At 59.2% G+C, this 111,802-nt stretch carries 109 protein-coding genes and 8 tRNA genes; 63 read left to right on the plus strand and 54 right to left on the minus strand.

All coding sequences use genetic code 11. The features are described from left to right. Both HWX34_RS21040 and HWX34_RS03140 read left to right on the plus strand, forming a co-directional pair. Positions 1 to 186: hypothetical protein (locus tag HWX34_RS21040; RefSeq protein WP_218645040.1), on the plus strand; the 186-nt coding region annotated here is incomplete at its 5' end. Between the two features lie 298 nt (positions 187 to 484). Further along, positions 485 to 1,180, plus strand: coding sequence for a hypothetical protein (locus HWX34_RS03140; RefSeq protein WP_178970954.1), 696 nt, complete (start codon positions 485 to 487; stop codon positions 1,178 to 1,180). A 64-nt stretch (positions 1,181 to 1,244) separates the two neighbouring features. Here the strand turns inward: HWX34_RS03140 and HWX34_RS03145 are convergent, their stop codons facing one another. Then, positions 1,245 to 3,971, minus strand: coding sequence for a bifunctional diguanylate cyclase/phosphodiesterase (locus HWX34_RS03145; protein ID WP_255496556.1), 2,727 nt, complete (start codon positions 3,969 to 3,971; stop codon positions 1,245 to 1,247). Here HWX34_RS03145 and HWX34_RS03150 point away from each other — a divergent pair. The 4 genes from HWX34_RS03150 to HWX34_RS03165 all read left to right on the plus strand — a co-directional run bounded on the left by HWX34_RS03150 (position 3,949) and on the right by HWX34_RS03165 (position 7,455). Next, the gene (locus HWX34_RS03150; protein ID WP_178970952.1) at positions 3,949 to 4,320 is read left to right on the plus strand and encodes a hypothetical protein; all 372 of its coding nucleotides are present in this window, start codon (positions 3,949 to 3,951) and stop codon (positions 4,318 to 4,320) included. The two genes, HWX34_RS03145 and HWX34_RS03150, sit on opposite strands and share 23 nt — an antisense overlap. Then, positions 4,310 to 5,620 carry a TRZ/ATZ family hydrolase gene (locus HWX34_RS03155; RefSeq protein WP_370459667.1) on the plus strand — a complete coding sequence of 437 codons (1,311 nt, stop codon included), beginning with the start codon at positions 4,310 to 4,312 and terminating at the stop codon, positions 5,618 to 5,620. Before HWX34_RS03150 ends, HWX34_RS03155 begins: the two co-directional genes overlap by 11 nt. 3 nt (positions 5,621 to 5,623) lie before the next feature. Then, positions 5,624 to 6,325: a bifunctional 2-polyprenyl-6-hydroxyphenol methylase/3-demethylubiquinol 3-O-methyltransferase UbiG gene (gene ubiG / locus HWX34_RS03160; protein ID WP_178970957.1), complete on the plus strand. Its 702-nt coding sequence runs from the start codon at positions 5,624 to 5,626 to the stop codon at positions 6,323 to 6,325. Positions 6,326 to 6,783: 458 nt separating this feature from the next. Next, positions 6,784 to 7,455, plus strand: coding sequence for a GntR family transcriptional regulator (locus HWX34_RS03165; protein WP_178970958.1), 672 nt, complete (start codon positions 6,784 to 6,786; stop codon positions 7,453 to 7,455). Positions 7,456 to 7,519: 64 nt separating this feature from the next. On the opposite strand, the gene HWX34_RS03170 is transcribed toward HWX34_RS03165, so the two are convergent. Further along, positions 7,520 to 8,014, minus strand: a complete 495-nt coding sequence (locus HWX34_RS03170; RefSeq protein ID WP_178970959.1) for a dihydrofolate reductase — start codon at positions 8,012 to 8,014, stop codon at positions 7,520 to 7,522. Next, entirely contained in the window at positions 8,011 to 8,805 is a 795-nt protein-coding gene (locus HWX34_RS03175; RefSeq protein ID WP_178970960.1) for a thymidylate synthase, read from the minus strand. The genes HWX34_RS03170 and HWX34_RS03175 overlap by 4 nt, the downstream gene beginning before the upstream one ends. A 168-nt stretch (positions 8,806 to 8,973) precedes the next feature. On the opposite strand from HWX34_RS03175, the gene flhB reads away from it, so the two are divergent. From flhB to HWX34_RS03205, 6 genes are all read left to right on the plus strand, one after another. Further along, a complete protein-coding gene (gene flhB, locus HWX34_RS03180) occupies positions 8,974 to 10,140 on the plus strand; it encodes a flagellar biosynthesis protein FlhB (RefSeq protein ID WP_178970961.1) in 1,167 nt (388 codons plus the stop codon). A gap of 6 nt (positions 10,141 to 10,146) precedes the next feature. Next, positions 10,147 to 12,231: a flagellar biosynthesis protein FlhA gene (gene flhA, locus HWX34_RS03185; protein WP_178970962.1), complete on the plus strand. Its 2,085-nt coding sequence runs from the start codon at positions 10,147 to 10,149 to the stop codon at positions 12,229 to 12,231. A gap of 6 nt (positions 12,232 to 12,237) precedes the next feature. Beyond that, positions 12,238 to 13,740: a flagellar biosynthesis protein FlhF gene (flhF, locus tag HWX34_RS03190; RefSeq protein WP_178970963.1), complete on the plus strand. Its 1,503-nt coding sequence runs from the start codon at positions 12,238 to 12,240 to the stop codon at positions 13,738 to 13,740. Between the two features lie 8 nt (positions 13,741 to 13,748). After that, positions 13,749 to 14,618 carry a flagellar synthesis regulator FleN gene (locus HWX34_RS03195; RefSeq protein WP_178970964.1) on the plus strand — a complete coding sequence of 290 codons (870 nt, stop codon included), beginning with the start codon at positions 13,749 to 13,751 and terminating at the stop codon, positions 14,616 to 14,618. After that, entirely contained in the window at positions 14,615 to 15,361 is a 747-nt protein-coding gene (locus HWX34_RS03200; protein WP_178970965.1) for an RNA polymerase sigma factor FliA, read from the plus strand. The genes HWX34_RS03195 and HWX34_RS03200 overlap by 4 nt, the downstream gene beginning before the upstream one ends. Positions 15,362 to 15,567: 206 nt before the next feature. Beyond that, on the plus strand, positions 15,568 to 16,317 hold the full coding sequence (locus HWX34_RS03205) for a flagellar motor protein (protein ID WP_045845595.1): 750 nt from the start codon (positions 15,568 to 15,570) through the stop codon (positions 16,315 to 16,317). Between the two features lie 12 nt (positions 16,318 to 16,329). Here the strand turns inward: HWX34_RS03205 and HWX34_RS03210 are convergent, their stop codons facing one another. After that, complete coding sequence (locus HWX34_RS03210) at positions 16,330 to 17,727, minus strand: exonuclease domain-containing protein (protein WP_178970966.1); 1,398 nt, start codon at positions 17,725 to 17,727, stop codon at positions 16,330 to 16,332. A gap of 256 nt (positions 17,728 to 17,983) precedes the next feature. On the opposite strand from HWX34_RS03210, the gene HWX34_RS03215 reads away from it, so the two are divergent. The 4 genes from HWX34_RS03215 to HWX34_RS03230 all read left to right on the plus strand — a co-directional run bounded on the left by HWX34_RS03215 (position 17,984) and on the right by HWX34_RS03230 (position 18,300). Beyond that, positions 17,984 to 18,060 (plus strand) — tRNA-Arg (locus tag HWX34_RS03215). Positions 18,061 to 18,067: 7 nt separating this feature from the next. Then, positions 18,068 to 18,142 (plus strand) — tRNA-Glu (locus HWX34_RS03220). A gap of 4 nt (positions 18,143 to 18,146) precedes the next feature. Further along, positions 18,147 to 18,223, plus strand: a tRNA-Arg gene (locus HWX34_RS03225). A gap of 2 nt (positions 18,224 to 18,225) precedes the next feature. Further along, positions 18,226 to 18,300, plus strand: a tRNA-Glu gene (locus tag HWX34_RS03230). 134 nt (positions 18,301 to 18,434) lie between these two features. Here HWX34_RS03230 and coq7 read toward each other — a convergent pair. Continuing rightward, on the minus strand, positions 18,435 to 19,055 hold the full coding sequence (coq7, locus tag HWX34_RS03235; protein WP_178970967.1) for a 2-polyprenyl-3-methyl-6-methoxy-1,4-benzoquinone monooxygenase: 621 nt from the start codon (positions 19,053 to 19,055) through the stop codon (positions 18,435 to 18,437). Positions 19,056 to 19,182: 127 nt separating this feature from the next. Here coq7 and ppa point away from each other — a divergent pair, with 127 nt between their 5' ends. After that, on the plus strand, positions 19,183 to 19,710 hold the full coding sequence (ppa, locus tag HWX34_RS03240) for an inorganic diphosphatase (RefSeq protein WP_045845592.1): 528 nt from the start codon (positions 19,183 to 19,185) through the stop codon (positions 19,708 to 19,710). Between the two features lie 91 nt (positions 19,711 to 19,801). Here ppa and HWX34_RS03245 read toward each other — a convergent pair whose 3' ends face one another. Further along, positions 19,802 to 20,011 carry a hypothetical protein gene (locus tag HWX34_RS03245; RefSeq protein WP_178970968.1) on the minus strand — a complete coding sequence of 70 codons (210 nt, stop codon included), beginning with the start codon at positions 20,009 to 20,011 and terminating at the stop codon, positions 19,802 to 19,804. Positions 20,012 to 20,227: 216 nt separating this feature from the next. Between HWX34_RS03245 and HWX34_RS03250 the strand changes: the two genes are divergently transcribed. Together HWX34_RS03250 and HWX34_RS03255 are read left to right on the plus strand one after the other, a co-directional pair. Further along, on the plus strand, positions 20,228 to 21,127 hold the full coding sequence (locus HWX34_RS03250; protein WP_178970969.1) for a LysR substrate-binding domain-containing protein: 900 nt from the start codon (positions 20,228 to 20,230) through the stop codon (positions 21,125 to 21,127). Between the two features lie 9 nt (positions 21,128 to 21,136). Beyond that, a complete protein-coding gene (locus tag HWX34_RS03255) occupies positions 21,137 to 21,880 on the plus strand; it encodes a hypothetical protein (RefSeq protein ID WP_178970970.1) in 744 nt (247 codons plus the stop codon). Between the two features lie 50 nt (positions 21,881 to 21,930). Here the strand turns inward: HWX34_RS03255 and HWX34_RS03260 are convergent, their stop codons facing one another. Then, on the minus strand, positions 21,931 to 22,512 hold the full coding sequence (locus HWX34_RS03260; RefSeq protein WP_178970971.1) for a phasin family protein: 582 nt from the start codon (positions 22,510 to 22,512) through the stop codon (positions 21,931 to 21,933). A gap of 352 nt (positions 22,513 to 22,864) precedes the next feature. On the opposite strand from HWX34_RS03260, the gene minC reads away from it, so the two are divergent. Genes minC through HWX34_RS03280 form a run of 4 tightly spaced genes read left to right on the plus strand, consistent with a single transcriptional unit; the run spans position 22,865 to position 25,627 of the window. Continuing rightward, the gene (minC, locus tag HWX34_RS03265) at positions 22,865 to 23,587 is read left to right on the plus strand and encodes a septum site-determining protein MinC (protein ID WP_178970972.1); all 723 of its coding nucleotides are present in this window, start codon (positions 22,865 to 22,867) and stop codon (positions 23,585 to 23,587) included. 21 nt (positions 23,588 to 23,608) lie between these two features. Further along, positions 23,609 to 24,421, plus strand: coding sequence for a septum site-determining protein MinD (gene minD, locus HWX34_RS03270; RefSeq protein ID WP_045845586.1), 813 nt, complete (start codon positions 23,609 to 23,611; stop codon positions 24,419 to 24,421). A 3-nt stretch (positions 24,422 to 24,424) separates the two neighbouring features. After that, positions 24,425 to 24,682 carry a cell division topological specificity factor MinE gene (minE, locus tag HWX34_RS03275; RefSeq protein WP_045845585.1) on the plus strand — a complete coding sequence of 86 codons (258 nt, stop codon included), beginning with the start codon at positions 24,425 to 24,427 and terminating at the stop codon, positions 24,680 to 24,682. Positions 24,683 to 24,685: 3 nt separating this feature from the next. Next, entirely contained in the window at positions 24,686 to 25,627 is a 942-nt protein-coding gene (locus HWX34_RS03280; RefSeq protein WP_178970973.1) for a LysR substrate-binding domain-containing protein, read from the plus strand. 72 nt (positions 25,628 to 25,699) lie between these two features. Here HWX34_RS03280 and HWX34_RS03285 read toward each other — a convergent pair whose 3' ends face one another. Then, positions 25,700 to 26,854, minus strand: a complete 1,155-nt coding sequence (locus HWX34_RS03285) for a PLP-dependent aminotransferase family protein (RefSeq protein WP_178970974.1) — start codon at positions 26,852 to 26,854, stop codon at positions 25,700 to 25,702. A gap of 199 nt (positions 26,855 to 27,053) precedes the next feature. Here HWX34_RS03285 and HWX34_RS03290 point away from each other — a divergent pair, with 199 nt between their 5' ends. After that, the gene (locus HWX34_RS03290) at positions 27,054 to 27,509 is read left to right on the plus strand and encodes a MarR family winged helix-turn-helix transcriptional regulator (RefSeq protein ID WP_178970975.1); all 456 of its coding nucleotides are present in this window, start codon (positions 27,054 to 27,056) and stop codon (positions 27,507 to 27,509) included. A gap of 78 nt (positions 27,510 to 27,587) precedes the next feature. Here HWX34_RS03290 and greB read toward each other — a convergent pair whose 3' ends face one another. From greB to HWX34_RS03320, 6 genes are all read right to left on the minus strand, one after another. Beyond that, positions 27,588 to 28,142: a transcription elongation factor GreB gene (greB, locus tag HWX34_RS03295; RefSeq protein ID WP_178970976.1), complete on the minus strand. Its 555-nt coding sequence runs from the start codon at positions 28,140 to 28,142 to the stop codon at positions 27,588 to 27,590. Positions 28,143 to 28,208: 66 nt separating this feature from the next. Next, entirely contained in the window at positions 28,209 to 28,775 is a 567-nt protein-coding gene (locus HWX34_RS03300; protein WP_178970977.1) for an NUDIX domain-containing protein, read from the minus strand. Beyond that, positions 28,772 to 29,737 carry a 23S rRNA pseudouridine(2605) synthase RluB gene (rluB, locus tag HWX34_RS21210; protein WP_178971118.1) on the minus strand — a complete coding sequence of 322 codons (966 nt, stop codon included), beginning with the start codon at positions 29,735 to 29,737 and terminating at the stop codon, positions 28,772 to 28,774. Before rluB ends, HWX34_RS03300 begins: the two co-directional genes overlap by 4 nt. 610 nt (positions 29,738 to 30,347) lie before the next feature. Then, a complete protein-coding gene (scpB, locus tag HWX34_RS03310; protein WP_178970978.1) occupies positions 30,348 to 30,980 on the minus strand; it encodes an SMC-Scp complex subunit ScpB in 633 nt (210 codons plus the stop codon). Between the two features lie 143 nt (positions 30,981 to 31,123). Beyond that, a complete protein-coding gene (locus tag HWX34_RS03315) occupies positions 31,124 to 31,954 on the minus strand; it encodes a ScpA family protein (protein WP_178970979.1) in 831 nt (276 codons plus the stop codon). After that, positions 31,951 to 32,847 (minus strand): LysR family transcriptional regulator, encoded by an 897-nt coding sequence (locus HWX34_RS03320; protein WP_178970980.1) that lies wholly within the window; start codon positions 32,845 to 32,847, stop codon positions 31,951 to 31,953. Before HWX34_RS03320 ends, HWX34_RS03315 begins: the two co-directional genes overlap by 4 nt. A gap of 100 nt (positions 32,848 to 32,947) precedes the next feature. Between HWX34_RS03320 and HWX34_RS03325 the strand changes: the two genes are divergently transcribed. Further along, entirely contained in the window at positions 32,948 to 33,940 is a 993-nt protein-coding gene (locus tag HWX34_RS03325; protein WP_178970981.1) for an arginine deiminase-related protein, read from the plus strand. Between the two features lie 129 nt (positions 33,941 to 34,069). Here the strand turns inward: HWX34_RS03325 and HWX34_RS03330 are convergent, their stop codons facing one another. From HWX34_RS03330 to HWX34_RS03380, 11 genes are all read right to left on the minus strand, one after another. Continuing rightward, entirely contained in the window at positions 34,070 to 35,266 is a 1,197-nt protein-coding gene (locus HWX34_RS03330) for a tryptophan--tRNA ligase (RefSeq protein ID WP_178970982.1), read from the minus strand. Between the two features lie 111 nt (positions 35,267 to 35,377). After that, positions 35,378 to 36,019 (minus strand): site-2 protease family protein, encoded by a 642-nt coding sequence (locus HWX34_RS03335; RefSeq protein ID WP_178970983.1) that lies wholly within the window; start codon positions 36,017 to 36,019, stop codon positions 35,378 to 35,380. Between the two features lie 71 nt (positions 36,020 to 36,090). Continuing rightward, positions 36,091 to 36,711, minus strand: a complete 621-nt coding sequence (locus HWX34_RS03340) for an L-threonylcarbamoyladenylate synthase (protein ID WP_178970984.1) — start codon at positions 36,709 to 36,711, stop codon at positions 36,091 to 36,093. Between the two features lie 20 nt (positions 36,712 to 36,731). Next, positions 36,732 to 37,598, minus strand: a complete 867-nt coding sequence (locus HWX34_RS03345) for a 3',5'-nucleoside bisphosphate phosphatase (protein ID WP_178970985.1) — start codon at positions 37,596 to 37,598, stop codon at positions 36,732 to 36,734. 3 nt (positions 37,599 to 37,601) lie between these two features. After that, the gene (locus HWX34_RS03350; RefSeq protein WP_178970986.1) at positions 37,602 to 37,787 is read right to left on the minus strand and encodes an oxidoreductase-like domain-containing protein; all 186 of its coding nucleotides are present in this window, start codon (positions 37,785 to 37,787) and stop codon (positions 37,602 to 37,604) included. Further along, positions 37,787 to 38,002 (minus strand): RNA-binding S4 domain-containing protein, encoded by a 216-nt coding sequence (locus tag HWX34_RS03355; RefSeq protein WP_045845571.1) that lies wholly within the window; start codon positions 38,000 to 38,002, stop codon positions 37,787 to 37,789. The genes HWX34_RS03350 and HWX34_RS03355 overlap by 1 nt, the downstream gene beginning before the upstream one ends. Positions 38,003 to 38,202: 200 nt before the next feature. Then, on the minus strand, positions 38,203 to 38,760 hold the full coding sequence (locus HWX34_RS03360) for an ATP-binding protein (protein ID WP_178970987.1): 558 nt from the start codon (positions 38,758 to 38,760) through the stop codon (positions 38,203 to 38,205). A 900-nt stretch (positions 38,761 to 39,660) separates the two neighbouring features. After that, entirely contained in the window at positions 39,661 to 40,653 is a 993-nt protein-coding gene (locus HWX34_RS03365) for an asparaginase (protein ID WP_178970988.1), read from the minus strand. A gap of 243 nt (positions 40,654 to 40,896) precedes the next feature. Beyond that, entirely contained in the window at positions 40,897 to 41,439 is a 543-nt protein-coding gene (locus HWX34_RS03370; protein WP_178970953.1) for a hypothetical protein, read from the minus strand. Positions 41,440 to 41,503: 64 nt separating this feature from the next. Beyond that, positions 41,504 to 42,031, minus strand: coding sequence for a hypothetical protein (locus HWX34_RS03375; RefSeq protein WP_178970989.1), 528 nt, complete (start codon positions 42,029 to 42,031; stop codon positions 41,504 to 41,506). Positions 42,032 to 42,210: 179 nt separating this feature from the next. Beyond that, the gene (locus HWX34_RS03380; RefSeq protein ID WP_178970990.1) at positions 42,211 to 42,936 is read right to left on the minus strand and encodes a UTRA domain-containing protein; all 726 of its coding nucleotides are present in this window, start codon (positions 42,934 to 42,936) and stop codon (positions 42,211 to 42,213) included. 213 nt (positions 42,937 to 43,149) lie between these two features. Between HWX34_RS03380 and HWX34_RS03385 the strand changes: the two genes are divergently transcribed. The 5 genes from HWX34_RS03385 to HWX34_RS03405 all read left to right on the plus strand — a co-directional run bounded on the left by HWX34_RS03385 (position 43,150) and on the right by HWX34_RS03405 (position 47,810). Then, entirely contained in the window at positions 43,150 to 44,247 is a 1,098-nt protein-coding gene (locus HWX34_RS03385) for an ABC transporter substrate-binding protein (RefSeq protein ID WP_178970991.1), read from the plus strand. Between the two features lie 164 nt (positions 44,248 to 44,411). Continuing rightward, positions 44,412 to 45,323, plus strand: a complete 912-nt coding sequence (locus HWX34_RS03390; protein ID WP_178970992.1) for an ABC transporter permease subunit — start codon at positions 44,412 to 44,414, stop codon at positions 45,321 to 45,323. Beyond that, entirely contained in the window at positions 45,320 to 46,111 is a 792-nt protein-coding gene (locus HWX34_RS03395; RefSeq protein WP_045845566.1) for an ABC transporter permease, read from the plus strand. Before HWX34_RS03390 ends, HWX34_RS03395 begins: the two co-directional genes overlap by 4 nt. Before the next feature lie 26 nt (positions 46,112 to 46,137). Next, a complete protein-coding gene (locus HWX34_RS03400; protein ID WP_178970993.1) occupies positions 46,138 to 47,142 on the plus strand; it encodes an ABC transporter ATP-binding protein in 1,005 nt (334 codons plus the stop codon). Further along, entirely contained in the window at positions 47,142 to 47,810 is a 669-nt protein-coding gene (locus tag HWX34_RS03405) for an HAD family phosphatase (protein WP_255496558.1), read from the plus strand. Before HWX34_RS03400 ends, HWX34_RS03405 begins: the two co-directional genes overlap by 1 nt. Positions 47,811 to 47,855: 45 nt before the next feature. On the opposite strand, the gene HWX34_RS03410 is transcribed toward HWX34_RS03405, so the two are convergent. The 6 genes from HWX34_RS03410 to HWX34_RS03435 all read right to left on the minus strand — a co-directional run bounded on the left by HWX34_RS03410 (position 47,856) and on the right by HWX34_RS03435 (position 54,257). Continuing rightward, a complete protein-coding gene (locus tag HWX34_RS03410) occupies positions 47,856 to 49,115 on the minus strand; it encodes a DUF1615 domain-containing protein (RefSeq protein ID WP_178970995.1) in 1,260 nt (419 codons plus the stop codon). Positions 49,116 to 49,197: 82 nt separating this feature from the next. Then, a complete protein-coding gene (locus HWX34_RS03415; RefSeq protein ID WP_255496570.1) occupies positions 49,198 to 50,349 on the minus strand; it encodes a YjbE family putative metal transport protein in 1,152 nt (383 codons plus the stop codon). 33 nt (positions 50,350 to 50,382) lie between these two features. Further along, entirely contained in the window at positions 50,383 to 51,645 is a 1,263-nt protein-coding gene (locus HWX34_RS03420; RefSeq protein ID WP_218645042.1) for an NRAMP family divalent metal transporter, read from the minus strand. Then, the gene (gene hflC, locus HWX34_RS03425) at positions 51,642 to 52,520 is read right to left on the minus strand and encodes a protease modulator HflC (protein WP_178970997.1); all 879 of its coding nucleotides are present in this window, start codon (positions 52,518 to 52,520) and stop codon (positions 51,642 to 51,644) included. Before hflC ends, HWX34_RS03420 begins: the two co-directional genes overlap by 4 nt. After that, positions 52,520 to 53,563: an FtsH protease activity modulator HflK gene (hflK, locus tag HWX34_RS03430; protein WP_370459663.1), complete on the minus strand. Its 1,044-nt coding sequence runs from the start codon at positions 53,561 to 53,563 to the stop codon at positions 52,520 to 52,522. The genes hflC and hflK overlap by 1 nt, the downstream gene beginning before the upstream one ends. A gap of 127 nt (positions 53,564 to 53,690) precedes the next feature. Further along, positions 53,691 to 54,257 (minus strand): DUF4337 domain-containing protein, encoded by a 567-nt coding sequence (locus tag HWX34_RS03435; protein ID WP_178970999.1) that lies wholly within the window; start codon positions 54,255 to 54,257, stop codon positions 53,691 to 53,693. Positions 54,258 to 54,476: 219 nt separating this feature from the next. On the opposite strand from HWX34_RS03435, the gene HWX34_RS03440 reads away from it, so the two are divergent. Then, positions 54,477 to 54,550 (plus strand) — tRNA-Gly (locus tag HWX34_RS03440). Between the two features lie 198 nt (positions 54,551 to 54,748). Here HWX34_RS03440 and HWX34_RS03445 read toward each other — a convergent pair. Together HWX34_RS03445 and HWX34_RS03450 are read right to left on the minus strand one after the other, a co-directional pair. Beyond that, positions 54,749 to 55,126 (minus strand): hypothetical protein, encoded by a 378-nt coding sequence (locus HWX34_RS03445; protein ID WP_178971000.1) that lies wholly within the window; start codon positions 55,124 to 55,126, stop codon positions 54,749 to 54,751. 153 nt (positions 55,127 to 55,279) lie between these two features. Next, the gene (locus tag HWX34_RS03450) at positions 55,280 to 56,254 is read right to left on the minus strand and encodes a LysR family transcriptional regulator (RefSeq protein WP_178971001.1); all 975 of its coding nucleotides are present in this window, start codon (positions 56,252 to 56,254) and stop codon (positions 55,280 to 55,282) included. Positions 56,255 to 56,372: 118 nt separating this feature from the next. On the opposite strand from HWX34_RS03450, the gene HWX34_RS03455 reads away from it, so the two are divergent. Beyond that, the gene (locus HWX34_RS03455) at positions 56,373 to 57,593 is read left to right on the plus strand and encodes an MFS transporter (protein WP_178971002.1); all 1,221 of its coding nucleotides are present in this window, start codon (positions 56,373 to 56,375) and stop codon (positions 57,591 to 57,593) included. 103 nt (positions 57,594 to 57,696) lie between these two features. Then, on the plus strand, positions 57,697 to 58,176 hold the full coding sequence (locus HWX34_RS03460; RefSeq protein WP_178971003.1) for a DUF3237 domain-containing protein: 480 nt from the start codon (positions 57,697 to 57,699) through the stop codon (positions 58,174 to 58,176). A 43-nt stretch (positions 58,177 to 58,219) separates the two neighbouring features. Here HWX34_RS03460 and HWX34_RS03465 read toward each other — a convergent pair whose 3' ends face one another. The 6 genes from HWX34_RS03465 to HWX34_RS03490 form a co-directional block, all read right to left on the minus strand. Further along, on the minus strand, positions 58,220 to 59,743 hold the full coding sequence (locus HWX34_RS03465; RefSeq protein ID WP_178971004.1) for a DUF3138 family protein: 1,524 nt from the start codon (positions 59,741 to 59,743) through the stop codon (positions 58,220 to 58,222). Positions 59,744 to 59,775: 32 nt separating this feature from the next. Further along, entirely contained in the window at positions 59,776 to 60,870 is a 1,095-nt protein-coding gene (locus HWX34_RS03470; RefSeq protein WP_178971005.1) for an extracellular solute-binding protein, read from the minus strand. 76 nt (positions 60,871 to 60,946) lie between these two features. Beyond that, entirely contained in the window at positions 60,947 to 62,566 is a 1,620-nt protein-coding gene (locus tag HWX34_RS03475) for an amidohydrolase (protein ID WP_178971006.1), read from the minus strand. A 125-nt stretch (positions 62,567 to 62,691) separates the two neighbouring features. Beyond that, positions 62,692 to 63,516 (minus strand): LuxR C-terminal-related transcriptional regulator, encoded by an 825-nt coding sequence (locus tag HWX34_RS03480; protein ID WP_178971007.1) that lies wholly within the window; start codon positions 63,514 to 63,516, stop codon positions 62,692 to 62,694. A gap of 201 nt (positions 63,517 to 63,717) precedes the next feature. Beyond that, complete coding sequence (locus HWX34_RS03485) at positions 63,718 to 65,424, minus strand: amidase (protein ID WP_178971008.1); 1,707 nt, start codon at positions 65,422 to 65,424, stop codon at positions 63,718 to 63,720. Positions 65,425 to 65,608: 184 nt separating this feature from the next. Next, positions 65,609 to 66,523, minus strand: a complete 915-nt coding sequence (locus HWX34_RS03490) for a LysR family transcriptional regulator (protein WP_178971009.1) — start codon at positions 66,521 to 66,523, stop codon at positions 65,609 to 65,611. 195 nt (positions 66,524 to 66,718) lie between these two features. Between HWX34_RS03490 and aguA the strand changes: the two genes are divergently transcribed. The 3 genes from aguA to HWX34_RS03505 all read left to right on the plus strand — a co-directional run bounded on the left by aguA (position 66,719) and on the right by HWX34_RS03505 (position 72,245). Further along, a complete protein-coding gene (gene aguA / locus HWX34_RS03495) occupies positions 66,719 to 67,825 on the plus strand; it encodes an agmatine deiminase (RefSeq protein ID WP_178971010.1) in 1,107 nt (368 codons plus the stop codon). A gap of 292 nt (positions 67,826 to 68,117) precedes the next feature. Beyond that, positions 68,118 to 69,785, plus strand: coding sequence for a SulP family inorganic anion transporter (locus HWX34_RS03500; RefSeq protein WP_178971011.1), 1,668 nt, complete (start codon positions 68,118 to 68,120; stop codon positions 69,783 to 69,785). Positions 69,786 to 70,094: 309 nt separating this feature from the next. Next, complete coding sequence (locus tag HWX34_RS03505; RefSeq protein WP_178971012.1) at positions 70,095 to 72,245, plus strand: AsmA family protein; 2,151 nt, start codon at positions 70,095 to 70,097, stop codon at positions 72,243 to 72,245. A gap of 87 nt (positions 72,246 to 72,332) precedes the next feature. On the opposite strand, the gene HWX34_RS03510 is transcribed toward HWX34_RS03505, so the two are convergent. After that, on the minus strand, positions 72,333 to 74,300 hold the full coding sequence (locus HWX34_RS03510) for a cation:proton antiporter (protein WP_178971013.1): 1,968 nt from the start codon (positions 74,298 to 74,300) through the stop codon (positions 72,333 to 72,335). Positions 74,301 to 74,517: 217 nt separating this feature from the next. Between HWX34_RS03510 and HWX34_RS03515 the strand changes: the two genes are divergently transcribed. The 15 genes from HWX34_RS03515 to HWX34_RS03585 all read left to right on the plus strand — a co-directional run bounded on the left by HWX34_RS03515 (position 74,518) and on the right by HWX34_RS03585 (position 88,594). Beyond that, positions 74,518 to 75,498: a KpsF/GutQ family sugar-phosphate isomerase gene (locus tag HWX34_RS03515; protein WP_178971014.1), complete on the plus strand. Its 981-nt coding sequence runs from the start codon at positions 74,518 to 74,520 to the stop codon at positions 75,496 to 75,498. Between the two features lie 18 nt (positions 75,499 to 75,516). After that, positions 75,517 to 76,041: an HAD family hydrolase gene (locus tag HWX34_RS03520; protein ID WP_178971015.1), complete on the plus strand. Its 525-nt coding sequence runs from the start codon at positions 75,517 to 75,519 to the stop codon at positions 76,039 to 76,041. After that, positions 76,038 to 76,598, plus strand: a complete 561-nt coding sequence (gene lptC, locus HWX34_RS03525) for an LPS export ABC transporter periplasmic protein LptC (protein ID WP_178971016.1) — start codon at positions 76,038 to 76,040, stop codon at positions 76,596 to 76,598. The genes HWX34_RS03520 and lptC overlap by 4 nt, the downstream gene beginning before the upstream one ends. Continuing rightward, entirely contained in the window at positions 76,588 to 77,142 is a 555-nt protein-coding gene (gene lptA, locus HWX34_RS03530) for a lipopolysaccharide transport periplasmic protein LptA (RefSeq protein ID WP_178971017.1), read from the plus strand. Before lptC ends, lptA begins: the two co-directional genes overlap by 11 nt. Further along, positions 77,139 to 77,870, plus strand: coding sequence for an LPS export ABC transporter ATP-binding protein (lptB, locus tag HWX34_RS03535; RefSeq protein ID WP_178971018.1), 732 nt, complete (start codon positions 77,139 to 77,141; stop codon positions 77,868 to 77,870). Before lptA ends, lptB begins: the two co-directional genes overlap by 4 nt. A 3-nt stretch (positions 77,871 to 77,873) precedes the next feature. Beyond that, complete coding sequence (locus HWX34_RS03540; protein WP_178971019.1) at positions 77,874 to 79,298, plus strand: RNA polymerase factor sigma-54; 1,425 nt, start codon at positions 77,874 to 77,876, stop codon at positions 79,296 to 79,298. 71 nt (positions 79,299 to 79,369) lie between these two features. Then, positions 79,370 to 79,696, plus strand: a complete 327-nt coding sequence (gene hpf, locus HWX34_RS03545) for a ribosome hibernation-promoting factor, HPF/YfiA family (RefSeq protein WP_045845546.1) — start codon at positions 79,370 to 79,372, stop codon at positions 79,694 to 79,696. A 121-nt stretch (positions 79,697 to 79,817) separates the two neighbouring features. Next, a complete protein-coding gene (ptsN, locus tag HWX34_RS03550) occupies positions 79,818 to 80,282 on the plus strand; it encodes a PTS IIA-like nitrogen regulatory protein PtsN (RefSeq protein ID WP_178971020.1) in 465 nt (154 codons plus the stop codon). Next, complete coding sequence (gene hprK / locus HWX34_RS03555; protein ID WP_178971021.1) at positions 80,275 to 81,231, plus strand: HPr(Ser) kinase/phosphatase; 957 nt, start codon at positions 80,275 to 80,277, stop codon at positions 81,229 to 81,231. Before ptsN ends, hprK begins: the two co-directional genes overlap by 8 nt. Next, the gene (gene rapZ / locus HWX34_RS03560; RefSeq protein WP_178971022.1) at positions 81,212 to 82,054 is read left to right on the plus strand and encodes an RNase adapter RapZ; all 843 of its coding nucleotides are present in this window, start codon (positions 81,212 to 81,214) and stop codon (positions 82,052 to 82,054) included. Before hprK ends, rapZ begins: the two co-directional genes overlap by 20 nt. Positions 82,055 to 82,119: 65 nt before the next feature. Continuing rightward, a complete protein-coding gene (locus tag HWX34_RS03565; protein ID WP_178971023.1) occupies positions 82,120 to 82,740 on the plus strand; it encodes a flavin prenyltransferase UbiX in 621 nt (206 codons plus the stop codon). A 2-nt stretch (positions 82,741 to 82,742) separates the two neighbouring features. Continuing rightward, the gene (locus HWX34_RS03570; RefSeq protein WP_178971024.1) at positions 82,743 to 84,203 is read left to right on the plus strand and encodes an NAD(P)H-hydrate dehydratase; all 1,461 of its coding nucleotides are present in this window, start codon (positions 82,743 to 82,745) and stop codon (positions 84,201 to 84,203) included. A 102-nt stretch (positions 84,204 to 84,305) separates the two neighbouring features. Continuing rightward, the gene (locus tag HWX34_RS03575) at positions 84,306 to 85,241 is read left to right on the plus strand and encodes a DMT family transporter (RefSeq protein WP_255496559.1); all 936 of its coding nucleotides are present in this window, start codon (positions 84,306 to 84,308) and stop codon (positions 85,239 to 85,241) included. A 225-nt stretch (positions 85,242 to 85,466) separates the two neighbouring features. Continuing rightward, positions 85,467 to 87,014 carry a HAMP domain-containing sensor histidine kinase gene (locus tag HWX34_RS03580; RefSeq protein ID WP_178971026.1) on the plus strand — a complete coding sequence of 516 codons (1,548 nt, stop codon included), beginning with the start codon at positions 85,467 to 85,469 and terminating at the stop codon, positions 87,012 to 87,014. Then, positions 87,011 to 88,594 carry a DUF3369 domain-containing protein gene (locus HWX34_RS03585; RefSeq protein ID WP_178971027.1) on the plus strand — a complete coding sequence of 528 codons (1,584 nt, stop codon included), beginning with the start codon at positions 87,011 to 87,013 and terminating at the stop codon, positions 88,592 to 88,594. Before HWX34_RS03580 ends, HWX34_RS03585 begins: the two co-directional genes overlap by 4 nt. 68 nt (positions 88,595 to 88,662) lie before the next feature. Here the strand turns inward: HWX34_RS03585 and HWX34_RS03590 are convergent, their stop codons facing one another. The 7 genes from HWX34_RS03590 to HWX34_RS03620 all read right to left on the minus strand — a co-directional run bounded on the left by HWX34_RS03590 (position 88,663) and on the right by HWX34_RS03620 (position 93,243). Continuing rightward, complete coding sequence (locus HWX34_RS03590; protein WP_178971028.1) at positions 88,663 to 89,280, minus strand: hemolysin III family protein; 618 nt, start codon at positions 89,278 to 89,280, stop codon at positions 88,663 to 88,665. A 229-nt stretch (positions 89,281 to 89,509) separates the two neighbouring features. Continuing rightward, positions 89,510 to 90,166 carry an adenylate kinase gene (gene adk / locus HWX34_RS03595; protein ID WP_178971029.1) on the minus strand — a complete coding sequence of 219 codons (657 nt, stop codon included), beginning with the start codon at positions 90,164 to 90,166 and terminating at the stop codon, positions 89,510 to 89,512. 79 nt (positions 90,167 to 90,245) lie between these two features. Beyond that, on the minus strand, positions 90,246 to 91,007 hold the full coding sequence (gene kdsB, locus HWX34_RS03600) for a 3-deoxy-manno-octulosonate cytidylyltransferase (protein ID WP_178971030.1): 762 nt from the start codon (positions 91,005 to 91,007) through the stop codon (positions 90,246 to 90,248). Further along, a complete protein-coding gene (locus tag HWX34_RS03605) occupies positions 91,004 to 91,186 on the minus strand; it encodes a Trm112 family protein (protein WP_045845534.1) in 183 nt (60 codons plus the stop codon). The genes kdsB and HWX34_RS03605 overlap by 4 nt, the downstream gene beginning before the upstream one ends. Beyond that, on the minus strand, positions 91,176 to 92,207 hold the full coding sequence (gene lpxK, locus HWX34_RS03610) for a tetraacyldisaccharide 4'-kinase (RefSeq protein WP_178971031.1): 1,032 nt from the start codon (positions 92,205 to 92,207) through the stop codon (positions 91,176 to 91,178). Before lpxK ends, HWX34_RS03605 begins: the two co-directional genes overlap by 11 nt. After that, positions 92,204 to 92,623, minus strand: a complete 420-nt coding sequence (locus tag HWX34_RS03615; RefSeq protein WP_178971032.1) for a biopolymer transporter ExbD — start codon at positions 92,621 to 92,623, stop codon at positions 92,204 to 92,206. The genes lpxK and HWX34_RS03615 overlap by 4 nt, the downstream gene beginning before the upstream one ends. Then, positions 92,620 to 93,243: a MotA/TolQ/ExbB proton channel family protein gene (locus HWX34_RS03620; RefSeq protein WP_178971033.1), complete on the minus strand. Its 624-nt coding sequence runs from the start codon at positions 93,241 to 93,243 to the stop codon at positions 92,620 to 92,622. The genes HWX34_RS03615 and HWX34_RS03620 overlap by 4 nt, the downstream gene beginning before the upstream one ends. Before the next feature lie 380 nt (positions 93,244 to 93,623). On the opposite strand from HWX34_RS03620, the gene xseA reads away from it, so the two are divergent. Together xseA and HWX34_RS03630 are read left to right on the plus strand one after the other, a co-directional pair. Beyond that, complete coding sequence (gene xseA, locus HWX34_RS03625) at positions 93,624 to 94,979, plus strand: exodeoxyribonuclease VII large subunit (RefSeq protein WP_178971034.1); 1,356 nt, start codon at positions 93,624 to 93,626, stop codon at positions 94,977 to 94,979. A gap of 72 nt (positions 94,980 to 95,051) precedes the next feature. After that, a complete protein-coding gene (locus HWX34_RS03630; protein ID WP_178971035.1) occupies positions 95,052 to 95,507 on the plus strand; it encodes a DUF4442 domain-containing protein in 456 nt (151 codons plus the stop codon). A 36-nt stretch (positions 95,508 to 95,543) separates the two neighbouring features. Here HWX34_RS03630 and HWX34_RS03635 read toward each other — a convergent pair whose 3' ends face one another. Then, positions 95,544 to 95,840, minus strand: a complete 297-nt coding sequence (locus HWX34_RS03635; RefSeq protein ID WP_045845528.1) for a helix-turn-helix transcriptional regulator — start codon at positions 95,838 to 95,840, stop codon at positions 95,544 to 95,546. A 113-nt stretch (positions 95,841 to 95,953) separates the two neighbouring features. Here HWX34_RS03635 and gpmI point away from each other — a divergent pair, with 113 nt between their 5' ends. The 8 genes from gpmI to ettA all read left to right on the plus strand — a co-directional run bounded on the left by gpmI (position 95,954) and on the right by ettA (position 106,641). Then, positions 95,954 to 97,474, plus strand: coding sequence for a 2,3-bisphosphoglycerate-independent phosphoglycerate mutase (gene gpmI, locus HWX34_RS03640; protein WP_178971036.1), 1,521 nt, complete (start codon positions 95,954 to 95,956; stop codon positions 97,472 to 97,474). A 101-nt stretch (positions 97,475 to 97,575) separates the two neighbouring features. After that, entirely contained in the window at positions 97,576 to 98,904 is a 1,329-nt protein-coding gene (locus HWX34_RS03645) for a murein hydrolase activator EnvC (protein ID WP_178971037.1), read from the plus strand. Between the two features lie 45 nt (positions 98,905 to 98,949). After that, positions 98,950 to 100,362 (plus strand): S41 family peptidase, encoded by a 1,413-nt coding sequence (locus HWX34_RS03650; protein ID WP_178971038.1) that lies wholly within the window; start codon positions 98,950 to 98,952, stop codon positions 100,360 to 100,362. 153 nt (positions 100,363 to 100,515) lie between these two features. After that, the gene (argA, locus tag HWX34_RS03655; protein WP_178971039.1) at positions 100,516 to 101,823 is read left to right on the plus strand and encodes an amino-acid N-acetyltransferase; all 1,308 of its coding nucleotides are present in this window, start codon (positions 100,516 to 100,518) and stop codon (positions 101,821 to 101,823) included. A gap of 96 nt (positions 101,824 to 101,919) precedes the next feature. Beyond that, positions 101,920 to 102,192, plus strand: a complete 273-nt coding sequence (locus tag HWX34_RS03660; protein WP_045845523.1) for an oxidative damage protection protein — start codon at positions 101,920 to 101,922, stop codon at positions 102,190 to 102,192. Positions 102,193 to 102,260: 68 nt separating this feature from the next. Further along, positions 102,261 to 104,318 (plus strand): polyphosphate kinase 1, encoded by a 2,058-nt coding sequence (gene ppk1 / locus HWX34_RS03665; RefSeq protein WP_178971040.1) that lies wholly within the window; start codon positions 102,261 to 102,263, stop codon positions 104,316 to 104,318. An 87-nt stretch (positions 104,319 to 104,405) separates the two neighbouring features. Next, entirely contained in the window at positions 104,406 to 104,891 is a 486-nt protein-coding gene (locus HWX34_RS03670; protein ID WP_218645043.1) for a DUF456 domain-containing protein, read from the plus strand. Between the two features lie 82 nt (positions 104,892 to 104,973). Beyond that, a complete protein-coding gene (gene ettA, locus HWX34_RS03675) occupies positions 104,974 to 106,641 on the plus strand; it encodes an energy-dependent translational throttle protein EttA (protein ID WP_062788067.1) in 1,668 nt (555 codons plus the stop codon). A 63-nt stretch (positions 106,642 to 106,704) separates the two neighbouring features. Here ettA and HWX34_RS03680 read toward each other — a convergent pair whose 3' ends face one another. Next, positions 106,705 to 106,950: a CDGSH iron-sulfur domain-containing protein gene (locus HWX34_RS03680; RefSeq protein ID WP_045845519.1), complete on the minus strand. Its 246-nt coding sequence runs from the start codon at positions 106,948 to 106,950 to the stop codon at positions 106,705 to 106,707. A gap of 107 nt (positions 106,951 to 107,057) precedes the next feature. Here HWX34_RS03680 and HWX34_RS03685 point away from each other — a divergent pair, with 107 nt between their 5' ends. Next, positions 107,058 to 107,726 carry a peptidoglycan DD-metalloendopeptidase family protein gene (locus HWX34_RS03685; protein ID WP_178971042.1) on the plus strand — a complete coding sequence of 223 codons (669 nt, stop codon included), beginning with the start codon at positions 107,058 to 107,060 and terminating at the stop codon, positions 107,724 to 107,726. Here HWX34_RS03685 and HWX34_RS03690 read toward each other — a convergent pair. Beyond that, positions 107,720 to 108,643, minus strand: a complete 924-nt coding sequence (locus tag HWX34_RS03690; protein ID WP_178971043.1) for a glyoxylate/hydroxypyruvate reductase A — start codon at positions 108,641 to 108,643, stop codon at positions 107,720 to 107,722. The genes HWX34_RS03685 and HWX34_RS03690 overlap by 7 nt on opposite strands. Before the next feature lie 154 nt (positions 108,644 to 108,797). Here HWX34_RS03690 and HWX34_RS03695 point away from each other — a divergent pair, with 154 nt between their 5' ends. Then, positions 108,798 to 110,012: a DUF1615 domain-containing protein gene (locus HWX34_RS03695; RefSeq protein ID WP_178971044.1), complete on the plus strand. Its 1,215-nt coding sequence runs from the start codon at positions 108,798 to 108,800 to the stop codon at positions 110,010 to 110,012. Between the two features lie 140 nt (positions 110,013 to 110,152). On the opposite strand, the gene HWX34_RS03700 is transcribed toward HWX34_RS03695, so the two are convergent. The 4 genes from HWX34_RS03700 to HWX34_RS03715 all read right to left on the minus strand — a co-directional run bounded on the left by HWX34_RS03700 (position 110,153) and on the right by HWX34_RS03715 (position 111,692). Further along, positions 110,153 to 110,227 (minus strand) — tRNA-Glu (locus tag HWX34_RS03700). 2 nt (positions 110,228 to 110,229) lie between these two features. Then, positions 110,230 to 110,306, minus strand: a tRNA-Arg gene (locus HWX34_RS03705). A 6-nt stretch (positions 110,307 to 110,312) separates the two neighbouring features. After that, positions 110,313 to 110,406: transfer RNA gene (locus HWX34_RS03710), tRNA-Ser, on the minus strand. Between the two features lie 59 nt (positions 110,407 to 110,465). Then, a complete protein-coding gene (locus tag HWX34_RS03715; protein WP_178971045.1) occupies positions 110,466 to 111,692 on the minus strand; it encodes an aspartate kinase in 1,227 nt (408 codons plus the stop codon). Positions 111,693 to 111,802: the final 110 nt, after the last annotated feature.

The raw sequence follows: 111,802 nt of genomic DNA on the forward strand, positions 1-111,802 counted from the left end.
GTTTTTTTCGCGAAATCTGCACCTTACACCCTCAGCGGCATGTGCACGACGATGAAAAAACGCTTTGAAATCAAGGGCCACGTTTTTCACGAACTCTGCAAACCTACAACAGAAAACGCAAATGGCCTTGTTATCCGACAAGGCCATTTTTTTATTTGTGCAGATTTGATCGTAACAATTGAATAGATCATGGCAATCAACATAAAATGCCATTGGTTTAAAAACCAATGCTATGCATGTCAATCCACAACAAAGCCTATTCAGGCTCTGCTTTCTTGTGCATGCCATTGGTTTTTACAATGCCGATTCAGAAACAAGCCAACTCCGAAAGTGAATCATCCGTATGCGCCTTCTGCACACTACCCTTGCTGTTTGTTCTGCTGCCTGCCTCATCACCCCAGCATTTGCTGCTAAAAGTTCAACTGGCAATGCCGACATTCTCGCTGCCAATAATCAGTACAGCCTCTACCTGCAAAATACCAAAATGGACTATGCGGAAACCGGTGGCAGCCATGGCTCTGCTCCGGGATTGCTGGATACGGAAAACGGCAATATCCCCGGTTTTGGCCTGAGCGCCACATCCATGTCCGACTGGGCGCTGGGTAACGACTACCTGCAGTTCGACTTCAATTACAGCAACGGCAACATTGATTACGTGGGTTCGTACATCAACAGCAATGCCGGTTATGGTTCGGTCAAATCAAGCAGCACGGCTCACATCTACAACTACAGTGCCCGCTACGGCAAGGGCTTCAGTCTGTCCAAGCAAACCATGCTGACCCCCTATGTCGAACTGGGTCACCACCGCTGGGAACGCGGCCTGTCTGCCACCCAGGATGAAACCTACAGCCATAACTACGGCGGCCTGGGGTTGTTGTTGCAAGCAGCACCGGTCAACAAACTGGTCCTGAATGCGGATCTGTTTTATGGCCGCACCTTCCAGTCGAAAATCAGCACCAATAGCTACACGCTGCCAGAAGCCACGCTGGGCAACTCCTCTTTCAAGCGCTACGGTGTAGGGGCTGATTATGCGTTCAGCCAGCGCTTCCATGGCAAGATCAGCTACAGCCACGAAAGCTACTCGTATGGCATCAGCGATCTGAGCAGCTATGGCTATTACGAGCCCAACAGCACGACCAAGAACGACATCTTCCGCGTGGGCATCGGTTACGCCTTCTGACAGGCAATGAAAAAACCGCAAGGGGCAGCCCTTGCGGTTTCTTTATATCCCTCTGCAGGCAGGCTCACTCACCCGGCAGCAGCGTTCCCTTGGCCAGCAAACCAGCAAACTCCTCCGGCGGCATCGGTTTGGCCAGCAGATAACCCTGAATGAGGTCACACCCTTCCTGTTTCAGGAAGTGCCACTGGTCTATGGTTTCCACCCCTTCAGCTACCACCTGCATGTTGAGGTTTTTCGCCATATTGATGATGGCCCGGGCAATGGCCGAGTCGTCCAGATCATTCGGGATGTCACGCACGAAAGAGCGGTCAATCTTCAGCTTGTCGGCCTTGAAGCGCTTGAGGTAGGACAGGCTGGAATAACCGGTACCAAAGTCATCAATCGACAGCTGCAAACCCATGCCCTTGATGCTATCGATGGCCTGCAAGGTACTGGTGACATCTTCCATGATTACACTTTCGGTCACTTCCACATCCAGCATGTCGGCAGACAGACCATGGCTGCTGAGCGCCTTTTCCAGCACCTCGGCCAGATCTTGCTGACGGAACTGCAAGGCGGACAGATTGATGGCCAGCGACATCTTGGGCAGCCCCTGGTCATGCCACAAGGCCAGCTGACGGCAGGCTTCACGAATCACCCAGTTACCGATCTGCACGATGAAGCCGCGCTCCTCGGCCACTTCAATGAAGCGTGCCGGGCCCAGAATGCCCAGTGAGGGGTGATTCCAGCGGATCAGCGCTTCGGCACCGGTAATACGGCCATCGGCCATGGCGACCTGTGGCTGGTAATGCAGGATAAACTCGTTGCGTTCCAGCGCAAAGCGCAGCTGGCTTTCAATGGCCAGAATCTCGCGCGCGCGGGCATTGAGGTCGGCAGTGTAGAACTTGTAGCTGTTGCGACCGGACGACTTGGCGTGATACATGGCCGCATCGGCATTGCGCACCAGGGTTTCAAAGTCTCGACCATCATCCGGGTACACGCTGATGCCAATGGACGGCGTGATGGTGATGGTGTGGTTGTGCAGTTCGATAGAAGCACCAAACGATTCACGAATACGCTCGGCGGCCAGCGCAGCCTCGCTGGGGTCGGAAATGGCAGGCAGCAGAATGATGAATTCGTCCCCGCCTTGACGCGCCACCGTCTCGCCCGCCGCCAGCGAAGACTTGATGCGGTCAGCCGCTACCTGCAACAGGATGTCCCCGGCCGAATGCCCAAGTGACTCGTTGACAGTCTTGAAGCGGTCCAGGTCCAGCAGCAGCAAGGCCATCTGCTCGTTGTCACGGCAGGCATTATGAATGGCCAGTTCCACCCTGTCGTGCATGTGTGCACGGTTGGGCAGGCTGGTGAGCACGTCAAAGTGCGCCAAGAACTGGATGCGCTCGTCTGCCGCCTTGCGTTCGGTCAGGTCACTGAAAATGGCCACATAGTGGGTGATTTCCGACAAGGGGTTACGCACGGCATTGATGGCCAGCCATTCCGGATAGATTTCACCGTTCTTGCGGCGATTCCAGATTTCCCCCTGCCACGAACCCTGATTATCAATGGCCTGCCACATGGTGCTGTAGAAGGCTTCATCATGGCGGCCAGAAGACAGGATGCTGGTTTTCTGACCCAGCACTTCCTGCTGCGAATAACCGGTGATCTCGGTAAAGGCCTTGTTGACGCTGCGAATGCGTTTTTCGCTGTCGGTAATCATGATGCCTTCCACGGTGTTTTCGAACACCTTGGCCGCCAGCTGCACCCGTTCTTCTGCTGCGCGCTTTTCCGAAATGTCACGCACCATGCGCCACACCGCATTAATGCGGCCAAAAGCGTCACGCATGGCAACGGTTTTCACACTGACCGGCACATGATTGCCAAAGCGGTTCATGTACACCGCTTCGAATTCGTCGCAATAACCGAAACGCAATACCTTGTTGTCCAGGTTGAAGCGCTCCAGCGCTTCGCTCTCCTGCCCCACCAGCGACCAGAAATTCTGCTGCTTGAGCTGGTCCAGGTTGTAGCACATCAGATTGAGAAAGGCCGGGTTGGCATCCATTACCTGACCATCCAGCGAACTAATGACAATACCGTCCAGATTGGACCAGAACAGTTCACGGTATTTGTTTTCGGAGCGGCGCAGCGCATCTTCCACTTCGCGGCGGCGCGAAATGTCTGCCTCCAGTGCCAGTGTCTTGGCGCGCAGCTCGTCAATCAGGCGCTTCAGTTCGGAGCGGGTCCATTCAAGATGCTTGCCCAGCTTGCCGATTTCATCTCGCCTTGCCCAGTAGAATGGCGATTCCAGCTTGAGCTCAGCCAGCTGGGTAGCCTGCTCGGTCAGGCTGTGCATCGGCCGCAGGAAGCGGGAATGCAAAATGCTCATGATCAGCAAGATGGACAGCACCAGCTGTGCCACCAGAATCAGCAGGATGTTCTTGACCTGATTGTGCAGGGCATTGGCCAGATGTTCGGTATCGAATTCCAGCGTTACCTGGCCGATCTCCTCGCCACGGTAAATCACCGGCTTCTGCACGAAAGACACGCCACCCACACGGCGCTCACTACGCAAGGCAGACAGGAATACCTGATTGGACTGGGTATCGGTCACACGAATGGATACCACCCGCGCGTCTTCCATCACCGAGGAAATCAACGGGCTGCCAGCCTGGCGGCTCAGGTTCCATAACGGCTCCTGCATGCCCAGGGCAACAATGTCCAGCAAGCGTTTTTCGTCGGTTTCCAGTTGTGCCGTCAGGTTATCCCGCTGAATGTTGATACTCAGATAACTGATGATCGATGCAGGAATAAGCAAGCCGAGTACCACGGCGATCAAAAAGACCGCGCGCAGTGACAAACTGGAAGTGACTGGGTTTTTATCTTCTTGGGATGCCATTGGTCTTGATAATCAAAAAGCGTTAATGGCGCGAAACATCCGCCGGCAATATTCAATGATGCAAAAACTGATGCTGCCAAAGCATGCGGGGAATGCACGCATGATAAGTCAGACCTTATTCCGTTATAAGCGATTTTTACTGCGTGACGACAGTTTCTGCAACGCAGCGGACAGCCCATGGTCAATTTGCCATGCCCATGGCAGCAGCCTACAATCCTCTCCATTCCGAATTCCCCAGGATTGGCCTGATGTCACACATGCACTATGACACTATTATTTCAGCACGCTGGATCATTACCGTGGAAAACGATGGTGAGGTTCTGGAAAACCATGCCATTGCCATCAAAGACGGCAGAATAGCCCAGATCTTGCCGATCGCACAGTGCGGCAACCTGCAAGCGGATGAAACCATCACGCTGGACAACCATGTGCTGATGCCCGGCCTGATCAACCTGCACGGCCACTCCGCCATGACGCTGTTGCGCGGCATGGCCGACGACAAGGCACTGATGGACTGGCTGAACAACCACATCTGGCCGGCAGAAGGCAAACATGTACGTGATGACTTCGTGTTTGATGGTGCCAGCCTGGCCATGGCGGAGATGATTCGCGGTGGCACCACCACCATCAACGACATGTACTTCTTCCATGACGCCATGGCCCGCGCCGGGCTGGCTTCCGGCATGCGTACCTTTGTCGGCTGCTCCATCCTGGAGTTCCCCACCAATTACGGCAGCAACGCCGGCGAATACATCAGCAAGGGCATGGAAGAGCGCAAGGCCTTCCTGGGCGAAGAACTGATTACCTTCACCCTGGCCCCGCACGCACCGTATACCGTGTCCGACACCACCTTCCGCCAGGTGGTGGAGCTGGCCGAACGCGAAAACATGCTGATTCACTGCCACATCCACGAAACCGCAGATGAAGTAGCCGGTAGCGTGACCGAACACCAGCAACGTCCGCTGGCCCGCCTGGCCAAACTGGGCTTGCTCACCCCGCGTTTGATTGCCGCGCACATGGTGCATCTGGACAGCGCAGAAATAGAAGCTGCCGCCCAGCATGGCATTTCCATTGCCCACAACCCGGCGTCCAACATGAAGCTGGCTTCCGGCATCGCCCCGGTACCGGCTTTGCTGGCAGCTGGCGTCAATGTGGGTATCGGCACCGATGGTGCGGCCTCCAACAACAAGCTGGACATGCTGTCCGAAACCCGTCTGGCCGCCCTGCTGGCCAAAGTAGGCACACTGGACCCGACCGCCGTACCGGCGGCCACCGCCATCCGCATGGCCACGCTCAATGGTGCCAAGGCACTGGGCATTGCCGACAAGGTGGGTTCGGTCAAACAGGGCAAACAGGCCGACCTGATTGCCATCGACCTTTCAGCGCTGGAAACCGCGCCGGCTTTCGACCCGGTATCGCATGTGGTCTATGCCGCCGGACGCGAGCAGGTCAGTCATGTCTGGGTCAAGGGCCGCGCCCTGCTCACCCAGCGTCAGCTGACCACCCTGGACGAAGCAGATCTCAAGGCGCGTGGTGAAGACTGGCGCAAACGTATTCTGGCGAGGTAAGCAATGAGCAATGTAGACGATCTGGAAATCGACAAATTCAGTCAGCTGGCCCACAAATGGTGGGACAAGGACAGCGAATTCAAGCCGCTGCATGAAATCAATCCGCTGCGTCTGGACTATATCGATGACTTTGCCGGTATCAAGGATCTCAAAGTCCTGGACGTAGGCTGTGGCGGCGGCATTCTGGCCGAGAGCATGGCACAGCGCGGTGCGCAGGTAACCGGAATCGACCTGGCCAAGAAGTCGCTGAAAGTGGCCCAGCTGCACAGCCTGGAGTCGGGCGTTGCCGTGGAATACCGCTGTGTTGCGGTGGAGGACCTGGCCGACGAAGCAGCAGGCAGTTTTGATGTGGTGACCTGCATGGAAATGCTGGAACACGTGCCGGACCCGGAAAGCGTGGTGCGCAGCTGTGCCCGCCTGGTGAAACCGGGTGGCTGGGTGTTCTTTTCCACCCTGAACCGCAATGCCAAGGCTTACCTGCTGGCAGTGGTAGGCGCGGAATACGTGCTCAACATGCTGCCGCGTGGCACCCATGAATATGCGCGCTTTCTCAAGCCTTCCGAGCTGTCGCGCATGGCGCGCAATGCCGGGCTGGAAATCTGCAACGTCAGCGGCATGAGCTACAACCCGCTCACCCGCATCTATGCACTGGGGGACGATACCCAGGTGAACTACCTGATGGCAACTCGCCGCGCCATCGCGTAATCCCCGCTGTTACAGTAGATGATCACACCCCTGCCCGGTTTCTTGCAGGCAGGGGTTTTCTTTTGCCTGCCGCACAGCACCGGGAAGCAGACCATAAAAAAAGGCCTTCGCCGCAGCGAAGGCCCCAATCATCCCCCGGTCCAGGACCGGTAAACAACCCGCTAGATTACGAGAACACACATTGCCGCACACACGTGGCACTGCCTGCCCAAGTACGCGTTTGAAAGCCCCATTCCTCGTGTCAGCGATTTTCAAACAAGCGTTCGAATAATAAAACCAAAACAGAAAACTGTACAAGGGATTTCCCTGATACCGGACTGGATGCGCGACAAAATGCAACAGTCGGCATGGCACACTCATCGGCAGGGCAACAGACCGACTGCCCGACAATTCCACATTCCAATTGCCGAATCAGCCAATATATATGAAAATAATAATATTCGATAATGGAGACACTGATGACGTTCAAGGCCAACGATTCGCTCACCGAGCAAATCGCCCAATACCTCGGTAAAAAAATCATCCAGGGTGAAATGGCACCGGGAGAACGGATTCAGGAATTGCGGATAGCCGCCGAGCTGGAAGTCAGCCGCGGCTCGGTGCGTGAGGCGCTGCTGATCCTGCAACGCCGTCACCTGGTGGAAATCTACCCGCGGCGCGGTGCCATGGTGTCCAGCATTTCCAGCACCGACGTGCGAGACTTTTTTGAACTGTGGTTCATGCTGCTGGACCGGGTAGTGACCAATCTGGCCAGCAACTGGAAAAACGACGACCTGGCCCGTTTTTTCGAGCTGATGTCCACGCTGGACGAATGTCATCGCAAGGATGACATGCCAGCCTACTTCGACTGCGGCGTGGAATTCTTGCGCGCGCTGTACGACTTCTCCAGTAACCGTTACATGAGCGCCACCTTGCAGGATCTGCTGCCGCTCACCCAGCGCTGCCTGTATGCCATCCTGCGCGCCGGTCGTTCGCAGATGGATCGCACCCAGCAGTTCCTGGATGACCTGCTCAAGACCATCATTGCCCGCGACACCACCCGCCTGCGCATCATGGTCGCGGAATTCGGCCAGGACTACAGCAAGCTGGCCCAGCAATCTGCCGAGGCGCTGGCCGGAAGCACGGGCTGAACACAGCTCACCTTAATGACAAAGGCCGCTCATCGAGCGGCCTTTTGCTTGGAATGGCTATTGTTCAGCCCGGCTTGCGCTGATAGTCGACAAAGGCATACACCAGCCCCTTGTCGCTGGTGAAACTGCTGCGCGCCACTTCCTGCCATGCAGCCGCACTCACCTCAGGGAAATAAGCGTCGCCGTCAAACGCAGCATCAATCTCGGTCAGCCGCAGAGCATCTGCCAATGCCATCGCCTGACGGTACAAATCGGCACCGCCAATCAGGCAGACTTCAGGCACCCCATCGGCCATGAGCAGCGCCTGTTCCAGCGAATGCGCCACATCAACACCAGCTGCCTGCCAGTCTGACTGGCGGGTGATGACGATATTGCGCCTTCCCGGCAAGGGGCGGCCGATGGAATCGTAGGTTTTGCGGCCCATCAGCACCGGCTTGCCCAGTGTTACCGCCTTGAAGTGCTTGAGGTCTTCCGGCAAATGCCAGGGCAAGGTGTTGTTGATGCCGATCACGCCATTGCGGGCCTTGGCCGCCACCAGCGTCAGTACAGGCTTGCTCATACGGCTACCGCTCCCTTGATGTGCGGATGCGGGTCGTACCCTTCCAGCGTGAAGTCATCGAAGGTGAAGGCAAACAGGTCGGTCACAGCCGGGTTGATCTTCATCTGCGGCAGCGGGCGCGGCTCGCGGCTCAGTTGCAGACGGGTCTGCTCTAGGTGGTTGCTATACAGGTGGGCATCACCCAGCGTATGCACGAAATCACCGGGCTTGAGGCCGCACACCTGCGCCACCATCATGGTGAGCAAGGCATAGGAGGCAATATTGAAGGGCACGCCCAGGAAAATATCGGCCGAACGCTGATACAGCTGGCAGGACAGCTTGCCGTCCGCCACATAAAACTGGAACAGGCTGTGGCAAGGCGGCAAGGCCATTTCATCCACCAGCGCCGGGTTCCAGGCCGACACAATCAAACGGCGCGAATCGGGATTGCGCTTGATCATCTCCACCACATTGCTGATCTGGTCGATATGGCGGCCATCGGGAGCCGGCCAGCTGCGCCATTGATAACCGTATACCGGGCCCAGGTCGCCGTTTTCATCGGCCCATTCATCCCAGATGGAAACGCCGTTTTCTTTCAAATAACGGATATTGGTATCGCCGGACAAAAACCACAGCAATTCGTGAATGATGGAGCGCAGATGACACTTCTTGGTGGTGATCAGCGGAAAACCCTGTTGCAGGTCGAAGCGCATCTGGTAGCCAAACACCGAGCGGGTGCCGGTGCCGGTGCGGTCGGACTTGTCATGGCCATGTTCCAGCACATGGCGCATCAGGTCGAGGTACTGTTTCATGCTGCCATCCATCAAGTTCAATCTATGGATTGTACCTGAGCCAGGGCTGCACAGCACAGTCCCTCCCGCTGGCAAACCCAATAACCACAAGCCAAAAGGGGCTGGCCTGCTGCCCCCGGCATACGCTACCATCCGCTTTAAAATACAACGTCAGAAAACAGGGGCTAAATGGCAGAAGATTCCGATCTCGAACGGACCGAACCCGCGTCAGCCAAACGGCTGCAAACCGCGCGGGATGATGGCAATGTTCCCCGCTCGCGGGAATTGTCCACCTTCGCCGTCACCATGACCGGAGTCGCCTTGCTGATGACGCTGGGAGGCAAGCTGGGCACGGCCATCATGGTCATGATGAAGCAGTTGCTGATTTTCGATCAGCATACGGTGGCGCAGGCCGAACCGGCCATCATCCGCTTCAAGGAAGCCATGTTCGGCATGCTGTGGCAATTGATGCCGATATTTGGCGGCCTGGCCATCGTGGCCGTCGCCACACCCATCCTGATTGGCGGCTGGAACTTCACCCTGGCCCCGCTGGAACCCAAGCTGACCAAGCTGAACCCGGCCAGCGGCATCAAGCGCATTTTCTCGCTCAATTCCGCCACTGAAGGCCTGAAGGCCATTCTCAAGAGCATGCTGATCGGCGGGGTGGCGGTATGGATCATCTGGCGCGAGCGCACCGACATCCTGGGCTTGCTGTCCATGCCACTGGAAGCGGGCATCCTCAAGATGACCGACATGCTGATCACCACCTTTTTCATCGTCACCGCCGCCATGCTGATGCTGGTGGTGATCGACGTGCCCTTCCAGCTGTGGAACTACCACAAGCAGTTGCGCATGACCAAGGAAGAGATCAAGCAGGAATACAAGGAAATGGAAGGCTCGCCCGAGGTCAAGGGCCGCATTCGCCAGTTGCAGCGCGAAGCGGCCCGCAAGCGCATGATGCAGGAAATCCCCAAGGCCAACGTGATTGTGACCAACCCGACCCACTACGCAGTGGCGCTGAAATACGAAGAAGGCATGCAGGCACCGGAAATCGTGGCCATGGGCACCCTGAAGCTGGCAGAAAAGATCATCGCTACCGGCAAAGAGCACAAAGTCACGGTGATGCGCTCGCCCAGCTTTGCCCGGGCACTTTATTTCCATGGCGAATTGGGACGGGAAATCCCCGCCAGGCTGTATACTGCGGCAGCGCAGATCCTGGCCTATGTCTACCAGTTGAAAGCCTACGAGTACAATGGCGGGCTGGCACCGGTTTTCCCGGACCAGCTGGATGTCCCGGCTGACCTTGACCCGGAAAGCAAACGCCAGCAAGATGCGGCCCCGAAAGCGAGACCATAATTACGGATGGATAATTTCCTCACCCAGTTGAAGCAGTTCAACGTCACCAAGCTGGCCGGCCCTATTCTCATCATCCTCATTTTGTCGATGATGGTATTGCCGTTGCCGCCGGTGCTGCTGGACATGTTCTTTACCTTCAACATTGCGGTGTCGGTGATCGTGCTGCTGGTGGGCATCAATGTCCGCAAGCCGCTGGACTTTTCCTCCTTTCCGTCCGTGCTGCTGGTCACCACCCTGCTGCGCCTGTCGCTGAACGTGGCGTCCAGCCGGGTGATCTTGCTGGAAGGCCATAGCGGCCCGGATGCCGCCGGCAAGGTGATTGAATCCTTTGCCCACTTCCTGATCGGCGACAACGTTGCCATCGGTATCGTCGTCTTCGTCATCATCACCATCATCAACTTCGTGGTAATCACCAAGGGTGCCGGGCGGATTGCCGAAGTATCAGCCCGCTTCACCCTGGATGCCATGCCCGGCAAGCAGATGGCGATTGATGCTGACCTGAACGCCGGCCTGATCGGCGAGGATGAAGCCCGCAAGCGCCGTTCCACCATTGCCGAGGAAGCCAACTTTTTCGGCTCCATGGACGGTGCCTCCAAATTCGTGCGTGGCGATGCCATGGCTGGCATCATGATCATCATCATCAATATTGTCGGCGGTCTGATCGTCGGCGTGGTGCAGCATGATCTGGACGCCGGCACCGCCGCCAAGACCTACACCCTGCTCACCATCGGTGACGGTCTGGTGGCGCAGATTCCGGCGCTGATCATCTCCACCGCCGCCGGTATCGTGGTGTCGCGCGTAGGCACCGACAAGGACATGTCGGAGCAGTTCTTCGGCCAGCTGTTTGCCAAACCGCAAGTCCTGTACATCACCGCGGCGGTCATCGGCATGATCGGTCTGATTCCCAACATGCCGCATTTTTCCTTCCTGCTGATTGCCAGCCTGCTGGGCTTTCTGGGCTGGACCATGGACAAGAAGGAAAAAGCAGCTGCCGTACAAGCCAGCCAGCAGCAGGCGCAGGCCGCCGCTCCGCCCGACCAGCCCATGGCCGAAGTCAGCTGGAACGACGTACAGCATGTCGATGCACTGGGACTGGAAGTGGGTTATCGCCTGATTCCACTGGTAGACCGCACCCAAGATGGCGAATTGCTGCGCCGTATTCGCGGTATCCGCAAGAAAATCGCCCAGGAGCTGGGCTTTCTGGTGCCCGCGGTACACATTCGCGACAATCTGGAAATCAAGCCCAATGCCTACCGCATTCTGCTCAAGGGCGTGGAAATCGGCGAGGGCGAGGCCTATATCGGCCAATACCTGGCCATCAACCCGGGCCGGGTGAATGGCAACATGCCAGGCACGCCCACCACCGACCCGGCCTTCGGCCTGCCGGCGGTATGGATAGATGCCGCCCGGCGCGAAGAAGCCCAACAACTGGGTTATACCGTAGTGGACTCCAGCACCGTGGTGGCCACCCATATTTCCAACCTGCTGCAAACCCATGCGGCAGAACTGCTGGGCCGCGAGGAAGTCCAGGCCCTGATCGACCATCAGGCCAAGGAATCGCCCAAGCTGGTGGAAGACCTGGTGCCCAAGATTGTTCCCATCGGCATTTTGCAGAAGGTATTGCAGCAATTGCTGACCGACGGCATTCATATCCGCGACTTCCGCACCATTCTGGAAACCCTGGCCGACCATATCGGCAGCACCCAGGATGTGGACGACCTGACCTCGGCGGTGCGCACTGCACTGGCGCGGGTGATCGTGCAGCAATTGTTCCCCGGCGAAACCGAACTGCCGCTGATGACGCTGGACCCTGCGCTGGAAAATGTACTGTCGCAGGCTGTCAATTCCAAAACCGGCGGCGGGCTGGAACCCGGATTAGCAGAAAACCTGCTCTCCAGTGCAGCACAACAGGCCGAGCAGGTGGAAATTCAAGGTTACAATCCGGTATTGCTCACGCCACCGGGTTTACGTCCCTTGTTGGCACGATTCTTGAGAAGAGCACTCCCACAACTGCGTGTGATCTCGCATAATGAAGTACCTGACAATAAATCCATTCGTATAATTGCGGTAATTGGGGGAAGCAAGGGCTGATAAACAATGGTGGTAAAAAAATTCTTCGGAAAAACCACACGTGATGCACTCAGACAGGTCCGCGAGGAACTGGGTGCCGACGCCCTCATCTTGTCCAATCGCCCGACAATGGGGGGCGGCGTAGAGATCATGGCCGTGGCGGATGCAGACGTCGCCAACCTGGCCACCAATCTGTCCACACCCGGCAGCAAGCACCCGGCCCGCAATGCGCCAGCGGTGAGCCGTCCGGTTGCGCCGCCCACGCCGGCGACCGGTGCCACCAACCGCGCCATTGCCCGCACCTATGCCATGCCGGTGGAGCCGCTGGAAAGCCCTGCCCCGCCACGTATCGACAGCCCACCGCCGCGTCCGCAACAGCGTATCGAACCGTCGCTGGCAGACAGCGCCGCGGTCAATTTCAACGTCAGCCCGCAAACTCCGCCGCCCCGCCCCACGCCGGCCAGCATCGTGCCCGAATCACTGGTGAAGATGCAGACCGTGGCCGCAGGCCCGGCTAGCAATGGCAGCACCGTACCGCCACGCAGCAAACCTGCCCCGGCACCGGCCGAAGAAGAGCCGGAAATGATGGCGCAGGAACTCAAGCAGATCGGCGACGAAATCAAGCTGCTGCGCAGCCTGTTGCAAAGCCAGCTGGCCAGCTTTGCCTGGTCGGACATGGAAGGCAAGACCCCCAACCGCATCGAGCTGTTCAAGCATCTGCTGGCCATGGGTTTTTCTGCCAACCTCATCCGCCAGCTGATTGAGAAAATGCCCGCCCAGTATGAAGGCGACATTGCCATCAAATGGGCACGCTCGGCGCTGATGCATAACCTCAAGTGCGCCGATGCCAATCACGACATCATGGACAAGGGCGGTGTGTATGCGCTGGTAGGCCCCACCGGTGTGGGAAAGACCACCACGGTGGCCAAGCTGGCCGCGCACGCCACCATGCGTTTTGGTGCACAGCATGTGGCGCTGATCACCACTGATAGCTACCGGATTGGCGCGCAGGACCAATTGCGCATTTACGGCAAGATTCTCGGCATACCGGTGTTTTCCATCCAGAATGAAGGCGACCTGCAGCTGACCCTGGCCGATCTGTCCAATCGCCACCTGGTATTCATTGACACCGTGGGCATGAGCCAGCGTGATGCACGCGTTACCGGCCAGATTGAAATGTTCCGCGGTGCCGGTCGTCAGGTGGAACGCCTGCTGCTGCTGGCCGCCAATGCCGACGGCCACACGCTGGAAGACGTGGTGCGCCACTACCGTGGCAACGGCCTGGCGGGCTGCGTGCTGTCCAAGATCGACGAGGCGGTCAGCATGGGGCCCAGCATGGATGTCATCATCCGCAACCGTCTCAAGCTGTTTTACATCACCAATGGCCAGCGCGTGCCGGAAGACCTGCACTCGGCCAACGCCGCCTTTTTGGTGGACCGGGCCTTGCGCTCGCCGCAGCCCGGTTCGCCGTTCAGCCTGCAGGGTGATGAACTGCCCATCATGAACTCCGCACAGGCCAGCTGGTTATGAATGGTGCCATGCACGACCAGGCCGCCAGCCTGCGCCGTCTGACCGCCCAGTCCGGCCGCGCCCCCAGCTATGCTTTTATCGGTTCGGACAAGGCGGGTGCCAGCACGCTGGTCACCGAATTGTCACTGGGGCTGGTTTATGCCGGCCATCGCCCGCTGGTGGTGGACTGTAGCCTGGGCCAGGTACAGGCCAGACGTCTGGGCACGCCCACCACCGCTACGCTGGAAAGCCAGATGGTGAGCGTGGGCGGACTGGATGAAATGATGACGACCTCGCGTCAGGGCATTCAGCTGATCAATCTGTATGCCCGACCGGAAGAACGTGCGCTGTTTTCCGCCCAGCTCTGGTTACGCCTGGGCAGCGAGTTTGCCGCCTTGGAGCGCGACAGCAGCGTGCTGATGATAGACGTGCCGGTGACCGCCACCGACCCGGTCCCGGCCAGCGTGGCAGACAATCTGGTGCTGGTACTCAGCCCGGCGGCCGACTCCATGACCGCGGCGTATGCCAACATCAAGCGTCTTTCCAGTGGCTTTGGCCGTCAGCGTTTCAATGTACTGGTCAACCGCGCCCGTCATCTGGAAGAAGCGCGCGACCTGTTCAATCGCCTGGCCGCTGTCACCAGCGAATTTCTCAGCGTGTCACTGCGCTGGGTCGGTTTCGTCCCGGCCGACAATGCCGTACGTCGCAGCCAGGCATTACGCCGACCACTGATGGAAGCTTTTCCCGACAGCGAAGCCGCTGCCGCCTTTGCCCAATTGGCCGCCGTACTGCCGCAATGGGACAGCCCGGAAACCGAGCGCCACGATACCGGTTTCATGGACATGCTGATTGCCACTTCGCGCGACTGGGCCGAAGCCGATGGAGCCAAACGACGATGACATTGCCGTCCTTGCGCCGTAAAGGCTATGCCGCGGCGGTTACCACCCCGGAAATAGATGTGCAGCAACACCTGCCGCTGGTGAAAAAGCTGGCGGGCATGCTGATGGCGCGCCTGCCAGCCTCGGTTGAAATGGACGATCTGGTGCAAGTGGGCATCATTGGACTGATTGATGCCGCACGCCAGTTTGACCCGCTGCAAGGTGTGCAGTTTGAAACCTTTGCCAGCCAGCGCATTCGCGGTGCCATGCTGGACGAGTTGCGCCGCGAAGACTGGCTGCCGCGCCAGGCACGCCGCCAGGCACGGCAAATCGAAGACAGCATCAACAAACTTGAGCAACAACTGGGCCGTGCCCCGCTGGAATCGGAAATTGCCGACGCATTGGGCGTAGAGCTGGATGACTACCAAAGCATGCTGGGCGACTGCAAAGGCCTGAGTCTGGTGCACTTTGAAGACTTCTCCGATGGTGAAGGCGAAACCCTGAACGACGCCATTGCCAACATCGAAGACAACAATGCACCCAATCCCTTGCAGGTACTGGCTGACAGCGATTTCCGCCAGGCACTGGTGGATGCCATCAAGACCCTGCCGGAACGGGACCAGTTGGTGATGGCGCTGTACTACGAGCAAGAGCTGAACCTGAAGGAAATCGGCGCGGTGCTGGAGGTTTCCGAATCCCGCGTTTGCCAGCTGCATACCCAGGCTATCGCCCGTATCCGGGCCAAAATGAAAGAATGGTTGTAATGCAGACTCTGACTCTTGACACCCATTCTCCCTTTCCGGGAAAGGGCGGTGGGTTTGGGAATAGATGGAAGAGCTGCGGAATCAAGCAGTTAGTCAGAAGGCCCGGCTTTGTCGGGTCCAGTACAATCGCACCAAATAACTTTGTCAGCAGCCTGAAATGGCTGTAAAGCCATCTGCTTGCACAGACAACGATAACGGAATCAAGCGTGGACAAGATCAGTATTATTGCCATTGTCATGGGCCTGACGGCCATCATCGCCGGCCAGGCACTGGAAGGGGGCAATATCGGCTCCCTGCTGCAACTGACTGCCTTCATGATTGTGATTGGCGGCACCATGAGTGCCGTCATGCTGCAAAGTACCCCGCGCCAGTTTGTCGCCGGCATCCGCATGCTCAAGTGGATTTTCCAGCCGCCGCCGCAAGACAATGAAAAACTGATCCGCGAAGTGGTGAACTGGAGCCAGACCGCCCGCCGTGGTGGCCTGCTGTCACTGGAAGGCTATGTGGCACAACAAAAGGATCCCTTCACCAAGAAAGCCCTGCAAATGGTTGTGGATGGGGCCGAACCGGAAGTACTGCGCGGCGTGATGGAAGTCGAAATCGGCATGTTCGAGCACGCCCGCAAACAGGCGGCACGAGTATGGGAATCCGCTGGCGGCTACTCCCCCACCATGGGTATTCTGGGCGCAGTACTGGGCCTGATTCACGTGATGGAAAACCTGTCCGACCCCTCCAAGCTGGGTGCCGGTATTGCTGTGGCCTTTGTCGCCACCGTCTATGGTGTGGGCTCGGCCAACCTGTTTTTCCTGCCGGTGGCCAACAAGCTCAAGCACCTGGTAGCGGCGGAAATCGCCATGAAAGAAATGGTGGTGGAAGGCCTGGTGGCCATCGCCAATGGCGAGAACCCGCGCATCATCGAAAGCCGCTTGCGCGGCTTCCAGGCCATGCACGAATAAGCCAGCCCGCGTCTAGGACAACAGACGCAAGCTGCTGTTGGGATTGGGCTTTTTCAGATAGGCATCCAGCAGCTTGTAGGTGTCGATGTCAAAGCATGGGCTGCCCTGCAAACTGCTCTCCCCCGCCAGGCGCGAGCCCAGATAACACCATTGATCGAACACATGTTCAATGGCACTGCCGGTCACTTCATCGGTCTCCACCACGGCCAGCGGGCCGGGAAACTCCCAAGCCTTGATGCGCAAGCGCGTCAGCGCCTGCAACAAGCGCATATTATGTGACGGCGCGTCCTCACGCCCGACACAAGCACCACGACAGCGCCCGCCCTTCAGCGCCACACAGCCCGCGCCCTTGCGTGAGGTCACCGTTTCCACCCCAAGTACCGACTGGCACAGTCCATGACCATTGGCGATGTCGGCCAGCGCCTTGCGCGCTTCTTTCGGACTGCGGAACAAACCATACAAATCGGCGGTACGGCTGAAATCCAGTTGCTCGGCCATGACAATCATCGGCCGCAGGAATTCACCTTGGGCATGATTCAACTGGATGGAGCACACCTCGCTGGCCAGGCGGCTACGGTGATTGTAAAACGGCTTGAGTTGACGCAGTAGCTGCTGCTCCAGCAAGGCTGCACCCAGATCACCAATGGTTTCCTGACAGCTGATACGCGTTACCGTCCGGCCAATGACCGGCTGCTTGCCGTATTTGCCATCCTGCGCCAGTTGCGACACCACCTTGCCACGCACATTGCTGGCACGCCCCACGTACAAGGCCTGCTCGGCCTCGCCCCACACGGTATACACCCCGGGCAGGTCGGGCAAATCATCCACCAGCGCGGCATCCACCCCCGGGGGTAGCTCGGGCTGGGCCAGCACATGCTGGATGGCTTCCTTTACAGCGGCCTCACCCAGTTCGGCACTGGCCGCCTGCAAGAACAGCAACAGGGCCTCGGCATCCGCCATCGCCCGGTGCCGGTCTGACAGTTGCAAGTCATGGCGCTGGATGATGCTGTCCAGATTGTGCTTGAAATGCTGGGGGTACAAACGACGCGACAACTTGACCGTGCACAGCGTGGCGTTTTGCAAGCGCAGGCCGACACGACGGAACTCATTGCGCAGAAAGCCGTAATCAAAACGGACGTTATGCGCCAGCAACAAACGGCCTTGCAGCATGGGCAGCAAATCTGCCGCAATGGCACTGAATGGCACGGCAGCCTGCACCATGGCATTGCTGATGCCGGTCATGTTTTCAATGAAGGGCGGAATCGGCTGCAAGGGATTGACCAGCGTCTGGTAACGCTGCTGCCCCTCACCATCCAGCAGGATCAGGCCGATTTCAGTAATGCGGTCGCGGCCGATATGGCCACCGGTGGTTTCAAGGTCGACAATCGCCCAGGGAATATCAAACAGCATGCAATCTCGTCGGAATAATCATCAAAGCGCGGACAGCCGGTATGAAACCGGTTGCAACATGGCGGGTATGCGCGCCATCTTAACACCGCCCCACCACCTGACTATGCAATAGTCGCGGTTTTGCTGTGCTGCCTGCAACAGTGGCGCCAAGCCGCCAGATCAGACCGGAAAAAAAATTGCTGCAAAAGTGTTGACACTAAAAAACCGTATCGGTATAGTTCGCCCTCTCGAAAGACAAAACGTTTTCCGAGACAGTGCACCCGTAGCTCAGTTGGATAGAGTATTTGGCTACGAACCAAAGGGTCGGGCGTTCGAATCGCTCCGGGTGCACCACTACAGCGTCCCTATAGTTTAGCGGTTAGAACACCGCCCTTTCACGGCGGTAGCCGGGGTTCGATTCCCCGTGGGGACGCCACTTTGCACCCGTAGCTCAGTTGGATAGAGTATTTGGCTACGAACCAAAGGGTCGGGCGTTCGAATCGCTCCGGGTGCACCAAAGTCCCTATAGTTTAGCGGTTAGAACACCGCCCTTTCACGGCGGTAGCCGGGGTTCGATTCCCCGTGGGGACGCCAGGATTCAGAAATCAGCCCAGTCGCAAGACTGGGCTTTTTTCATTTCCGGTCAGCAAAGCCACTTTGCCGCATTCCAGCAGACAACAAAAATGCCACCCGCAGATGGCATCTTCAACATATGAGCTGATCAGGCATCAAACCCGGTAACTGCTGACTGTCATCACCTTGGCAGTCAGCTTCATCAGGCCCCGCACCGGAGCCGGCAAACGGGCTGCACCATATTCGTGCGCCATGTCGGCGTGACGCAGTTCGTCATCGCGCATCTGGCTGACAATGGCACGGCTCTTGGCATCCGCCTCGGGCAGAGCGGTCAGATGGCTATCCAGATGCGCGCCAACCTGATGCTCGGTTTCCTCCAGAAAGCCCAGATTCCACTTATCCCCAAGCAAACCGGCGGTGACGCCAATGGCCAGCGAACCGGTATACCACAAGGGTCCCAACAAGCTGGGCTGACCACCCAGCTCACGAATGCGCTGCTCGGTCCAGGCCAGGTGCTCCACTTCTTCGAATGCCGCATGCTGCAAGGCCTCGCGCGCGGCCGGATTGCGTGCAGTCAGGGCCTGCCCCTGATACAGCGCCTGTGCGCACACCTCGCCACAGTGGTTAACTCGCATCAGGCCGATGGCATGACGCTTTTCCTCGGCGCTCAGTTCGGCCTCTTCCAGTGCGGCATCCGGCCGTGGACGCTGGCTTTGCGCCGGCGCAAACAGGGTGCGCAAACCCTTGTCAAATTCGGTGATCAGCGTGTCAAACATAGTGTTCCCGATTGGTGCACAAATCCGTCAAAGATTATACCTGTGCACCGCACAACACGGCAGCTGCTGATATAATCCTGCAAGAAATTCCGTGTAAACAACCACCATTAACAAAGGATTCTGCCTGATGAACCTGGAACTCATCGGCCCGGGCAAAGACATGCCGGGCGACTTCAACGTCGTGATCGAAATCTCCGCCAACGCTGCGCCGATCAAATACGAATTCGACAAAGAGTGGAACACCCTGGTGGTTGACCGTTTCATGGGCACCTCCATGATGTACCCGGCCAACTACGGCTTCGTGCCGCAAACCCTGGCTGGCGATGGCGACCCGGTTGACGTGCTGGTGGTTACCCCCTTCCCGCTGCCGCCGGGCGTGGTCATCCGCTGTCGTGCCCTGGGTCTGATCAAGATGGAAGACGACGGCGGCATTGATGCCAAGCTGGTTGCCGTGCCGGTGGAAAAGCTGTGCCCGATGTACAAGTCCATCCAGAAGCTGGAAGACCTGCCGGAACTGCTGCGCGCCCAGATGGTGCACTTCTTCGAGCACTACAAGGATCTGGAAAAAGGCAAATGGGTCAAGATCCACGGCTGGGGCACGCTGGAAGATGCCAAGACCGAACTGGTGGAAGGCATTGAACGCTTCGGCAAGTAATGACACCACACGGCCTGCCTTGCAGGCTGCTGTTTGTCACAAACGGAAAAACGCCAGTGCATGCACTGGCGTTTTTGTTTTGCTGACCGAATCAGTGATTACGGTAGTCAGCCGGATTGGCAGCAATGGCCTTGCCGGCATAGTCATCAGCGGCTTTGCGCTGGGCATCGCTTTGGCTCATTTGCTGTTCGTAACGCTTGAGGACATCCTTGTCCGGGCGGCTGCGTACATCGCTATCAGCCATGGCAACAGCCACCAGTGCATTGGAAACAACAACAGCCAGCATCAATTTTTTCAACATGATTCACTCCATTCATTAAGCATGAATGCAAGCATGAACAGCCACGCGTCATAAAAAATATTCAATTTTTTTGATGACAATTCGACATGAATACGTAGAATTACTTTGCTAGTATTGGCTTATTTACTTGCATCGGGTTGGTGAAGTGAATATTAAACGCGATAAATTCCTATTCATAGCGAAATGATCTGAACAGTTCATTCAATAATTTTGAACATGAAATTATCCCTTGATGCCCTGCTGGTACTGGATGCCATCGACCGCAACGGCAGCTTTGCCGCAGCCGCTGACGAACTGCACCGTGTTACCTCTGCGGTAAGCTATGTCATCCAGAAACTGGAGCAGGACCTTGATATCACGTTGTTCGACCGCAGCGGTCATCGTGCCCGACTCACCCCGGCTGGAGAGTTGCTGCTACGCGACGGGCGCTACTTGCTGGATGCCGCACGCAGTGTCGAACACCGGCTGCAGCAACAGGCGGCAGGCTGGGAAAGCGAGCTGGTCATCACCATTGGCGACCTCATTCCGTTCGAACAGCTCATTCCGCTGATCAAGCGCTTTGACGAATTGGGCAGTGGCACTCAACTACGCTTTAACCGTGAAGTGTTTGGCGGCATCTGGGATGCGCTGTATGACGCACGGGCCGATCTGGTACTGGGCGCACCGGGACATCCACCGGCCGGGGATTATTTTTACCGCGAAATGGGCTCCATCGACTTTGCGTTTCTGGTCAGCCCGAATCACCCGCTGGCCAGCGCGGCGGAACCACTGGCGGCCCATACCCTGCGCCAGCACCGCATCATTTCGCTGGGAGACACCTCGCGCCGCCTGCCCACCCGCACTGCTGGAATTCTGGATGGCCAGGACGTCCTCACCGTCCACACCCTGGATGCCAAGCTGGCCTTGATGGTGGCAGGGCTCGGAATCGGCTATTTGCCACGCATGCTTGCCACGCCTTATCTGCAAAGTGGCCAACTTGTGGAAAAATCACTGAAGGAAAAACGCAGCTGCACCAAAATGTTCTATGCCTGGAAAGATGAATCTCCTGGCAAGGCGCTGAGCTGGTTTATCAATCATCTCGGTCTTGCCATTCAGAACAAGCAATTGCTCATTTAAGGCTTACCCATGTTCCAGCCTCACGGCATCTCACCTCAACTGCACTGGACCTGCCAGCGATTGCTGGCAGCCGGTTTGCCGTGCCAGGTGCCGGAGGAAAGCCCGCTCTGGCTGCCAGCCGACTGGGAAGGTTATCTTGCGGAAAACTGCTGGCTGGATCTGGCCACTGACAACAGTCAGGCCCTGGCGGGGCGCGCTGAGCATTGCCGGCAACATGGCATCCAATTAGTGGAAGTGTGTGGCAGCTGGTTGCCACAGGGAGAATCCATGGGCTTCATGCTGTTATGCGGCAGCAACGCCCTCCCCGCCCCGGCCGCCATGCAATGGCTGGATCATTGCGCACCGCTACCCGGGGCCTGGCTACACTGCGGCCCCTGCGGCAGTGCGCGCTATACACATCATGTGATGCAAGCCCTGCAACACGCCTGGCAACTGGGCTGGCAACACAACCCGACGACAGCCAAACCGCAACAGCTTGATTGGGAAGCGCTGATGCAACAGCAATGGCAACTTGCCGACAAACTGTTGCAGCTCTCGCAGGCTTATTTGCGCAGCCATGGCATGGCGCCGGACCCCACCGACAGCGCAACGCTGCGCCAACGCTTTGCACAGCCCCCATCGCGACAGCAACACTTTGCTGCCAACCTGGCTCTGTTGATTGTGCTGGCCATGCAGCAACGAGATACCTTGCACGATATCTGGCAGCAGGTGTCTGCTGCCTTACAGCCAAAACAGACGTCCAATGTGGACTGAACAAAAAAACCCGCCGGATGGCGGGTTTTTTATCAGTCAAGCAAGCTTGCTCAGGCGGCGGAAGCGGGAGCAGCAGGTGCAGCCGGTTTCTTGCGGCTTACTGCAGCAGCAGTAGCCTTGGCTTGCTTGCTGGCAGCTTCCACGCTGGCTTCAGCGATTTCAGCGCTGACTTTCTTGGCGGTCTTGGACACGCTTTCAAAAGCGGCGTTGGAACTGCTCACCAGGGTCTTCAGTGCAGAAACTGCAACATCGGAACCAGCCGGTGCATTCTTGGACAGACGGTCCAGATTGCTCAGCAGCTGCTTGTTCTGTTCAGCCAGTTGCTCTTCTACGAAAGCGGTCAGTTCGCCCTGAGTGACAACGGCAGCATCGTACACTTCACGTGCTACGCTGAATGCCTGGTCCAGGCTGGGTTGTGCCAGGCTGGTTTGCAGTTCGGCAAAGGCTTTCGGGTCCTTCACTTCGGTCAATGCCTTGAAATGCTTGGCATTGCTGTCCAGCAGCTTGCGGGTCAGTTCCAGCTGCAGGCTGGCGAAGCGTTCGGCACCGGCCAAAACGATGGAGGACAGGCGAACGGCTTTGTCAAATTGCGCCTGGCCGAGAGCAGAGAATTCTTGGGTATTGGTAAACATGGCTACTCCTGGAAATGTCGATATACAACTCAGCTTTACAGTCACAACAACCGTTTCGCCGCCGATGCTGCACAGCAGCAAACGTAATTTAACCAAAGCGATGGGCACGGTCAAGAAAATGTTGCATCGCACAATTCGCTAAACAGCTATTTTGTATGTGTTTTTACAACAGCAACATTCCAACAGCATTACAATTGCAAGACGATTGCCTGCCCATGGCCTCGAAGATTTTTTTTGCAACGCAATATGCAGGCGGCTCAAAGCATGCAGATTGATTCAGCGCCATTGAAAGGGGCAGTGCAAGCCAGTACACTCGCTCCATAGAAGAAATCTATTTATATAAAGCCTACCCATGAGCTCTGCGGCCAACGCCTTTGACATCAAATCTGCCAGCCTGGATCTGCTGGCCCTGATTCTCCATACGGACAATCTGGAAGAACTCACCACCGCCCTGGATGCCCGCTTCGGTCCGGCCGGTGATGCACCGGCCGAAGCCTTTTTGCTGGATGTGGAAGGGCTGCCACAAGCCGCCGATAGCGAATACGGCCGTTTGCTGCCCATGCTCAGTCGTCACGGCATCCGTGTAGTTGCCCTGCGTCATCCGGAAACATCCATGGCTGAAGTAGCCAGCCGCTATGGCCTGGCGTATGTGCGTGGCGGGACACCAGCCCGCTCCAGCCAGGCTGTCAGCGAAAACCAGAACAAACCGGCAGAAGCCGCCACCGTGGTGGCACCGCCCCCCTCCACCATGATCGTGGACCGACCGGTACGTGCCGGTCAGCAAATCTATGCCCGTGGCTGCGACCTGGTGGTACTGGCCATGGTCAGTGCCGGTGCCGAAGTGATTGCCGATGGCAACATCCATGTTTATGCCCCGCTGCGCGGCCGTGCGCTGGCTGGTGCGCGTGGTAATACCGCTGCCCGCATTTTTGTCCGCAGCATGGAAGCCGAACTGGTTTCCATTGCCGGCGTCTATCGCACTATCGAACAGGCTTTGCCCGAGAGCATCAAAGGCAAGCCAACCCAGATTCAACTTGAGAACGAGCGCCTGGTCATGACCGCGCTTGGCGAATAATTTATTTTCAAAGGATTTACCGTGGCAAAAATCATCGTCGTGACTTCCGGCAAAGGTGGTGTCGGCAAAACCACCACCAGTGCCAGCTTTGCGTCCGGCCTGGCCCTGCGCGGCCACAAGACCGTGGTGATCGACTTTGACGTCGGCCTGCGCAACCTGGACCTCATCATGGGTTGCGAACGCCGCGTGGTATACGACCTGATCAATGTGGTGAATGGTGAAGCCTCGCTCAACCAGGCGCTGATCAAGGACAAGAACTGCGACAACCTGTACATCATTCCGGCCTCGCAGACCCGCGACAAGGATGCCCTGTCGCAGGAAGGCGTGGAAAAGGTACTGAAAGACCTGGCCGACAGCGGCTTCGAATACATTGTGTGCGACTCGCCGGCCGGTATCGAAAAGGGTGCGCTGATGGCGCTGTACTTTGCCGATGAAGCGCTGATCGTCACCAACCCGGAAGTGTCTTCGGTACGCGACTCCGACCGCATCCTGGGCATACTGGCATCCAAATCGCGCCGCGCCGAACAAGGTGGCGAGCCGGTGAAAGAGCACCTGCTGATCACGCGTTATTCCCCGGCCCGCGTGGACAAGGGCGAAATGCTGTCGGTGGATGACGTGAAGGAAATCCTGCGCGTGCCGCTGATCGGCGTGATTCCGGAATCGCAAACCGTACTGCAAGCCTCCAACTCCGGTACCCCTGCCATTCATCTGAAGGGCAGCGACGTAGCCGAAGCCTATTCCGACGTGATTGCACGTTTCCTGGGTGAAGATCGCCCCATGCGCTTCCTTGATGCGCCCAAAGTGGGTCTGCTCAAGCGCCTGTTCGGAGGTTAAACCATGTCCCTTATCGACATCCTGTTCGGCAAACGACAGAAAACCGCAGCCATTGCCAGAGAGCGTCTGCAAATCATCCTGGCACATGAGCGCAACGGCCGCAGCGCCCCGGACTACCTGCCCGCCCTGCAGCGCGAGCTGATGGAGGTGATTTCCAAGTACGTGTCGGTCAACCTGGACGATATCAAGGTACAAGTGGAACGCCAGGACGACTTTGAAGTGCTGGAAGTCAATATCGTGCTGCCGGAGCATCAACGCTAAACCATGACGCTGACCGAACTCCGCTACATCGTGGCCGTGGCGCGTGAGCGCCATTTTGGCCGCGCCGCACAAAGCTGCTTTGTCAGCCAGCCCACCCTGTCCATCGCCATCAAGAAGCTGGAAGACGAACTGGGCATCACCCTGTTCGAGCGTGGTGGTCAGGAAGTGGCGGTGACGGAAATTGGTGAACGCATCATCGAGCAGTCACAGCGCGTGCTGGAAGAAGCCGAAACCGTCAAGCGACTGGCCGGCGAGCACCAGAACGAGCTGGTGGGGCCGCTCAAGCTGGGGGTGATTTTCACCATCAGCCCCTACTTGCTGCCGCGACTGATTCCGGCGCTGCGCATTCTGGCACCGGACATGCCGCTGATTCTGGAAGAGAACTACACCGCACGACTGGCAGAAATGCTCAAGCGCGGTGAAGTGGACGCCATCATCGTGGCCGACCCGTTCGAAGAAGCCGGTACCGTAGCCTGGCCGCTATATGACGAGCCCTTTGTCGTGGCCACGCCCAAGGGCCATCCGTGGGAGAAGCAGGACTGCGTGCATGCGAGCCAGCTGACTGACGAAAGCGTGCTGCTGCTGACCCAGGGCAACTGCTTCCGCGACCAGGTATTGCAGGCATGCAGCGACCTGGCCAGCAAGCAGAACCACCACTCTGGCCTGGCCAGCACCTTGCAGGGCAGCTCGCTCAATACCATCCGCCACATGGTGGCCAGCGGCATGGGCGTCACCGTGATGCCGTCCACCTCCATCGGCCCCGGCGATGACAGCCTGCTGTCGGTCGTCCCCTTCCAGGCTCCGGCACCGCAACGCCGGGTTCTACTGGTGACCCGCAAGCAGTTCTTCCGCAAGAAAGCAGTGGAAACCTTGCAGCAAGCGGTATTCCGCTCCGGCCTTGCCGGGGTGAGCATGCTGGAAGGCTCAGGGCCGATCGGCAGCTGAATGCCGTTCAACTGCACCAACGAAAAAGCCGCTGTTTCGAGCGGCTTTTTATTTGCCAACACCAATGAGGAGTTAGCCCTGTGCTGCGCGTACCAGTACAGCCAGTCGCGCAATGCCTTCGTCAATCCGTTCCGGCGCGGTGTGGCTGAAATTGAGGCGTAAATGGCCAATGCCATCTTCCGGATCGGGGTAGAACGGCTCGCCCGGCATGAAAGCTACGTTGCACTCTGCCAGCGCCACTTTCAGCAGCTCACGAGTGTCTTGCGGTCGTTTCAGCGTCAGCCAGAAAAACAGGCCGCCCTTGGGCACCTGCCAGTCAGCCAGGTCGGCAAAGTGTTTTTCCAGCGCCACTTGCATGGCATCCCGGCCTACGCGGTAGGTGTCACGCAGGGATTGCAGATGCGCCGGGAAGTCCGGGCTGGCCAGTTGCTGAGCAATGAACCACTGACCGGGGCGATTGCTGTGCAGGTCGGTGGATTGCTTGAGCTTGACCAGATGCGGGTACAGTTCAGGCGAAGCAATCAGGTAGCCTTCGCGCAAACCAGGTGCCAAGGTCTTGGAGAAGGAACCGGCATAAATCCACGGTGTGTTCTTCAAATGGCTGACCAGCGGAGCCGGTGCCTCGCCATCGTAGGACAGTGCGCGGTACGGATCATCCTCGTAAACCGGCAGGCCATGGCTGTCGATCACCTCGGCCAATGCACGGCGGTTTTCCTCGCTGTAACAGGCACCCGACGGGTTCTGGAAACTGGGGATCAGATAGGTCAGCCGCGGCTTGGCCGTACGCAGGGCCTGATCCAGCCTGTCCGGCGACAGCTGGCCGTTTTCCTGTGCCACAGCAGTAATCCTGGCACCAAACAGCTTGAATGACTGCAAGGCCGCCAGATAAGTGGGGCCTTCGGTCACCAGCGGTGTGCCCGGGTCAATGAACAACTTGGAAGCCAGGTCGATGGCCTGTTGCGAGCCGGACAGCACCAATACCTGCTGGGCGGTACAGTCCAGCCCCAGCTTGCGCGCCTGGGCAGCAATCAGCTCACGCAATTCCGGTTCACCCTCGGTCGTACCATATTGCGCCAGTGACTGCGGCATGCCGGTGAAATCCAGTTTGGGCAGGCAGCTGGCTGCCGGCAAGCCACCGGCAAAAGAAATGACTTCAGGGCGTTGTGCCGCGGCCAGAATTTCGCGGATCAGCGAACCCATCAGTCGTTCGATACGTTCTGAAAACATGGTAATCTCCCTGATTGTCACATCAGTATGTCCACCATATCGCCGTGGCCGAGGGTGGTAAGCCTACGGAAGCGGAGCTCCTGTAGCAGTATTGTTGTTAAGCTGCTACCGCCATATGGTTTACTGCTGTGCCAATCCAACGAACAATAAACGTCAATTTTTTTGACCTAATTTACCCCTAGCCGGGGAAGTCGTCAACATGCCTGACACTGATAGCTCGATTGACCTGCGCGCGGCCATGGAAGTGTTCTTCCATGCCTACAAGGCCTTTACCGCCAAGCCGGATGAAATCCTGGCCCGTCGCGGCCTGGCCCGTGTTCATCACCGTATCCTGTTCTTTGTCGCCCGCTATCCCGGACTGTCGGTCAAGGACCTGCTGGGCGCGCTGGATGTCACCAAACAAGCCATCAACATGCCTTTGCGCCAACTGGTGGAAATGGGCCTGATTGCCAGCGTGGCCGCCAGCCACGACAAGCGGGTGAAACAACTGTCGCTGACCAGCGAAGGCCGCAAGCTGGAAGAAGCCCTGCACAAGGAACAAGCCCGCCTGCTCAGCCAGGCGTTCAGCCGCATTGGCGACACCGCCACCCGCGACTGGATGGCAGTCAACAGCCAGTTATCCGGCCGCGCGGAATCTGACGACAACAGCCACTAGCGTATTCAGACATGGTCAAGACGCAAAAAAGCCCGCGCATATTGCACGGGCTTTTGCTTGTGGCCGGCAGCGGCAACTTCAGCTGATTTTCTCGTAGCGCACTTCCAGAATCTCGATATCCTCGTCGCCATCCGGGCCGCGAAACAGCACGGTGTCACCCTCCCGTGCCTTGATCAGGGTACGGGCAATCGGGGAAATCCAGCTGATATGGCCGCGTGACAGGTCGATTTCATCCACACCGACAATACGCAGCAATTGCTCGCTGCCATCACCCCGTTCAATCAGCACCGTGGCGGAGAAAAACACCTGATCGGTAGCTTCACGCGCTTCCGGGTCCACCACTTCGGCCAGCTCCAGCCGCTTGGTCAAAAAGCGGATGCGGCGGTCGATTTCGCGCAAGCGGCGCTTACCGTACAGATAGTCGCCATTTTCCGAGCGATCGCCATTGCTGGCAGCCCAGTTGACGATCTGCACCACTTCCGGCCTTTCCTTGTTGACCAGCTGGTACAGCTCGTCTTTCAGCCGCAACCAGCCACCGGGGGTGATGTAGTTCTTGCTGGAAACCGGCAGCCGCTGTTCAGCTGGCAGATCGTCTTCCGCTTCGTCGTTTTCTCGGGTAAATGCCTTGCTCATGCGAATCTTCCAGCCCTGGGTTGCAGTCCGCTTGCGTAAAAGCGGTACGGCGGGTTCATCAAGCCATTATTTGTGTGGCGGCAACAGCCATTCCTGACAATACATCAACAGGTTTTTCGGCCGCAGTTTCAGCTGCTGCAACTGCGCATAGTCCAGCCACAGCAGATGATACTGGTTGTCCTCGGTCATGCGTGCCAGTTCCGGCCCGCCCAGGCGCAGCGTGCCACGAAACTTGCTGGCCAGGAAGACGTGCTCGACACGTCCCTTGTGTTCCAGCACATCCAGTTGTTCGGCCAGCCAGACATTCAGCCCGGTTTCCTCGCGCGTCTCGCGCACGGCGGCCATGGCCGGGGTTTCACCAGACTTGATGGTGCCACCGGGCAGGACATAGTATTCCTTGCCGTTCTTGATGCGTTGCATCATCAACAGCCGGCCATCCTGGATGATGGCCACCGAGGCACGCGGCCCGCGCTTGCCAGCCAGCAGGCGGGCCGCAGCGCCAGGCAGGGAAGCCTGCTGCTTGCCCGCAGGCGACACCTCGTCAGAATGCAAAACGGGTGACCGCAAGGCAGCCACCCATTTGCCTGCACGCGCCGCCAGTGCCGTCAGCGACGGCCATTGGCGGCGGCTCACTCGCCCTTGCTGCCGCGGGTTTTCTTGCGGCCGGTCATGGTCAGGTCAGACCATTTCATCACCGCTGCCACTTCGGCTTCGTTCAGTTCATAGAACTGACCGCGCTTCAGGCGCGGGGGCAGGCCCAAGTTGCCAAAGCGCACGCGGATCAGGCGGCTGACGGTGAGGCCGAAGTGTTCGAACATGCGACGCACTTCGCGGTTACGGCCTTCCTTGATCACCACGTTGTACCACTGGTTGGCGCCCTCTTCGGCACCACCGCGCTGGAATACGCGCTGGAAGGCAGCCGGGCCGTCTTCCAGTTCCACACCGGCAGTCATTTCCTTGGCGATTTCCGGGGTCAGCTCGCCCAGCACGCGCACCGCGTATTCCCGCTCCACTTCGAAGCTGGGGTGCATCATGCGGTTGGCCAGTTCACCACTGGTGGTGATCAGCAACAGACCGGAGGTGTTGACGTCCAGACGGCCCACAGCCACCCAACGGCTGCTCTTGGCCTGTGGCAGGCGGTCGAACACGCTGACACGGCCTTCCGGGTCGTCACGCGAAACGATTTCGCCTTCCTGCTTGTGGTACATGATGACGCGCGGCAGACGGTCAGCCCATTTGAGCTTGATGACGTCGCCCTTGGCGGTGACGCGGTCTTCCGGGCCGACACGGTCGCCCAGATTGGCTTTTTTGCCATTGACCATCACCAGGCCGGCTTCAATCCATTCTTCCATCTCGCGACGGGAGCCGACGCCGGAGGCGGACAGCGCCTTTTGCAGGCGTACCGGTTCAATCTGTTCCTTGTCGAGGCGCACCTCGCGCAGCCGCTTGGACTTTTCTTTCACGTCCTGACTCGGGCTGCGCAGACGCAACTTTTTTGCCTTGATCACCAGCGACTTGCCTTCTGCACGCGGCTTGCCCGCGGCGGGTGCACGACGCTGTTCGCGCGGGCTTTGTTCACCATCGGCCACCGGCATGGCGGCATTCTTGTTGCCGAAGCGGCGCTCGTGTTGCAGGGCTTCGCCACCTTCGGCTTGCAAGCGCTCGGCCTTTTCCTGACGACGGGCAGCCTGTTGCTGGCGGTTGTTTTCCGACTGGTTGCGCTTGCCGGTGCCTACCGGCTTGGCCTGCACTTCGCCACGGCGGTTGACGGTTTCCTTGCGGCGGTTGTTGGCCGGTTTTTTCGGTTCGGCCACATTGCCGTTGGGTTCGCCGTTTTCATCACGCGGCAGGCCACGAGCCTGGCGTTGCAGTTCCAGCTGGGCCAGTTCGGCACGGCTCATCTTGAACAGCGGTGCGCTTTCATGCGGCGCGGCACCCGTTTGCGGCTGCATCAGGTTGCCATAGGCATCACGCGGTGCCGGGCGGCGGCCTTGTGGTTTGCCACCGGCCTCTTGCGGGTTGCGCGGTTTGCCAAAGCCTCCCGGCTTGCCACGGCCTTGCTGCTGCGGGGCATTGCCACGGGCGGCGTCAGGCTGACGGCGCTGGCTGGTGCTTTCGCGGCCCTTTACACGCGCCACCGGCTGGCGGGCGTTGTTTTGTCCTTTGGTAGACATAAATCATGCTCTTTCAGTACGAGCGCACAGGCTAGTCTGCCTGTGGCTCCAGATTGTCCGCCTCATCGTCGAGGGGGAGAGTGTCTTCGGCGTCTTCGCTGCCGATCTCTTGTGGCTGGGCATCGGGTATGACCAGTGTTCCCAAGTCTGCCAACGGTGGCAGATCCCTTAGCGAAACAAAGCCAAGATCATCCAGAAACTTGCGGGTGGTGGCATACAGCCCCGGCCGGCCGGGCACGTCCTTGTGCCCGATTACTTCAATCCAACCCCGCTCCAGCAGGGTTTGCATCACACTGGTGGATACCGACACGCCACGGATGGATTCGATATCACCACGGGTAACAGGTTGTCTGTAGGCGATAATCGCCAGGGTTTCCATCACGGCACGCGAATAGCGCGGTGGCTTTTCCGGATTCAGCCGTGACAGGTAGGGGGTAAATTCGGCCCGGGCACGAAAGCGCCAGCCACTGGCCAGTTTCACCAGTTCCACACCGCGGCCACGCCAGTCAGCCTGGATGTCATCCAGGATATCGTTAAGCAAGGCTGCCTTGATGTCTTCGGTAAACAGCTTTTTGAGCTGGGATACCGACAAGGGTTCCGTCGCGGTCAACAATGCCGTTTCCAGCACGATCTTGAGATAGTTTAAGTCGGTGATGGTGGTCATCGGACCTGATATCGCCCGGCCCGGCTTGCGGGGTACGGGAGCGAAATACATTGCGCGGGGGAAGCCGCGGATTTTACATGAAATCCACGCGGGCGACACTGTCTATTCATTCACGACTGTGCTGTATGCAACAGTGGGCGGCATCAGTTGATGGCGATGCGCACATAGATGGGCTGATAGGCCGCGTCCTGGCTCACCTTGATCAGCCCTTCTTTCACCAGTTCCAGCACGGCAATGAAGTTGACCACCAGATGCGCCACGCCCTTGTCGACTTCGAACAGTTCCTCGAACGGCACGTATTCGCGCCCGGACAGGTAGCGCAAAATCCAGCTCATCTGCTCGCGCACCGACAGTTCGTCCTTCTCTACCTTGTGGCTGCGCTTGTGTTTGGCGCGGGACAGAATGGCCAGCCAGGCCTGGCGCAGATCCACTGCGGCAACATCCGGCAGCCGCGCCTCGGCACCCTGTTCTATCAATACCGCCAGCCAGGCAAAGTCGCGGTCGGCCTGCGGCAGTTTGTCCAGTTCCAGCGCGGCCAGCTTCATCTGTTCGTAGTCCAGCAGGCGACGTACCAGTTCGGCACGCGGGTCGTCCGGCTCGCCTTCTTCGTCCAGCGGCGGGCGCGGCAGCAGCAGGCGGGATTTGATTTCAATCAGCAGCGCCGCCATCAGCAGGTATTCGGCCGCCAGCTCCAGCCGTTCGGCGCGCATGGCATCCACATAGCCCATGTACTGGCGGGTGATGTCGGCCATAGGGATATTCAGCACATCCAGGTTTTGCTTGCGGATCAGGTACAGCAGCAAGTCCAGCGGGCCTTCGAAGCTTTCCAGAATCACCTGCAGGGCATCGGGCGGGATGAACAGGTCTTGCGGCACCTCCAGCACCGGCTGGCCAAACACATGGGCAATAGGCAAACCGGCCGGCAGTTCCGGTGCGGTCAGGGCAAAGTTGTCGGGCGTGGTCGGGGTACTCATGCCGCAGAGTGTACGACAAGCGGGTGGGTTTTGACCCATTCCAGAAACAGCCGCGCCGGGCCGGACAGGCTGACCTTGCGGTGATAGGCCAGCATGATGGTACGCGAAGGTTCGTATTCTGCCAGCGGCAGACGGCACAGGGTGCTGCTGATCATCACCTCCGGCAGCGCTGTCCAGCCCAGCCCGGCCTCCACCAGCATGCGCAGGGCCTCCAGATAATTGGACGGCTCGCGCACATCCAGCGGGGTGGCCTGTTGCTGGAACAGGTTTTCAATCAGCCGGCGGCAGCGGGTATTGCTGCCGGGCAGCAGCGCGGGGTAGCGCGCCAGGTCCTGCAGGGTCAGGGAATCCAGCAGGGCCAGCGGGTGCTGCCCGGACACGGCAAAGCACAGTCTTTCTTCCAGCACCGCCACATAGTCCAGCGCCTGTTCGTGCAAGGGCGGCTCGGACATGAAGCCCAATTCCAGTTCGCCCTGACACAAGAGCTTGTGGGTTTCGGCCGAGGTCTTGAAATCTACGGTGAGGTCGATGCCGGGATACTGGCGGACAAAATCGGCCAGCACAGGCTTGAGGTAATACAAACCGATGTGCTGGGTGGTGGCCAGATGCAGCTTGCCCACCTGGGCCGGTTGCAGGCTGCGCAGCAGCTGGCTGGCTTGTTCGGCCTCGGCCAGAATGCGCAGCGCATGCGGCAGGAAGGCACGTCCGGCTTCGGTCAGCACCGTACGGCGGCCAATACGGTCGAACAATTCCACGCGCAGGCCATCCTCCAGGCTGCGGATGCGCTTGGACAGACCGGGCTGGGTGAGGTGCAGGCAGTCGGCGGCGCGGGAAAACGAGGACTCACGCGCGGCGGTGACAAAGGCCTTGAGGGCGGCTAGGTGAAAATCCATTCCAAATCATTATGGAAATGTCAAACAAATCCAACTTTTTGTTTGATCTTGATCTGGCTACTATACCAGCACCCTCCACACTCCGCCCCGAATTCGTCACATGGGAAATCAAAACCTGCCCTGGATTCAGCCCCTGTCGCTGAACCGCCCGGCACAACCGCAGCTGGCGCGCGCCGTGGTCATGGTGCGTCCGGTCGACTTTGCCTTTAACGAACAGACCGGTGCTGACAATGTGTTCCAGCACCGGCTGAACCTGCCCGCCGCCGCCGTCACTGCACAAGCCATGGCGGAATTCGATGCCATGACACAGCGCCTGTCTGACCACGGCCTGCGGGTGATGGTGCTGGAAAAGAGCCCGGACGGCATTGCCACCCCGGATGCGGTATTTCCCAATAACTGGTTTACCACCAGTGCCGATGGCAGCCTGCACATCTACCCGATGCACACGCCCAACCGCCGCCAGGAGCGGCGGGTGGAGGAACTGGCGCGGCTGTTGCTGCAGCACGATTACCAGATCAACCAGATCAGCTGGGTGGGCCACCCGTGGGAAGAAGAGCTGATTCTGGAAGGCACCGGGGTGATGATTTTCGACCACGCCCGCCGCCGCGTCTATGCCGCGCGCTCGCAGCGCTGCCACCCGCTGGCGCTGTACCGTTACGCCCGGCTGCGCGGGCTGGACGATGTGCAGTTGTTCGACACCGCCGACAGTCACGGCGTCCCCATCTATCACAGCAATGTGATGATGTCGGTGGGACAGGATATCGCAGTGATCTGCACCGACAGCCTGTACCAGCCGGAAGAGCGCCAACGGGTGCTGGCCACGCTGGAGTCCACCCACGAGGTGATCCGCATCAGCCACGAGCAGGTGGAGCAGCATTTCTGCGGCAATATCCTGCAACTGGCGGCACACGACGGCACACCGCTTCTGGCCATGTCGCAGCGGGCCTGGGAAGGCTTTACCCCGCAACAGCAACGGGTGCTGGAGCGCCACGGCCAGCCGGTGGTCAACCCTATTCCCACCATTGAAGCGGTTGGTGGTGGCAGTTGCCGCTGCATGCTGGCGGAAATCTTCCTGCCAAGAGTGGAATACTGACCCCCCACTCACACCCGCAATAAAAAAAGCCGGAACGTTTGTTCCGGCTTTTTTTGATCCACCATTGCAGATGAAACGTGCAGACCCTACCAGCAGTACGATGCTGCAACAGCGGTTTTTCAGCTGCGCTCAGAAACCCAGCCCCATGGCAGCGCGCACGTCACCCATGGTTTCCTTGGCAACCTTCTCGGCACGACGACAGCCTTCGAACACGATTTCCTTCACCAGGTCCGGATGGGTCAGGTATTGCTCGGCACGTTCGAACATCGGCTGCTGTTCGCGCAGCACGCCGTCGATCACCGGCTGCTTGCAGTCCAGACAGCCGATGCCGGCGCTGGTACAGCCCTGCTTCACCCATTCGCGGGTGTCGTGGTCGCTGTATACCTGATGCAGCTGCCATACCGGGCATTTTTCCGGATTACCGGCATCGGTACGACGCACGCGGGCCGGGTCGGTCGGCATGGCCTTCACTTTTTTGCTTACCAGCTCTGGCGATTCACGCATGGTGATGGTGTTGCCGTAGGACTTGGACATCTTCTGCCCGTCCAGCCCCGGCATGCGCGAGGCGGCGGTCAGCTTGGCTTCCGGCTCCGGCAGGATGGTCTTGCCCTTGTTTTCCAGCCAGCCGGCCAGACGTTCGCGGTCGGCCACGCCCAGGTTCTGGCTGGCGGCCAGAATCTCGCGCGCAGCTTGCAGGGCTTCGGCATTGCCGTCTTGCAGATAGGCAGTACGTTGCTGCATGAACTGCTTGCCCTGCTTGCCGATTTTCTTGGCAGCAGCTTGGGCCAGTTCGTCAAAATTGGGTTCGCGACCAAACAGGTTGTTGAAACGGCGCGCCACTTCGCGGGTCAGTTCGATATGCGGCACCTGGTCTTCGCCCACCGGCACCAGTCCGGCCTTGTACACCAGGATGTCGGCCGCCTGCAGCAGCGGATAGCCGAGGAAGCCGTAGGTGCCCAGGTCCTTGGTGGACAGTTTTTCGATCTGGTCCTTGTAGGTGGGCACGCGTTCCAGCCAGGACAGCGGGGTCACCATGGACAGTGCCAGATGCAGCTCGGCATGCTGCGGCACCTTGGACTGGATGAATACCGTGGCCTTTTCCGGGTCGACACCAGCGGCCAGCCAGTCGATCACCATGTCCCAGATGCTCTTTTCGATGATGGCCACGTCGTCGTAATTGGTAGTGAGCGCGTGCCAGTCGGCCACCATGAAGTAACAGTCATGGCTGGATTGCAGCTCTACCCAGTTCTTGATGACGCCGTGGTAATGACCCAGGTGCAGGCTGCCCGTGGGGCGCATGCCGGAAAGGATGCGATTGGCAAACATGGTGTGATTTCCAGATGGTCCGGGAATGACAAAGCCTGTGCCGGGCTGCGCAAGCTGCTGCGCGGACGGTACAGGCTGTATCGGCCACCAGGCAAGGCGGCCTCCCGCAAGTTAGAGAAACAGACTGAGCAGATGATACACCAGCTGGCGCAAGGGATTGAGCAGCGGCATCAGTGCGCCGGTAAAGATCAGCGCAATCAGGATCCACATCCCATAGGGCTCCAGCCGGGAATACTTGTAGGCCATGCCGGGCGGCAGCAGGCTTTCCACGATGCGGCCGCCATCCAGCGGCAGCAAGGGCAGCAGGTTCAGCACCATCAGCATCACGTTGATATTGATGCCGGCCTTGCTCATCAGCGCCAGCGGCTCGGAATAGCTGTTATCCATGACGATGGCCAGCTTGAACAGCAGCACCCAGATCACCGCCATGACAAAGTTGGACAGCGGCCCGGCGGCAGCCACCCAGCGCATGCCGGAGCGCGGATTGCGCAGCGCGCCGAAATTCACCGGTACCGGCTTGGCCCAGCCAAACAGCACGCCGCCCATCATCAGCGACAACAGCGGCAGCAGCACCGTGCCCACCGGGTCGATGTGCTTGAGCGGGTTCAGCGTCATGCGGCCCAGCATATAGGCCGTGGCATCGCCAAAACGTTTGGCCGCATAAGCATGCGCTGCTTCGTGCAGGGTAATGGCCAGCAAAACTGGCAAGGCATAAATGCTGATCTGCTGGATCAGTTGAGAGGTATCGCCCATGGCTTCTTTTTCAAATGAAAACGTTGACCCCCACTAGATGGGGGCAGGCACGGATGGTTCCAGTGCGGGTTTTACAGACCGAAGATGGCCGCGTCGCCCTTGCCCTGGCGCAGTAGTTCCACGCCATCGGTCATGTCGATCACCGTGGTAGGCTCGGTGCCACACCAGCCTCCATCAATCACCGCATCCACGGTGTGCTCCAGCCGCTCGCGGATTTCATACGGGTCGGTCAGTGCTTCCTCGTCGCCCGGCAACAGCAGGGTACAGGACAGGATGGGCTCGCCCAGCTCTTCCAGCAGCGCCAGTGCTACCTTGTGGTCCGGCACGCGCAGGCCGATGGTAGCGCGCTTGGGGTGCAGGGTGCGGCGCGGCACTTCCTTGGTGGCTTGCAGGATGAAGGTGTAGCTGCCGGGCGTGGCGGCCTTGAGCTGGCGGAACTGGCTGTTGTCGACGCGGGCGTAGTTGGCCAGCTCGGACAGGTTGTGACACACCAGCGTCAGGTGGTGTTTGAGTTCGATCTGGCGGATGGCCAGAATGCGCTCCATCGCCTTCTTGTCGCCCAGCATGCAGCCCAGTGCGTAACAGGAGTCGGTGGGATACACCACCACCCCGCCGTTACGCAGGATGTTGGCGGCCTCCCGGATCAGCCGCTGTTGCGGATTGTCCGGGTGAATCATGAAAAACTGTGCCATGTGTGTGCTTTTATGTTGGTTTATGCCGCACGCGGGGCGCGGATGATGCGCTCCTGCAATGCCTGCCATACCGGCTGGCAGATGGGTGGCAAATCGTCGGTACGGCCCACATCGCGGCCACCTTCGCCCGGGGCATGGAAATCGCTGCCGGCGCTGGACAACAGGCCGTAGCGCTGGGCGATCAGCGCAAACTTGTGCATGTCGTCCAGGCTGTGGCTACCGCTGGCGACTTCGATGCCCTGCCCGCCGGCGTCCTTGAAGTCCAGAATCAGCCGCTCGATCAGGGTGCGGCCCATATCGTAACGGCCGGGATGGGCAATCACCGCCATGCCGCCGGAGGCGACAATCCAGCCGACGGCATCGGCCAGTCGCGCCCATTCATGCGGCACATAGCCCGGCTTGCCCGGCGTCAGGTATTTGCGGAACACGGTGCGGACATCTTTCACCTCGCCGCTGTTCACCAGAAAACGGGCAAAGTGGGTGCGACCTATCATTTCCGGGTTTTCACACACCGCCATCGCGCCCTCGAATGCTCCGTGAATACCGATACGTGCCAACGAGTCGGACATTTCCTGTGCACGTTGTACCCGGCCATCGCGGATGGACTGCAAGCCCGCCGCAAGTGCCGGATGTTCCGGGTCGATGCCCAAGCCGACAATATGCACGGTGTGCTTGCCATTCCAGGTGACAGACACTTCCACGCCATTGAGAAAATCCACGCCGTGGGCGGCGGCGGCGGCACGGGCATCGGCCAGGCCGCGGGTGCAGTCGTGGTCGGTCAGCGCCACCAGCGTGGCTTCACGCTCTGCCGCGCGGGCAATCACCTCAGCCGGCGGCAGGGCACCGTCCGAGGCATGGGAATGAAAATGCAGGTCAATGCTGGCCATGGCTTATTGTCCGTCCTTGTTGTGCCGCGCCTGCCAGGCGGCCAGCCGGCTGCGGTAGTCGCGCAGCTCGGCGTAATAGGTATCGAGGATGCAGGGGTCGCAACCGCTGCCGCAACACATGTCATCCGTCACTTCAAACGGCGGCTGCGGCATGGGGTCGTCCTCCGGCGGCAGTTCGGCCTCGCTCATCAGGCTGCCACCACCGTAATGGTGAAACCGTCACCGCTCACCACCTGACCGGGGCGGATCTTGCAGGTTTTGCGCAGCTCCTGCACGCCATCCACAGCCACATTGCCCTCGGCAATGAAATGCTTGGCTTCGCCGCCGGAGGCACACACGCTGCAGGTTTTCAACAGATCGCACAGCGCGATGTAGTCATTACGCAAGGCAAAGGTTTCGTTCATTTTTACACATCCATTCTGGACAGGCTTGTGCACCGCTTGTGGACAAGGCCTGCAACTGTTTGAGCGAAAAGCAAAATTCGTCACTGCCCGTTTTTTAGGCAGTGACCACCGGTTTTCCACCCGGCGGCGGGACAGACCTGTGAGCGGCCTGTGGAAAAGCAGAACAAACCCATGAATGATAAGGGCTTTGTGCTGACTGACTATTTTTTAGGCAAACTGTCAGTCCATTGCGGCAGCTGCCGCATGGCATGCCAGGCCTGATCCAGACGTTGTTGTTCATTCCCCTGCAGCAGCACCGGATCAATACCCACTGCCACCAGTTCGGCCTGATACAAACCCAGCAGCCAGTCGCGCTCAGCAGGATGGCTGCGCAGCGGATCGGGCTGCCAGGGTATGTCTGCGGCCGTCAGCAGGGTCAGCACATAATCCTGCGGCCGGTAATCCTGCAGCAAGGCGGGCGATGCCTGCCCGAATGCCACTTCCGCCCATATCTTGCAGGTCAGCACCGTGGTGTCGCAGATCAGCCAGTCGTACTGCCGTGCTGCGGCTTGCTCCGCCTGCAACTGCCCGCGGGCAATGGCCTCGATGTCGGACATCGCCACCTGGTAGGGGCGATGGGCGTAGTAGTCACGCGCATATTCCGGCACATGGGCGGCGCGCATGCCTTGCGCCTGCATGCTGGCAGCCAGTTGGGCAGACAAGGTGCTTTTGCCGCAGGACTCCGGCCCGACCACGGCGATTCGGTGAATGATGCTCACGGCAAACCTGCTGCCAAAGAGTGTAATTATACGTCGGGATGCTGTGCTGCCAGTAGTCTTGCCGACGTTTTGTGCCGCACAAACCCTATTTCTCACCGTTGGCGGGGACAGCCCTGTGCGCGAGCTGTGGAAAACACCGGCAAGTGGCTGATACCACAATGACTTTCTACCATTGCCTGTTTTTTAGGCAACAACCCTTTCACCAAGCCACTGAGCATGTGCAAGCGGCCAGCCATCCCGTTTTGGCGTGTGGCCAACCTTTTTACACATCTGCCGGGGAAAGCCTTGTGTACGGTCTGTGGGCAAATGTGCTAAGTGCATGATGCTTAAATTCTTTTTCTCACTGCCTGTTTTTTAGGCAATCCGTTCACCTGGCAGTTTGCAGCGCCCTTCTCCCGTCCGGCCATGGCCCCACATGGGTAAAAAACCAGCGGAATGCAAGCCAGACAAGGGTTTTGCACACCGTACGGGGACAGGCTTGTGCATCGCCTGTGGGCAAGTGAGGCAAGTGCATGAATCTGCAACTTTTTTTGTTTTCTGCCCATTTTTTAAGCAGAGACCAATCTTGTGGATGCGTATGCCCCGGCATAGTCGCGCCGCAGGCTTGGGCAGCGCTTTTACACAAGCAGCGGGGACAGGCTTGTGTGTGGTCTGTGGACAAGGCAGCTAAGTCACTGAGATTAAATAGGCTTTGCAACACTGCCTGTTTTTTGAGCAACACCCGTAGTTTTCCACGCCTGCCGTGTACCGCCATGTGGAGGGGATGTGGATAGATGCGGCAAATCATTGAAGATACAGGAAAATTCAACACCGCTTATTTTTTAGTCAATTCCCACACTACTGCAGCAATAAAAAAGGCGTGCCACTGGCACGCCCCGGGTAGCGGAATATCACACGCGACTAGCTGCTCTCTCCCACCAGCACCGTGGACAATTGCTGGCGCAGGGCATCGCCACGCAGGCCTTGCGACAGCAACACCAGCAGTTTGGCGCTGGCCGCCTCCGGCGTAAGGTCGGCACCGGCAATGGCACCGGCACGGGCCAGTGGCTGACTGGCGGCATAGGCGCCCACTTCCACTGCGCCATGCACCACCTGGCTGATATTCAATACTGCACCGCCACGCGCGCTCAGCGCAGCCACACCATCCAGCAGTACCGGGTCGGCCGGGGTATTGCCATTGCCATAGCTCATCAGCACCGCACCATCCAGTTCGCCATCCTGCATCGCCTGCCCGGCCAGCGTGCTGGCATAGCCCGGCGTCAGGAAGAAGGTAGCCAGCTTGAGCGAAACATCCAGCGCCACTGGCTGGAAAGGCTGACTGGCACGCAGCCAGTGCTGGCGCTGCCAGTGCGCCTGAATACCAAAGCTGGCCAGCGCCGGGGCGTTGGGACTGTCAAAACCGGCAAAGCTGGCGGCATCCAGCTTGCGGGCGCGGCAACCGCGCAGCAGCAGGCGGTTGAAGGCGATGCACACTTCGTGCAAGTCCGGCTGGCTGGCGGCTTCCAGCGCATCGGCCAGATTGCTCCAGCCATCCGAACGCGGATGGACCAGCGGCAACTGGGCACCGGTGACGATCACCGGCTTGGCCAGGCCTTGCAGGGCAAAGGCCAGCACGCTGGCGGTGTAGGCCATGGTATCGGTGCCATGCACCACCACGAAGCCGTCGTAGGCGGCATAGCGCGCGGCCAGGTCGTCAATCAGCAGCTGCCACTGGGCCGGGACAATGGCCGAGGAGTCGATCAGCTGCGGGTATTCCACCACGTCAAAGTCCAGCACCGGGGTGCGGAAGCGCTCCAGCAGGCGCGGCAACAGGCCGGGAACCGGGGCCAGGCCTTCCGGTGTGTGGTCCATGCCGATGGTGCCACCGGTATAGAGGATGAGCAGGCGGGTCATGGTTGCATCCTTGGTCAACATCAAACAGCCGGCATGGTAGCGCAAAACCCGCCGATTTGCGGCATCCCCGCCATGACAAAGCCCCCGCAACAGCATGGCTGTGACGGGGGCTGGCAGCCAGTAAACGGCTTAGAGCGGTTAACCAGACAAGGTAGCGTCGCTGGGGCAAGGCCTGCCGACGCCGACAGTACAAGGGTAGGGCAAAGCGGCGCAACGCAGCAGCAGGTTTTTTGTCAGCGGCCCTTAGCGCAGCGCTTCGCCGATGGCGTCATTCACCGCATGCTGGGCGGCACCGATCTGACTGACGATGTAATGCTGCAGGCCGCGCAGGTAGGGGTCGTCCTCTTCATGGCTGGCATCCTGCTTGGCCTTGTCCAGCAGGCGCAGTGCCTGGTGGAAACGGTCATCCGGGCGGTATTCGGCATCCGGCGGCAGGCGCTGGAAGGGGTTCTTGCCATCATCGATGGCCGCATCGTGCATGGCATGCAGGGCCTGGTTGATGGCATCCACCGCACGGTGTTCGCCCTGCTCCACGCGCGGTTGATCCGGGCGGGCCAGCAGATCACGCGCCAGGCGCAGATCGGTCATGGCATGCATGTAGTAAGGATGTTCATCCGGGTGCCAGTGGTGCTGCTCGAAGCGCCAGGGCATGCCTTCGTGCCAGTCCTGGCGCATGTCCGGGTGCCAGCCATTATCGTGCCAGTCGTCGGCTTGTGCCGCCGAAGCAGCCAGCAGGGCTGAGCCAGCCAGCAGCAGGGCTGCCAGTGATTTTTTCAAGGTAGACATTGTGATCTCCCAGAGTTGCAAGCGGTTTTATTGTTGTTGCAGTGAGTCAGGAAAAACGGTGGGCTTAGCGTAGTGCGTCGGCAATGGCCTGCTGGGTGGCATGGTGTGCATCGTCGATATGGTGCAGGATGCGGCCTTGCAGATCGCGCACCCACGGGTCGTCTTCGCGATGGCTGGCATCACGCTTGGCCTGTTCCAGCAATTGCAGCGCCTGGTGGAAGCGGTCCGTCGGGCTCAGGCGGGCATCAGGGGCCGGAATCTGCCACGGGTTCTTGCCGTCCTGAATGGAGGCCTGGGTCATTTCCTTCAGCGCAGCGTCAATGGCACCGACAGCCCAGCGCTCATCATCCTGTACCGGCTGTACATCCGGTCGTGCCAGCAGGGCACGCGCCTGGCGCAAATCGCTCATCGCATGGCCGTAATAAGGGTGCTCGGCCGGATTCCAGTGCACAGCGGCAGGAACCTGGACCGTGACCGGTACCGGCTTGTAAACCACCTGGGTCCGCGTGGGGGTAACAACGCAGGCAGACAGGCTGGCGGTGGCCAGGGCTGGCAACAGCCAGCGTGCAGCGCGCAATTCAGACAGGTTCATCGCAGTTTCTCCATTGATGCGTGACAGTCCGAAGCATGCAACGGACAAGCCGGGCCGTCTGTAGCCGGGCTGTATCACTTGGTAAGCGTTTGTAAGAAAAGTGTGTGTAATTGTTAATTCATGCCTGTTATGCACTTAAAATCATCTACTCAGGCCAATGTCATGGTGCACTGCACACTTCAGGCCTGCGGCTGACTGTCCACCGTTACGCGGATGGCATCGTGCCGCCAGTATTCGATATCGCAGTCGATGATGCGCTGTTGCTGGTCGTAATTGACCCGGGCAATGCGCAGGATGGGCGAGCCATCGGCCAGCATCAGCGCCTGCGCCACCGCACCGCGCGCCGCCGTGGGGGTGATGTCAAAGCGGGAACGGCTGTACTGCAAGCCGTAATGCTGCTGGTAGAGTTCGGTGAGGGATTGCGACAAATCCTCGCGCATGATGCCGGGAAAGCATTCCGGCTTCAGGTAATGTTCGACGTACAACACTACCCTGCCGTCCAGACTGCGCAGACGGCAGATTTGCAACACCCGCGCCAGTGCGGGCAATTGCAGGCGCTGGCTGATTTCCGGTGCTGCCACCATGCTGCGCGATGACAGCACGCGGGTATCCACCCGCCTTTGCTGCTGTTGCACCATCTGCTGGAAATGTCCCCGGTACTGCGGGTTGTACTCCAGCCGTGGCGGGGCCACGAACCAGCCGCGTCGCTCCTCGCGGTAAATGCAGCCTTCTGCCTCCAGCGCCAGCAAGGCGTCCTTCAGGGTAATGCGAGTGGTATCAAACAGCTGCGACAAAGTGCGCTCTGCCGGTAATTTGCTGCCCGGTGGCAGCAGGCCGCCCGCCATCTGCGCCAGCAAGGACTGTCGTATTTGGGCCACCTGGGTCTGATTGTTTTCTGTTGCCATGATCTGGACTAGTCCACGTTGATTGCGCTACCGCTTAGTGTTTAGCAGAGCTGTATGACAGCCGCACGACAGCATGTCGGATTATGGCCAGAACAGGTCGGCCCCGAGACTTCATGCAAATGACACGCAACTGAAACTTGCCGCACATCATCTCGTCATCTGCACTGCCTAAGATCGCCCTGCTCAATTGACCTAGTCCAAAGGATCGTCCCAATGAACAAGAAGCTGATGGCCGCAGTTGTTTTGTCCGCACTGAGTGTTGGTGCTTCCGCTGTGCATGCACAGGATCTGAACAGCCTGATCAAGGCGGCAAAGCAGGAAGGTGAACTCACCACCATCGCCCTGCCGCATGACTGGTGTGGTTATGGCGACCTGGTGGCCGGCTTCAAGGCCAAGTACGGCATCAAGGTGAACGAACTGAACCCGGATGCCGGTTCCGGTGACGAGGTCGAGGCCATCAAGGCCAACAAGGGCAACAAGGGCCCGCAAGCGCCGGACGTGATTGACGTTGGCCTGTCCTTTGGCCCGCAAGCCAAGGAAGCCGGGCTGATTCAGCCGTACAAGGTGTCCACCTGGAACAGCATCCCGGCAGCGGTGAAGGACAAGGACGGCTATTGGTACGGCGACTACTACGGCGTGCTGGCTTTCGAAGTGAACACCGACATCATCAAGAAAGTACCGGCTGACTGGGCCGACCTCTTGAAACCGGAATACAAGAACGCCGTGGCCCTGGCCGGTGACCCGCGCACCGCCAACCAGGCCATCATGGGCGTGTACGCTGCCGGCCTGTCGCAAGCAGGCGGCAACCCGGCCAAGGCTGCCGACGCCGGCCTGAAGTTCTTCTCGCAACTGAACAAGAACGGCAACTTTGTGCCGGTAATCGGCAAGGCGGCCTCGCTGGCCCAGGGCACCACCCCCATCATCGTACGCTGGGACTACAACGCCCTGGCCGACCGCGACACCCTGAAGGGCAACCCGAAAGTGGCGGTCGTGGTACCGAAGTCCGGCGTAGTGGCCGGCGTGTATGTACAGGCCATCAGCGCCTACGCCCCGCACCCGAATGCCGCCAAGCTGTGGATGGAATACCTGTATTCCGACGAAGGCCAACTGGGCTGGCTGAAGGGCTACTGCCACCCCAGCCGCTTCAACGACCTGGCAGCACGCAAGAAAGTCCCGGCCGCCCTGCTGTCCAAGCTGCCAGCCGCGGCCAACTACAAGAAGGCTGTGTTCCCGACGCTGGAACAGCAGGAGGTCTACAAGGCCGTCATTACCAAGCAGTGGGACAGCGTAGTGGGCAGCAACGTCAAGTAAGCCTGCTCTGCTGATCTGCCTTGCCGTCATGGCCGCTGCAGCGGCCATGACGTTTACCCCATCCTGTCACCGGGACAGACCCGACCTGCCCACCAGGCAGCACAACAGCACGGCAGACCCCTGCCCATGCCGGGCTTCCCCATTTTTACGAGGCTGCACCACGGATGCCCACTTCACCCGATTCCGTCACCCACTGCCCGCCCGAAGCCGGACAGGCGCGCCCGCGACTGGCACCGTCTGCCCTGAACTGGCTGGGCGTGGTACCGTTTTTCCTGTTTGCCCTGCTGTTTCTCATCCTGCCCACCGCCACGCTGATGATAGGCGCGTTTCAGGATGCCAACGGCCATTTCACCCTGGGCAATATTGCCAAACTGTTTGACGACAGCATTCTGTCGGCCTACTGGATCAGCTTTGAAGTCAGCGCCGCGTCCGCACTGGGTGGCGGCCTGATCGGCCTGTTGCTGGCGCTGGCGGCCATTCAGGGCGGCCTGCCCGGCTGGATTCGCCCCACGCTGATGACCTTCTCCGGAGTGGCATCCAACTTTGCCGGTATCCCGCTGTCGTTTGCCTTTCTGTCCACCCTGGGCCGCATGGGTCTGGTGACGGTACTGCTACGCAACTATGCCGACTTCGACCTGTACAGCACCGGTTTTTCCATTCTCAGCTTTATTGGTCTGACGCTGACTTATCTGTACTTCCAGATTCCACTGATGGTGCTGATTGTCACCCCGGCCATTGACGGCCTGCGTGCCGAATGGCGCGAAGCCTGCGAAAGCCTGGGCGGCAGCAGCCTCGCCTACTGGTGGCATATCGCCCTGCCCATTCTGTGGCCCAGCATCCTGGGCTCCACCCTGCTGCTGTTCGCCAATGCCTTTGGCGCGGTAGCCACTGCCTATGCGCTGACCGGCAGCTCGCTCAATATCGTGCCCATCCTGCTGTATGCACAGATTCGCGGTGATGTGCTGCACGACCAGAACCTGGGCTATGCACTGGCACTGGGCATGATTGTGGTGACCGGCCTGTCCAATGCCGGCTATATCTGGCTGCGCAGCCGCGCCGAAAGGGGGCGTGAATGAAATCGACATCGCGACTGGGAGCCTGGGTGGCCATTGCCATCGGCACCATTTACTTTTTGCTACCGCTGATTGCCACTTTCGAGTTCAGCCTGAAAATGAACCGCGACGGCTACAGCTTTGAAGCCTACAAGGTGGTGCTGTCCGACCCCGGCTTTCAGGCTACCTTCGGTTATTCCACCTTGATGGCAGTGCTCACCATCATCGTCGGCATTCTGCTGGTGGTGCCCACCGCCTACTGGATTCAGCTGAAGCTGCCACGCCTGCGTCCACTGGTGGAGTTCATCACCCTGCTGCCGCTGGTGATTCCGGCCATTGTCATCGTGTTCGGCTACCTCAAGCTGTACAACAGCAGCGCCTGGCTGCCCTTGACCGGCAATGACCGCGCCACCGACTTTTTGCTGATGTGCAGCTACGTCACGCTGGCCCTGCCCTATCTGTACCGCTCGATCGACGCCGGCCTGCGCGCCATTGATGTGCGCACCCTGACCGAAGCGGCCGAGAGCCTGGGAGCCAGCTGGCCCAGCATTTTGCTGCAGGTAATTTTCCCCAATGTGAAGTCGGCCATCCTGTCCGGAGCATTTCTCACCTTTGCGGTGGTGATTGGCGAATTCACCATGGCCAGCCTGCTGGGCCGCCCGGCCTTTGGCCCTTACCTGCAACTGATCGGTGCCAACCGCGCTTACGAGCCCTCGGCACTGGCCATCATCGCCTTCCTGGTGACCTGGGCCTCGATGGGGCTGATCCAGGTATTCGCCCGCAATGCACGCCCGGCCCGCAAGACGGCCTGAGCCCAGACAGAATCCAAGGAAACAATATGGCTTACCTCACCATCAATAATCTGCACAAACGCTTTGCCGACCATGTCGTGGTGCACGACTTCAACATGAATATCGAACAAGGTGAATTCGTCACCTTCCTCGGCCCCTCCGGCTGCGGCAAAACCACCGTGCTGCGCATGATTGCCGGCTTTGAGACGCCCACCTCCGGCCACATCCGCGTGGGTGGCGAAGACATCACCCACCAGTCGCCACAAAAGCGCGGCATCGGCATGGTGTTCCAGAGCTATGCGCTGTTTCCCAACATGAACGTGACGCAGAACATCGGCTTTGGCCTGAAAATGCGTAAATGTGATAGCGCGGAGATTGCCCGCAAGGTGGCGGAAGTCATCAAGCTGGTGGAGCTCTCCGGCAAGGAAAACCACTACCCGCACGAGTTGTCCGGCGGTCAGCGCCAACGGGTGGCGCTGGCGCGCGCGCTGGTGGTGGAGCCGCGCATCCTGCTGCTGGACGAACCGCTGTCGGCACTGGACGCGCGCATCCGCAAGAACCTGCGCGAGCAGATTCGCGACATTCAGCGCCGTCTGGGCCTGACCACCATTTTCGTCACCCACGATCAGGAAGAAGCGCTCACCATGTCCGACCGCATCTTCGTGATGAACCAGGGCCGGGTGGAACAGGAAGGCCGCGCCGAAATGGTGTACACCGAACCGGCCACCGAATTCGTCGCCCGCTTCATGGGCAATTACAATCTGCTGGGCGCGGCCGACAGCCAGCGCCTGCTGGGGCTGAGCATCAACGGCCATCTGGCCATCCGCCCGGAATCCATCCACGTGCTGGACGCCCACAGCCAGCAGGCCGATACCCTGGCAGGCACCATTCGTCAGCATCAGTTGCTGGGCAACATCATCCGTTACCAGATTGAAAGCGCGGGCGTCACCCTGCAGGTAGACCGGCTGAACCGCACGGCCAGCGACCTGATGCCGGCCGGCACCGAAGTACGCCTGCAGATCAGCCGTGACGACATGCGCGAGGTGCGTTGATGCTGGCCATTTTCGATCTGGACGACACCCTCACCGACGGCGACAGCTCCAGCCTGTGGTTGCAATTCATGGTGCAACACGACCTGGCGGCCGCCGACATGCTGCCGCGCGAAGCCGAGCTGATGGCGGCCTACCGTCGGGGCGAATTGCGCATGGAGGACTACATGGATTTCACCCTGCAGCCGATGCAGGGTCGCAGCGTGGAGGAAGTGGCGGAGTGGGTAGAGCGTTTCATTGCCGACAGCATCGCCCCCATCGTGTTCGATCAGGCACGCGACACGCTGGCACGTTACAAGGCCGAAGGCCGTACCTTGCTGGTGATCTCCGCCACCGGCGAGCATCTGGTAGGGCCGATCTCGCGCTATCTGGGGGCGGATGATTTCCTGGCCATCCAGCTGGCCACCGAGGCAGGTTGCTACACCGGCCACACGCATGGCGTGATGACTTATCAGCAAGGCAAGGTGATCCGCCTGCAACAATGGCTGCAACAACATGGCCAGAGCCTGGCGGGGAGCCACGGTTACAGCGACTCCATCAACGATGTGCCGCTGCTGCAGACGGTGGATGTGGCTTACACGGTGAATGCCGACCCCAAGCTTGCCGCCGTGGCGGCACAGCAGGGCTGGCAGCCCTTGTTCTGGTCTCGCCAGACGCAGCCCGCCACATGAAAAACGGCCCTTGCGAGGGCCGTTTTTGCTGGTACAGCGCATGGATCAGGGCCGGAAGCCACCGCGCTCCATGCACTTTTCGTAGCGCCCATCTACCCGCTTGGCAAACCATTCCGTCGTCAGCTGATGGGTAAACTTGGGGCTGATCAGCACGATCTGCGGGATGATCTGGCGTGGTGCCGCCTTGCCGGACTGGTCGGCCAGCGCAAACACCCGCTTGTAGACCTCAGTCTGGCTGAAGGCCGCCAGTTTCTCCTGACGCAGATCGCGTGCCATCTCGTCCGGGCTCATACGCAAACGTCCGGCCAGGCCGTTGAGAGCACGCTGAGTATCGCTGGTGGCACCGGACAGCACACGGTTCATCTTGTCGCTATACAGCATGATGTCACCATCCAGCGCCAGCTTTTGCCCGGACAGATGCTGCACCGCCTGCTGGAAGGCTGCATTGCGGCTGGCATAGCGCCCGGCGTTGTAGTCGGCAAAGCGGTACACCATGTCCGGATAGCTGATGGGGTATTGCAGCAGGATGGCGGTGCCGAAATACACACTGCCGCGCAGGCTGAACACTTCGTCGCGCAAGCTGGTATAGCTGTAGGGGTAAGGCCAGGCGCGCACCTGGGTTTCGGCAAAGGCTACGCTCACCTGCATGGGCCCGCCATCGCGGATGGGGTTCTTGTGTTCGAAGATGGTCTGGCCGAACGGCAGTTCGCGGATCATGTCTTCAAACAGCGCATTCATCTGCTTCTTGGTACGCAGGGCATTCACCCGTTCTTTATAAGTCTGGCCATTGGGGGATTTCTTCAGCATGGCCGCATCCACCACCAGCGAGGGGATGAAATACTTCTGCCGCCGCTCTTCAATCTGCCCCCAGACAATCCTGGACAAATTCGGCACCACCGGGTCCGGATTGAAACCGGACTCCTGCTCCGCCACCGCCAGCACCGCGCAGAAGTATTGCGGCGCATACGGAATTTTCAGATGGCTGAAGGCGGTCATGATGTCGCCATGCCATTCGCGCCGCGCCGGAATGCCACGCGGCAGCAGCTTGTCCAGCAAGGCGCTACCCTCCTGCTCGTTAGCATAGGCCGGTTGCAGCGGCAAGGGCAGCGGTTTGCTGGCGGGAGCAACAAGCGGGGCAGGCGCTACCGGTTTGACGACCGGTGCGGGCAACAGGCTTTGCGGGTCCGGCATCGGGGCCGGGCGCAAGATGGGAGCAGGCGCGGGAACAGGCTGGGCCACCGGGGCCACCGTGGCGGCACAACCGGTCAAGCCCAGTAATGCCGCCACCGACAAATAACGGTACATGCAGAAAGTCCTTCAAGGACGTCCAGCTGGAATGCGGACGCCGGAATCGTGATGCTGCCATGCCGGGGCATGGCCGTATGCATCAGTGTTTGATTTTGTGGCTGGGTGCCGGGGTGGGCAAAAAGCCCTGGCTCAGCAAATGGAATACCAGCCAGCCCAGTGCGCAAATACCCACCAAAGCAGCCACGCCCAATAAGACCTTTACCAGCAGAGCCATGCGCGGCGAGCCCAGCAGCCCGTCTGCACGTGGCCGTTTGGGCGTTGCAGGTGAGCGGGCGGAGACCGGCGCTGCGCCATCCTGCGGTGCATTGCCGGGCTGCTCCGTACTCACCGGCAGGGTGGCAGTCAGCATTTCAGCTGTCGCCTCCTGAGTCGGGACAGGCGGGGCAGGCTGCGGCAGGCTGACGACGACCGCAGGGGGAATGGACGCAGCGGCTGGGGAAGACGATGCAGCCTGGGTGGTCGGCTCCGCCATGCCTCCTGCCTCGCCAATCCGCGCCAGACGGCCCATCAGCCCATCCAGCCAGCCCAGTGGTGGTGGTGGCGTCAGTCCGGGAGCGCGTTCGCGGATGATGCGGCTTTCCACCAGCACGAACACCACGCACAACAGCGGCACCACCACTTGCAAGGCCGGTGCCTGGGTATTCACCCAGTCCAGCACCAGCGGGTCATTCACCGCCAGCTGCCCTGCCACCCAGGCCAGCAGGCTGGCACCCAAGGGCAGCAGCAGCGGGTAATCGTTCAGCAGGCGGGCAATCAGCAGACTGCCGTACATCAGCAAAGGCACGCTGAACAGCAGGCCCAGAATCAGGTACAGCACACTGCCTTGCGCGGCGGCGGCCAGTGCCACCACATTATCCAGGCTGAGTACCAGGTCTGCCATTACCACCACGGACACTGCCGACCACAGCTGGCGGCTGTCCGCGGCGTTACCGGGCAGGCTGTCGGCCTCGTCATCGCCCAGTAACAGCTTGATGGCAATGCTGATCAGCAAACCGGCGCCCAGCAACTTGAGCAAGGGCACTTGCAGCAGGAAACCCACCACGGTGGTCAGCAGAACACGCAGCAAAATGGCAAAACCGGTGCCCAGCAACACGGCCTTGCGCATCAGCTGCGGCGGCAGCGAACGGCAGGCCACCGCAATGACCAGCGCATTGTCGCCACTCAGAATCAGGTCCAGCATGAACACTTGCAGTGTCATGCCCAGTGCCTGCATCAAACCATCCAGCTCCATCACACCCTTTCCATTGCAATCGGGCCTGCTGCCTCAGGCAGCCAGCGCACCGGTGATGCCGGCAAACAAGCCCAGCCCACCAGCCAGAATAAACAGCACCGCCACCACCAGGGCATACGGTCCTTGCAGTCGCAAGCCGGCCGGCAGCTCGCTGCGTGCCAACCGGTACAGAAAACACAATACCAGCGGCAACAGCACCGCATTGAGCACGCCGGTGGCAATCGACAGCCGTACCAGGCTGGGGCTGATGGTCACCACGGCAGCCGCCAGCAACAGCATCAGGGCGAATGCCGCATAAAACCAGGGCGCGGCGCGCGGATGTTCGGCCAGCGCATGATGCCGCCCGCCCAGCTCACCCAGCGCCCAGGCGGCGGACAGGCACACCACGATGGTCGCAACCAGTGCGCCGCCGCTCAGTGCCAGTGCAAACAGCAAGCGCCCGGCCAGCGGCCCCAGCGCCGCACCAAAGGCGGTGGCCAGCTGCGGAATGGTATCCAGCAATACCGCGCCATGCCCGGCAAACACTGAGGCCGCGGCAATCAGCACGGCGGCGGTGATCAGCTGGCACAGCACGGCCCCCAGCATGGTGTCCATGCGCGCTGCACGCAGGTCGGACAGATTCAAGCCCTTGTCGATCAAGGCGGACTGTTGATAGAACACGGTCCACGGCATCACGCTGCTGCCCAGGTTTGCCGCCAGCAAATACAGGTAACTGCTGTCGTGCAGGGGGAGCTGCAATATCTGCTGGCGGATATGGGACCACTGCGGCCAGGCGCGCCAGGCCATCCACAGGAAGGCCAGCTCGGCCACGCCCAGCAACATGGCCATGCGCTCCACCTGGCGGTAACTGCCGCTGGCCACCATCAGGAAAATCAACAGCGCCACCACCGCCACGCTCTGCCATACCGGTACGCCATACAGCTGCGCCACGCCGGACAGGCCGCTCATTTCGGTCAGCAGCGCGCCAAAGCAGCTGAGGATCAGGGCCGCAGTGGACAGCCGCGCCCAGCCACGACCAAAGTGTTGCAGCACCAGTTCGCCATAGCCCTTGCCGCTGGACAGCGCCAGCCGCACCGTCAGCTCCTGCACCATGAACAGCAGCGGAATGATGAGAAACTGCAACAGCAGCAAGCGATAACCCCATTGCGCACCGCTCTGGGCTGCCGTCAGCACACTGCCGGCATCGGTATCGGCCAGCATCACCACCAGCCCCGGCCCCAGCGTGGCGACCAGCCGTTGCAGGCGGTTCAGCGGCAGCGGTACAAGCGTGCGCAAGGTGCTGGCCAGCTGGCTCATGGTTTGCTGTTGGCCGGGCCGTTGCGGAAGTCATGCAGCAAGGCGGAATCCGGTGTCAGCAACAGTGTAGGAGCCGAATCCGACAGCGCCTGACGGTAAGTCTGCAAGGAGCGGTAGAACTTGTAGAACTTGGGGTCCTTGCTGAAGGCGGCCGCCAGAATGCGGTTGGCCTGGGCATCGCCCTCACCATGGATGATGGCGCTCTGGCGCTGTGCCTCGGACAGAATCACCGTGCGTTCGCCTTCGGCCTTGGCCTGGATTTCCTGTGCCCATTGCGCGCCTTGCGCGCGCAGTTCCTTGGCTTCTTGCTGACGTGCCGACTTCATGCGGTCGTAAATGGCCTGGCTGGTTTCCAGCGGCAGGTCCGCGCGGTGCAGGCGTACTTCGGTGACCTCAATGCCTAGCGTGCGGGCGCGGGTGGCGGTTTCCTGCTGGATTTGCTGCACGATGCGGGTGCGCTCCTCCGACAGCAGGGCCTTGAGCGGCACCTTGCCCAGCTCGCGCCGCAAGGAGGTGCTCACCAGTTGGGTCAGTTGCAGACGCGCCTGATCCTCGGTGCGCAGTGCCTGATAAAAACGCAGCGGGTTGGCAATGCGGTAACGGGTATAGGTTTCCACTTCCACCCGTTTTTCATCGCCCAGGATGATCTGCTCCGGCGGCGGCGCCAGCGTTTGCAGACGCACATCGTAAAACTGCAAGCTGTCCACCAGCGGCAGCTTGAACTTGAGGCCGGGCTCGGCATCCACGTCGATGGGCGCGCCCAGACGGATGATCAGGCCCTTCTGCCCCTCGCTCAGGGTGTAGAAAGAAGACGACAGCAGCCACACGGCAGCCAGCGCGGCCACGATGCCCGCGCCCTTGTAGGAAGTAGCCATCAACGGGTCTCCTTGCTGGGCTTGGCCTTGTCTTTGTCTTTGTCTTGCAGCTGCAATAGCGGCAGCACGCCGCCATTACCGCCCTTGCCGGAGGAATCCACCACCACCTTGCTGGCCTTCTTCAGCACTTCGTCCATGCTGTCCAGATACAGCCGCCAGGCGGTGACATCCTTGGCCTGGGCATAGCTCTGGTACACCGAATCAAAGCGCTTGGCCTCGCCCTGCGCCAGGTTTACCACCTGGCTCTGATAGGCCTGCGCCTCCTGCAGGATGCGGGCGGCATCGCCACGAGCCTTAGGCAAAATATCGTTGCTGTAGGCCTGGGCTTCGTTACGGGCACGCTCCTGGTCGGCACGGGCGCGCTGCACATCGTTGAAAGCATCGATCACCGCGGCAGGAGGGTCCACCCGCTGCAACTGCACCTGCGTCACCAGAATGCCGCTTTGTGCCTGATCCAGCCGGGTTTGCAGCAACTCACGGGTTTCATCGGCCACCTGCTGGCGACGGTTGGACATCACCGCCTGAATCGGCGTACGCGACACCACCTCGCGCATGGCGCTTTCGGCGGCAATGCGCAGCGAAGTTTCCGGGTTGTTTACCTTGAACAAAAACTGTCCGGCATCCTTGATGCGCCAGAACACCACGCCATCGGCCTCGACAATGTTTTCGTCGCCGGTCAGCATTTGCTTGTCACGCGGGTCGCTGGAGTCGCCCGTCACCCCGTCGTACAGGTTGGACAACTTCAGCTGCTTGATCTGGGTAACCTTGGGCAACAGCACGGTTTCAATCGGCCAGGGCAGGTGGTAATGCAAACCGGCCTGCGTGGTATCCACCCAGCGGCCCAGGCGCAGCACCACGCCCTGCTCATCCGGCTGTACCTTGTAAATGCCGGCCATGATCCAGCCGGTAGCCAGCAAGCCGCCCAGCAGCAGCAAGCCTTTGCCGCGCATGCCCATTACATCCAGATAATAATCCACCCGCTGCGCCCAGCTAATGCGTGGCGCGCCCTGTGTTGCCGCTTGACCGGCTTCGTCTTGTTGCACTGCTTTGCCTTTCTTGTTGCGGGCCCGCCCCGCACTTGCCGACTGCTTTTGTCCAGACTGATACGGCATGATTGTCTACAACGCAGCATGGTTATTAGCGGATGACATCCCTCTGCGCTTGCCGATGCTATAGCCAGGTGCTGATGGCCAGCCCTATGCCGCCCAGGGCCGACACCAGCGACACCGCCAGCAACCAGCGCCGCTGGGTCAGCACGGTGATGGAGGCCATGGCCACGGCAATCTGGATCAAGGTCATCGCCAGTGCCATGCGCTCGTGCGGGCGCAGCACCTTCTCTGACTCCTCACTCAGGCGACGCGATTCCTCCTGCAAGGCCTGGGCTTTCTTCAACTGCTCGGCCTGCTGGGTTTGCTGCTTTTGCAAGTCCGCCTGGAAACGGGCTTTCTGCGCCGGATCGGTCACCAGTACCAGCGCCAGCTGGTCCAGATGCGCCTTGGTGGATTTGGCCTGATAGTAGCCCCAGGCGTCCGAGGCCTCGGACTGCTTGAGAATGCTCTGGTTTTTCAGGAACAAGGCTTCATTCTGCTTGGCCCCGCTCTGGTAGCTGAATATCGCACCAATAGTGGCCAGAATCGCCGTCAGCAAGGCAATCTTCTGTGCCAGCTGACCTTTTTCAGCCTCTTCCTCCAGCAGCTTTTCATGTAAACCCGCGATTTCGTATTCTTCTTCCGCCATCTGTCACTCCCTGTTTGCCCGGCGATATAGTGCTGACCGCCGTTATTATTCCGCAAGCATGGCCGGCATGCTCGCGCGCGAACCCCTGTCAATCAAGTGGGTTTGTGTGCAGTTTTTGTATCAGCGCGCCGTCCTGCACCATCCGGCCCCGGCTGCTCGCCGCGCTTGCGCACAAGCAACTACCCAGCAAGAGAAAAGCCGGTTACAATGCACCCCTTCGCGGGCGTCGTATAATGGTAATACCCAAGCTTCCCAAGCTTGTGCCGTGGGTTCGATTCCCATCGCCCGCTCCAGATTCGCAAAAAGCCATTGAATTTCAGTAACCCACTGATCCTCAATGGCTTTTTTCATTTATTTTCCCCTGTGGGTGTTACACATGACTGAGAAATCGATGTCCAAGACAGCCCATGTTGTACGCCGATGTTTGGTCCAGGCCTGCCTTCTTTGCATTGCCTCTGATCGCTAGATCATCATTAACAGCAAGAACAAGATCACCTTAACTGCCTGAAACCCGCAAAGATGCCGCCAAAACACAAGACAAGGATAGGATCCTGAAGCGCGGCTGCCAGTGTTGGTGATAATGTCGGCTCTTTGAGGAGGCTACGGCAGCAAATGAAATTAACCCGCTCGTACGCACTGCTGTTCATGGTGTTGAACACGCTGATCGCAGCCTGGCTATCCAGCCCCTGCTCCGCATTCATACGGTCGCTGAGGGGTACTCCGGTTGCGCTGTTTGCCATCATCTTCGCCATCGCTCTTGCAGCCTTGCTGATAGTGATCGTGAGGATGGCAATCGAGGACATAAAGCGAACACAGACCATACCCACACAGCTTTTCCTGTATGGATGTGCTTCGCTGGTTTTCTTCAAGTTAATCGCGAGTATGGCAGCGCATGCTTGTGGTCATTAAGTGAGCAGCCAGAGTGGCTCTACGGCCAGTCACAAGGTCGAACAAGCAGTATGTCCGAGCTTGTCCAGACGACACAGCAAGTATCTGATGCCCGGCATTCCTTCCTCATGCCCTCACGTCTCGCCAAAAATGGCCGGGGCTTCGGCGCGTACCAGATCAATAAAACGGCGCAGGCGCGCAGGATAGAAACGGGCATAGGGATAAACCAGGCTGACCGGCAATGGCGCGGCCTGCCATTTCGGTGCCAGCTGGATCAACTGCCCTTGTTCCAGGTATTCGGTCATCACCCAGCGTGAGCCTATTCCTACCCCAACACCCTGCAAGGCCGCACTGCGCAAGGCATACAGGCTGTCGGTGCTGAAACGCGGGCGAATCTGAATGCGCTTGTGCCTGCCCGTCTCTGAGTGGGTCAACTGCACCTCGTTGCGGTAAAAGGTGCGCAAAGCCAGCCAGGGCAGCGCGGCCAGTTCGGCTGCGTCTTGCGGAATCGCCTGGCCATCGAGCAAAGATGGCGCAGCCACCACGATGCGCGGCACCTGGGCCAGCGGCAGTGCCACCAGGCCAGGGTCGGTCACTTCTCCCACCTGTATCGCACAGTCGATACCGGCGGCAATGTAGTCCTGAATGGCGCGGTCATCATGCAGCAGCCACTCCACCGACATGCCGGCATGCTGTTGCAGGTAGCGAGCCAGCGGGCCGATCAAGCGTTCTTGGCCAAAGGCGTGCGGCACGATCACGCGCAGCACGCCCTCTGGTTCTTCCCTGGCCCCTTTGAGTTCGGATTCAAAACGCGCCCAACCGGCCAGCAGCTCCTTGGCGCGCTCATAGCAGCGCTCGCCATCCTGGGTCAGCCGCATGGTGTGGGTAGTACGTTGCAGCAGGCGCAAACCCAGCGAGCGTTCCAGCATTTGCAAGCGGCGGCTGATGGTGGGCTGGGTCGTACCCAGCTGCTGCGCTGCTGCGGACAGGCTGCCAGCCTCGACAATTTTCAGAAAGGTCAGCATCAGCTCGATGCGCTCACCCGTTCCTGCTTGCAAGGGCATTGCTGTCCGCAATGCACGGCCCGGCTCTTGAATGTCATCCATCATGGACAGCCTCTTTTTGTCATACGTAATACGTATAACAGATCTTTAATCCACGCGCCTACACATGCATCACACACACAGCCATGATGTGACGATCATCACTTGATTCATGAGGCTGCACATGTCTTCCACCAAGGTTCTGCACCATTCTGTGGCACCGTCGGCCAAGCCGGCCAAAACACACACCCTGCCCCGCTCGCTGATATTGTTGATGGCCACCGGTGCCGGGCTGTCGGTTGCTTCCCTTTACTACAGCCAACCCATGCTGGGCGTACTGGCAGGCGATATCGGCGCGTCCGCTCAGGCCTCCGGCCTGGTGCCGACGCTAACGCAGCTGGGATACGCGCTGGGCATCCTGCTATTGGCACCGCTGGGCGACCGTCATGACCGGCGCAACATCATGCTGATCAAGGCCGCCGTATTGCTGCTGGCCTTGCTGCTGGCCGGGCTGTCGCCCTCGCTGACGGTATTGCTGCCCGCATCATTGCTGATTGGCCTGAGCGCAACACTGGCACAGGACATCGTCCCTACCGTCGCCACGCTGGCTGCAGAAGCAGAACGCGGCAAAGTGGTGGGAACCGTGATGACCGGCTTGCTGACGGGCATTCTGCTGTCGCGTGTCATCAGCGGGGTGGTGGCCGAGCAATATGGCTGGCGGGCAATGTTCTTCCTTGCCGCTGCCAGCATCCTGTGCATCGGCCTGGCCATCCGCCGTTACCTGCCGCGCTTTCAGCCCAGCACAACGCTGCCCTATCACGCCCTGCTTGGCTCGCTGCTTGGCCTGTGGCGCCAGCATCGTGCCTTGCGCCGTGCGGCCATTGCACAAGGGCTGCTGTCGGTTGGCTTCAGTGCATTCTGGTCCACGCTGGCCATCATGCTGCATGCAAGCCCCTTCCATATGGGGAGTGCCGCGTCCGGCGCGTTTGGTCTGGCCGGTGCCGCCGGTGCCTTGGCCGCTCCGCTGGCCGGTCATCTGGCAGATCGCAAGGGGCCGGAAGTGGTTACCCGTGCCGGTGCCGCGCTGGCTGCCTTGGCCTTTGTCATGCTGAGCCTGGCGCCCATGCTGTCGCTGAACATGCAGCTTGGCCTGCTGGCGGCCGGTGCAGTGCTGTTCGACCTTGGCGTACAAGCCAGCCTGATCGCCCATCAGGCGGTGATCTACCGGATTGACCCTGCCGCGCGCAGCCGACTGAATGCGGTCCTGTTTGTCTGCATGTTCATCGGCATGTCGCTAGGTTCGGTATTGGCCAGCATGTTGCTGGCAGGGTATGGCTGGAGTGCGGTCACGGCTTTTGCTGCACTGGCGTCCTTGCTGGCCTTGCTGGTGCGCTGCTGGAAATAAACATCTGGCCACAGCGTGTTGTCGGCAAATCCGATGACAGCCAGGGCAGGAAAGTGGGGGTAGCCTCTGGCGTTTCCCCACTCTTTGTTACTGGAGCGCGCCAATGCAAGCCGTGCATGCCCCCCCGCCTTTGCAACTGTGGTTAAACCTCTCGGTCACGATCGGCCCGGAAATACCACTGGGTGACACGATAGACGGGCACCGCTGCCTGTACCCGATCACCGGTGGCGTGGTGCACGGGCCGGATGGCGTCTTGGGCCGGGTATTGCCGGGTGGTTTTGACAATTACCTGCAGCGCGCGGACGGGGTGGGCATCATGGATGCCCGTTACGCGGTGCAGCTGGACGATGGCACGGTGCTACTGGTGCATAACCGGGGCTTCCTGCATTTGTCAGCCGCGGGTGCGGCGCTGGAGCGCGCAGGGGTGTGGCCGCTTCCGGCAGATCTGTATCACTGCCGCTGCCAACCCGAAATCAGGGCCGGGCATGGCCTTTATCACTGGGTCAACCATCAGGTCTTTGTCGGGACCGTGCATTATCCGCTGCCCGACCAGGTGGAGATTGCCATCTACCGGCTGGCTTGAAAAATAGCCGCCTCGCGCAGGCGGGGCGGCTGTTATATCTGGCCTAGAAAGCGTAGATGAACTGCGTGGCCAGAATGTCGTTATTGCGTGACAGACTGCCATCGCTGCGCTGGAACACCGCATTGCTGGCAAAGTCATGGCGGTACTCCAGCTTCACCGTCATTTTGTCCGCCGGGTAGAACAACAAATCCAGCGCGATATCACTACGGTTGGTCCCCTTGCAGTCGATACCGTTATTGCTGGAAGCATTCAGGCATTGCTGGTCCACGCCCCAGCCGCTGGTGGGGTTGATGCTGGCGGTGTTGCCGCTCAAGCCATACAAAATGCCGCTGCCACCACCCCCGTTGCGGCTGTTGTTCAGGTAGTCCACCCGTACCACCGTACCCACCTTGCCCAGCCAGTCGGTATTCCACTTTTTGGCGGCCAGCAAGGAGAAGCCATACCATTGCGCCATGCCGCCATTCCAAGCGCTATGCGCTTGCTGGCCGTAATCCAGCTGGGCGTTGTACTGGATGTCCGACCAGGTATAGGTCAGATCGGCCTCAGCATAGAAGTAACGGCCAAAGGGGGATGCCAGATTGCACTGGTAGCCATAACCGCTGCTACAGCTGGATGGCGTCAGAATGGTCTGGCGGCCGATATTGGCGGAGAAGCCCAGGTCCAGCGATGTGGTGTACTGGTAATCCACCCGTGCTGCCAGTGTTGGCGTGCTGTTACTGTTGCTGCGCCCGTTCTGGCTGACGATGGCACCAGCAGACTTGAGCTGCTCATTGGCCAGCATGAATTGCCACAGCGTCTGGTAGTTATTGGTGAACAGCTTGTAGTTCATGCCCAGATAGGACGCTGGCTCACTGAAGTCAAACAGCAGGTTGTGGGTGAGCGTCTGGGTCAGATTGGCCGGATTGGGTTCATAACCCGCCAGGCTGGGCAAGAGGCCGAGTTGCAGGGTGGCGGTGGCACTGAGCGGCAGGTTGACATTGGCCTGGTTGAAGATACTGTTGGTCAGGCCGCCGCCTTCGCTACTGAAGCTGGTACCGCTGCCCCGGTCCGGCTGGATAACCAACTCCACGCTGGGCGCTTCCGGGCCTACGCCAAAGGTCTTTTTGATATCCAGGTACACATCGCCCAGATTGCTGTCGTAGTAGTTGTAAGCGCTGTTCTTGTTGAGAAAGCGGAAACCGGCGGAGTTGGTGTTGCGGTTGTACAGGAACATGGGGTCAACAAAACCGGTGACGCTCAGACCGGCAATCGGCCCGGTTTGCGCCGCCTCACTCAGCGTGTCTACCTTGATCTTGAGGCTGTTGACGGTTTGCTGCAGGGTTTCCGGCTCCTCGCTTTCGCTTGCCGCAGCGGCATTGCCCGCTGTGTTGGTGCTACTGCCCAGCTGCTGTTGCAGGCTTTGCACCTGCTGTTGCAGCACAGGAATCTGCGCATTGCTTTGCTGCAGGGCCTTTACCTGCTGCTCCAGTGCCTCCAGTTTTTGCAGCAGGGCGGTACTGCTGTCGCTACCGGCGTACGCCATCACCGGCAGGGCCATGATGGACATGGCGATCAGTTTTCTTTGCATGATGTTTACCCCGAATGACCAAGCGATGATGTTCAGTGGGTTTTCAGTTCCTGCCATAGCCGGGTTTCCAGCCGCATGATTTCGGTGGGCAGGGCGCGCACGGTGAACAGCTTTTTCATTTCGGCGGCGCTGGGGTAAACCGTCGGGTCGGACAGCACGTCCGGCTTGATCAGCGGTTTGGCGGCCGGTACTGCGCTGGGGTAGAAGGTTTCATTGCTCAGCGCAGCGGCCTCGTTGGGAGAAATCACATGGTTGATCCACTTCATCGCGGCGTCGGCATTAGATGCGGTTTTGGGCACGGCCATCACGTCGAACCAGATTACGCTGCCTTCCTTGGGCAGGATGTACTGGATGGTGTAAGGCTTGTGCGCGGCCAGTGCCGCCATGCGGGCGGTGTTGACGTCACCGGAGTAACCGAAGGCCATGCAGATATCGCCACTGGCCAGATCCGGCGCGTAGCTGCTGGAGTTGAACTGGCCGATATAAGGCCGGATGGTTTTCAGCAGCTTGAATACTTCCTGGTAATCGGCCGGATTGGTGCTGAGCGGATTCTTTTTCAGGTAGTGCAGCCCCATGCCGAACATGTCCACCGGCGAATCCAGCACCGACACCCCGCACTTGGACAGTTTGGCCATGTATTTGGGGTCAAACAGCATGTCCCAGGTATTGAGTGGCACGCCCTTGCCCAGTACCGACTCCACTTTTTGCAGATTGATACCGATGCCGTCGGTACCCCAGTTCAGCGGTACGCCGTATTGATTGCCGGGGTCGCTGCCTTCCAGAATCTTCATCAATGCCGGGTCCAGCTTGGCCAGATTGGGAATCTTGCTCTTGTCCAGTTTACGGAACATGCCAGCCTGCAACTGGCGGCCAAAGTAGGCATCGGAAGGGACGACAACGTCGTAACCGGAATTACCCACCAGCAGCTTGCTCATCAGGGTGTCGTTACTATCGAACTCCTGGTAGCGCACCTTGATGCCGGTCTGCCTGAGGAAATTGGCATTGGTTTCCTTGGCCAGGCTATTGCCCCAGTTGTAGACATTGACCTGAGCGGCATCGGCTGCCGCATGGCCGGAAACGCCGCCCAGCAGGGCAAGCGCACAACAGGTATGGATCAGTTTCTTCATTTCTCAACCTTTGTAGTGATGGCCGCTCTGCTGGCGGCATGGTGTGGACAAACGGGAATCAGGCAGCAAGGGCTTGTTAATCTGTCTCTACGCCATACACGGTTTCGCCACGGAATACCGTGCATAGCACCCGGGTCTGGTGCAGCTGCTGTATCGCTTGCGCAAACAGGCTGCGCTCCAGAATCAGGAAATTGGCCTCATGGCCTGGCAACAGGCCGCGACAATCATCGAAGCGCAAGGCATGACTGGCGTTGACGGTGTGTGCTTGCAGCATCACTTGCAGGTCCAGGCGCTCGTCCGGGTTCCAGGCCTCTGCCTCCGGGTAATCGGTCGGCAGGTGGGTGACACCGGTTTGCATGATGGCCAGCGGGTCCATGGTGGAAACCGGCCAGTCGGAACCACCGGCCAGCATCACCCCTGCATTGCGCATGCTGCGGAAGGGATAACTTTGTGCAGCCCGTTCCGGGCCCAGAATTTCTTCGTATAGAGCCTGCAACTGCGGGGAAGCGGCGGTCCACAGCGCCTGCACACTGGCAATGGCACCAAGCGGGCTGAAACGGGGCATGTCGTCCGGATGCACCAGCTGCAAATGGGCCAGCTGTGCACGACGGTCTCGCGGGCCATTGCACTGGGCCGCCCATTTCAGCGCATCCAGCGCCATGCGCACGGCGCGGTCGGCCAGGGTGTGAAAGTGCAGGTCGAAACCGGCGGCATCGGCCATGGCCACAATCTCATTCAGCGCGTCCTGCTCCCACAGCGCGAGGCCTCGATCCTCGGTACCCGGGTAGGGTTCCAGCAGGGCTGCGGTTTGGGATTCGGTCACCCCGTCAATGAAGATTTTCACCGTATGCACGTGCAGGGTGTCGCCTGCGTAGCGGCGTTTCCACTCTTGAAAGCGGGCAATCTGTTGTGCCGGATCATGGCGGGGCGTGGCCAGCAGCCCGGCACTGACATGCAGCTTGAGCGTGCCGGCATCCCGTGCTGCCGCATAGGCTTGCAGCAGGCCTTCATCCACCCGGGCGTCGAACCAGCCGGTAATCCCCAGGCGGTGTGCCATGGCAATGGCCTTGGCCAGCGACTGTGGATAACGGGCGGGGCCCAGCTGCGGAATCAGGCCGAACAGGCGGTACAGCGCGGCTTCGTGCACCACGCCGCTAGGCTGTTGGCTGCCCGGCTCCCGCTCATGAATACCCCCTTTGGGGTCTTGCGTGTCGGGGCCGATGCCGGCCGCCGCCAGTCCCACAGTATTCAGGCAGCCGCTGTGCACGTCATGCCCCAGCAGCAGCAAGGGGCGGTCCGCCAGGGCGACATCCAGTTGCTGGCGGGTGGGGTAGCTGCCGAATACATTCAAATCGATGCCGCCGAGAAACACCCACGGCTCCTCTGCCTGGGCGATGGCCGCCTCGCGGATCAGCTGCAACACCCCCTCGGCGCTATCGGCCCGGTCCAGGTCGGTCTCGCCCACCATTTGCTGCCCCTCCAGCGGGTGGGCATGGCCATCGACAAAGGCCGGGATGATCTGCTTGCCAGCCAGGTCTATCAGCACGGTCTGGCTGCCGGCCATGGTGCGGATGGTCTGGTCATCACCGCTGGCGATGATCTTGCCGCCGCCTATGGCCAGCGCGGTGTGCATGGTGTTGAAGTCGTTGCCGGTATGGATGCTGCCGTTGTAATAGATTTTTTCGGGATACTGCATGCCTGCCTCCTGATTCATGACCGGCACAGGGTCATGCGTCAGGAGGCTGTTGCGCCCCTTGGCAGAACCGTGTGCAACCGGTTCTGATCATGGCGGGAGGGGGACGGGCTGTCTGTCCTCGGATTTCAGGACAAAGCCGCAGGCTGGCGGTGACGCTGTTCCACGGTCACACACCAGGCAAACAACTCGGACTTGCTGGTGACACCGATTTTGGCCAGCGCCCGCTCCATATAGGTGCGTACACTGCACTGGCTGATGGAAACGTGCTCGGCAATTTGGGGCACCGACCAGCCTTGCAGCATGGCATGACAAATCAGCCGCTCGCGCCCGGACAACTGCTTGCCTGCCAATTGCAGGCAGCGATCAAAATACTGCAATAGCGTGTCTTGCGAAGGTGTGATGCAGGGGGTGCTCAGCTGGGCATGCCGCGCCAGCAAGGGAATAAGGAAATGGCAGGTCTGCCGCAGGCGGCTAAGCTCACCCAGCGTAAAGGAAGGCGTGTGGCGGTTGCGAAAAATCGACAACAGATACACATAGTCGGTTTCACAGCCCAGCAAGCTGCACTCTTCGCCCAGCGGGCTCTGGGCAATCATGCGTCCATAGGCGGTAGGCGGGTAAACCTCGTTGCGCGACAACACCAGCTGCGGGTCCTGCACTTGTTCGATGAACTGCAATAACTGGCGATCCTGCTTCCACTCCATGTCCTGCTGGTATAGCGACAAGGCCAGCCGGGTTTCTTCCGGGTCGGCATTACCGGCAAAAAACAGCACATCGAGCTGCTCCACCGCTGGCTGCTGACTGCCACGGCGAAAACGCAGCGCTGTCATGTGATAGCAGCATGGGTCGACCACCCCGTGCAGCCAGCTCCACAAACGACTGGTGAATTGTGCTGTCCCCAGGCTCTGTAGCAAGCCACCTGCGGTTTCCAGTGCAATGGTCTGTTGCATCATGCCTCCTCATGCCGGCTGAGCGGGATATCCGTTTCAGCCACACTATATATTGATGTGACGGATAACCAGATAGAAAGCACAAATCGCGCCATGATGTCTGCACCCCTGCCCTGTCCTCCTCTTGCGGTTTGCTCGCCTGGCGATGCAAAAAAAGCCAACCGGCAAGGGTTGGCTTTTTCTGGTTTACACCACAGTCAGGACTTACTGGCCGAGTGCCGGGGTACGCGGCGGAATCATCCGTCTGTTGCCGGTAGCCTCGAAGGCACTGGCAAAACGCAACAGCGCATTGTCGTCATAAGCACGCCCGGCAAAAGTGAGCCCCACCGGCATGCCGATATCGGCCATCACACCCATGGGCACCGTGACCGTCGGTACGCCCAGGTGGCGGATGGCGAGGTTGCCATTGGCCACCCATACCCCGTTGCTCCAGGCAATGTCGGCGGAAGCCGGGTTGACGTCGGCATCCGCCGGGCCAACGTCGGCCACGGTGGGAAACAGCACGGCGTCCAGCTTGAGTTCGTCCATCCAGTCTTCCAGGTCCATCTTGCGGATTTTCTCCAGGCCACGCAGGCCGTCCGGCACGCTGGCAATCTGGTCGAAGGACTTCAGTCCGCGCTTGGCCATGTTGACGTACTCTTCCATGCCGGCGGCCAGATCGCCCTCGCGGTTGGGCAGGGTGCCGGGGTCGTGCGGGAAGATTTGCGGGCCATCCACGTCCGCCAGCTTGTTGAGCTTGGGGTCGCCGTTGGCACGCAGGAATTCATCAAAAGCCCAGCCGGACAATTCCCATAATTCATCGTGCAGGAAGTCCGGCGGCAGGATGCCGCGATTGGCCACGGTGGGTGCGCCGGGCCGGTCGCCTTCACAGTTGGACACCAGCGGGAAGTCGGTTTCAATCACTTCCGCGCCGGCTGCTTCCAGCGCCTGACGTGCGGCTTCCCACAAGGCAATCACCGACGCACGGGTATGGATGCGCTGGCCGGTGGGGCCGCCGATACCCGGTGCATCACTGGTGCCAGCCAGTTCGTCCTTGTTGATATACATGCGCGGGATGGCAAAGCGCTTGCCTTTGAGCGTTTCGGGCGCGGCCAGCAGGGCCGGATAGGCGTCCGGGCGCACTGCCGATGCCTTGGGAATGGTCACCCAGGGCTGCAGACGCCACAAATCGCCACGGGTGACCGGGTCGTCAGCCACGATGATGTCCAGCACTTCCAGCAGGTCGGCCATGGTACGGGCATAGGGCACCACCACGTCCATGGTGGGAGTCAGCGGCCAGTTGCCACGTACCGAAATCACCCCGCGCGACGGGGTGTAGGCGCACAGGCCGTTATTGGACGCCGGGCCACGACCGCTAGACCAGGTCTCCTCAGCCATACCGAAGGCCGCAAAGCTGGCAGCAGTGGCAGTACCGGCCCCGTTGGATGAGCCGGAGGCAAACGGCGCGGTCAGGTAGTTGGCGTTATAAGGGCTTTCGGCGCGGCCATAACAGCCACGCTGCATGCCGCCATTGGCCATTGGCGGCATATTGGTCTTGCCCAGGCAGATGGCACCGGCGGCGCGCAGGCGGGAAATGGTGAAGGCATCGTGCTGGGATACCAGCTCCTTGAAGGCCGGGCTGCCGGAAGCGGCAGTCAGCCCCTTCACCAGATAGCTGTCCTTGGCGGTATAGGGAATACCGTCCAGCGGGCCCAGCGTTTCGCCACGGGCACGGCGGGCGTCGGAGGCTTCGGCCTCGCGGATGGCTTCCGGGTTGGGCACCACCACTGCATTCAGCCGGGTTGCCGTAGCGGGGCCGTCGTAGGCCGCTATCCGTGCCTGATAAGCCTTCACCAGTTCCACCGCGGTGGTACGCCCGGATTCGAGCGCAGCACGCAGCTGGGCAATGGATAGCTCGGTAACCTCGATCATGCTTCTACCTCCACTAAGAAGACGGATTTCATTCCCATCACGCTGACAGCCTTGCACCAAGCGTAGGCATGGGCGATGACGCAATATGGCGGCTAATCTACAAGAGTCCGGCTCATACGGGAAAATGATTCATTTTGATGCACCCATTCATGCGATGAATACCGGTCCATCCCTGCCGCCTCAGCTAGTCGGTCGTTTCAATCAGACCGCGCATCAAGCCGCGCAGCCACAGCAAGGCCGGGTTGCTGTCCTGCACCGGGTGCCAGATGCAGTTGAGGTGATAGCCAGGCAACTCTTCCGGCAGCGCCACCATCTTCAGCGGCCAGTAGCCCGCCATCATCGCTGCCACTTTCTTGGGCAGGATGAACAGGTGGTCGGTATGGCTGACAATGGCCGCCGCCGCCATATAGCTTTGGCTGTGCACTGAAATCTTGCGCTGCAAGCCGCGCGCGGCCAGAAAGTCATCCATCGGCGAGCCCAGATTGCCCAGCGGCGCGTGGAAGACATGCGGTAAGGCAATCAGGTCGGCCAGAGTCAGCCGGTCGCTCTGGAAGGGGTGGCCGGCACGCAAGATGCCGATCAAGGGCTCGTTCAGCCAGGTTTCCCGGCACAGATAGCCGGGAATCTTCATGTATTCGTCAAAACCCAGCAGAAAGTCGATTTCCCCGTCGGCCAACGCCAGTTCCGGAATTTCTTCCCGCAGGATGGTGATGTCGATATGGACATTGGGCGCTTCCACCGCCAGTTTTTTCACCAGCGGCGGAATCAGCACGCACTCCACGTAATCGGTAGTGCACAGGGTGAAGCGGCGCGTCGAAGTGGCAGGGTCAAATGCTTCGGGCTGGCTGAAATGGCTTTGCAGCAGGCTGAGTGCCTGATGCACGCCCTGTTGCAAGTAGAGCGCCTTTTGTGTGGGCTGCATGCCGTGTGGCGAGCGCACCAGCAGCGGGTCGTTGAAGAATGTCCGCAAGCGGTTGAGCGAGTGGCTCATGGCAGGCTGGCTGACAAACAGTTTCTCCGCCGCCCGCGTCACACTGCGCAGGCTGACCAGGGCATCCAGCGCCAGCAGCAGGTTCAGGTCCAGCTGGTGCAATTTCACATCATTCACCGTATTTATGAAAGTATTCGTATTGTTCATTTGCTGAATAGTTTGCCTCTCCCTAGACTGCGTCTGTCAATCAATTCCTCGTGCATGGCAAAGAAAACCGGCTGACCTGTCGCACCGCCGGACTGTGCTGTAAGCGCACGATGTCTTGAATACTTCTGATGGCATTAATCCAGCATGGTGATTTCAATGAACAGCACAACGCACACTAGCCTGCCTGCCGCCGACGGCTTTCACATGCCGGCCGAATGGGCCCCGCAACAGGCGGTATGGATGATCTGGCCGCAGCGCCCGGACAACTGGCGCCATGCCGGACGCGAGGCACAGCAGACTTTTGCCGCCATCGCCAAGGCCATTGCCGCAGCCACCCCGGTGTTCATGGCGGTGCCGCAAGAATGCATGGCCGCAGCCCGTGCCGTGATGCCAGCCGAAGTGACGCTGGTGGAAATGAATAGCGATGACTGCTGGATGCGCGACAGCGGCCCGACCATCGTCATCGACCAGGCCGGCCAGGTGCGCGGTGTAGACTGGCAATTCAATGCCTGGGGCGGTTTTAAAGGCGGCCTGTACCACCCGTGGGACCAGGACAGCGCCGTGGCCAGCCAGGTATTGGCCCATCATGGCTTTGATCGCTACCCCGCACCGCTGGTGCTGGAAGGCGGCTCCATCCATGTCGATGGCGAAGGCACGCTGATGACCACTGCCGAGTGCCTGCTCAACCCCAACCGCAATCCGCACTTGTCCAAACAGCAGATTGAAGCCTTGCTGTCCGAATACCTGAACGTCAGCCATTTCATCTGGCTGCCCGAAGGCGTGTTCATGGATGAAACCGACGGCCACATCGACAATATGTGCTGTTTTGCCCGTCCGGGTGAGGTGATCCTGCACTGGGTGGACGATGAAAACGACCCGCAGTACCCGCGTTCGCAGGCCGCTTTCGAAGTGCTGTCGCAAGCCCGTGACGCCAAGGGCCGCGCGTTGAAGATTCACAAGATGCTGTCGCCCGGCCCCTTGTACTACACCGCAGAAGAAACCGCCGGCGTGGTGGCCAGCGGCCAGGCCGTCCCGCGTGAAGTGGGCGAGCGCATGGCGGCTTCCTATGTCAATTTCCTGATCAGCAACGGCCAGATCATCTTCCCGCTGCTGGATGCGCGAACCGATGAGGCAGCGGCCAGCCGCCTGCAGGAAATCTTCCCGGAATACCGCATTGTCGGCGTACCGGCGCGTGAAGTGCTGCTGGGCGGTGGCAACATCCACTGCATCACCCAGCAGATTCCGGCAGGCAAGGCGAGCTAAGCACTTCTCTCCACTGAATCCGGCACCACAAAAGCCAGGCCTCGCGCCTGGCTTTTTCATTGGCAAAGCCTTGCCCCTGAACGCTCCAGCACAAAAGCATAGTCTGTTTGCATTATTGTGTGTCGCTACATAATCCTCTTAACATCGAACCATACCTGATTGATGGTCAATGCCTGTGCGCCACAGCCGCCTTGCCATCAGCGCCGTCACCTGCACCGCACTGGACAGCGGGCCATCCGGCACAGACCGGCCAAGGGCATGACGGTTTCACTCCAGGCATGGGACACGACAGATGAAAAGCTTTCACAGCATCAGCGCCGGACTGATCACCGCCAGCATTGCCATTTCCGTTAACGCCGCTTTTTCCGACCTGCTGGGCACGGCCCTCCATGCTGCTGCGCTGCGGCCCCTGCTATTCACCCTGATGATGGCAGCCTGCTGTCTGGCCATGTTGCTGGTGGCGGGTAACAGCCGGCTGAAACTGGCCATTCCGGGGCTGGATGAACCGGCCATGGTTATCCTGTCCGCGCTAGTCAGTGCCAGTAGCCTGCACCTGCTGACCCGGCCATGGTCTACCGGGCAGGTGCTGTCCACCTTGCTGTGCATCAACGCCCTCACCGCCCTGTTGACCGCTGCCGCCTTTTTGCTGGCCGCCCGCTTGCGTGCAGGACAACTGGCGCGCTGCCTGCCCTATCCGGTTCTGGCAGCCTTCATGGCCAGCAGCGGCCTGCTGCTGATCGTATTCGGGCTGAGCATTGCCGCCGGACACAGCCTGTCGCTGACCCAGCCCGCCAGTTGGCAACTGGACGGCGGCCAGGCGACGCAACTGGGCTGGGGACTGGGCTTTGGCATTTTGCTGTTGCTGTGCATGCGCAAGATGGATCACCCGGCTACGCTGACGGCACTGTTGTTGCTGGCCTGCCTTTGCGGGCCGACGCTGAGCAGCGCCGTCCAGCCGCAGTCCGCCACCCTGTTGCCCAGCCTGCAACTGCCCATCTGGTCTGCGGTGCTGGGCGCTCTCCCCAGCGCTCTGGCTGCAGCACTGATGGCCATGCTGGGTAGCACCAGCAACATCATGGCGCTGGATCAGGCACAGCTGGCAAGGGCTGATCTGAACCAGGAAATGCGGGTAAACGGTCTGGCTTGCCTGGCTTCGGCATTGTGCGCAACACCGCCGGTCAGCATCATGCTGTCCGACAGCCTGCTGGCCGGCCGCATGGGTGCCCGACGCTGGCCACTGGCCATCTGCTTTGTCACTTGCTGCCTGCTGGCCATCTGGCAACAGCAATGGATGCTGGGCCTGATCCAGCCTTATGTACTGGGTGGGGTATTGCTGTATTTCGGGGTGGAGCTGCTGACTCACTGGCTGCAACGCTGGCCTGCACTGGGGCGGGCAGAGCGCGCCATTTTACTGAGCACCATGCTCACCTTCCTGACCTTGAATGTACTCAGTGGCATCGTGGTGGGACTGGTGCTGTCTGCCTGGCAGTTCTGCTACCGTGCCAGTCAGCAAAACCCCTTGCAGGACATCCGCCTGCAGCCTGCTGATGAACTGGACCAGCGGCCCGCGGTATTGACCGCCGAACTGGGCGGCCCCTTGTACTTCGGCTCGGTCAGCCACCTGCACGACCAGCTGCAAGCCGCCATTGCCGCACAGTTATCCAGCGGTGGCCTGGTACAGCTGTGTCTGCGCCAGGCCAGCCTGGACAGTTCGGCCATGCAGACGCTACACCGCCTGCGCCTGTGGTGCGATGAGCATGGCTACCGCTTGCAACTGTTGTGCCAGGACGAAGCGACCGCCAGCCAGTTGCAACGCTGGGGCTTATCGGCCAGTTGTCCTCACCACGCCCTGCATGCACCCAAACGGGTGACCGCACGGCAACATCAGGCTGAGCCTACCGGGATAGCCCATCCGGCACAGCCACGCTTCATCCATTTTATGCAAACCGGTCGCGAGTAAACCACCGCCTCACCGCAGCTGCCTTCTGTCTGGCCAGTTCCCCCGTGGCCTGGGTGGCTGCTGGTTAAAAATGGTAAACCAGCCCCAGCCCCGTCCGTCACACTGGGGCTGAGCAGCCTGTGGCGACGGGCCTTTTCCTGCCGCTCCGGGCCGCTGACAGCAATTCGTGCTAAAATTCGCGCTTTACAAATGCGGGCTGCCCGGTAATATTTTGGCTTCGCCAAACTCGGGCAAGCGGCTGCCTAATCCCTGTCAGCCAACGCATGCTTGCATATGAAACACTCCGCTTAGCCCCCCGAAGATGCACTCATGAAATGGAACTCCGGCCGGCTATGGCTACGCATTACCGTCTACGGCAGCGGCACAGTAATTGCGCTGTTCGTACTGATACAGGCCCTGATTTTCTGGCAGTTTGATGAAGCTGCCGTGCGCAAGACGCTCAGCAGCGCACTGAATGACACCGGACGTCAGGTCGCGGTGGAAGGCAAGATCACGCCACTGTTATTCCCGTCCCCGGGCCTGAGCATTCACCAGTTGAATATCAGCGAACCTGGCAGCAAACAAAGCTTTGCCCGGGTGGAACAGCTGGATGTTTATCTATCATGGATTCCGCTGCTTACCGGCAACCGCGAAATCAAGGCGCTGGAAATGCATGGCGTCACCGCCAGCATTGCCCGTGGTGCGGATGGCCGCCTGTCCATCATGGACCTGCTGCTGCACCGCTCATCCGGCACGGTCAGCATGAAGTTGGACCGCTTGCTCGTCCGTGAAGGCACTTTGCTATATACCGACCAGAGCAGCGGGACCGAACAAAAGCTGGATACCGTCAGCCTGGACGCCGATGACCTGCGCAGCGGTGCCAGCCTGACCGCCGCTGCCATTCTCAGCAATGGCAAGCGCCCCATCCGCCTGGCCGTCAGCACCCCGCTTACCATTCAGGACGATCAGGTCAGCCTGGAAAAGCTGGACGCCGTGGCCATTTCCGACGTGCCTGGCCTTGGTGAAAGCAAATTTGCCGCCACCGGCCAGTACAAACTCAACTTTGCCACCTTGCAGACTTCCGGCAAGGATCTCAGCTTCCGCTTCAGCAGCGAGCGGCCCAGCAGTCAGCTGGAACTCAAGGTGCCCGAGCTCAATGCCAGCTTCAATGAAGTCAGCATTCCCACCGGCCGTCTGAGTGGCAAGCTGAGCTATGCCCACAGCCAGTACCAGCTGGACGCTGGCCTTGACAACCTGAAACTGACCGAAGGCGGCATCGCTGCCGACAAGGTGAATGGCAACTTCAACTGGCAGGCCGGTGACACCCGTCTCAACTTCAAGCTGGATGCACCGCTGGCACTAATGGGTATGAAGCAGCTGCGCATGCAGCCCCTGAACATGACGGCCACCGTCACCACCCCGCTGCTGCCGCGCGGCAAGCTGGTGTCCAGCATGCAAGGTGCGCTGGATGGCGATCTGGACGAACCCCGTTTTAACCTGCGTGTGGCAGGCAAGCTGGACGGCTCCGACCTGTCGGTCACTGTCAGCCAGTTTGGCCTGATGAAGCCACGGCATGAGGTCACACTGTCGGTGGGCAAACTGGACCTCAACCGCTACCTGCCCGAGAGCAAGGGCGATCCGGTGGCCATCTTCCAGGACGGCAAGCCGATTCCGCTGGACTGGCTGGACTATTTCGATCTGACCGGCAAAGTGGCCATCGGCGAACTGGCCATGGGCCGTTTCCGCATGAACAACCTCAACGCCAGCGTGCGCATCAACCCGCGCGAACTGGAGCTGGACCAGATGTCCGCCGACATCTACCAGGGCCGTTTGCAAGGCGACATGCTGCTGGCGCGCCGCGATACACCGCATCTGGAAGTCAAGCAAACGCTGAAGGACATGAACATCCGCCCCTTGCTGGTGGACCTGCTGAACTTCAACCGGCTGGATGGCAAGGGCAATGGCAAGATCGACATTACTGCCGACGGCAAGTCCTTCCTGGAACTGCGCAACACCCTGACTGGCAATGTGGAAACCAGCCTGAACAAGGGCGCGCTGACCGGTATTGACCTGGTTGCCGCACTGAAAAACCTGCCGGCAGAACTGAAGGAATGGAATTCACCAGCCCAGGCCGACCAGAAAACCACCTTCTCCACCCTGTCCGCGGCCTTCCGCCTGGACAAGGGCGTGGCGCGCAGTCAGAACATGCAACTGGCGTCGCAGCTGGTGAATGTCAAAGGGGCAGGCAAGGTGGACCTGACGCAGAATATTGTGGACTACACCATGGATGTACAGGCCAATCCGCAAGAGTTCAGCCGTCTGAAAGGCGTCAACGTACCGCTCAAGATTACCGGCCCGCTCAATGCTCCGGTTTATGCGCTGGACTTCAATGCCATGGTGAAAGGCAAGAAGACCGAAGGTGAAAAACAGCAGGCGCTAAAGCAGGAACTGAAAAAGCAGATCACCACCATTCTGCCCTGAGTTGAGCCCCGTTCAGTCAGCCAACGCACAAGGCCGTGTCAATGACACGGCCTTTTTCATGCCAGCGCTGGCATCCGCACGGCAAGATCAGCCCTGCAGAATGCGGCTTTCTGCCAAGGCCAGTTGCTCTGGCGTCCCCAGCACCACCAGCACATCATTGGCGGCAATTTCAAAGCTGTTGTCAAAATCCAGCCGGCGGATGCTATTGCGGCGAATTGCCTTGACCTCCACCCCCATGGCCTCCAGTTGCAAGGCTCCCAGCGGATGACCGATGGCATGCGCACCCGGGCAGGCCTGAATGCTCAGCAAGCGGGGCACCAGCGCCTCGTCCAGCCCCTCGCCATCATCACTGGTACCACGAAAGAAGCCGCGAAACAGGTTGTAACGTTCCTCACGCACCGAGCGAATGCGCCGCAGTACCCGGTTCAGCGGCACCCCCAGCACCATCAGCGCCTGCGAGGCCAGCATCAGGCTGCCCTCCATCACCTCGGCCACCACCTCGTCCGCCCCGGCACGGCGCAGCTGGTCGATATCGCTGTCGTCCACCGTGCGTACAATGACTGGCAGATCAGGCCGCGCCGACTGCACGGTATGCAAAATGCGCAGCGCCGCATGGGTATCGGCAAAAGTCACCACCACCACCTTGGCCCGCATCAGGCCACCGGCTACCAGCACTTCTTTCTTGCCCGCATCGCCAAACACCACCGGGTCACCCGCTTCGCCTGCTTCGCGCACCCGCTCCGGGTCCATGTCCAGCGCAAAGAAGGGAATGTCTTCCGTCTCAAGCAAGCGCGCCAGCGCCTGGCCGCTACGACCGTAACCGCAAATCAGCACATGGTCAGACTTGCCCATGCCCTCCACCAGCAAGTGGTGCAGGTTCAGGGCCTGCATCATCCAGTCCTGCTTCACCAGACGACGGGTAATGGCCTCGCCGTGCATGATCATGAAGGGGGCCACCAGCATGGACAACAAGATGGCGGCAATGGCAGCCTGCTCGGTGCTTTCGGCAATCAGGCCCAGGTTGCCGGACAAGGCCAGCAGCACAAAGCCGAACTCACCGCCCTGTGCCAGGGCGAGACCGGCACGCATGGAATGATTGGGTTGGTGACGCAGCAGCCGCCCCAGCACAAACACGATGCCCAGCTTGGCCAACAGCAACAGCCCCAGCATCAGCGCCACTTCGCCAAAGCGCTGGTACAGGATAGGCAATTGCAAACGCATGCCGACAGTGACAAAGAAAAAACCCAGCAAAATATCGCGGAAAGGCTTGATGTCCTCTTCCACCTGATAGCGGTATTCGGTTTCGGAAATCAGCATGCCAGCCACAAAGGCGCCCAGTGCCAGCGACAGGCCGGACAGCTCGGTCAGCCAGGCCACTCCCAGGGTGATCAGCAAAACGTTGATCATGAACAGCTCGCCCGAGCGCTGCCGGGCTACCAGATGAAACCAGGGACGCATCAGACGCTGGCCGAAAAACAGCAGCAAGGCCATCACCGCCACCACTTTCACCGCAGCCAGGCCCAGGTCCATCCACAGGGTTTCACTGCCACCGGCAAAGGCAGGCAGCAGAATCAGCAGCGGCACCACGGCGATGTCCTGAAACAACAGCACACCGATGGCCAGTTGTCCGTGTTGCAGGTTCAATTCCAACCGCTCGGTCAGCAATTTGCTGACAATGGCGGTGGATGACATCGCCAGCGCGCCACCCACGGCAAAGCCGGACAGCGCAGAGCCAGTCAGCCAGCCCATCACCACGGCAATCAGCAGCAAGGTCACCACCACCTGCGCCAAACCCAGCCCGAATACCAGATGGCGCATGGCCCGCAGCTTGGGCAGGGAAAATTCCAAGCCGATGGAAAACATCATGAACACGATGCCGATTTCACCCAGGAACTGCGTTTCCTCACCCTCGGGAATCACGCTGGCCACGCCAGGCCCGGCCAGGAAACCCACTACCAGATAGCCCAGCATAGGCGGTACGCGCAAGCTGCGACACAAGGTAACGGACAACACGGCAGCCAGCAAAACCAGCACGATCGGGGCAAGCGAATGCATGAACGCAATCATCTCCTGTGAAAAAGCGGGAAAAAAACCATGACAGCCGACACGCCGAATGGCCATGATCAAGCGTCCCGACCGTCACACAAGCCGATGACCGGGAAGGAAAAAACAAGCGAGTACATGCCAGCATGGCAGGACAAAATCACTCGCCAAGCAAAAGATGCACCAGCTTCTGCCTCCGACGATTATAACCTTTGATATACTTTCCCCTATGGAAAAAGCGCAAACAAGCTCCCGGCTCGATCTGGCACGTGAAGTGCTGCAGACCGAGGCGGATGCAATTCTGGCCCTGTCAGACCGCCTGAACGGTGATTTTCTACGTGCCGTCGATGCCATTCTGGCCTGCCGTGGCCGCATTGTGGTGACAGGCATGGGCAAGTCCGGCCATGTGGGCCGCAAGATCGCCGCCACCCTGGCCAGCACCGGCAGCCCGGCCTTTTTTGTTCATCCGGCCGAAGCCGCCCACGGCGATCTGGGCATGATTACCGCACAGGATGTGGTGATTGCCCTGTCCAACTCCGGCGAATCCGGCGAAGTAGTTGCCCTGCTGCCCGCGCTCAAGCGCAAGGGGCTGGTGCTCATCGGCATGACCGGCAACCCCGCCTCCTCGCTGGGCCGCGAAGCCAACATCCTGCTGGACACCCAGGTGGAAAAAGAAGCCTGCCCGCTGGGCCTGGCCCCCACCACCAGCACCACGGTGCAGATTGCGCTGGGCGATGCCCTGGCGGTCACCCTGCTGGATGCACGTCAGTTCGGCCCGGAAGACTTTGCCTTGTCCCACCCCGGTGGCAGCCTGGGCCGGCGTCTGCTGGTTCACGTCAAAGACCTGATGCACAGCGGCGACGAACTGCCGCGCGTATTGCCGGGCACAGCGCTGAAAGACGCCTTGCTGGAAATGTCGCACCAGCGCCTGGGCATGGTGGCCATTGCCACGGCCGACAATGACATCAAGGGTATCTATACCGATGGCGACCTGCGCCGCACCCTGGAGCGCTCCGGCAATATCTACGACCTGCTGATCGACCAGGTGATGAGCCCCGCGCCGCAAACCATTCTGCACAGCAAGCTGGCTACCGAAGCCGTACACCTGATGGAACAGCGCCGCATCACCAGCCTGCTGGTAGTGGATGCCGACGGCAAGCTGACCGGTGCCATCCATATGCACGACCTGCTCAAGGCCGGCGTCGTCTAGCTGCCAACAAGGAAGCCCATGCAAGCCATTACCGAACAAGCCCGCAAGATCAAGCTCTTGATCATGGACGTTGACGGCGTCATGACCGACGGACGCATTTATTACAATGCCCAAGGCGAAGAGAGCAAGTCCTTCTATGTGCAGGACGGCCTGGGCCTCAAGCTGTTGCAATCCACCGGTGTACGACTAGCCATCATCTCCGGTCGGGCCGACCGCTGCGTGGAACACCGCGCACAGGCACTGGGCATCGACTTCTACTTCGGTGGCATCCACAACAAGCAAGAAGCGCTCAACCAGTTGCTGCAACAGGCAGAGGTCACGCTGGAACAATGCGCCTTCATCGGCGACGACCTGATCGACCTGCCGGTTCTGCGTCGCGTCGGCCTGGCAGTAGCCGTGCCGGCTGCCCCCACCCTGGTGCGCCAGCATGCCCACTATGTCACCGGTTTTCCCGGCGGCCAGGGTGCAGTGCGCGAACTGGCCGAGCTCATCATGCAGGCGCAAGGCAATTTTGACGCCATTGTGGCACGGTATCTGGCATGATCCGTTCGCACCGCCTGTTTCCCATCCTGCTGGTGCTGATCACCGGTTTGCTGACGGTATGGCTGGATATGGTATCGCGCTGGCAGCCCAGCAAACACGAACTGGACCCGAACAAGCCGGAGGTCGTGGCGCAGGGCGTGACGGCCACCCGTTTTGACCCCAAAGGCATGCTGCAGGACAAGATGATCGCCAGCCGCATGTGGCAGTACCCGGACCGTACCGAGTCGTATTTCGAGTCGCCAGACCTGCAAAGCTACAAAAATGGCATCCTGGCCTACCATGCCATTGGAGAAAGCGGCCGTTACAACAGCAAGACCAAGCAAGTGCTGTTCGACAAGAAAGTCACGCTGATACAGCCCGCCACCGCCACGCAACAGGAAACCCGCGTACTCAGCAGCAATATGCGCATTGACACCATCAAGCACATTGCCCGTGCCGACACCCTTACGCACTTCTACTATGGCAAGTCCAGCGGCAGCGCCGTGGGCTTCATTTACGAACAGCAGGCTGGTCTGTTACAGCTGCTGTCCAACGCAAAGGCCACTTATGAAAAATAACTGCCGCCGCTTTATCCGGCTGGCCTGGCTGGCACTCGGCCTGTGTGCCATCCAGACTGCCCATGCCGAAAAGGCTGACCGCGACAAACCCATCGAAATCAGTGCCGACCGTGGCAACCTCGACCAGCTCAAGGGCGTCACGGTCTGGCAAGGCAATGTCGTCATCATCCAGGGCACACTCAAGCTCAATGCCGACCGCGCCACGGTAACCCAGGACAAACAGGGTAACCAGACCATGCAGGCCACCGGTCGCCAGGTCAACTTCCGCCAGAAAATGGACGGCAAGAACGAATGGATCGAAGGCCAGGCCAATCAGATGGACTACAACACCGTCACCCACGTTGCCGTACTCACCGGCAATGCCCGCGTCAAGCGGGGCAGTGATCTGGTCATTGGTAACGTCATTACCTACAACACCGAAACCGAAATGTATGAAGTCAGCAGTGGTGCCAGTAGCAACGGCGGCCGTGTGACTGCCATCATTCAGCCCAAGCCCAGGGACAACAGCCCGGCTGGCAAGAAAACGGACGGAAGCACTCCATGAGCGGCCCCAGCATCCTGAAAGTGGAGCGGCTGAAAAAGCGCTTCAAAAAACGTACGGTAGTAAAGGACGTCGCACTGCAGATCCAGAGCGGTGAAGTAGTCGGCCTGCTTGGCCCCAACGGTGCCGGCAAAACCACCAGTTTTTACATGATAGTCGGGCTGATCGGTGCCGATGAAGGCGAAATCACGCTGAATGGCAACAGTATCACCCATCTGCCCATTCACCAGCGCGCCCGTCTGGGACTGGGCTATTTGCCACAGGAAGCTTCCATCTTCCGCAAGATGACGGTGGAAGAAAACATCACGGCGGTACTGGAAATTGCCGGTTACAAGGGCGACCAGCTGGAACAGGAACTCAGCCTGCTGCTTGACGACCTCAATATCGCCCACCTGCGCGAAAGCAATGCGCTGGCGCTGTCCGGTGGTGAGCGCCGCCGGGTGGAAATCGCCCGCGTACTGGCCACCCGCCCGCGCTTCATCCTGCTGGACGAACCATTTGCCGGGGTAGACCCGATTGCGGTCATCGACATCCAGAAAATCATCACCTTCCTGCAACAGCGTGGTATTGGCGTATTGATTACCGACCACAATGTACGTGAAACCCTGCGCATCTGCGATCGCGCCTACATCATCAGCGATGGCTCGGTTCTGGCTTCCGGCGAGCCGGAAGAACTGGTCAACAACGAGAAAGTGCGCCAGGTTTACCTGGGCGAGCACTTCCACCTGTAAACCATGAAACAGTCACTACAGCTGCGGGTTTCCCAGCAACTCACCCTTACGCCGCAACTGCAGCAGTCCATCAAGCTGTTGCAGCTGTCCACGCTCGACCTGCAAGCAGAAGTCGAACGTTTCTTGCTGGACAACCCCATGCTGGAACGCGGCGATGAGCCGCCCTCACACGACAACAGCCCCTCCGAGACCCCGGTTGCCCAGGAAGAATCCACCAGCACGGCGTCAGACAGCAGCGATGGTGACAACAGCCAGGAAGCCAGCAATGGCGAACTCACCGACTGGGGCAGTGGCAGCCGCCGTAACGACGGGGACGATGAGTTCGACCCCATGCTCAACGTGCCCTGCCCGGTCAGCCTGCGCGAACACCTGTTGGCGCAGCTGGGCGAACTGACCCTGCCCACCCGCGACCAGGCCATCGTCCAGCTGCTGATCGAAGAACTGGACGACAACGGTTTCCTGACTACCGATCTGGAAGAACTGGCCAGCAACCTGCCGCTGGAACTGGAGCTGGAAACCGATGAACTGATGGTCGGACTGCGCCTGTTGCAGCAATTCGACCCACCCGGCATTGCCGCGCGCAATCTGGCCGAGTCGCTTGGCCTGCAACTGGCCCGCTTGCCCGCCAACGAACCCGGCCATGCGCTGGCACGCCAGATTGTGGCCGAGCACCTGACGCTGCTGGGCAACCGCGACTACACCCGCCTGAAACGTATTCTGGGTGTAGATGATGAAGCCATCCGCCAGGCACAGCAGTTAATCGCCCGGTTGACCCCCCACCCGGCTTCCGGTTTCGGTGGCGAAGACGTGCACTATGTCATCCCGGACGTCACCGTGCGCAAACGGCGTGGTCACTGGGTGGCCGAACTCAATAACGGCGCAGTACCACGCTTGCGCGTCAACCAGCTGTACGCCCAGATGCTGTCGGAAAACCGCTCTGGCGCTGGTGAACTGACTGGCCGACTGCAAGAAGCCAAATGGCTGGTCAAGAACATCCAGCAACGATTTGACACCATTCTGAAAGTGTCAGAAGCTATAGTCGAAAGGCAGCAAGCGTTCTTTGAACACGGTGAAGTCGCCATGCGACCACTTATCTTGCGGGACATTGCCGACGAACTTGGCCTGCATGAATCCACGGTTTCACGGGTCACTACGCAGAAATACCTGCTTTGCCCGCGCGGTCTTTTCGAGCTGAAGTATTTCTTTGGCAGTGCGCTGGAAACCGACAGCGGTGGCGAATGCTCGGCAACCGCCATCAAGGCGCATATCCGCCGCATGATAGACGGTGAAAACCAGGCCAAGCCACTTTCGGACAGCGCCATTGCCGACGAACTGGGCAAGCAAGGGATTCAGGTTGCAAGACGCACCGTTGCGAAGTATCGTGAAGCTATGCAGATACCGCCGGTCAATCTGCGCAAGGCACTGTGAAGCACGCCTTGAAGTATATCCGCTCGCCCGGCCGACCCGACCGGGCAGTCAACACAAGAAGGAGTTAGGGTATGAACCTCAAAGTAACCGGTCTCCACCTCGAAGTAACCCCGGCCATCCGCGAATTCGTGGAAACCAAGCTGGAACGCATCACCCGCCATGTCGATCACGTGATTGACGTTGCTGTTACCCTGTCGGTAGACAAGCTGGTACACAAGGCGGAAGTGAATGTTCACCTCTCCGGCAAGGATATCCACGTAGAGGCCACCGACTCCGACATGTACGCTGCCATCGACGCGCTGATGGACAAGCTCGATCGCCAGGTACTCAAGCACAAGGAAAAACAAAGCGAACACCGTGCAACAAGCCCACAGGTTCAACAGGAAGCCAGCTTGTAAACATTAAGTCTTCGATGCGGGAACCCGGCGGGTTCCCGTTTTTATTTGCTCGGAGCCTTTTTCATTTTGATGAAGGCAACGTAGAATTGGCCAGTTTCTGTAGCCGCGTGCAACCATTCCTATGAGCCTGATTGGCAAAATCCTGACACAGGATCACATCCTCCCGGACCTGGATGTCGCCAGCAAGAAGCGCGTCTTCGAGCAGGTGGGCCTCCTTATCGAAAACACCCACGGCATCGCCCGCAGTGAAATTTTCGACTGCTTGTTTGCCCGGGAAAAACTGGGCTCCACCGGCCTTGGTCAAGGCGTGGCCATTCCGCATGGCCGTGCCAGAGGGCTGAAGGAAGCGGCAGGCGTGTTCATTCGCCTGAAAAACCCGATTCCTTTCGATGCACCGGATGGCAAACCGGTGCAAAGCCTGTTCGTGTTGCTGGTGCCGGAACAAGCGACCGACCTGCATTTGCAGGTGCTCTCGGAACTGGCACAGTTGTTCTCCAGCAAACAATTGCGTGAACAACTGCTCAGTGCGACCTCGCGTGCCGACCTGTACCAGTTGCTTACCGGATGGAATACCAACCATGCCTAGCATTACCGTGCGCCGGTTGTATCAGGACAACCAGCAAAAGCTCAACCTGACCTGGGTAGCAGGAACCGGCGGCGCGGACAGCCCCATCGGCAACGACGAACAACGCCCTACCCTGGCCCTGGTCGGCCACCTGAATTTCATTCACCCCAATCGGGTACAAGTGCTGGGCCTGGCCGAGGTGGACTACCTCAACCGGCTGGAACAATCCGCCGCCAAGACCGCACTGGACCAGTTGTTCCACAAATCCATGTCGGTGGTGATGGTGGCCAATGGCCAGCCCGTGCCCAAGTTGTTGCGCGACTACTGCCACACGCATAATGTGCCGCTGATGAGCACGCCGCTGGAAAGCCCCTACCTGATGGATGTGCTGCGCATCTATCTGGCACGCGCGCTGGCGGTTTCCACCGTGTTGCATGGCGTATTTCTCGATGTACTGGAAATTGGCGTGCTGATCATGGGCGACTCGGCCATGGGCAAAAGCGAGCTGGCTCTGGAACTGATTTCCCGTGGTCACGGCATGGTGGCCGATGACGCAGTGGAACTGTATCGCATCGGGCCGGAAACCCTGGAAGGCCGCTGCCCGCCACTGCTGCGCGACTTTCTGGAAGTGCGTGGCCTGGGCATTCTGAACATTCGCACCATTTTTGGCGAAACCGCCGTACGCCCGAAAAAGGTGCTAAAACTGATTATTCACCTGGTCAAGGCAAACGACCAGGCGATGCAGGCCCTGGACCGGCTGAACATCCAGTCGGAGACCCAGGACATCATCGGCGTGACGGTGCGCAAGGTGGTGCTGCCGGTGGCGGCTGGCCGTAACCTTGCGGTGCTGGTTGAAGCGGCTGTGCGCAACTACATCCTGCAACTGCGCGGCATCGACAGCACCAGGGAATTCATCGAACGCCATACCAACTTCCTCAGAGATCAGGAAAATGCGCCTGATATTGATTAGCGGCTTGTCCGGTTCCGGTAAATCCATCGCCCTGCGCGCACTGGAAGACTCCGGCTTTTACTGTGTGGATAACCTGCCTGCCACCATGCTGCATGAAGCCATGTCGCTTTATGCCGATTATGGCTACCAGCAGATTGCCATCAGCGTGGACACCCGCTCCAGCCCTTCGCTGGGTGCACTGCCTGCCGAGGTGGACAAGTTGCGTCAGCAAGGCGTGGATGTACGCTTGCTGTTTCTCGAGGCCAAGCCGGAAACCCTGGTCAAGCGCTTTTCCGAAACCCGCCGCCGGCACCCGCTGTCTGACAGCGGCTCCACGGTGGAGGAATGCATCCAGCTGGAGCAGGAACTGCTGGCCAGCGTGCAGGAAATGGGTATTCGCATCGACACCAGCGAGTTGTCAGCCAATGCCTTGAAAACGGCCATCAAGCAGTTGGTGGAAGCAGACAGCAGCCGCCTGACCATCATTTTCGAATCCTTCGGTTTCAAGCATGGCGTACCGCTGAACGCCGACTTCGTGTTTGACGTCCGCTGCCTGCCCAATCCTTATTACGACCTGGCCTTGCGCCCGTTTACCGGCCGCGACCAACCCATCATCGACTTTTTCGCGCAGCAACCGCTGGTTGCGCAAATGGCCGAAGATATCCGCTGCATGATTCTGAAATGGTTGCCGGAATTCAGCCGGGAAAACCGCAGCTATCTCACCGTTGCCATTGGCTGTACCGGTGGTCAGCATCGCTCGGTCTTTATTGCCGAACAATTGGCCAAGGCCTTTCCGGCCGAACAGGTCCTGCTGCGACATCGCCAGTTGTTTCGCGAATCCTGACCGGTCAGCCACCCGGTCCGCAGCGCCCTGCTGCACCGGCAGGAAAGACCGCCACTGGAAACAAGATGCAAACACCCCAAACCGTTACCGTTGCCCTTACCGGTGCCTCAGGCCTGCCCTATGGCCTGCGGCTGATCGACACCCTGATTCAAGAGGGAGTCCGCGTATGGGTACTCTACTCACAGGCTGCGCAGATCGTAGCCAAGCAGGAGATGGCCCTGCAACTCCCCTCCCGCCCTGCTGAATTTGCCCAATGGCTGCAACAACGCACCAGCGCGACAGAGGGACAGCTGGCGGTATTTGGCCGTGAAGAATGGTTTGCCCCGGTTGCCTCCGGCTCCAATCCGGCCGATGCCATGGTGGTCTGTCCCTGTTCCATGGGCACCCTGGCCGCCATTGCACAAGGCATGAGCGACAACCTGATTGAACGGGCTGCTGATGTCAGCATCAAGGAAGGACGCAAGCTGATTCTGGTGCCGCGCGAAACACCCTTCTCGGTCATTCACCTGGAAAACATGCTCAAGCTGGCCCGGCTGGGCGTGGTGATCCTGCCACCGTCACCCGGTTTTTATACGCACCCGTCCACCATCGAAGACATGGTGGATTTCGTGGTCGCCCGCATCCTGGACCAGCTACGCATTCCCAACAGCCTGATGCCCCGCTGGGGAGAATCGGGCAAGGAGTAAGCATGCAACATTCAGCCCTGTGGAGCCTGGCGGACTTGCGCCAACTGGAAATTGCCGCTGCGCAGCGCGGCATCAAGCTGATGCAGCAAGCAGCCCAAGCCACAGTCAGCTGGGTGGAACAAGCCATCGCACGCGGTGCGCGCATTCTGGTGGCTGCCGGCCCGGGCAATAACGGTGGCGATGCCTTGGTGGCAGCACTGCTACTGATGCAGCAAGGCTACCAGGTAGATGTTTTGCTACCACAGCAACCGGTCAGTACCGAAGCCCGTGAGGCCCTCCAGGCCCTGCGCCAGGCTGGCGGCCTGCCGCTACAGCAATTGAGTACTGATTACCCCCCTCCTGCCCTGCTGATTGACGGTCTGTTTGGCATCGGCCTGAACCGTCCGCTGGATGACTTCTGGTGTCAGCTCATCAGGCAGTTAAACCGACTGGCCTGCCCCACACTGGCACTGGACTGCCCCAGCGGCCTGAATGCCTATACCGGGCAGGCACCATCTGCCTGCATCAAGGCCAGCCACACGCTGACCTTTCTGTGCCACAAACCCGGTCTGTTCTATGCAGCTGGGGCCGACCATGCCGGGCAGGTGGAATGCGCGCCACTGGACTACCCAGCTGAGATGCAACCGCTGGCTGCTGGCTTTTTGAACCAGCAAGATGCCCGCATGCTGCAGCGCAAGCAGGATAGTCACAAAGGCAGCCACGGCACCGTCAGCATCGTGGGGGGATGCCCCGGCATGAACGGTGCAGTATTGCTGGCAGGGCGTGCCGCGCTGGCAGGCGGCGCGGGCAAGGTTCATGTGCTGAGCCTGGACCCGCGACTGGTCGTCGACACCACGTCTCCCGAACTGATGCTGCATGCTGCCGCCCTGCCGCCCTGTCTGCCAAATTGTGATGTACTGGCAGTGGGCCCTGGCCTGGGGCAAAGCGACCACGCGGTGCAATGGCTGCAACAAGCCGTGGACAGCCCGCAGCCGCTGGTGCTGGACGCAGATGCCCTCAATTTGCTGGCGACCGATAGCGGTTTGCAAAACCGTTTGCACCTGCGCAAGGCGGCCACCGTCATCACGCCGCATCCGGCGGAGGCCGCCCGTTTGCTGGCCTGCTCCACCGCAGCTATTCAGGCAGACCGGCTACAAGCCGCACAACAACTGTCCATGGCACTCAATGCAGTGGTGGTGCTCAAGGGCGCGGGCAGCCTGATTTGCGCACCAAACCGGCCCTATTACCTGAATACCAGCGGCGGCCCCGCACTGGCTGCCGCCGGTCAGGGTGATGTCCTGACCGGCCTGATTGCCGCCTTATTGGCCCAGGGTATGCCAGCACTGGCAGCCAGCTGCCTTGCTGTCCGGGCTCATGGCCTGGCCGGGGACCAATACCAACAGGAAGCTGGCGGGCCGATTGGCCTTACCGCATCGGTCACCGCCTTGCGCTGCAGCAGCATACTGAATCAGCTGATCGCGTAAAATGAGGTACTGCCCTGGCCGGCAGGGCCAAGGTTCAATACCGGCCTTCAACCCCGATTTGTATAGAAGTACCGTTCTCAGTGCTGCACACGGCTAGGTAGAATGGCGCCATTCCGTGATGGGAGATTTTCCTTGCAGCAACAGAAGAAAGCATATTTGTTTGGGCTGAGCGCAGTATTGGCATGGTCGACCGTGGCAACAGCCTTCAAGATCAGCCTGGCTCATTTATCTCCGGCACAACTGGTTTTGTATGCCAGCATTGCTTCCACCCTTTGCCTGCTGGGCATTTTGCTCGGCCAAGGCAGGCTTGGCACCCTGTGGCCTGCATTGCGCCAGCACTGGCGCCACTCCTTGGTACTGGGTGCGGTCAATCCCCTGATTTACTACCTGATCCTGTTTCAGGCTTATGCTTTGCTGCCGGCACAAGAAGCCCAGGCCATCAATTACACCTGGGCGCTCACCATGACGCTGCTCTCTGTCCCCTTGCTCAAGCACAAGCTCAGCCTGCACGACTGCCTGGCTGCCATCATTTGTTATCTGGGTGTGCTGGTCATCGGCACACATGGCCAATTGTTAAGCCTGCATTTTTCCAGCTTGCGTGGCGTAGGTTTTGCACTGGCATCCACCTTGCTGTGGGCCGCTTACTGGATCTTCAACGCCCGCGACAGCAGAGAGCCGGTGTTGGGCCTGACACTTAACTTCATGATGTCGCTGCCCATGGCCTTGCTGTATTGCGCGCTCACCGGGCAACTGACGCCAGTCGCCTGGCAAGGGCTGGCCGGTGCCGCCTATGTCGGCGCACTGGAAATGGGCTTCACCTTTGTCTTGTGGCTCAGCGCGATGAAACTGACCCAAAGTACGGCGAAGATCGCCAATCTGATTTTCCTGTCACCACTGCTATCACTGGTGTTGATTCACTTTGTCATCGGGGAAGCCATCCTGCCATCCACCCTGCTTGGGCTGGGGCTGATTCTGGGTGGCCTGTTACTGCAAAAGCTACAAGGTAGCAACGCCAGCTGCGCCGTAGAAGCTCAATAGACCATCCACTCCGTATTGCACAGATGGGATCAGCACAGCGGATTCCACAGCCACGCTTGCACAAAAGTGGTGCCATTTACCACCGGAATCCATGGAATTGACGTTTCCCTGACAGATTGAAGTGACATCCTCATGCAAGCAGTGCCACCATGCATGACGGGCAAAAGTGGCATTTCAGTTCAAGACTTCCTAGGATTAAGCAGGCCTAAAGGGATAATAAAAGTAATGAACAGTATCAAATCCAAGCTCAGGCTCTGGCTAATGATAGGGGTGACGGTAGTGGTGGCCATTACCGGCTTGATGACGTATCAGCAAAACCGTAGCCAGGACGAGGAAGACTACCAGGCACAACGCGCCTCGCTGCAAGCGCGACTCGCACTGGCGCTGCCACACGGGGTGTGGCAAATGGATGATGCCTACACCAGGCTGACGCTGGATGCCGAACTGGGTTGGAGTTCCGTGCTCGCCATCCGCATTACAGGTGATGCCGGGCTGAATATCGGACGCATCCGCAACAATGACACTTCCTCATTGCGCGATATGGCACCGGCAGAGAAGCCGGTTGGCGATGATACGCTGACCATCCCCATCATCTATCAAAACCGTGAAAAGCTGGGCGTGGCAACCATTTATCTGTCGCGTAGCCAACTGGCCCATCGCCAGACCATGCACTTGCTGGAAATCCTGCTGGAAATCCTGATTCTGGATGGCCTGATTTTCATTGTGATGACGTATAACCTGAACCGCTTTGTGTTTGATCCGCTCAAGGAATTGCAGCGCGCGCTGGACCAGGCCGCCAGCAGCAATGATGCCAAGTCGCTACGCCTGACCGAAGCCACACAAGATGAGTTCGGCGCCGTCAGACACAGTTTCAATCGTATTGTGGATCGCATCTCGGCGGACTTGGCCATGCGCACCACGGCCGAAGCACAGGCACGTCAGGAACGCGACAATGCGGAACACGCGCTGCAACAATTGGTGCAAACCCAGCAGACCCTGGTGGAAAGTGAAAAGCTGGCGTCCTTGGGCAGCCTGGTTGCTGGCGTCGCCCATGAAATCAACACCCCGGTCGGCATCACGCTGACCACGGCTTCGCACCTGGCCACCACGACCCTGCACATCACCGAGAAACTGGACAATGGCGGCATCAAGAAAAGCGACTTCCAGGCCTATCTGGATTCGGCACGCGAATGCTGCGACCTTATCCTGTCCAATTCGGAAAGAGCAGCCAGCCTGATCCACAGCTTCAAACAGGTTGCGGTCGACCAGACCAGTGAACAGCGGAGGGATTTCCAGCTCAACGATTACCTGAGTGAAATCGTCACCAGTCTCAGACCGCGCTTCAAGCGCTCCCAGACTAATATCACCATCGACTGCGAAGACGACTTGCTACTGGACAGCTATCCGGGCGCCATCTCCCAGGTGGTGACCAATCTGCTGGTCAATGCACTGGTACATGGGTTTGAAGAAAAACCTGGCGGCAACATCCATATCCGTGCCGAGCGCTACCAGGCTGCCGAAGTGCGCCTGAGCATCCAGGATGATGGCAAAGGTATACCGGTAGAAAACATCAACCGGGTATTCGATCCATTTTTCACCACACGGCGTGGCAATGGCGGCAGCGGCCTGGGCTTGCACATCGTCTATAACATCATCCGGCAACGTCTCGGCGGCACGATAGAAGTACACAGCGAAGTGGGCAAAGGTAGCATCTTCACCATTACCATGCCCTGCACTGCTCCCGAGGTTTCCCACAAGGAGGGTAAACGATGAGCCAGCAAGAAAAAAATGACGACAACTGGCTGTTGGATGACGAGCCGGTGGACGTCAGTAACGCGCTGCAGTCGTACAAGCGGCCATGGAAAATCCTGATTGTCGATGACGAGCCGGATGTTCACAGTGCGACATCGCTGGCAATACGCAATATCCGTTACAAGGAGCGCGGGCTGGAGCTGATCAGCGCCTACTCGGCAGCACAGGCCGAACAGATGTTGCAGCTGCACGACCATGTCGCCTTGATATTGCTTGATGTGGTGATGGAAACCGATGATGCCGGATTGCAGCTGGTACAGCGCATTCGCGAAGTCATGCAGAACAACACCACCCGCATCGTGCTACGCACCGGCCAGCCCGGCCAGGCACCAGAGCAGGAGGTCATCCTCAATTACGATATCAACGACTACAAAACCAAAACCGAGCTGACGGTACAAAAGCTGTTCACCACCGTGATTGCCTCCCTGCGGGCCTATGAGAACCTGATCACCATCGAAAAAAACCGTCAGGGACTGGCCAAGATTCTGGAAGGCGCGGCCGACTTGTACCAGATGTTTTCGCTCAAGGAGTTTGCCTCGGGGGTACTCAAGCAGATCAGTGCCATTCTGGATGTGGGCACCGATGGCATTCTGTGTGTGGAAAGCACGGCAGACCTGACAGGCCGGCCTCAGTTGGAAATCCTGGCCGCCGCCGGTGCCTATGAAACCCTGCTCGAAGGCGGCAGCCTGGACGACTACCCCGACTTGGCCCAGGCCATTCGTCAGGCTCTGCAGGAAAAGCGCAATATCTATCAGCACCCATACGATGTGCTGTGCATCACGGCCCAGAATGGCCGCGAATTTGCCGTCCACTTCACCCCGCCCTGGCCGCTGGATGATGTCGAGCGCAATCTGCTGGAGGTTTTCTGCCAGCGTATTTCCTCGGCCTATGACAACCTTTACCTGTACAACCAGCTGCGCCACTCGCAAGAGGCTACCGTAGTGGCACTGGCTGCCTTGGCCGAATACCGCGACACGGATACCGGAGCACATGTACAACGGGTGCAGAAGCTGACCCATGCCATTGCCAGTGAAATTCGCAGTGCCGGCCATTATCTGGAACAACTCAGCCCGGATTTCATGGACATGGTGGGCATGGCCAGCATCCTGCATGATGTGGGCAAGGTCGGTACGCCAGACCACATCCTGTTCAAACCCGGCAAGCTGGACCCGGATGAGCGCCGCATCATGGAGCAACACGCCAGCATTGGTGCCAGCATTCTAGCCAAATCCGCCCAGATGGTAGAAGGGCAAAGCTATTTGTCACTCGGCTCGGAAATTGCCGGAGGACATCACGAACACTTCGATGGCAATGGCTATCCGCAGAAGCTGAGCGGCCAGGCCATTCCGCTGTCGGCCCGTATTGTCGCCGTGGTGGATGTGTTTGATGCCTTGCTCAACAAGCGCCCTTACAAAGAGCCGTGGGAACTATCCGACACCCTGGACTATATCCGCAGCCGTGCAGGCAGCCAGTTCGACCCGGTGGTTGTCACTGCATTGTGTACGCTGATCGAGCAGAATCGCCTGCCCTTCGAGCTATAGCCCGCAGTGTTGCAAAAGAAAAAGCCAACCATTACCGGTTGGCTTTTTCATGCCTGCCATGCCCACACTCAGGCAACGTAAAACATCACGCTGACAAACTGGCAGATGCTGCCCCCCATCACGAACAAGTGCCAGATGCCATGCCCGTGACGGATCTTTTCATCGTTGATGAACCAGTAAATACCGACGCTGTATATCACCCCGCCCAGTGCCAGCCAGAACAGACCGCCCCAGGACATGGCCGCAATCAGGGGCTGCATGGCAATCACCACCAGCCAGCCCATTACCACGTAGAGAATCATCGACAACAAACGGGTGCGTCGCCCCAGCGTGAGTTCCTGAATGATGCCGAAGATAGCGAGGCCCCAGCTCAAACCGAACAAGGTCCATCCCCATGCACCACGCAAGGTCACCAGACAGTACGGCGTGTAGCTCCCGGCGATCAGCAGGTAGATGGCCGAGTGATCGCACTTTTGCAAAATCGCCTTGGCACGGCCTTTGGCGCTGTGATACAGGGTGGAAATCAGATACAGCAATACCAGGGTGGAGCCGTACAAGCTGAAGCTGACGATCTTCCAGGGGTCTCCCTGCTCGGCAGCCACATACACCAGGCTGACCAGCCCGGTTACCGCCAGCACGGTACCAATCAGGTGGGAAATGCCGTTGAAGCGCTCTCCGTAATACATGTCACTCTCTCTTCTTACTGCAACCATGGGTATGGTCAGCGTCATCACTGCGGGTCAGACTGAAGGTTGACCTGAACGGTGACAAGCGGTTCCTGCGGGGACTACAACTAGTTGGCGGCATAAACCGGCAATACAAGTTCAAACCGCCACTTATTCTCGATATCAAGCAGTATACAAAAACAAAGCGGGCCGTAGCCCGCTTTGTCACATTGGCAGTAAAAAACGTCGCTCAGGCACCCAATGCCTTCAGCACGTTGCCACGCACCACATCAACGGGTTGCGTGCCGTCTATCTTCACATACTTCGGTGCCTTGGCATCGCCTCTGGCTGCACGCTGGCCGTAGAAACCAACCAGTACTTCGGTTTGCTCGTGATAGACCGCCAGACGCTTTTTCACGGTTTCTTCGTGGTCATCATCACGCTGGATCAGGTCTTCACCGGTTTCGTCATCCTTGCCTGCCACTTTCGGCGGGTTGAAGGTGACGTGATAAGTACGACCGGAAGCCACGTGTACGCGACGACCAGCCATGCGTTCCACAATGGCGGCATCCGGTACGTCGATTTCCACCACATAGTCGATGTCCACGCCAGCCGCAATCATGGCTTCAGCCTGCGGAATGGTGCGCGGGAAACCATCAAACAAGAAACCCTTGGCACAGTCGTCCTGCGCAATACGCTCCTTGACCAGACCAATGATGATGTCGTCACGGACCAGGCCACCGGCATCCATGATGGCCTTGGCTTCCAGACCCAGCGGCGTACCGGCCTTCACGGCCGCACGCAGCATGTCGCCGGTGGAAATCTGCGGAATGCCGAATTCCTCGCGAATATAGTTAGCCTGAGTACCCTTGCCAGCGCCCGGAGCGCCCAACAGAATCAATCGCATAATTACTCCCGTCAGTTTGTATGTCGTTTATTGTGATTGGTGTTCTTCGGCCGTCTTGCATTGCGGCCTTGCCTGACGCTCAGCGCCCGGCCAGTACGGCACGCACCCGTTCCAGATCCTCCGGCGTATCCACGCCGGCTGCGGGTGCCTCGCTCACTGTGGCCACCATGATGGGGTAGCCGTGCCACAACACGCGCAGCTGCTCCAGAGCTTCGAACTGCTCCAGCGGTGCCGGGCTCAATGCGCTGTAGGTCTGCAAAAAACCTGCCTGGTAGGCATACATGCCGATGTGCCGCAGGACCGGTAGGTCGGCAGGCAATGCGCTTGTATCGTGTGCAAACGCGTCACGGGCATAGGGAATGGGCGCCCGGCTGAAATACAGGGCCCGCCCAGCGTGATCCAGTACCACCTTGACCACATTGGGATTGAACATGTCCTGCGCTGCATGAAACGGGTGTGCGACCGTTGCCATCGGCACGCCGGTTTCTGCCATCAATGCGGCCAGCTTGTCGATCAGGGCCGGATCAATCAAGGGCTCATCGCCCTGTACGTTCACCACCACCTGTTCGGCTGGCCATTGCATGTGCTGCGCCACTTCAGCCAGACGGTCGGTGCCGCTGGCGTGATCCTCCCGCGTCATCACCGCTGCTATGCCATGGGCGGCACAGGCGGCGAGAATATCGGGATGATCGGTTGCCACCACCACCTGGCTGGCGCGGCTTTTTGCTGCCTGCTCGGCCACGCGCACCACCATGGGTTTGCCGCCCAGGTCGGCCAGCGGCTTGCCCGGCAGACGGCTGGACGCCATGCGCGCCGGAATGACGATGGCAAAACCGCTCATTTAACTTCTTCTTCCGGCGCCAGTTCGCGCGCCTCGGTTTCCAGCATCATCGGAATGCCGTCCTTGATCGGGAATGCCAGGCGGTCGCCCTTGCAGATCAGCTCCTGCCGGGTCTTGTCGAGTACCAGCGGGCCTTTGCACAGCGGGCACACCAGAATGTCCAGAAATTTAGCGTCCATGTCTTATCTTCAATCGGGAAAGTAGCCAGCCGGCAAGATCCGGCGTCAGCTGGGCCGTCACCGGCAAGATCCATAGTCTAGCACGCTGCGCCGCATCATGAATCACTCCCCGCAATTTCACCGCATCTTTGCTGGTGACGATGATGGGACTGTCGCCACCAGGCAAATCGGCAGCGCTAAATGCATGATGATCAGGAAAATACAGGCATTGCTGCAGGGTAAAGCCCTGCTTCTGCAAAGTATGGAAAAAACGTTCCGGATGGCCGATGCCAGCCAGTGCAATCACCGGCTGCCCGGCAAAATCATCTGGCGAGCGATAACAATCAAGCTGCGCCAGTGATTGCAGCATCCCGCATTGCAATTGCATGTCAAACCGTGGCAAGTCTGCGGGCAAGGGCAGGTCTGCGCCCTGGCCATTGACCACCACGGCATCAACGCTGGACAGACGGCTGGCGGGCTCGCGCAGGGGGCCGCCGGGCAGCAGGTGTCCATTACCCAGCCCTCGCCGACCATCCACTACCGCCACCTCCAGCGTACGGGCCAGGCGGTAATGCTGCAAACCATCGTCAGTCAGAATCAGTTGAATCTCCGGGTGCTGACGTATCAGGTGCTCACCTGCGGCCACCCTGTCCCGCCCCACCACCACCGGTGCACCACTGGCCGCCAGCAGCAAGGGTTCATCTCCCACTTCGTCAGGCGTACTTTCTGGCAAAACCAGGGTGGGCTGAGCATGCGAACCACCATAACCACGGCTGATCACCCCCACCCGGATACCTTGCTGTTGCAGGCTGGCCAGCAAACCCAGGGTGAGTGGCGTCTTGCCCACACCACCGACATTGATGTTGCCAATGACAACCACCGGCACGCCCAGACGCTGGCTGCGTAGCACACCAAGCCGGTAGCCTGCCCTGCGCAAGCCGGCCACCAGAGCAAACAGCCCTTCCAGCGGAGCCAGAAGGGCTGTCAGCCACCATGTCGGTTGATACCAGTGGCGTTCGATCAATTGACTGAGTCGACTCATGGCGTGCTGTTCTGCGTCGCAAAGGTCAGCTGCAACAAACCAGCTGCCCTGGCAGCCTCCATCACGCTGATTACCGATTGATGTGTCGCCTTGGCATCGGCATTCACTACCACCACAGGGTCTTTCTTGCCGGCAGCAGCATCGCGCAGTTGGGCCTGCAAGCCCGCCTTGTCGCCAGGCAACAGTTTATGGCCCGCCACATCCATTTCACCGGACGCCGCCACCGCCACGGTGATGGGCGTAGCTTGCTGCTGACTGGTATCGGCCTGCGCCGTAGGCAGGTTAATCTTCATCTCGGCAAATTTGGAATAAGTCGTGGTGACCATCAGGAAAATCAGGATCACCAGCAGCAGGTCAATCATCGGAATGAAGTTGATTTCCGGCTCCTCACGGTGCCGTCCGCGGCGAAAATTCATGACTGGTTACCGTTCTGACGCTCGCCATGCACCACTTCAACCAGCTTCACCGCCTGCGCCTCCATTTCCACCAGCAAACCATCCACACGGGCACGGAAATGACGGTAGAACATCATGCTGGGAATGGCCACGATCAGGCCGAAAGCGGTGTTGTACAGGGCAATGGAAATACCATGGGCCAGCTGTTGCGGATTGGTGGAACCACCCGGGGCCTGGGAACCAAAGATTTCAATCATCCCGATTACCGTACCCAGCAAACCCAGCAGCGGTGCCATGGCGGCGATAGTACCCAGCGTATTGAGGAAACGTTCCAGCTGATGCGCTACCACACGGCCCTCGTCTTCGATGGCATCCTTCATCACTTCACGACTGACGCCAACATTACGCAGGCCCGCAGCAAACAGCTTGCCCAGCGGTGAATGACTCTGGAGCAGCTGCAACAATTCAGCAGAGGCTCCGGCGCGGCGGAATTCAGCCACGGTTTGTGCCAACAGACCATCAGGAACGATCAACGAGGCACGTAAACTGAACAGACGCTCGAAGATAATGGCCAGCGAAATGACCGAGGCCAGAATGATGGTCCAGATCGGCCAGCCGGCCGCTTCAACAATTGACCACACGAAACACTCTCCAAAGCTTTAGCTAAACGCTAAACTTTAGCGGTTGCGCCAGTTCTCGGCAACCATGGCAGCTATCATGCCGAGCAGAAAGCGGGAAATTACGAAACAAATACAAGAAAATTCCCTAAGCTGTGATTTTGTAAGGGAAATTTTCCTGCATCCACAGATGCTGTGGATAACTTTGTTGATAAGCATGTGAACAGATAGGGCAAAACCGCACTGCTGGCCCATTTCCAGCAGCTGACTGCAATTTGAACAAGCAATTTAACTTGTTGATTTTAAAGTGATTTATTTTTAAACACTCAACACCACATCCTTCTTTGTCCGACAATTTACAGACGACAAAAACCGGTATTTTTGTTGTGGATGACTTGACAACCATGAATTTCAATAGCACGGCCAATGACGTCATCAGCGTCTCTTCTCTTAATCGCATGGTGCGTGACTTGCTGGAATCCGGCCTGCCACCCTTGTGGATTGGCGGAGAAATTTCCAACCTTACCCTGGCCGCGTCTGGTCATGCCTATTTCTCCCTCAAGGATGGTGGTGCGCAAATACGCTGCGTGATGTTCCGTCACAAATTGTCCTTGCTGCCATTTCGTCTGACAGAAGGCATGCAAGTGGAACTCAAGGGCCTGATCACCTTGTACGAGGCGCGGGGCGACTACCAGATCAACGTCGACACCATGCGCTCTGCTGGTCTTGGCCGCCTGTACGAAGCGTTCGAAAAACTGAAAAGCCGCTTGAGTGCAGAAGGTTTGTTTGACACTGCACGCAAACGTCCGCTGCCACTACACCCGGCAGCCATCGGCATTGTCACCTCACCGGCGGCGGCGGCCCTGCGCGACGTAGTGACTACGCTGGCCCGGCGCATGCCGGACATCCCGGTCATTCTTTACCCAGCACAGGTACAAGGGGAAAGCGCAGCACGCCAGATTGCAGCCGCCATTGAGCAAGCCTCCACACGCCAGGAAGTCGATGTGCTGATTGTGTGCCGTGGTGGGGGCAGCATTGAAGACTTGTGGTCGTTCAACGAGGAAATTGTGGCCCGCGCCATTGCCGCATGCCGGATTCCGGTGGTCAGCGGCGTCGGCCACGAAACCGACTTCACCATCTGCGACTTTGTCGCCGACCGCCGCGCCCCCACACCCACCGCCGCCGCAGAGCTGGTTTCCCCCAGCCAGGAGCAATTGCGCCTGCAACTGGAGCAAGCCAAACGCGGGCTGGAGCGAGCACTGGGTCGGCTGCTGGTGGATAAATCACAGCAACTGGACTACCTGTCCCGCCGGCTGAATCACCCGGGAGAAATACTGCGACGGCAAGCGCAAAGCCTGCAGCAGGCATCCGCGCGCTTACGTCGCAGCCTGGATGGCGTATTTGACCGTCGCCGCTTTGGTTTGCAACTGGCCAACAGCCGCCTGCAACGACATCAGCCGCAGCTACTACGCCAGCAGCATCAGCTGAACCAATTGCAAGGGCGACTGCAACACGGCATGCAGCTGCTGATCAGCCGCCGCAAACAGACCCTGCAACAGCAGGCAGCCACGCTGGAAGCCATGAATCCGCAGGCGGTACTCAACCGCGGTTATGCCATCGTGCAAAAACAGGATGGTCATGCGGTGAAGTCGCCACAGGAATTGCTGAACCGCGAGCGCGTGCTGTTACGTCTGGCTGATGGCGTCACCGAAGCGCTGGTCGATCACCCCACTGGCGCGCAGCCGGAACTGCCCTTCTGAAAAACAAGGCCGCTTGACAGCAGGGTGAAATGTATCGAGGATGAATATCAAACAACCGTTTGAATTCATGCCATGAAACTTTCACCACGCCTGCTCAAGACACTGATCAACCTGTGGCCGCCCTTTCTGGGTGCCGGCATCAAGGTGGGGCATATTGCGCCAGATTGGCAACAGGTGGATGTGCGTTTGCGACTGGGACTGACCAACCGCAACTACGTTGGCGTCCATTTCGGTGGCAGCCTGTATGCCATGACCGACCCGTTTTTCATGCTGATGCTGATACAGTCGCTGGGGCCGGACTACGTGGTGTGGGACAAGGCGGGCAGCATCGAATATCACAAGCCGGGCAAAGGTGTGGTGCACGCCCGCTTCAAGCTGGATCAGCAGCAGATTGCCGATATCAGACGCCACACGGCAAGTGGGGAAAAACACCTGCCGCAACTGAAAGTGGATATCCGGGACAGTGCTGGCGATGTAGTGGCCACCGTGCACAAGACACTGTACGTCAGACGCAAAAAAGGCCGCTAAGCGGCCTTTTTGCATTGACGATGCCAGGCTGAAAGATCAGTCGACAAAGCCACAAAATACTTCACGCATCATTTTCAGCACTTCCAGTGTCCGGATATCGCCAACCCGGTAATAAACCCGGTTGGCATCTTTTCGTGTCCGGAGAACCCCCTTGTCGCGCATGATGGCCAGATGCTGGGAAATATTGCTCTGCGAGGTTCCCACCTGCTCCACAATATCCTGCACACTGACTTCCTGGTCGCCCAGTACCGAAATGATCTTCAAGCGCAAGGGATGGGACATTGCTTTCATCGCCCGCGAGGACTGTTCGATCTGGTCATCGTTGAACAGCAAGCTCTGCTCCTAAGTAGTTTGCAATGCGTATTTATATTGGTTTGACTACGGTACAATACTAACTAAAAAAATCAATACCATCAAGAATTTCTAATATTCTGATTGTGGACATCATGACAGCTATCACACCCGTTTTACTCCTTATTCTCGACGGCTTCGGACACCGGCTGGAAGGTGACGACAATGCCATCCTGCATGCCAACACCCCCACCTGGGACGCCCTGAAACAGCAGTATCCCTACGGCGTGATTGATGCCTCCGAAGGCTTCGTCGGCCTGCCCAGCGGGCAGTTCGGCAACTCCGAAGTGGGGCACCTGAATATCGGTGCAGGTCGGATTGTCCAACAGGACATCAGCCGTATCGACTGCGATATCGAAGAAAACCGCTTCGACCAGAACCCGGTACTGCAACAGGCTATCCAGCAGGCCAAAGGCTCAGCACTGCACGTCATGGGACTCTTGTCCGATGGCGGCGTCCACAGCCATGAAAATCACATCTTTGCGCTGATCCGTGCCGCCCAGGCCGCTGGCGTGCCGCATATTTACGTGCATGCCTTCCTGGATGGCCGCGACACCCCGCCGCGCAGTGCCGAAACCTATCTCAAGCGTCTGGATGAAGTACTGGTCAGCTGCCCTGCTGCCCGTCTGGTTTCCGTTACCGGCCGCTACTGGGCCATGGACCGCGACAAACGCTGGGAACGGGTGGAGCCGGCTTACCGCCTGCTGGTGGAAGGCGAAGGCCTTTACCATGCGGACAGCGGCCTGCAAGCCCTGGCTGCCGCCTATGCGCGTGATGAAAACGACGAGTTCGTTGCAGCAACCGGCATCGGTGCCCCAGTCAAGATGCAGGATGGTGATGTCGCCGTCTTCATGAACTTCCGCGCCGACCGTGCACGCCAGCTCACTACAGCACTCACCGACCCGGCCTTCAATGGCTTCAGCGTGCGCCAGCCGAAACTGGCCGCGTTTGTTACGCTGACTTCATACGGTGAGGCCTACAGCAACCCGGTGGCCTATGCACCGCAAAAAATCAGCAATGGCTTTGGCGAATACCTTGCCAGCCAGGGCCTGAAACAGCTGCGCATTGCCGAAACCGAGAAGTATCCGCATGTGACCTACTTCTTTAACGGTGGCGAAGAACAGGTTTACCCTGGTGAGGACCGTATCCTGGTGCCATCTCCCAAAGTGGCCACCTACGACTTGCAGCCGGAAATGAATGCGCCGCAAGTCACCGACCATATCGTCGAAGCCATTGCCTCCGGCAAGTACCAGGCCATCATTTGCAACTATGCAAATGGCGACATGGTGGGCCACACCGGCAAGTTCGACGCTGCGGTCAAGGCAGTGGAAACGCTGGATGCTTGCGTCAAGCGCTGCGTAGAAGCCATGCAGGCAGCGGGTGGCGAAGTGTTGATCACGGCAGATCACGGTAATTGCGAGCAGATGTACGATGCCGCACACCATCAGCCGCATACCCAGCACACCCTGGACAAGGTGCCCTTCCTGTATGTCGGTCGCAAGGCGCATATCCAGGAAGGCGGCGCACTGCGCGACATCGCACCGTCCCTGCTGGCCATGATGGGCTTGCCGCAGCCAGCAGAAATGACTGGCCGCTCGCTGATCGACTTCGAGTAAGACCCCACGCCGGCCTGCCATGCAGGCCGGCAATGAGGCTGCCCAGTGCGCGCGGCCCTGTTATCATGCTGGCACCAGGTGTAATCCGAAGTGAAAATGGAATGAAACCGATATTGCTGCTAGCCCTGCTGGCTGGCGCGGCCCAAGCCGCTCCCTCTTCTGCCTCTCCCCCCTTGTCCACCGCACCGCAACAACAGAACCTGCAATCGGTCCGCAAGGAAATCGATAATCTGAAAAAGGACCTGGCGCAGAAGCAGGCGGTGCAACAAGAAGCCAAATCCGCCATTCAGGAGTCGGAACAGGCCATTGCCCAAACCAATCAGGTGATTGCCAAGCTGGAAAACAAGCAAAACAATTCGGCCCAACAACTGGCTGACTTGCGCCAGCAAGTACAAACCACTGCGCACAAACTGGCAGAAACCCGCCAGCGCGTGGCACAAATGCTGGCCAGGCAGTACAAGAGCGGCGATCACGACGCGATGAAGCTGATGCTCAATGCCGACGACCCGAACCAGACCTCGCGCGACATGGTGTATTACCAGCACATTGCCAAAGCTCAGCAACAAATGGTGACGCAACTGATCAGCCGCCAGCATGAGCTGGAAGCACTGACCTATCAGCTGGAGCAGGAACTGGCGCGGCTGGACGCACTGTCCAGCCACAAAAGCCGGGAAAAGAATGCCCTGCTCAACAGCAAGAGCAACAAGCTGGCCCAGCTGAACAAGATCGCTGGTGAAATCCAGGCTGGACAAAGCCGCTTGGGCAAGCTGCAGGAAGACGAAAAACGGCTGACCAACCTGATTGCCCAGATCAACCTGGAAATCGAACGCCGCCGCCAGGAGGCCATCCGTAAGGCAGCTGAGGAGCGCAAGGCCCGTCAGGCTGCCGCGCTGGCAGCCAAGAAGGAAAACGAGCGCCGTCGCAAACTGGCCGAAAACGCCCGCAAACAAGGCAAGCCAGTGCCGGAAGTAGCCAAAAAGTCAGTTCCGGTACCGGTTGAAAAACCGGTGGCGGAAGTGGCCGACGGCAGTGCATCCGGCAAAGCCTTTGCCAGCCTGCAAGGCCGCATGAAAATGCCGGTGTCAGGCCAGCTTGCCGGCCGCTTTGGTAGCGCACGTAGCGAAGGCACGTCGTGGAAAGGTGTGTTCATCAAGACTGCGCCGGGCCAGCCGGTTCATGCAGTCGCCGATGGCAACGTAGTGTATGCTGATGCGCTACGCGGATTCGGCAATGCCGTGATTGTGGATCACGGTGGTAACTACCTGACGGTCTATACCGGCCTCTCTGCCATCGGCAAGAGTGTTGGCAGTGCCGTCAAAGCTGGCGAAACACTCGGCAACACTGGCGCACTGGACAGCGGCGAATCCGGCCTGTACTTTGAAATCCGGCACATGGGACAACCTCTCAACCCGCAAACCTGGGTACGCTAAGCCCCGCGGTATCGGAGACCAACACACAATATGACTAGTCATCGCATGAAAAAAATTGCCTGGCTTGCCGCCGGCGCACTGGCAGGCGGCGCCCTCACCCTCAGCGTGCAGGCTTTTGCCGGCAAGGAGCCCACCACGCTCCCGCTGAATGAACTGCGTACCTTTGCCGAAGTATTTGGCCGGATCAAGCAGGATTATGTTGACCCGGTCGATGACAAGAAACTGATCACCGAAGCCATCAAGGGCATGCTCAGCGGACTTGACCCGCACTCCGACTACATGGATGCCGACGCATTCAAGGAACTGCGCGAAGGGACCCAGGGTGAATTTGGCGGTCTTGGCATCGAGATCGGTGCCGAAGACGGCCTGGTTAAAGTCGTTTCGCCGATTGAAGACACGCCGGCACAGAAGGCCGGCATCAAGAGTGGCGACCTGATCATCAAGATTGACGATACCCCGGTACGCGGGCTGTCGCTGAATGACGCGGTCAAGCGCATGCGCGGCAAGCCGGGCAGCAAAGTCACGCTTACCATTGCCCGCAAGAACGAAACCAAGCCGCTGGTCTTTGCCATCACCCGCGCCATCATCAAGACCAAGAGCGTGAAGTCCAAATTGCTGGAACCGGGTTATGGCTATGTGCGCATCACCCAGTTCCAGGAGCACACCACCGAAAACCTGGCCGAAGCGATTGCCAGCATGACCAAGCAGAACAAGCAGCCGCTCAAGGGCCTGGTGCTGGACCTGCGTGACGACCCGGGTGGCTTGCTGACCAGTGCCGTTGGTGTTTCTGCCGCCTTCCTGCCCAAGGATGCGCTGGTGGTGTATACCGAAGGCCGCACCGCGGATGCCAAGATGAAACTGACGGCGTCTGCACAGAACTATGGCCGCCCCGGCATGCCGGACCCGCTGTCGGTACTGCCACAGGAAACCCACAAGGTGCCGCTGGTGGTCCTGGTGAATGGTGGCTCGGCCTCAGCATCCGAGATTGTTGCCGGCGCGCTGCAAGACCACAAACGTGCGGTACTGGTGGGCACCCAAACCTTTGGCAAGGGCTCGGTGCAATCCATCCTGCCGCTGGGTAGTGCCGGTGGTATCAAGCTGACCACTGCACGTTACTTTACCCCGAGTGGTCGCTCCATCCAGGCCAAGGGCATTGTGCCGGATGTGGTGGTGGAAGACGCGACAGTCACGGCGGCAGACCAGGCGCTGCGCGTTCGCGAAGCCGATCTGGAAAACCATCTGGCCAATCCGAATGGCGAAGAAACCCCGTCCAAGTCGGCCACACCAGCCAAACCGGCGACAGCTCCTGTGATCAAACAGCAAGCACCCAAGCCGCAGGACGACAAGAACGCCAACCCGGACAATCCGCGCGAGCCAAATCCGAAACAGGATTACCAGCTGTCCCAGGGCCTGAACATCCTGAAGGTGCAGCAAATCCTGATCAAACAAGGCAATTGAGCCTTGAACAGACAGCCACCCCGTCCTTTGCCGGGGTGGCTGTTTTCATTTCCGACCGCCCCGCAACAAGCGGCGAAAGCGCTGCCCATCCCCTGCTATTCCTGCTAGGCTTGTCGTTTCTGACGTATTTATCTGGCGGGAGCCTATCCAACAATGCTGAACCGGGAATTTGTCCTCTCCTTCCGTGAAGCCGCCCCCTATATCAATACCTTCCGCGGTAAAACCTTCGTACTGGCTGTCAGTGGCGAAGCCGTGATGGAAGGCGGTTTTCACAATCTGTCGCAGGATATCAACCTGTTGGTCAGTCTGGGTGTGCGCGTGGTGCTGGTCCATGGCATCCGCCCCCAGATCGAAGCCTTGCTCAAACGCAATGGCCTGAACCGGCTGTTTCACCGCGACCGACGAGTGACCGATGCCAGCACCATGGAAATCGTCAAGCAAGCCAGCGGCGCTACCCGCTATGGCATTGAGGCCCAGTTGTCGATGGGCATGCCCAATTCGCCCATGTTCGGTGCCCATTTGCGCGTAGCCGGTGGTAATTTCATCACCGCCCAGCCGCTGGGTGTTCTGGACGGCGTGGACATGCAATACACGGGCCAGGTACGACGCATAGACGTAGATGCCATCAATACCCGACTGACCGCCGGTGAACTGGTATTGCTCTCGCCGGTGGGCTACTCGGTCACGGGCGAAGCCTTCAACCTCACCATGGAAGAAATGGCCGCCCAGCTGGCATCAGCCCTCAAAGCCGAAAAGCTGATCTTCGTGATTGAAGGACGTGGTGTCACCAATGAGACGGGCCAGCACGTCAGCTCGCTCACCGCCCAGCAGGCCGAAGAATTGCTGCAAGCCGGGCACCTGCAGCGCGATGTTACCGCCTATCTGCCTTATGCCATCAAGGCGACCCGCGATGGCATCCCGCGTGCCCACCTGGTCAGCCATCACGAAGATGGCTCGCTCTTGGCCGAACTGTTCACCAATGGCGGTACAGGTACCATGATTGCCCGTGATGCATTGGTCAAAGTGCGCAATGCCAGTGTGGATGACATCGGCCCCATCCTGAACCTGATCCGCCCGCTGGAAGAGCAGGGCATTCTGGTCAAGCGCAGCCGCGAGCATCTGGAAATGGAAATTTCCCAATACTCGGTACTGGAGCACGACGGCAAGATTTATGGCTGCGTGGCCATGCATGTGTTTCCAGAAGCCGGGATGGCAGAGCTGGCTTGCCTCGCAGTAGCACCGGAACGCCGTGAAGGCCGCTTTGGCGAAACCTTGCTCAAACACGTGGAATATCAGGCACGTACCCGCGGCCTGAAAGCCCTGTTCGTGCTGACCACTCAAACGGCGCACTGGTTTGTCGAGCGCGGTTTTGCCGAAGCTGGCCGTGGCCAGCTGCCACTGGCACGCCAGGCTTTTTACAATAATCAGCGCCGTTCCAAAATATTCGTCAAGGAATTGTGAGCCGGTATACCACCTCGCCAGCGGCATGGTTGGAAGGGTGTCATGGTTGTGACACAATAATGCAGTATATTCAGTTCAATTTTGCAAGGATGAGCAATGGCCAGAAACGTCAATTGCATCAAGCTGGGCCGCGAGGCCGAAGGTCTGGACTTTCCGCCCCTGCCGGGCGAGCTTGGCAAGCGTGTATATGAAAATGTCTCCAAGGAAGCCTGGCAAGGCTGGCTGCGTTATCAAACCATGCTGATCAACGAAAACCGTCTCAGCCTGGCTGATGCACGTGCCCGTCAGTATCTGGCTGCACAGCTGGACGCCTACTTCTTCGGTCAAGGTGCGGATGCACCGGCTGGCTATACGCCACCGCAGCAGTAATTATTCCAAGCCCTCCTGCGCGAGGGCTTTTTTGTCTCCACACCTCATCACCATTGGCGCGAAACCGTATGTCACAAAGCCACGAGTTGCTGCTTAACCGTGAACTGGGCCTGATCGAATTCAACCGCAGAGTACTGGCGCAAGCTGAAGACCCTAGCCTGCCGCTGCTCGAACGCCTGAAATACCTGTGCATCGTCTCCTCCAATCTGGACGAGTTTTTTGAAGTCCGCATGGCCTGGCTGAAAGATACCGCCCAGCTCACACCCAGCCGTATCCTGGCCGATGGCTCGACACCGGCACAGATCATGGCCAAGGTGTCTGCCGCCTCGCACGAACTGGTACGCCAGCAATATGCGGTGATGAGTGATGTACTGTTCCCGGCGCTGCGTGAAGAAGACATCATCTTCCTGCGCCGTAACGAATGGACCGAACAGCAACAGGAATGGGTGCACGATTTCTTCAGCAATGAGCTGATGCCCATCCTCACCCCGATCGGGCTGGACCCGTCCCACCCCTTCCCCAAGGTGCTGAACAAGTCGCTCAACTTTGCCGTGGAACTGGAAGGCCGCGATGCCTTTGGCCGTCAGTCCGACATCGCCATCGTGCAGGCCCCGCGCATTCTGCCACGCGTGATCAAGGTACCGCCGGAAGTGTGCAGCGGCCACCCGCATACCTTTGTGTTCCTGTCTTCCATCCTGCACTCGCACGTGCACGAGCTGTTCCTGGGCATGACGGTGAAGGGCTGCTACCAGTTCCGCGTCACCCGCGACAGCGAACTGACCGTGGAAGACGAAGACCTGAAAAACCTGCGTACAGCCTTGCAAGGTGAATTGAGCCAGCGCCAGTTTGGTGATGCGGTACGGCTGGAAATTGCCGATACCTGCCCGCCGCACATGGAGGAATTCCTGCTCACGCAATTCAACCTGAAAAAGCAGGATGTCTACCGCGTCAACGGCCCGGTGAATCTGGTACGTCTGATGCAGGTGCCGGACCTTGTAGACCGTCCCGACCTGAAATTCCCGCCCTTCGTACCGTCACTGCCCGACCAACTCAGCAAAAAAACACCGCTGTTTGACGCCATTCGCAAGGGTGACATCCTGCTGCACCACCCCTTCCAGAGCTTCCAGCCTGTGATTGACATGCTGAACCTGGCCGCGACCGACCCGCAGGTGGTGGCCATCAAGATGACGGTATACCGTACCGGCACCGACTCGGTGCTGATGGAATCGCTGATTGCCGCTGCCCGCGCCGGCAAGCAGGTGACGGTGGTACTGGAACTGATGGCGCGCTTTGACGAAGAAGCCAATATCAGCTGGGCCAGCCATCTGGAAGACGCCGGTGCCCACGTGGTATATGGCGTGTTCGGCTACAAGGTGCACGCCAAGATGCTGATGGTGATTCGTCGCGAGGACAAGCGCCTGCGCCGCTACGTGCATCTGGGCACCGGCAACTATCACCCGCGCACCGCCCGTTTCTATACCGACCTTGGCCTGCTCACCTGCAACGAAGAAATCGCCAGTGATGTGAATGACATCTTCGTGCAGCTCACTGGTCTGGGCCGCGCCAGCCAGCTCAAGCAGTTGCACCAAAGCCCGTTCACCCTGCACAGCTTGCTGATCGACTCCATCGAGCGTGAAATCGAGCACGCCCAGCAAGGCCGCCCGGCACAAATCATCGCCAAGATGAACGCGCTGCTGGAACCACAAGTCATTCACGCGCTGTACCGCGCCAGCCAGGCCGGGGTGAAAATCCAGTTGATCGTGCGTGGCGTCTGCGCGCTGCGCCCCGGCGTACCGGGTCTGTCGGACAACATCACCGTACGCTCGGTGGTAGGCCGCTTCCTGGAGCATCCGCGCGTGTATTACTTCTACAACGACAAGCAGGAAAACCTGTATATCGCCAGTGCTGACTGGATGGGCCGCAACCTGTTCCGCCGTATCGAAACCTGCGTGCCGATTCTGGATCCCAAGGTCAAACGCCGGGTGATCAAGGAAGCACTGCGACTCTATCTGGAAGATAATGTCAACGCCTGGGACATGCAGCCGGACGGTAGCTACAAACGCCGCCCCAGCCGTGGCAAGGAGCGCTGTGCCCAGAACATGCTGCTGGAAGAATACGCACGCTGACAGGCATTGCTTGTCTACATGCCCGCGGCCGGTCGGTGGAACTTCCACCCACCGGCCGTTTTCTTATGGCAGCCACCTTATGAAGGAATGTCTGTGGAAATCCTGTTCACCCTGCTTGCAGCCCTGCTGATCGTCCTGGGTATGGCGGGCACCTTGTTCCCCGCCCTGCCCGGCCTGCCGCTGATGCTGGGCGGCTTTTTGCTGCTGGGCTGGGTCGATGGTTTCGCCCATCTGGGCAGCACAGCATTACTGATCATGACTGTGCTGACCGTTCTGGGCCTGACTATAGATTTTGTCGCCGGTTTGCTGGGGGCCAAACTGACCGGTGCCAGCAAACAGGCTTTGTGGGGGGCCTTCATCGGCAGCCTCGCTGGCCTGCCGCTGGGACTGGTCGGTGTCATTCTGGGGCCGCTGCTTGGTGCCGCCATCGGCGAGCTGTTGGCCCGGCGCGATGCCTGGCAGGCTGGCCGTGTCGGCCTGGGCACCCTGGCCGGTTTCCTGGTTGGCACGGTTGCCAAGATTGGCTGCGCCTTTGCCATGCTGGCTACGGCTCTGTTCGCCTGGCTCTGGTAAGAGCCAGCACTGGCAGCGCAGCACGGCAGGCCCGCTTTTGGTAGAATCTACCGCTTAACGATTATCTTCAGCAGGGTCCCTCATGGCTCAATACGTAATGTCCATGCTCCGCGTGAGCAAAGTGGTGCCGCCCAAGCGCCAGATCATCAAGGATATCTCGCTGTCCTTCTTCCCCGGTGCCAAGATCGGCCTGTTGGGCCTGAACGGTTCCGGCAAATCCACCGTGCTGCGCATCATGGCCAATGTGGATAAGGAATACGACGGTGAAGTACAGCATCTGCCTGGGGTGAAAATCGGCTATCTGCCGCAGGAGCCGCAGCTGGACCCGGAGAAGACCGTACGCGAAGAAGTAGAAAGCGGCATGGGCGACGTGATGGGTGCGCAAAAGCGACTGGAAGAAGTGTATGCCGCCTATGCCGACCCGGATGCCGACTTCGACGCTCTGGCCGAAGAACAGGCCAAGCTGGAAGCCATCATTTCCGCCGGTGCCGGCGACAATGTCCAGCTGCAACTGGAACTGGCCGCCGACGCGCTGCGCTTGCCGCCGTGGGATGCAAAAATCGGCCCGCTGTCCGGCGGTGAAAAACGCCGCGTGGCACTGTGCAAGCTGCTGCTATCCAAGCCGGACATGCTGCTGCTGGACGAACCCACCAACCATCTGGATGCCGAATCGGTAGAGTGGCTGGAACAATTCCTGGTGCGCTTCCCCGGCACCGTGGTGGCCGTCACCCACGATCGCTACTTCCTCGACAACGCCGCCGAGTGGATTCTGGAACTGGACCGTGGCGAAGGCATTCCGTGGAAGGGCAACTATTCCAGCTGGCTGGAGCAGAAGGAAGAGCGCCTGGAGAAGGAAGCCAAGAGCGAAGGCGCCCGCATGAAGGCGATGAAACAGGAGCTGGAATGGGTGCGCCAGAACCCCAAGGGCCGTCAGGCCAAGTCCAAGGCGCGTATCGCCCGCTTTGAAGAACTTTCCAGCTACGAAACCCAAAAGCGCAACGAAACCCAGGAAATCTTCATACCGGTGGCCGAGCGCCTGGGTAATGAAGTGATCGAATTCGACGGCGTATCCAAGGGCTTTGGCGACCGCCTGCTGATCGATAATCTGTCGTTCAAGGCACCGGCCGGTGCCATCGTCGGCATCATCGGCCCCAACGGTGCCGGTAAATCCACGCTGTTCAAGATGATTGCCGGCAAGGAGCAGCCGGACTCGGGTACCGTGAAAATCGGCCAGACCGTGCAAATGGCCTTTGTCGAACAGAGCCGTGAAGGCCTGGAAGATGACAAGACCGTATTTGACGATGTATCCGGCGGTGCCGATCTCTTGACTGTAGGCCGCTTTGAAATGTCCAGCCGTGCTTATCTGGGCCGCTTCAACTTCAAGGGTGCGGACCAGCAGAAGAAGGTAGGCATGCTGTCCGGTGGTGAACGTGGCCGTCTGCATCTGGCCAAGACCCTGCTCAAGGGTGGCAACGTGTTGCTGCTGGACGAACCGTCCAACGATCTGGACGTGGAAACCCTGCGTGCGCTGGAAGATGCGCTGCTGGAATTCGCCGGTACCGTGTTCGTGATTTCCCACGACCGCTGGTTCCTCGACCGTATCGCCACCCACATCCTGGCGGCGGAAGGCGAATCGCAGTGGACCTTCTTTGACGGCAACTATCAGGAATACGAAGCCGACAAAAAGAAACGTCTGGGCGAAGAAGGTGCCAAGCCCAAGCGTATCCGCTACAAGCCGATCACCCGCTGATCTGCCTGCCGCACGACAAAACCCCCGCTTGCGGGGGTTTTGTCATTCAAATACACCAATAACTCAGGACAGCTGGCTGTGCGAACCATCACACAGGGGCTGGCCCTCGCTCAGCTTGCAGCCACAGAAGTAGACCAGGCCACTCTTGTCCGCCACATACTCGACCGGACTGAAACAGGAGCCGGCATGACTGCCATCGCAAAACGGCTGCTTTTCGCTCTGCCCGCAAGCACACCACCAATAATGCTTGCCGGCCTCCACTTCGACTGCATAGGGAAAACTCTGCGGTGAAAACGGTTGATCAGCCATGCGACACTCCTTGCAGAACCACACCCGGGCTTTCAGCTTAGAAGACCGCTGCCCGCTGCGCCAGCCCGTGTCATGCAGGACGTCAGGGAAATGTTAAAATACCGGTCATGCGCTATTTCGTTTGCCTGTCCTTCCTGTTGCTGGCAGCCTGCAGCACCCTGCCCGACACCTCGCCAGCCCCTGCCGGGTATTACCGCGTCCGTGCCGGGGATACCTTATACCGCATTGCGCTCAACCATCACCAAAGCGTGAACACGCTGGTGGCGTGGAACAAGCTGGCAGACCCGTCCAGCATCACTGCAGGACAGTTGTTGCGCGTCAGCCCGGCAAGCACCGCTCCGGCCAAGACCACTACTCCTGCTACCACGGTCAAAACCACACCACCCCCTGCCACTCGCCCGGCTCCACCTGGCATCAGCCTGCAATGGCCCATTCGTGGAGCCTTGCTTGGCAAGTTCAACGGCAACAGCAACAAGGGCATAGACATTGCCGGCAAGGCGGGCGACCCGGTACGCGCCGCAGCCAGCGGTACGGTAGCCTATGCCGGCAAGGGCATACGCGCCTATGGCAACCTGCTCATCATCAAGCATGGTAATGATTACCTGACCGCCTATGCCCACAACCAGACCTTGCTGGTGAAAGAAGGCCAAACCGTACAGGCTGGCCAGCAGATTGCCACCGTTGGGCATACGGGGAGCAATCGCGACATGCTGCATTTCGAGTTGCGCCGCCAGGGGCAGGCCATCGACCCGCTAAGCGCACTCCCCGCTCAATAGCCCCGCTCGCGCTCTACCAGGCCATGTGGCAACTGTCCCTGCTTGATGGCCTGCAAGTTGGCAGAAATTTGTGCGACAGCCGGCTGTACCTGCGTCATGGCAGCAATATGCGGAGTCAGCAGCACCGAAGGATGACTCCACAAGGGATGCACGGTTTCCAGCGGCTCCACTTCGAACACGTCCAGCATGGCAAAACGCAGATGGCCGCTATCGAGCAAGCCCAGCAGGGCCGCTTCGTCCACTTGCTCGCCACGACCGGCATTGATCAGGGCCGCACCAGATGGCAGGCGCGACAACAAATAGGCATTCAGCAAGCCACGGGTCTGCGGCGTGGCAGGCAACAGATTCACCAGAATATCGCTACGCGCCAGCAAGTCGGGTAGCGCAGCTTCGCCAATATAGTCCTGCACGCCCGGCAATTGCCGACCAGTACGGCTCCAGCCAGCCACCGCATAGCCCATGGCAGCCAGGGACTGCGCCACCCAGCCACCAATCTCGCCCAGGCCAAGCACACCAATGCGCGTTTGTCCCGCCGATAGCGCAGTCAGCGCTTGCCACTGCCGCAATGTCTGCTGACGGCGGTATTGCCCCATCTGCCGCTGTACATGCAGCACGCCGTACAGCACGTACTCCAGCATTTGCTGCGCCATGCCAGCGTCGGTCAACCGCACAATCGGCACGGTAGAGGGCAAGTCATCTCGTTTCAGGATGCGATCGACACCGGCCCCCAGTACAAACACGGCCTGCAGATTCACCATGCCATTGAAGAAACCGGCTGGTGGATTCCACACCACCGCATAGTCAACTTGACCGACAGCCACCTCCTCCGGCCAGCACTGCACCTTATGCTGCGGCAGCGCCTGTTGCAAAGCATGCTGATAGCGCACCATGTCCTGCGGGGCATAGAGGTATAACATTGACATCTCCCGATATGACCAGCTCACTGGTTTTAATCATGCATTGTAGATAAGGCCGCTCAGCATGGGCAGTCCCATCCCGTTTTATCTCCGATTGCCCCAAACCGCACAATGCGCCAAGATCACGTCTTGCGATTCTGGAATAACAAAGCGCATGCGTCGCCATCTTCCGCTCTATCTGTTGCTGGCTTGCCTGAGTGCATGCAGCAGCACCGTTGCACCACCAGTCAACACCCCAACGGCACCGGCAGCCACCCCGGCAGTCAGCAACCCCACTCCTGCCACGCCAATTGCACCACCGCCGCTCGTAACGGTTCCTCCGCCGCCTTTGGCACCTGCAAGCACCAGCAAACCGGTGCTGAATGAAGCACAAGGCCGGGCCTTGCTGGACCGCTTGCTGCCACCACGCATCAGCGATCGCCAAGGCTGGAACCACGATATCGTTGCTGCTTTTACTGCATTGAAAATTCCGTACCGGGCAGACAATTTCTGCGCAGTTGCCGCAGTCATCGAACAAGAATCCAGCTGGCAGGCAGACCCGACAGTCCCCAATCTGCCAAGCATTGTCTGGGAAAAAATTGGCGAACGCGCCAACAAATACCTGGTACCGCTGCCAGTGGTGAAGGCGGCACTGCTCAAGACCTCACCCAACGGCAAAAGCTATAAGGCACGTATCGACAGCTTGCGTACCGAGCGCGAGATGAACCTGCTGTTTGAAGACATGGCAGCGGAAGCCAGCAAGCTGGGCTTGCCCATGAACATGAAAAACCCCATTCGCACCGGCGGCCCGATGCAGGTCAGCGTGGAGTTTGCCGAAGCGCATGTCAAAATCTGGCCCTATCCCTACCAGACTGGCAATAGCATCCGCAACGATGTATTCACTCGCCGTGGCGGTATTTATTTCGGCAGTGCCATCCTGCTGCAATACCCTGCCCCGTATCAGGACATGCGCTACCGTTTTGCCGACTTCAATGCCGGGCGCTATAGCAGCCGCAATGCGGCCCTGCAGGCGGCCGTCAGTCAATTGACCGGCCGCAAGCTGGCTCTGGATGGTGATTTGCTCAGCTATACCGGCAAGCAGGCCAGCGGCAGCACCTATCAAGCCCTGCTTGGCTTGCGCAGCCGCCTGGACATGAGCCAAAGCGAGATTGAAAGAGACTTGCAGCAAGAAAAAAACAGCGCCTTGGCGCAAAGCGAGCTGTATCGCAAAGTGTTTGCCCTGGCAGACCGTCAGGCGGGCAAGCCAGTACCACGCGAACGCATGCCGCAGATCGACCTGCACAGCCCGAAAATTTCGCGCAAGCTGACGACACAATGGTTTGCCGACAAGGTGAGTACACGCTATCAGGCCTGCATGGCCAGACAGTAGCGGAGTGAGTGCTGCAGGTAAGGCCTTCCGGGGCGCTTGCCTGTGGCACTGTGCATTTGCCGACGGCAACTGAACACTTGGCGGGAAGAAATGCAAAAACGAAAAAGCCCAGTCTTGCGACTGGGCTTTTTCTTGAATCCTGGCGTCCCCACGGGGAATCGAACCCCGGCTACCGCCGTGAAAGGGCGGTGTTCTAACCGCTAAACTATAGGGACTTTGGTGCACCCGGAGCGATTCGAACGCCCGACCCTTTGGTTCGTAGCCAAATACTCTATCCAACTGAGCTACGGGTGCAGATTCTGGCGGAGAAAGAGGGATTCGAACCCTCGATACAGGTTTAAGCCCGTATGCTTCCTTAGCAGGGAAGTGCCTTCGACCACTCGGCCATTTCTCCGTTCAGAGAGCGCCATATTAAGCAAGGCAGCGCCCTCTGTCAAGCATTTGCGTAAAAAATTACGCCGGCTGATCCAGGCCGAATACCTTGTGCAACACGCGCACACCCAGCTCCAGGTATTTCTCGTCAACCAGAACCGATACCTTGATTTCGGAAGTGGAGATCATCTGGATGTTGATGCCTTCTTCGGCCAGGGTGCGGAACATGGTGGAAGCCACGCCACAGTGCGAACGCATGCCCACGCCAACGATGGAGATCTTGGCGACTTTCTCGTCCGCGTCGATCTTGGCAGCACCAATGTGGGTTTGTACTTCACGCAGAATTTCCATGGCACGGTGGAACTCGCCACGCGGCACAGTGAAGGAGAAATCGGTAGTACCGTTTTCGCCCACGTTCTGGATGATCATGTCGACTTCGATGTTGGCATCGGCAATCGGACCGAGAATCTGGTAAGCAATGCCCGGTTTGTCCGGTACACCCTTTACATTGATGCGTGCTTCATTACGGTCAAATGCGATGCCTGCAACGACGGCCTTTTCCATGTTTTCATCTTCCTCGAACGTAATCAGCGTGCCTTCCCCTTCATCCTCGAAGCTGGACAGCACACGCAGACGTACCTTGTATTTCCCTGCGAACTCTACCGAACGGATCTGCAATACCTTGGAACCCAAGGAAGCCATTTCCAGCATTTCCTCGAAGGTAATGGTCTTCAGACGGCGGGCTTCCGGCACCACGCGCGGATCGGTGGTGTAAACACCATCCACGTCGGTGTAGATCTGACATTCATCCGCATTGAGTGCGGCAGCCAGTGCCACAGCGGAAGTATCGGAACCACCACGGCCCAGCGTGGTGATGTTGCCGTTTTCATCCACACCCTGGAAGCCGGCCACCACCACTACCGAACCGGCAGAGAGGTCTGTCCGCATGGCGGCTTCGTCGATGGATTGAATACGGGCTTTGGTGTGGGAGTCGTCCGTGGTGACACGAACCTGCCAGCCACAGTAGCTCTTGGCGTCAACGCCGATTTCCTTCAGCGCCATGGCCAACAGGCCGATGGTGACTTGCTCGCCGGTGGAAATGATCACGTCCAGCTCGCGCGGGTCCGGATAAGCCTGGATCTCTTTGGCAAGGGCAATCAGTCGGTTGGTTTCGCCACTCATGGCAGATACCACCACCACGACATCATGTCCCTGCGCTTTCCATTTGGCGACACGGCGGGCCACGTTCTTGATGCGCTCCGGAGAGCCCATCGAGGTACCGCCGTACTTTTGTACGATGAGTGCCATGCTTGCTTCTTATATAGAAAGGTTGATATGTCGGACTTCGATTCTGACCCGATCCTTGCCACAAAAGCAAGGCCATTGTTCGACAATGCCCATCCGCCTTTGCGCAATGC

Source organism: Aquitalea sp. LB_tupeE (genome assembly GCF_013391415.1).
Taxonomy (GTDB): domain Bacteria; phylum Pseudomonadota; class Gammaproteobacteria; order Burkholderiales; family Chromobacteriaceae; genus Aquitalea.

What these genes read in the sequence shown, in the direction of transcription:
- HWX34_RS03140 (WP_178970954.1), top strand. Translation starts at nt 485, where the DNA reads ATGGACTATGCGGAAACCGGTGGCAGCCATGGCTCTGCTCCGGGATTG.
- HWX34_RS03150 (WP_178970952.1), top strand. Translation starts at nt 3,949, where the DNA reads ATGATCGATGCAGGAATAAGCAAGCCGAGTACCACGGCGATCAAAAAG.
- HWX34_RS03155 (WP_370459667.1), top strand. Translation starts at nt 4,310, where the DNA reads ATGCACTATGACACTATTATTTCAGCACGCTGGATCATTACCGTGGAA.
- ubiG (WP_178970957.1), top strand. Translation starts at nt 5,624, where the DNA reads ATGAGCAATGTAGACGATCTGGAAATCGACAAATTCAGTCAGCTGGCC.
- HWX34_RS03165 (WP_178970958.1), top strand. Translation starts at nt 6,784, where the DNA reads ATGACGTTCAAGGCCAACGATTCGCTCACCGAGCAAATCGCCCAATAC.
- HWX34_RS03170 (WP_178970959.1), bottom strand. Translation starts at nt 8,014, where the DNA reads ATGAGCAAGCCTGTACTGACGCTGGTGGCGGCCAAGGCCCGCAATGGC.
- HWX34_RS03175 (WP_178970960.1), bottom strand. Translation starts at nt 8,805, where the DNA reads ATGAAACAGTACCTCGACCTGATGCGCCATGTGCTGGAACATGGCCAT.
- flhB (WP_178970961.1), top strand. Translation starts at nt 8,974, where the DNA reads ATGGCAGAAGATTCCGATCTCGAACGGACCGAACCCGCGTCAGCCAAA.
- flhA (WP_178970962.1), top strand. Translation starts at nt 10,147, where the DNA reads ATGGATAATTTCCTCACCCAGTTGAAGCAGTTCAACGTCACCAAGCTG.
- flhF (WP_178970963.1), top strand. Translation starts at nt 12,238, where the DNA reads ATGGTGGTAAAAAAATTCTTCGGAAAAACCACACGTGATGCACTCAGA.
- HWX34_RS03195 (WP_178970964.1), top strand. Translation starts at nt 13,749, where the DNA reads ATGCACGACCAGGCCGCCAGCCTGCGCCGTCTGACCGCCCAGTCCGGC.
- HWX34_RS03200 (WP_178970965.1), top strand. Translation starts at nt 14,615, where the DNA reads ATGACATTGCCGTCCTTGCGCCGTAAAGGCTATGCCGCGGCGGTTACC.
- HWX34_RS03210 (WP_178970966.1), bottom strand. Translation starts at nt 17,727, where the DNA reads ATGCTGTTTGATATTCCCTGGGCGATTGTCGACCTTGAAACCACCGGT.
- coq7 (WP_178970967.1), bottom strand. Translation starts at nt 19,055, where the DNA reads ATGTTTGACACGCTGATCACCGAATTTGACAAGGGTTTGCGCACCCTG.
- ppa (WP_045845592.1), top strand. Translation starts at nt 19,183, where the DNA reads ATGAACCTGGAACTCATCGGCCCGGGCAAAGACATGCCGGGCGACTTC.
- HWX34_RS03245 (WP_178970968.1), bottom strand. Translation starts at nt 20,011, where the DNA reads ATGTTGAAAAAATTGATGCTGGCTGTTGTTGTTTCCAATGCACTGGTG.
- HWX34_RS03250 (WP_178970969.1), top strand. Translation starts at nt 20,228, where the DNA reads ATGAAATTATCCCTTGATGCCCTGCTGGTACTGGATGCCATCGACCGC.
- HWX34_RS03255 (WP_178970970.1), top strand. Translation starts at nt 21,137, where the DNA reads ATGTTCCAGCCTCACGGCATCTCACCTCAACTGCACTGGACCTGCCAG.
- HWX34_RS03260 (WP_178970971.1), bottom strand. Translation starts at nt 22,512, where the DNA reads ATGTTTACCAATACCCAAGAATTCTCTGCTCTCGGCCAGGCGCAATTT.
- minC (WP_178970972.1), top strand. Translation starts at nt 22,865, where the DNA reads ATGAGCTCTGCGGCCAACGCCTTTGACATCAAATCTGCCAGCCTGGAT.
- minE (WP_045845585.1), top strand. Translation starts at nt 24,425, where the DNA reads ATGTCCCTTATCGACATCCTGTTCGGCAAACGACAGAAAACCGCAGCC.
- HWX34_RS03280 (WP_178970973.1), top strand. Translation starts at nt 24,686, where the DNA reads ATGACGCTGACCGAACTCCGCTACATCGTGGCCGTGGCGCGTGAGCGC.
- HWX34_RS03285 (WP_178970974.1), bottom strand. Translation starts at nt 26,854, where the DNA reads ATGTTTTCAGAACGTATCGAACGACTGATGGGTTCGCTGATCCGCGAA.
- HWX34_RS03290 (WP_178970975.1), top strand. Translation starts at nt 27,054, where the DNA reads ATGCCTGACACTGATAGCTCGATTGACCTGCGCGCGGCCATGGAAGTG.
- greB (WP_178970976.1), bottom strand. Translation starts at nt 28,142, where the DNA reads ATGAGCAAGGCATTTACCCGAGAAAACGACGAAGCGGAAGACGATCTG.
- rluB (WP_178971118.1), bottom strand. Translation starts at nt 29,737, where the DNA reads ATGCCGGTGGCCGATGGTGAACAAAGCCCGCGCGAACAGCGTCGTGCA.
- scpB (WP_178970978.1), bottom strand. Translation starts at nt 30,980, where the DNA reads ATGACCACCATCACCGACTTAAACTATCTCAAGATCGTGCTGGAAACG.
- HWX34_RS03315 (WP_178970979.1), bottom strand. Translation starts at nt 31,954, where the DNA reads ATGAGTACCCCGACCACGCCCGACAACTTTGCCCTGACCGCACCGGAA.
- HWX34_RS03320 (WP_178970980.1), bottom strand. Translation starts at nt 32,847, where the DNA reads ATGGATTTTCACCTAGCCGCCCTCAAGGCCTTTGTCACCGCCGCGCGT.
- HWX34_RS03325 (WP_178970981.1), top strand. Translation starts at nt 32,948, where the DNA reads ATGGGAAATCAAAACCTGCCCTGGATTCAGCCCCTGTCGCTGAACCGC.
- HWX34_RS03330 (WP_178970982.1), bottom strand. Translation starts at nt 35,266, where the DNA reads ATGTTTGCCAATCGCATCCTTTCCGGCATGCGCCCCACGGGCAGCCTG.
- HWX34_RS03335 (WP_178970983.1), bottom strand. Translation starts at nt 36,019, where the DNA reads ATGGGCGATACCTCTCAACTGATCCAGCAGATCAGCATTTATGCCTTG.
- HWX34_RS03340 (WP_178970984.1), bottom strand. Translation starts at nt 36,711, where the DNA reads ATGGCACAGTTTTTCATGATTCACCCGGACAATCCGCAACAGCGGCTG.
- HWX34_RS03345 (WP_178970985.1), bottom strand. Translation starts at nt 37,598, where the DNA reads ATGGCCAGCATTGACCTGCATTTTCATTCCCATGCCTCGGACGGTGCC.
- HWX34_RS03350 (WP_178970986.1), bottom strand. Translation starts at nt 37,787, where the DNA reads ATGAGCGAGGCCGAACTGCCGCCGGAGGACGACCCCATGCCGCAGCCG.
- HWX34_RS03355 (WP_045845571.1), bottom strand. Translation starts at nt 38,002, where the DNA reads ATGAACGAAACCTTTGCCTTGCGTAATGACTACATCGCGCTGTGCGAT.
- HWX34_RS03365 (WP_178970988.1), bottom strand. Translation starts at nt 40,653, where the DNA reads ATGACCCGCCTGCTCATCCTCTATACCGGTGGCACCATCGGCATGGAC.
- HWX34_RS03370 (WP_178970953.1), bottom strand. Translation starts at nt 41,439, where the DNA reads ATGTCTACCTTGAAAAAATCACTGGCAGCCCTGCTGCTGGCTGGCTCA.
- HWX34_RS03375 (WP_178970989.1), bottom strand. Translation starts at nt 42,031, where the DNA reads ATGAACCTGTCTGAATTGCGCGCTGCACGCTGGCTGTTGCCAGCCCTG.
- HWX34_RS03380 (WP_178970990.1), bottom strand. Translation starts at nt 42,936, where the DNA reads ATGGCAACAGAAAACAATCAGACCCAGGTGGCCCAAATACGACAGTCC.
- HWX34_RS03385 (WP_178970991.1), top strand. Translation starts at nt 43,150, where the DNA reads ATGAACAAGAAGCTGATGGCCGCAGTTGTTTTGTCCGCACTGAGTGTT.
- HWX34_RS03390 (WP_178970992.1), top strand. Translation starts at nt 44,412, where the DNA reads ATGCCCACTTCACCCGATTCCGTCACCCACTGCCCGCCCGAAGCCGGA.
- HWX34_RS03395 (WP_045845566.1), top strand. Translation starts at nt 45,320, where the DNA reads ATGAAATCGACATCGCGACTGGGAGCCTGGGTGGCCATTGCCATCGGC.
- HWX34_RS03400 (WP_178970993.1), top strand. Translation starts at nt 46,138, where the DNA reads ATGGCTTACCTCACCATCAATAATCTGCACAAACGCTTTGCCGACCAT.
- HWX34_RS03405 (WP_255496558.1), top strand. Translation starts at nt 47,142, where the DNA reads ATGCTGGCCATTTTCGATCTGGACGACACCCTCACCGACGGCGACAGC.
- HWX34_RS03410 (WP_178970995.1), bottom strand. Translation starts at nt 49,115, where the DNA reads ATGTACCGTTATTTGTCGGTGGCGGCATTACTGGGCTTGACCGGTTGT.
- HWX34_RS03415 (WP_255496570.1), bottom strand. Translation starts at nt 50,349, where the DNA reads ATGGAGCTGGATGGTTTGATGCAGGCACTGGGCATGACACTGCAAGTG.
- HWX34_RS03420 (WP_218645042.1), bottom strand. Translation starts at nt 51,645, where the DNA reads ATGAGCCAGCTGGCCAGCACCTTGCGCACGCTTGTACCGCTGCCGCTG.
- hflC (WP_178970997.1), bottom strand. Translation starts at nt 52,520, where the DNA reads ATGGCTACTTCCTACAAGGGCGCGGGCATCGTGGCCGCGCTGGCTGCC.
- HWX34_RS03435 (WP_178970999.1), bottom strand. Translation starts at nt 54,257, where the DNA reads ATGGCGGAAGAAGAATACGAAATCGCGGGTTTACATGAAAAGCTGCTG.
- HWX34_RS03450 (WP_178971001.1), bottom strand. Translation starts at nt 56,254, where the DNA reads ATGATGGATGACATTCAAGAGCCGGGCCGTGCATTGCGGACAGCAATG.
- HWX34_RS03455 (WP_178971002.1), top strand. Translation starts at nt 56,373, where the DNA reads ATGTCTTCCACCAAGGTTCTGCACCATTCTGTGGCACCGTCGGCCAAG.
- HWX34_RS03460 (WP_178971003.1), top strand. Translation starts at nt 57,697, where the DNA reads ATGCAAGCCGTGCATGCCCCCCCGCCTTTGCAACTGTGGTTAAACCTC.
- HWX34_RS03465 (WP_178971004.1), bottom strand. Translation starts at nt 59,743, where the DNA reads ATGCAAAGAAAACTGATCGCCATGTCCATCATGGCCCTGCCGGTGATG.
- HWX34_RS03470 (WP_178971005.1), bottom strand. Translation starts at nt 60,870, where the DNA reads ATGAAGAAACTGATCCATACCTGTTGTGCGCTTGCCCTGCTGGGCGGC.
- HWX34_RS03475 (WP_178971006.1), bottom strand. Translation starts at nt 62,566, where the DNA reads ATGCAGTATCCCGAAAAAATCTATTACAACGGCAGCATCCATACCGGC.
- HWX34_RS03480 (WP_178971007.1), bottom strand. Translation starts at nt 63,516, where the DNA reads ATGATGCAACAGACCATTGCACTGGAAACCGCAGGTGGCTTGCTACAG.
- HWX34_RS03485 (WP_178971008.1), bottom strand. Translation starts at nt 65,424, where the DNA reads ATGATCGAGGTTACCGAGCTATCCATTGCCCAGCTGCGTGCTGCGCTC.
- aguA (WP_178971010.1), top strand. Translation starts at nt 66,719, where the DNA reads ATGAACAGCACAACGCACACTAGCCTGCCTGCCGCCGACGGCTTTCAC.
- HWX34_RS03500 (WP_178971011.1), top strand. Translation starts at nt 68,118, where the DNA reads ATGAAAAGCTTTCACAGCATCAGCGCCGGACTGATCACCGCCAGCATT.
- HWX34_RS03505 (WP_178971012.1), top strand. Translation starts at nt 70,095, where the DNA reads ATGAAATGGAACTCCGGCCGGCTATGGCTACGCATTACCGTCTACGGC.
- HWX34_RS03510 (WP_178971013.1), bottom strand. Translation starts at nt 74,300, where the DNA reads ATGCATTCGCTTGCCCCGATCGTGCTGGTTTTGCTGGCTGCCGTGTTG.
- HWX34_RS03515 (WP_178971014.1), top strand. Translation starts at nt 74,518, where the DNA reads ATGGAAAAAGCGCAAACAAGCTCCCGGCTCGATCTGGCACGTGAAGTG.
- HWX34_RS03520 (WP_178971015.1), top strand. Translation starts at nt 75,517, where the DNA reads ATGCAAGCCATTACCGAACAAGCCCGCAAGATCAAGCTCTTGATCATG.
- lptC (WP_178971016.1), top strand. Translation starts at nt 76,038, where the DNA reads ATGATCCGTTCGCACCGCCTGTTTCCCATCCTGCTGGTGCTGATCACC.
- lptA (WP_178971017.1), top strand. Translation starts at nt 76,588, where the DNA reads ATGAAAAATAACTGCCGCCGCTTTATCCGGCTGGCCTGGCTGGCACTC.
- lptB (WP_178971018.1), top strand. Translation starts at nt 77,139, where the DNA reads ATGAGCGGCCCCAGCATCCTGAAAGTGGAGCGGCTGAAAAAGCGCTTC.
- HWX34_RS03540 (WP_178971019.1), top strand. Translation starts at nt 77,874, where the DNA reads ATGAAACAGTCACTACAGCTGCGGGTTTCCCAGCAACTCACCCTTACG.
- hpf (WP_045845546.1), top strand. Translation starts at nt 79,370, where the DNA reads ATGAACCTCAAAGTAACCGGTCTCCACCTCGAAGTAACCCCGGCCATC.
- ptsN (WP_178971020.1), top strand. Translation starts at nt 79,818, where the DNA reads ATGAGCCTGATTGGCAAAATCCTGACACAGGATCACATCCTCCCGGAC.
- hprK (WP_178971021.1), top strand. Translation starts at nt 80,275, where the DNA reads ATGCCTAGCATTACCGTGCGCCGGTTGTATCAGGACAACCAGCAAAAG.
- rapZ (WP_178971022.1), top strand. Translation starts at nt 81,212, where the DNA reads ATGCGCCTGATATTGATTAGCGGCTTGTCCGGTTCCGGTAAATCCATC.
- HWX34_RS03565 (WP_178971023.1), top strand. Translation starts at nt 82,120, where the DNA reads ATGCAAACACCCCAAACCGTTACCGTTGCCCTTACCGGTGCCTCAGGC.
- HWX34_RS03570 (WP_178971024.1), top strand. Translation starts at nt 82,743, where the DNA reads ATGCAACATTCAGCCCTGTGGAGCCTGGCGGACTTGCGCCAACTGGAA.
- HWX34_RS03575 (WP_255496559.1), top strand. Translation starts at nt 84,306, where the DNA reads ATGGCGCCATTCCGTGATGGGAGATTTTCCTTGCAGCAACAGAAGAAA.
- HWX34_RS03580 (WP_178971026.1), top strand. Translation starts at nt 85,467, where the DNA reads ATGAACAGTATCAAATCCAAGCTCAGGCTCTGGCTAATGATAGGGGTG.
- HWX34_RS03585 (WP_178971027.1), top strand. Translation starts at nt 87,011, where the DNA reads ATGAGCCAGCAAGAAAAAAATGACGACAACTGGCTGTTGGATGACGAG.
- HWX34_RS03590 (WP_178971028.1), bottom strand. Translation starts at nt 89,280, where the DNA reads ATGTATTACGGAGAGCGCTTCAACGGCATTTCCCACCTGATTGGTACC.
- adk (WP_178971029.1), bottom strand. Translation starts at nt 90,166, where the DNA reads ATGCGATTGATTCTGTTGGGCGCTCCGGGCGCTGGCAAGGGTACTCAG.
- kdsB (WP_178971030.1), bottom strand. Translation starts at nt 91,007, where the DNA reads ATGAGCGGTTTTGCCATCGTCATTCCGGCGCGCATGGCGTCCAGCCGT.
- HWX34_RS03605 (WP_045845534.1), bottom strand. Translation starts at nt 91,186, where the DNA reads ATGGACGCTAAATTTCTGGACATTCTGGTGTGCCCGCTGTGCAAAGGC.
- lpxK (WP_178971031.1), bottom strand. Translation starts at nt 92,207, where the DNA reads ATGAGTCGACTCAGTCAATTGATCGAACGCCACTGGTATCAACCGACA.
- HWX34_RS03615 (WP_178971032.1), bottom strand. Translation starts at nt 92,623, where the DNA reads ATGAATTTTCGCCGCGGACGGCACCGTGAGGAGCCGGAAATCAACTTC.
- xseA (WP_178971034.1), top strand. Translation starts at nt 93,624, where the DNA reads ATGAATTTCAATAGCACGGCCAATGACGTCATCAGCGTCTCTTCTCTT.
- HWX34_RS03630 (WP_178971035.1), top strand. Translation starts at nt 95,052, where the DNA reads ATGAAACTTTCACCACGCCTGCTCAAGACACTGATCAACCTGTGGCCG.
- gpmI (WP_178971036.1), top strand. Translation starts at nt 95,954, where the DNA reads ATGACAGCTATCACACCCGTTTTACTCCTTATTCTCGACGGCTTCGGA.
- HWX34_RS03645 (WP_178971037.1), top strand. Translation starts at nt 97,576, where the DNA reads ATGAAACCGATATTGCTGCTAGCCCTGCTGGCTGGCGCGGCCCAAGCC.
- HWX34_RS03650 (WP_178971038.1), top strand. Translation starts at nt 98,950, where the DNA reads ATGAAAAAAATTGCCTGGCTTGCCGCCGGCGCACTGGCAGGCGGCGCC.
- argA (WP_178971039.1), top strand. Translation starts at nt 100,516, where the DNA reads ATGCTGAACCGGGAATTTGTCCTCTCCTTCCGTGAAGCCGCCCCCTAT.
- HWX34_RS03660 (WP_045845523.1), top strand. Translation starts at nt 101,920, where the DNA reads ATGGCCAGAAACGTCAATTGCATCAAGCTGGGCCGCGAGGCCGAAGGT.
- ppk1 (WP_178971040.1), top strand. Translation starts at nt 102,261, where the DNA reads ATGTCACAAAGCCACGAGTTGCTGCTTAACCGTGAACTGGGCCTGATC.
- HWX34_RS03670 (WP_218645043.1), top strand. Translation starts at nt 104,406, where the DNA reads ATGTCTGTGGAAATCCTGTTCACCCTGCTTGCAGCCCTGCTGATCGTC.
- ettA (WP_062788067.1), top strand. Translation starts at nt 104,974, where the DNA reads ATGGCTCAATACGTAATGTCCATGCTCCGCGTGAGCAAAGTGGTGCCG.
- HWX34_RS03680 (WP_045845519.1), bottom strand. Translation starts at nt 106,950, where the DNA reads ATGGCTGATCAACCGTTTTCACCGCAGAGTTTTCCCTATGCAGTCGAA.
- HWX34_RS03685 (WP_178971042.1), top strand. Translation starts at nt 107,058, where the DNA reads ATGCGCTATTTCGTTTGCCTGTCCTTCCTGTTGCTGGCAGCCTGCAGC.
- HWX34_RS03690 (WP_178971043.1), bottom strand. Translation starts at nt 108,643, where the DNA reads ATGTTATACCTCTATGCCCCGCAGGACATGGTGCGCTATCAGCATGCT.
- HWX34_RS03695 (WP_178971044.1), top strand. Translation starts at nt 108,798, where the DNA reads ATGCGTCGCCATCTTCCGCTCTATCTGTTGCTGGCTTGCCTGAGTGCA.
- HWX34_RS03715 (WP_178971045.1), bottom strand. Translation starts at nt 111,692, where the DNA reads ATGGCACTCATCGTACAAAAGTACGGCGGTACCTCGATGGGCTCTCCG.